Genomic DNA, 108,354 nt, shown 5'->3' on the forward strand with positions numbered 1-108,354 from the left:
GATACCCGAATGGGGCATGCTCGGCATTCCGGCGGCCCTGCTGATGGGGCTTGCCCTGGGCTTCATCAACGGCGCGCTCATCGCCTTCGTGCGGCTGCCGCCCTTCATCGTCACCCTTGGCTCATTGACCGCTGTGCGCGGCTTCGCACGCCTACTCGGCAACGACACGACCCAGTTCAACCCCCAACTCCCCTTCGCCTTCATCGGCAACGGCTATGTCTTCGGAGTGCCATGGCTGGTGGTGATCGCCTTCGTGGTGGTGCTGGTCTCCTGGTTCATCCTGCGGCGTACGGTGCTCGGCGTTCACATCTATGCGGTCGGCGGCAATCCGGATGCGGCGCGTCTCACCGGCATCAAGGTCTGGGCCGTATTGCTCTTTGTCTATTGCGCCTCGGGCCTGACCAGCGGCCTAGGCGGCGTGATGTCGGCGGCGCGCCTTTACGCCGCCAACGGCCTGCAGCTCGGCCAATCCTACGAGCTCGACGCCATTGCCGCTGTCATTCTCGGCGGCACGAGCTTCGTGGGCGGCATCGGCTCGATCTGGGGCACGCTTATCGGCGCGCTCATCATCGCCGTTCTGTCTAATGGCCTCATTCTCGTCGGTGTTTCCGACATCTGGCAGTTTATCATCAAGGGCCTCGTCATCATCGGCGCGGTGGCCCTCGACCGCTATCGCCTGAAAGGTTCCGCGCGCACCTGAGACAGGTGCCGCCCGGTTACGGCGCCCGGGTTTGGTCGGCCCGGCGCGGCACAACGAAGACCGAAAAGACGTGGAGGAAAGCACATGAAGCGTATTCTTCTGGCGGCCGTTGCCGCAGTCGCACTCACTGCCGGCGGCGCCGAGGCTAAAGACCTGAAGTCCATCGGCATCTCGCTCGGTTCCATGGGCAACCCGTTCTTCGTGGCGCTGGCGCGTGGCGCGGAAGCTGAGGCCAAGAAAATCAATCCGAACGTGAAGGTGACGGCGGTCGGCTACGATTACGACCTCAACAAGCAATTCACCCAGATCGACAATTTCATCGCCGCCGGCGTCGACATGATCCTGCTAAACCCCGGCGATCCGAACGCGGTGGAGCCCGCCATCAAGAAGGCGCAGGCCGCAGGAATCATGGTCGTCGCGGTCGATACGGCAGCCAAGGGCGCCGATCTCACTGTCACCACGGACAACGTTCAAGCCGGTCAGATCGCCTGCCAGTACATCGTCGACAAGCTGCAAGGCAAAGGCAACGTGATCATCCAGAACGGCCCGCAGGTCTCGGCTGTGATCGACCGGGTGAAAGGCTGCAAGGAAGTCTTCGCCAAGAACAGCGGCATCAAGGTTCTATCGGATGACCAGGACGCCAAAGGCTCCCGCGAAGGCGGCCTTCAGGTCATGCAGAGCCACCTGACGCGCTTCCCGGACATCAATGCGGTCTTCGCGATCAACGATCCGCAGGCCATCGGCACGAACCTGGCCTCCAAGCAGCTCAACCGGAACAACATCATCGTCACCTCGGTCGATGGCGCACCGGATATCGAGGCGGCTTTGAAGGACACCGGCAGTCCCATGATCCAGGCCTCCTCGAGCCAGGATCCTTACGCGATGGCACAGCTCGCCGTCCGCTTGGGCAACGACGCCATGAACGGCAAAAAGCCTGAGAACACGGTGACGTTAATGCCCTCGAAACTGATCACGCGCGAGAACGTGGGTCAGTATCAGGGCTGGTCCGCACCCCGCTCCTGAAGTCATTGAGCCTGATCGTGCGGCGCCGGGACCTCCGGCGCCGCTTCTTATAGGGAGCCCAAGGATGATCTTGGTTTGCGGCGAAGCGCTGATCGACCTCTTTATCGGAGCGCCCTCACCCACCGGGCTATCGGCGGAAGCCGTCGCAGGCGGTTCTCCTTTCAACGTCGCCATCGGCATCGGCCGCCTCGGACGGTCGTCGGGTTTCCTTTCTACCCTGTCACAGGATTCTTTCGGCACGTTCCTGGCGGGCAAGCTCGCCGATGCGGGTGTAACCCCGGCCTATATCCAGCGCTGCCCTAACCCAACGACGCTCAGCGTCATCGCCACCAGCGCGAGCGGCGAGCCGCAATATTCCTTTTATGCTCCTGATGCTGCCGATCGCGCGCTTGAGCCCGAAGCTCTGCCATCGCAATTGCCATCCGACGTCAAAGCCATCGCTGCCGGTTCCTACGCGCTCGGTGTCGAGCCCATCGCCAGCGCCATCGAGACCCTGCTGAAGCGTGAAGCCGGATCGCGTGTGATCTCGCTCGATCCCAATGTCCGTCCCCGCGTCGTCGGCGATCTGAAGGCCTATCGTGAAAGGTTCGAGCGGCTTCTTGCCCATGCCACCATCGTCAAAGCCAGCGACGAGGACATCCATATGCTCTATCCCGATGCGGACCTCGTGGCTGCGGCACAGACCTGGCTGAAACTCGGCCCTGCCCTCGTCATCGTCACGCGCGGAGCGGAAGGGCCGCTGGCAGCCTTCGGCTCCTCCGTGATCGAGCGCCCCGCACCGCGCGTCGAGGTGGTCGACACGGTGGGCGCAGGTGATACGTTTCATGCGGGCCTGCTCTCATGGCTTGATGCGTACGACAGGCTCACGCCTGAAAGCGTTGCAAATCTGGACGAGGCGCAAGTCACCGAAGCTCTGGATTTCGCGGCCGCCGCCGCAGCCATCGTCTGCACGCGGCGGGGCGCAAACCCGCCGACCTGGGACGAAGTCATCCGTTTCATGGCCGAGCGCCGTTAAAATTCGTCGGAGATCGATATGACCCTGCCCTCTCCTATTCTTCCCGCCACCGGCCCAAGCTGGCGCACGCGCATCTTCCATCGGCAATGGCTGCGCGAGCAGGCAGGCAACCTGTTCGATTTCTTCCAGCATCGCAGCATCGATCCCGCTGGCGGGTTCTTCAATCTCGACACCAAAGGGCAACCGCTCCAGGGCGACAATTCGGCTCGCCAGATTCACAGCACGACCCGCATGGTGCATTGCTTCTCCATCGGCGTGCTGCTCGGCCGCCCTGGATGCGATGCGCTCGTCGATCACGGCATGTCCTATCTCTGGAACCATCACCGCGATGCCCAACATGGAGGCTATGTCTGGTCTCTCGACGAGAACGGTCCCAAGGACGATACGAAACAGGCCTATGGTCACGCCTTCGTGCTGCTTGCCGCCTCCAGCGCGAAAGTGGTCGGGCATCCACTCGCCGATAAGTTGCTGGCGGATGTCTCACAGGTTCTGGATGAACGCTTCTGGGAAGAGCAAAACGGCGCTGTCGCGGAGGAATTCGCACGCGATTGGTCGCCAGTCAGCGATTATCGTGGCCAGAACTCCAACATGCACCTGACGGAAGCCCTGATGGCTGCTTTCGAGGCAACCGGGGAGCGGCTTTATCTCGACAGGGCCGAGCGCATCGCGCAGCTGATCATCGGACGCCACGCGGCATCCCTCGGCTATCGGGTCGCCGAGCATTTCCATGCCGATTGGTCCTTGGACAAGGATTACCGCGGTTACGAGATGTTTCGCCCGTATGGCACCACGCCCGGCCACTGGCTCGAATGGGTGCGTCTGCTGCTGCAGCTGTGGGTGCTTGGCGGCAAACGCCATGAATGGATGGCGGACGCGGCGCATGAGCTGTTCCGTCAGTCGATCGAACTCGGATGGGATCGCGACAAGGGCGGCTTCTTTTATTCTCTCGACTGGAATGACAAGCCGCGCCTGCCGCACAAGCTCTGGTGGCCATGTACGGAAGCCATCGGAGCAGCCACCTTCCTCATCGAGCACAGCCCAAGCGAGTTTCATGAGGCGTGGTATCGGCAGGCTTGGAGCTTCGCGGACCGCCACCTGATCGATCGCGAACATGGCGGCTGGCACCCTGAACTCTCTGAGGACCTTAACCCGGCCAGCACCCTGTTCACGGGCAAGCCCGACCTCTATCACGCTTTGCAGGCGTGCCTCATTCCGCTCTTCCCTGCAACGGGAAGCCTGACGCGTGTCATTACTGAGGTGAACGCTCAGGCGGACAAGGTTGCCTCCAGCCTGTCACGAGACGGCATCCCAGCCTGAGCCCCTGCCGTGAGGCATGACAGGGAGGCTGCAATGCAGGCGCGCTGCATGGCATCCTGCAGCTCGCGTCCTTCGGCCAGGCCATATGCCAGGACGCCGACGAATGTATCGCCGGCTCCGGTCGTATCGACGGGTGTCACCGGTGGAGCGGCGGCATGGATCTGCGTGCCGTCAGCATCGACTGCGAATGCTCCCTTCGCGCCCGCAGTGACGATGCAGGTCAGGCTATAGGTATGCGCAAGCCGTGAAGCAGCCACAAGATAATCGCCACCGGCATTATCGCCGATCATAGCCGCGACCGTGATAGCTTCATGTTCGTTGACCACCAGAAGATCAGTGACGGCGAGCATGTCGGCGACGGCACCTTTCTCGGCTCCGGCTGGCACAGGCGCGGCATTCCAGATCACGCGTGCAGACATCTGCTTGGCCCACCGTGCCACCGCAATGTTTTCGGCAAGCGGCACCTCCATCTGGAGGACGAGAATCGAGGTCTTCGCTAAAATCTCTCCCGGAACCTGTGCTGTATGCACGGCCATGTTGGCTCCGCTCGCGACCGTGATCGCATTCTCCCCACGCTCATCGACGGTAATGAAGGCGCAACCCGTCGGCTCGTCGGCAATCCTAATCCCATCCACATCGACACCATTTGCGGCGAGATTGTCGCGGCAAGCCTTGCCGAAGGCATCATCGCCAATGGCTCCGGCCATCGCGACCGCGATCCTGCCTCCACTCACCCGTGCGGCAGCAACGGCTTGGTTGGCTCCCTTGCCGCCGAAAAAACTATCCGCGCGGCGAGACAGAACCGTTTCTCCAGGCTTGGCAATCGCCAAAACACGTGCAACGAGATCCATGTTGATCGAGCCGAAAACCGTAATCATGGAACTCTGCCTCATAGGATGCTCAGGTTCGGCACCTTGAAACCTGGAACTCCCCCTGTCCAGACGCCTGTTACTAAAGAGATCACTACCCCTTTCTAGCCGGAAATCCGCATCAGGAAGCGGTTGCATCCCACACGTCGCCTGCGCACTCTAGAAACCGGCAGCCACAACCAGCTGACCTCGGGTTCGTCATGGTGCTTTACTATGCTGATCGGGACCGGGACTTTGGAACGCGCGTGCGCCTTTTCCCGCAGGCCCCATTCCTCGCCGGCTTTACCGAGCCGGAAGTCGTCTGGCTCTCGCCGCCCGCAGGGAGCATAGCGTCTGGGCCGGCCGACGACCGCATGTATGTGGTGGATGCCATCAACAAGGACGAGCCTTACGCCTTCCCCTATCTTCCACCCTATCGCGGCCTTGCGCGCGCTCCCGTCGAACCCGATGCAAGCGGGCATTTCGCCCATCTGCCGCCGGACAGCCGTGATTTTCTCGCGGTCCATATGTACGGCTCCGTGCGGCGCGTGCTCGACATTTTCGAAAGCTACCTCGGACGCCGGATCGAGTGGCCTTTCCAACGGGATTATCCGCGCCTCGAGATCATTCCGCTGATCGAATGGGACAATGCTCAATCGGGCTACGGCTATATCGAGTTCGGCCGCTTCTCATCGGCCGAGGGCAAGTTCCACGCTTTTGGGCTGAACTTCGACGTCATCGCCCATGAGATGGGTCATACCATCCTGTTCTCGCTGCTCGGTTTTCCCACGAGTGGCCAGATGCCGCTCGCTTTTCGCGCGTTCCATGAGGCCTGCGCCGACGTTACGGCCCTGATCGGCCTCCTGCATTTCGATTCCGTTCTGGACCGATTGCTGCGCTCCTGCCGAGGCAATATCTACACCATCAACGAATTGAACCGCCTCGCGGAAATCTCCGAGACGAAGCAGATCCGGCTTGCCAGCAACAATGCACGCATTTGGGAAGTGGGAGACGAGCCTCATGAATTGTCGCGCCCTCTTACTGGCGCCTGTTTCGATGTCATCGTCTATCTCTATGCCTCGGAGCTGAGAGAACGTGGACTGATCCCATCCGACCTCTGGAGTTTGGCGTTCGAGACGAACAAGATCGGAGCTGCGGCGGACGATGTCTCAAGTGCCTTTGCCCGACTCTACGAAAACCGCCACTTCGCCTTCAAAGCGGCCTTGATGGAAGCAAGGGATATCTTCGGTCGCAGCCTCGTCGCAGCGTGGCAGACCCTTCCTTCGGATCAGGTAACCTTCGAGGCCTTCGGCGCTGCGCTGCTCAGCGCATGCAGCGGCATCTCGGGAGAACAGCATCTCGACGAAATACGGGAGATCTTCCGCTGGCGTGGAATAGAGATCCCCTCGCCTTCACCGAGTTTCCGCTGATATGGTCACTAGTCGCTGAGCGCGACCACGCCGCGAACTCTCATTCCGGCCTTGAGCCCTGGGAAAGTCAGGGAGAGGTGAACGATGAATCCCACGGATTTGACAGGTTGATCGAGAGGGATCGGCTTTGCCGACGTCCCGTCCTTGCAATGCTGGATTTCCGGCAAACATGCTCCAGGCCAGAAGGGCGCATCCTTCACCTGGCCCTCATCCATCTTAAGCGGGATTGCGGGGACCTTTCTCAAATTCCAGTACGCCTCGTATTGAGGATAGATGCTGCGCGCCAGAGCACCGTTGGCCCCTTGAATGACGGCCGAGACGTGTCCTTCCCGTGCTCGACCAGCCGCTCCGAGAACTTTCATGCGGAGATTGCGCGCGGTCAGCCCCGCCTTGCTTGTGGGAACATGGACGAGCGCATCCTTCAGCTGCAGCTTGTCGTCCAACCTTCCAGAGAACCCGCCAAGAGCCGTCACCATTGCAACTTCTCCTCAGATCATTCGGTGAGTTTGCCGCCGCGGTGGCTCATCTGGAAGGCGATCGAGTAAGCAACCGGCTGCTTGGTCGTATTGATGTTCCGCTTAAGGATGAGTTCCTCGAAGCTGTCGCTCTGAACCTGTAGGTGAATGGTCTGATCCTGCTTGTCGACATCCCAAGACCAGTAATAATCGGGATCCCAGCCGCACCCTTGCGCCAGATCGCCCTCACCATTCACCAGAACGATCACTGGTTCTGGCAGGGAGTAACAATGCCCCTGATAGCAGAAGCCATAGATCAGGGCCAAACACTTGTCGGGCGTCACCGGAATGCAGAAGATGGAATCGTCTTTGAGGTCCAGCGAGACGACGGGCACCCCGTAAAGCCTGATCTTTGATGGGCTATAGGCCTCGTAATCGGGAATGGGCCTTTCCTGAGTAACCTCGACCAAGTTGCTCATGGACGCATCTCCTGCTGCATGGCCATGTCATGGAAAGATCACTCCCAAGTCAAGCGGCTACTCCTTATTGGAAGATCGTGTTCTCGAGCGTATTCGCTAAAGAGATACTCCCGAAGAAGCGCTCTCGTCATGTCGGATGTATCAGCGAAACCTAGTCGAACAGCGAGCGCCTCTACGGGGATCATCTGCATCTCATCAGGAAATGTTTGCCGCCAGAACCACCCGACGAGAGCCGCAGGAGGGATGCTTCCTGTCTGCGTCGTCGCAGCCTCCTTGCCCATGGCGCGAAGCGCATGCTGCTTGGCCTCGGCGCGCTCCACAAGCGGACGAAGCATGCCACGAGAACGCAAGGTATCGATAATCCCGTTGTGAGCCATAGCGTCAAACGATGATGCTGCCGAACGGATAAGGGCCTCTCCATTCAGGAAATGATCAAGTTCCTCCCCAACGAGACGGTTCTGATCGAGGGCATCCCGCAGGCTCACCCCCTGCTCGCGAAGCCAGTATTTGAGGGCCTGCTCTTTCTCCTCCGGCTCTGGATCCCCTCTGCGCCGCCTAGCCTCTCGAAGCAGTAGCATTCGGGTTAATGCCTCTTTCTGAACACTGGCGAAGTCACGAGGCACGAGACGAAGCTCGTCGAGAATGTCCTGCATCAGCAAAGTCTTCGCATCGTTGCTGACTGCGCGAGGGAGAGCGCGGGCTGCTTCGTAATCAAGCTCCCATACCTCTGTTCGCTCGAAATTGTATCTCGGTAGGAAGGGGGGCGGATCGGTCGCTATGAAGTCGCGGATCGCGACCAGCATTTCCAACGCGTCGTGACGCTTGAGATTTATGCGACCTGTGGGAAGCCAAGCTTCCAGCGCCTCTATCTCGGATGCATCGCAACCAGTGCTTCGGGCATATGCGACGAGGTCGGCCCAGTTGCGATGGGCATAGAAACGTTCTTTCGCCCATGACAGCGAACAATCAGCCAACTGTTTCCCGATGATGCTTTCACGCAACGCCGCTGCGAGCGTCGCGCGGATATCGACCATGGCATCGCTGAGCTGCATGAAGCCAAGCTCTGCCGGGCCATGCTCCACGGCAACCTCGTCGTCATCCTCGATCCTGCCTGAAAGGTAGTCGGAGAAGATGGAGCCGACGCCGACCATGCCGTATTCAGTGAGTTCGGCGGCCCGCAAAGCCCCCATGCTGGCGGCCCCGAATACATGAACACCTTTGCTCATTGCCCAGAGGATTTCCTTGTGTCGGACAGCGGGAACCGTCCGAAACAATCCGTCGATGAGCGCGATGACGCGCGGCCTCGGGACCATGTTCAAAGCGCGCAGAATATCCCCGTGCCTAGCCGGTGGAAGGCAGACGGCGTCGATCTGCTCGCTCACCTCGGCGGCAGAAAGAGTCGGACCGCAAAAGACAACCACGCTCATCGGCACTGCTCCATCCAGGAACGAGCGCGGGTTCCAAGAGCGACGTCGGTCCCTGGCGGCCCTTCGAGACCGGGAACGACGGCCCGAACGACGGAAATGGGAATAGCCTTGTCGGCCTGGAGATCGGCGACAACGATCTCGTGCAAACCGGCAGATCCAAGCCGTTGAATGATAAAATCGAGATCTTCATCGACCGTCGCATGAGAAACGTGCGGTACCTTTCCGAAGGCGCAAGCGGCTTCCGACGAGCCAAGACGCTCGCGCCATCGGGAGAGTTCCGCCATGTCGTCGAAACGGGCATAGAGATCGGGGCCGACATCATCCCGACTTCCGGCGATGATCGTGGCACGGGATTGAACCGCTTCGAGAACCGCGCGCAGGAGCGCTACGCCCCTGTCCGGATGGCACCCATGTCCCTCGACCGGCAAAGGCATGAGACCGGGCCCGCCCTGCCGCTCCATGATGTGACATTTGAACGACGCAACTCCGATATCGGAGGTCATGTCCCAAACGGCAATCACGAATCCTCTCTCAGTGATCACGTTCAGAACCCGGATCGAATCCGCATCATCGACAGAAGTGAGATCGAGGCGTCTCTGGTCGAGGCTTGATGGATCGAGTGCGAACAAAACCTGTGCGTCGCGTTCTATCAGCTCGCAGAGAGCATGAACGAGCGCCTCCCGACGATCATTCCCGGATGCAAGCCCGTTCGTACTTGCAACGAAATGACCGCTACCCGCCGGCGCCGGGAGGGTGAAATTCGTGTGCACGCATTCGAAAGGCAGCCAGCAGGCGGCATCATCCGCCAGTCTTCGACCCTCGAACCACAGAAGGCGTGTTTGATCCGAGAGGCGCCCACCCTTGCGAGAGATGATACTCTGCCAATCGATGAGGCGGCGCCCGGCCTCGCGCATTTCCCTAGCGCTCGCCCAGATCAGCGGACCATCCGCGCGTTCCGCACAAAAGGTCTCAATGGCCTCCATGATGGCCGAAACCTTCGCACCCGAACGTTCCATACCCTTTCCCTGAAAGGTGATGTTGGAGCGGGAGCCCGGTCTCATGGCAACGGCAACGGGGATTCCGATGCTATCGAGCCCTGTAATATCCGCGACGCGGGTAACACCGAATGAAGGAAGGGATGGCCTCAAGCGCTCCAACGTCTCGGCGGGCTCCACGGCCCGGTGGGTGCCGCAGCAATAAACCTTGGCCAAGGCCGGGCGGGGCTTACTCATGAAGCTCTCCTCAAGCGGTCCATGAGTTCTTTCGCCAGCGCCTTGTCAGAGGTCGGCGAAGCCTCGGGGATCCTCGCGAGAGCGCTTTCGAGTTCCTTTGCAACCGTCCTTTTCATATCCGTATCGGCCAACGCACTGGCCTTGCTGATAGTCGCCCGCAACAAAAGGGCATGTGCGCCTTGGGTGTCTGCAGCCGCAATCGCCTCGTCATAACAGCCCACAGCTTCCTCGGTATGGCTCAGACATGTCAGCAGCTCGCCCTTGCGCCGCAAAAGTTCGGCGATCCAGTACTGGAGGCCGGTTTCCTTGGCGATGCCGATGGCCTCCTCGATTACTTCGAGACCACGAGAATACTCGCCTGCAAGTCCATAGGCTTCCGCCAGCATCTCCAGATAGGCAGGGAAGTCCTCCTGCGTGCCGATAACTCTCTGGGCAGCAAGGCCGCGCTCGATGGAGGCGATGCCTTCGGTAAGGTTTCCGCCAAGAGAGGCGGCCCACCCACCGAAAATTTCCGCCTTTGCGGCGATATCGCGAAAGCCGAGGTTTTCGGCAAATCGCAGCATGCGGGCTGCGCGCTCTTTCACCGCTGGAACATCACGGCGGAAGTGCAGCAGATTGATTTCGGCTTCTTCGAAATGGGTCTTGCTGGCCTGATGATCGAGGCTCGCCGCGTGACGGGCGCAGGCCTTCATAACCGCCTGCGAGCGCGTGGAGAAACCTTGCAGCCAGAGAGACAGAGCTTGCTCGCCCAAACCGCAGACCTTTGGATCATGCCCACCGTAAAGAACGGCGTCATGCCGATTCCTCGCCGCATTGTAGAAAGCCAGTCCATGCCGCACATGCTCGCAGCAGCGCCTCTGCTCGCCCAGCATGAAAAGGGTTGCCCACTGGCAGTGATGAGCCTGGAGAGCTAGGTGGGGCGTTGCGAGATCATCGACGATGGATGACAAACGATCGGCGCGGTTGCGCATGTCCTTGAAGCTCGGCGACGTACGCCACCATCCCCAATAGGCGGTGAAGCGGCGCTGGTCGGCAGGAATGGAATCCGACAACGTAATGGCACGTTTGTAGATATCCTGGACCTCGTCGGCACCAGGCCCGACCGTGGAGATCAGAAGCGGACCGAGCGCCAAGCATATATCGAGTTCCAGCTCCTCGCGCCCCGCCTCCTGCTCAAGTTCGTCGGAGAGAGCCAGGGCGCGTTGCAGCAGACTGACGGCCTCCTGATTGGCGGAGCGCAGGATTGCATGCTGCCCCGCAAGCCGGAGCTGCGCAATCGCCTCAGGATACATACCCGCCTCAATGAAGTGCCGAGCGAGAATTTCAGGCTCGGCGGAAGCTTCTTTAAGAACCGCAGCGAGACGCCGATGCAGCGTCTGGCGCGTTGCCTTCACCATGCTGTCGTAAGCACTTTGCTGCAGCAGAGCGTGCCTGAAACTATAGGAGCGTTGAGCCACATCATGTTCAGGAGCGATCACACCAAGCTCATACAACCGCGCCAGCCCCTCATCGAGGGCATCTGTGGGAAGCTCGGCGGCTTGCTGGAGAACGGCATAGGAAAACCGGCGTCCGATGGCGCTCGCGACCTGTGCGATGGGCTTGCCTGTTCCACACTGGTCGAGACGGGCAGCCAGCACATCCATGAGCGAAATCGGTAGGTCTCCCGCAGGTGCGCCGCTCTCCGGTGTAGGCCGATCCAGAAAGGTCCGCGTCAATTCCTCGAGGAAAAACGGGTTTCCTTCGGAGCGCGTGACGATGTGCTGCAACTCCGCCTCCGACACGCGAACCGAGCCGGCCATATGGTGCACCAGGGAAATGGCCGTCTGCTCCGGCAGGGGCGCGAGATCGATGGTTGTGACGTTTGGGAAAACCGATGATTGAAGCTCATGAAAGGTAGGACGCGCCGTTGCAAGCAACAGAGCCGGAAGATCGACGATCCGTGCAATGATGCGATCCAGAAGCTCTAGTGTGCTCGGGTCGATCCATTGGACATCCTCGATAATGATGACCAATGGTCCGCGCGCACTCAACCGCGCGATGAATTCGATTAGGGTCGATAACGTTTCCTCCTTGATCTGCTCTGCAGTCTCGGACGAGCGTGACTTATCGCGAAGAGGAAAAAGAAGATCCATAAACACAGGCGCCGCATCCGGCATCGGCGGCACGGCCATATCCAGAAGTCGGCCCAATCGGCCTTGAGATAGGTGATGTGGCTTGTCCGAGCGCATCAGAAGCGTGCGTTCAAGGTTCGATCTGATCGGATGAAATGGCGTGGCACCATGCAGCGGAGAGCACTGGAAGTTCAAAACCATTGACGCATCATGGCTCAATCGCCTGCGAATCTCGGCCGCGACCCGGGACTTTCCGATCCCGGGATCGCCTGTCAGGAGAACCGCCTGCCCCTTTCCGCTTTGCACGATTTCCCACAGATCGGCGATGATTGTGAGTTCCGTCTCCCGCCCGAGGAGCGGGGCATCGCCCGGCGAGTGCAGACCCTCGAACCGCGTCTGCGGCCTTCGCGAGCGCAGAACAGTCCAGGCCTGTTGCGGAAGGGAGAACCCGGACAATTCCAGCTCCTGCTGTCGACCGAACCGGAACATGGTGCCGACAAGCCGACGCGTTGCATCGCTGACAAGAATGGAATTGGGAGCAGCAGCGGTCTGAAGACGCGCCGCGAGGTGGGGAGCGATGCCGACAACTTCGTCTGAGCCGAAGCCCTTGTCTCCCGCCATATCGCCCGCAACCACCCTGCTCGTGGCGATGCCGACACGAACGCTCAGCGATATCTTTCCACTGGCGCGCGGCACGACGAGATGGGCGCACCTATCCGTGATGGCGAGGCCTGCTTGAATGGCCCGCTCGGCCGCATTCTCGTAGGTAACAGGGTAACCGAAATAGGCCATGCCGCCGTCACCGACATAGCGGTTTACCTTGCCCCCGAACTCTTCGACGGCTGCCGTGCACATGCGATGAAAACCGCGAAGGAGTTCGTGCATGTCCTCCGGATCGAGCCGCTCCGCGAGGCGGGTGGAGCCGACGAGATCGTAGGCAAGCGCGGTCACCTGCCGCCTCTCGGCCATACCCGTCAATTGCGCCGTTGGGACGTGCTGTGGCATCCGCTGCAACCCCGCCAGACCAGAAAAATAACATAGTTTATGCGGGATGTGTCAGGCCGATGGCGGTACTGGAAACGCGGTAGAGGCACAGACAGCAAGAAATGCCCCTCACCCACATGGAATCCTTAGTTCCGTCATCGCAAGAGTTCCGCGCCACACCCATCCGATCGGTTGACAGCACTCTACCAGTCAGTAGGAATAATACTGGGCCAGCAAAAAAGACAAAGCAGCCCAACCTCATAGACGTCATCCTGGCTCCGGAGTCACAATGAACGCGCTCCCTCCCTTTCCTTCCACGCTCGGCACTCAAGACATCGGCATCGCACGTGCAGCTGTGATCGGGGCAGGGTCCATGGGATCCGGTATTGCAGCGCAATTCGCCAATGCCGGCATTCCTGTCGACCTGCTCGACATAAAGGGAACAGGCGCTTCGCCAAATGGCCCGGCCGAAGCCGGTATCGAGCGACAATCGAAGGCAAACGGATTCATGCATCCTGCAGCCGCCCAGCTCGTGCGGCCCGGCAATATCGAGGACGACCTTCAGCGCCTCTCGGAAGCCGATTGGATCATCGAGGCGGTCGTCGAACGGCTCGACGTCAAGCGCGACCTCTACGGGAAGATCGACAGGGTCAGGAAAAAGGGATCCGTCGTTTCGTCCAACACATCCACGATCCCCCGCGCCGACCTGATCGCAGAGCAAGGCCCGGCCTTTGCGGCGGATTTCCTCATCACGCATTTCTTCAACCCTCCGCGCGTCATGCGGCTCGTGGAGATCGTGAGCGCTTCCGAAAATTCGCCTGAGCTTGTTCAACGCGCCAAGGCAGCCTCCCATTCCATTCTCGGCAAGACCGTCGTGGATTGCCACGACACGCCGGGCTTCATCGCCAACCGCATCGGCTGCTACTGGCTGGCCGTTGCGGCGCTCGAAGCGAAGAGCATGGGCCTCACCGTCGAAGAAGCCGACGCCGTAATGGCCGCTTTCGGCTCACCACGCACGGGAGCCTTTGGCCTGCTCGATTTGATCGGCATCGACCTCATCCCGCATGTGTGGGGCAGCCTGATGAGCGCCCTTCCCGCCTCGGACGGCATCCATGCTTACGACCTGCCGTCCGACCTTACGGTGCAAGGCATGATCGCGGCGGGGCACTTGGGGCGGAAAGCCAAAAGTGGTTTCTACCGCGTCAATGCCGACAAAACGCGCGAGGCGCTCGATCTCTCAACCGGCCTCTACCGCCCTGAAGCGCCGCTCGATGCGGCCTCGCTTCCCGGCAAGGGCCGCGATCTCGCAGCCCTCCTGCAATCCGACGATCGGCTCGGTCGCTATGCTTGGCGAGTTCTGTCGCGCCTCATTGCCTACACCGCCGAAGTCGGTCCGGAAATCGCAAAGGACGTGGCCGCCATCGATACCGCCATGGAGCTCGGCTATGCCTGGCGTGAAGGCCCCTTCAAGCTGGCGGAGCGCTGCGGGATCGAACAGCTCGCAGAACGCCTGAAGCAGGACGGCGGCGACGTGCCTGCCCTTCTGGCATCCGCGCTCAAGAACGGCGGCTTCTATGCCAAGGATACGAGCTTGCCGCTTCGCACCGATGGCGCGCGCGCGCAGGCCACGGATCATAGCAGCGATCTCGCCCTGCCTGCGATCAAGTTTCGTCGACCGAAGATCCTCGGCAATGAGGGGGCTTCGCTGTGGGATGCGGGTAACGGCGTGACCTGCTTCGAGATCCACACGAAGATGAACAGTCTCACCCCGGCCGTCTTCGATGCGCTGGACCAAAGCCTGCAGAAGACCGCTTCGGACTTTCGCGGCCTCGTCATCGGCAACGACAATCCGCGTGTTTTCTCCGCAGGTGCTGACCTATCTTATTTTGTCGATCTCGTGCGCAAGGAAGATTGGGCCGCCCTGTCCGCGTTCCTCTCGCGGGGACAGGACCTCTTCATGCGCGTGAAGCACGCGCCCTTCCCCGTGGTTGCCGCTGTCGCCGGTCTTGCGCTCGGTGGCGGCTGCGAGCTGATGCTTCACTGCGATGCTATCGTCGCTCATGCGGAATTGGCGGTAGGACTTCCCGAAACCAAGGTTGGTATCGTGCCCGGTTGGGGCGGCTGCACGCAGCTGATGCTGCGGACGCAGGAGCGGGGCAGCGATCCTGTTATGAATGTGCAGAGGGCATTCAACACTATTCTCACGGGCGCTCCCTCCTCCTCGGCCCTTGATGCCTGGGAGAAAGGGCTGCTCCGGTCGAGTGACGCCATCGTCATGAATCCAGACGATCTTCTTGGCAGAGCGGTCGCACGCGCAGCCTCGTTAGCGGATGCGAGATATCGCGCGCCTGAGCCTGCGACGATTTCACTTTCCGGATCGGCGGGGAAAGATGCGCTTATGGAGCGCATTCATAAGCAGCGGGAAACGCTTCGCCTTACCGAGACGGACATCATCGTTGCCGAGACCCTCGCCTCCGTTCTCACGGGCGCAGCCCTCTCCAGGGACACGGCCTCCGAGAACGACATGCTGGCCTTGGAGCGGGAAGCCGTGCTTGCCCTTGCCAAGACGCCGGCGACGCGGGAGCGCATTGAGCACATGCTCGCGACAGGAAAGCCGCTACGCAATTGATGTGCGGTCAGGGTTAAGAAGCCGAAGCTTCGGCTTCTTCCTCCATTCGTCCCCGGTATCCTCCGGGTCTGCACAATACCGGATAAAGGCGTGTCATCTCGCGCATGAGGAATTTCGTCGGCACGTCGAAGAATGTGCCGTGATTGAACACGTAATCCATGAAGGCCCGCCCATCACCATCAAAGGGCTGGAACAAAGCATCGCCAGTGCCGTCGAAGTCGAGCGGCGTAACACCGAGCTTGGCGCAGAGGCTTGCATTGAAGGTCGGTGTCGCCTTCAACCAACGGCCGCCGAGATAAACCTCCACATAGCCGTGATAGGAAAACACGTCCGTACCGACCGCCTCCAGAAGACGCGGGGTCGCGAGGTGATTTCGCACATCCGACAAGCCGACCCGCACAGGAATACCAACCGCACGGCACAAAGCCGCATAAAGGGCGGCCTTGCCGACGCAATAGCCATGACCAGAACTGAGAACGCTGCTGCCACGGAAGCTCTCGCGGTCAGTGTAGTCCACATAAGGATCGTAGCGAATTCCATCCCGCACAGCGTCGTAGAGTGCCCTTGCCCGTTCTGCATCAGAGTCGATTCCGCGTGTCACCATCTCGGCATGCTGCCGGATGGCGGGATGATCGCTGTCCACATATTCGGCAGGGCTAAGATAAAGGCGCTGCTCGGTTACATTCATGACGCAGTCCCTTCCCTTGTCCCTCGAAACCGTCAGGAGGCCCGACTAGCGGGTTTTCGGAGAGCTTTTGATGGAGATGCAGGAACATTAGCTGCGGCGAGCTTCATCCCGGTCTTTCCGTTCGCCTTGCGTGTGGCCTGTCCCACACCTCCAACACCATTGACCAGCAGATCGATCATCTGGTCCGCAAGCTGTTCGGGATCGAGCGGCCCGCGTGGATCGTACCAGCGGGCGATCCAGCTCAATGCGCCTGCTGCGGCAAAGGCTGCCATCTTGGGATCGCAGGGACGGATCGAGCCATCCTCAATTCCTTCCGTGATGACGGACCGGAAACGTTTGTCGATCCGCCCTTTGAGCGCGCGGAGCTCCTTGCGCGTAGACGGCGGCAGCGGATCCTCGCCCACGAGAATGAGGCAGCGGCCGAAATCCTCCGTTACGATCCGCACATAAACGCGCCAGAGCGCGATCAGCTTCGCAAGACCAGTCGCATCAGTGCCTTCGATCTGAGCCGACGCATCCTCCAGCATCTCCAAGCCGATGCGGACGCATTCGAAGAGGATCTGATCCTTGTTCTTCACATAGTAATAGATTGTCGGCTTCGTGACGTTCAGCCGCTCGGCCACATCATCGAGGGATGTCTTGTGAAAGCCGTTCTCGTTGAAGGCCTGAGCGGCAGCCCGCAGCACGGCATCGCGCTTGACTTCGCGCTCCTTCTGCCGGTCGGCGGGCTTTTTCCACGGGGATGCCGTCATGGGTTTCCTGACACAATATTGGTTCGTGATCGGCCGCCCATGTAACGGTCGCTCGTCCACCCGTCTAGGGTAGGCACCCCCCTCATGGCGATGTCTCTATGCTCTCTCGATGGCGAGCGCGATGCCCTGACCGCCACCGATGCACATGGTGATGAGGCCATAGCGTCCTCCTGTGCGGGACAGCTCATAGGCCGCCTTGACGGTGAGGATGGTGCCGGTGGCGCCGACCGGGTGGCCCAGTGCGATCGCTCCGCCGTTCGGATTGACGCGTTCGGGATCGAAGCCCAACTCGTTGGCGACGGCGCAGGCCTGCGCGGCAAATGCCTCGTTCGACTCGATCACATCGAAGTCGCCGATTTTCATTCCCGTCTTCTTCAGCAGGTTGCGCACGGCGGGAACCGGCCCGATGCCCATCTCGCCAGGCTCCACGCCCGCATGGGCATAGCCGACGATCCGCGCCAGAGCCTTCCGCCCTTCCCGCTCTGCCCGTCCTTCCTCCATCAGCACCACGGCGGCTGCGCCGTCGTTGATGCCGGAGGCATTGCCCGCCGTCACCGAGCCGTCCTTGCGGAACACCGGGCGCAGGGACGCCAGGTTCTCGCGGGTCGTGTCCGCTTTAAGATGCTCGTCGGTGTCGAACGAGATCGTCTCCCGACCCTTCTTCGCCTCAACGGGAAGGATCTGCTCCTTGAAGCGCCCTTCCTTGATCGCCAATGCTGCACGGCGCTGGCTCTCGGCTGCGAACGTATCCTGCGCGTCGCGGGAAATCTGCCATTTAGAGGCGACGTTTTCTGCCGTGATGCCCATGATGCCATTGCCGAACGGATCGGTGAGAATGCCGGTCAAATGATCCACCACCAGCGCATCGCCCATCTTCTGGCCGAAGCGTGCCGTGTGCAGAAGATGCGGCGAACGGCTCATAGCCTCAGCGCCACCTGCCACGGCCACATCCGCATCGCCGAGCATGATCGACTGCGCAGCGGAGACGATAGCCTGCACGCCGCTACCGCAAAGGCGGTTCACGGTCATGGCCGGCACCTCGATAGGAACGCCGCCATCGATGGCCGCGACGCGACCGAGATAGGCATCCTTCGGTTCGGTGACAATCACGTTGCCGAAGACCACATGATCCACATCCCCGCCCTCGAGCTTTGCTCGCTTGAGGGCTTCGGCCACGCAGAGCGCACCGAGCTGGGTGGGTGAATGGTTGGACAACGTGCCGCCGAAGGTGCCGATGGCGGTCCTAACTCCCGATGCAATGACGACGCTGCGCGACATCTTTGAAAACTCCTTGAATGCTCGTTACGCCGCAACCGCAGGCGCTGACTTGTAGAGACCTTCGATCTCCGCGGCATATTTCTTGTAGATGTTCGCACGGCGCACCTTCATGGTGGCGGTGACCTCATCGTCGTCGTGGTCCAGCTCCTTCGTGAGGAGATGGAACTTCTTGATCTGAGCCACAGGCGCGAGCTGCCGATTGGCCCGCTCGACTTCCCCATCGATCAGCTCGCGCACGCGGCTGTTCTCGGCAAGGCTCTTGTAGTTGGTGAAAGGAACGCGGTTTTCCTCGGCCCATTTGCCGACCGTTTCCGCATCGATCTGGATCAGGGCAGCCGGATAACGGCGGGACTCGGCAATGACGATGCATTCCTTGATGAAGGCGCTGCCCTTGACCGTGTTCTCAATCTCGGAAGGACTGAGGTTCTTGCCGCCCGCGGTGATCATGATGTCCTTGAGACGATCCACGATCTTGACTTGGCCGCCCTCCATCTTGGCTACGTCGCCGGTATGGAGCCACCCATTACGGATCGAAGCGCGGGTCGCCTCCTCGTTGCGGTAATAGCCCTCGAAGACCATCTCGCCTCGTACAAGCAACTCGCCATCGGGCCCGATCTGCACCTCAGCTCCCTGCACTGCCGGACCGACTGCTCCAGGCAGGAGCGCATCGAGGCGCTGGCCCGTGACCATGCCGGACGTCTCGGTGAGACCGTAAACCTCCACGAGTGGCACTCCGATGGTGCGGAAGAAGCGAACGATCAATGGTGAAATTGGCGCGGCGCCCGTGAGCGCCACCTTGGCCTGCCGCAATCCGATGAAGTTCTGCAGGGCGCGGAAGACGAAAAGATAGCAAAGTCCGAAGAGAATCTTTTCGCGCAAAGTCCGAGCCGCAGGCGCCTTCTCGGCGAGTGGCTCACACAGGGAAACGGCCTTCTCATAGAGCCGGCGGCGGAAACCTTTCGCCTCGATCATCTTGATATGGATGGCCGAGTGCAGCTTCTCCCAGATACGCGGTACGCCGAGGAACAAGGTCGGTGCGATCTCGCGTAAGTCTTCCTGAACCGTGCGGATGGATTCACCGAAGCTCACGCAGGATCCCGCCTGCAGCGGCGCCATCACCGTCAGCATCTGCTCCGCCACGTGGCACAGGGGTAGATACGAGAGATTGGTGGTCTCCTGCGTATAGCCGAGCCGATCAATCACGGCGGCTCCTTCAGCTCGCATGTTGCGATAGCTGAGCATCGCGCCCTTAGGCTTTCCCGTCGATCCGGACGTATAAACCATCAGGCCGATATCGCTGAGGCCCTGCTCCGCAAGGCAGGCATCGATCAGGCCGGGATGCTCTTTCTCATAGGCAGCACCCTTCTCGATGACGTCCTTGAAGGTCGAGAGTTTGTCGCTTTCATAGTGTCGCAAGCCCTTCGGGTCGATCACCACGATCCGCTTGATCTTGGGGAGTTCGTGCAAGCACTCGAGAACCTTGTCGGTCTGCTCCTGGTCTTCGCAGACCACCACCTCCGCATCGGAGTGACCCAGAACATAGGCGACTTCGTTCGCCGGGCTGGTCGCATAGACGCCGATGCTGACAGCGCCCACAAGCCCAGCACCCAATTGCGCGATGACCCATTCCGCCCTGTTCTCGGACAGGATGGCCACATGCCCGCGCGACTCGAGGCCCAAGGCCAGCATTCCCAGACCGAAATGCCGGGCCTGCGCGTAATACTCCGCCCAGGTGATCGGCTGCCAGATTCCGAAATCCTTCTGCCTCAACGCGATGCGCTCGGGCATGCGCTGAGCGTTGTCCCGCAGGAGCTGCGGAAGGGTCATGGTGTCGCGTTGGAGAGCCTGCGGCATCGTGGTCCTCATGACAGCCAGCGCTTGCGGCGCTTGTAGTGTTTTACATCCCGGTAGCTCTTATGGGCTCCGCCGCCGCCAAGGCCGAGATAGAATTCCTGCACGTCCTGATCCTTGACGAGCCGCTCCACAGGCCCGTCGATGACGACCTTTCCCATCTCCATGATGTAGCCGTAGCTCGCCACGGAGAACGCGACGGCGGCATTCTGCTCCACGAGCAGCATGGAGACACCCTGCTCCCGATTGATGCGCGCGATGATGGTGAAGATTTCCTCCACCAGCTTCGGTGACAGACCAAGAGAGGGTTCGTCGAGGAGAATGAGCTTCGGCTTCGAGATCAGTGCGCGGCCGATGGCCAGCATCTGCTGCTCGCCGCCGGAGAGATAACCGGCCAACCCTTTACGGCGCTCATAAAGGCGCGGAAAATAGGAATAGACGAGATCGAAAGGCGTGATCGGCAGGCCGCGACCGGACAGCGAGAAGGTGGCGGCGGTGAGGTTCTCCTCCACCGTGAGGTCCTCGAAGATGCGGCGGCCTTCCATCACGTGGAAGAGCCCACGCCGCACGAGTCCATGCGGCGTGAGCGATGCGAGATCCGTTCCGTCGAACTCGATATGACCGGCCGTGACCGCGCCGTCCTCCAGTTCGAGCAGGTTGGATACAGCCTTGAGCGTGGTGGACTTGCCAGCTCCGTTGGAGCCCAGAAGGGCAACGATCTCGCCCTTCGGAACCCTTAAGGACAGGCCGCGGAGAACCTGGATCGTCCGGTTATAGACGACCTCGACATTGTTGACGTTCAGAAGGATCTCCGCGTCCATGGGCATTACTTTCCGAGCTGGATCCAATCGGAAGCCGGGAGCATCTGCTTCTGCTTGGCGTCGAAGCGATAGATGCGGCCGACCGGCAGCGAGTTGCCTGGGATGGAGATCGGAACGCCGATGATGCCGCCCGTATCGAAGTCCTTGATGGTGTTGAGCGAGGCCTTCATGTTCGCACCTGTCAGCTCCTTGCCGGCATCGAGAGTGCGCTTGACGGATTCCGTCATCAGCATCGCGGTCAGGAAGCCCTGCATATAGGCGGTGGACTGATATTCGGGACGCATCTGCCGGATCCTGTCCAGCATCGGCGACGTGCCTTCCTTGTCATAGTAGTAGCGGTAAGGCATCACGCCCATGAAGCCGTCGGCTGCCTCGCCCATCTGCTGCACCATGGAATTATCCATGGACCAGAAGGTGCCCATGAAGCGGCTCTGCATGCCCATTTGCTTCGCCTGCTGGATGAATTCCGGGATCGGCGCGAGCACATAGCCGTGGAAGATCGTGTAGTCGGGACGCGCGCGGCGCAGCTTCAACACTTCCGTGGACACGTCCACGCTGCCAGGCGGCGTCACGATCTTCTCGACCACCTTCAGGCCGAGTTCGGTGGCGAGCTTCTCACCGGGCGCGATGGGATCACGTCCGAATTCCGTATCGGAATAGACGAGAGCGATGCTCGCACCCGGCTTTTCCTTGGCGATGTGGCGCATGAGGATGCCGAACATCTCCGTATAGTCCGGGCCGGGCAGGAATTGCAGCGGGAACTTCTTCGGATCGTTCAGCTCCGACGCGAAGGATGCGCCGGCCATGATCATCGTGCCCTTGCGCTCGAGCTCGGGATTGATCGTCTTGGCAAAGCCGGTGGAGTCGCCGTAATAGAGCGTGACCTTATTCTGGCTGGTGATCTTGTTGAAGGCTGCAACCGACGCATCGACCTTGTAACCGGTATCCTCGGCCACATACTTGATCTTACGGCCTTTGATGCCACCGGCATCGTTGACGATCTTCAGGTAATCCTGGATGCCCGCATGGATGCCGACGCCTGCAAAGGCGAAGACGCCCGTGAGCGGGATCGATCCGCCGAGGACGATGTCCTCCTGAGCCTGCGCCCTGGCCTCGACAGCGCCGAGCGCAAGCCCGGCCATCGCCGCTCCTATCAGACTTCTCCGCGATAGTGTGAGCTTCATGATTTCCTCCCGATGGTCTTTATGTTTTGAAGGGCCAGAGATGGAAGAAGCGTCGGATTCGTTGCCAGATTTCGGCAAGGCCCTGTGGTTCGAAGATGAGGAACCCGACGATCAGAGCACCGAACACGATGGTTCGGATAGGTGCGAGCAGGCTGAGCGCATCCGGAATCCAAGGAGTGAGCCAGCCGACGACGAGCTTGAGAACCTCCGGCACCAGGGTCATGAAGGTGGCGCCGAGAATGCCGCCCAAGATGGTGCCCATGCCGCCGACGATGATGGCGGCCAGATAGAAGATCGAGTTGATGAGCGGGAAACTCTCCGGCGTCACCACGCGGAAGAAATAGGCCCACATCCCGCCCGCGACACCCGCATAGAAAGATGAGAGCGCAAAGCTCATGAGCTTGGTTTGAAGCAGCGGGATGCCGAGAACTTCCGCCGAGATGTCCCGGTCGCGGATGGCGATGAAGGCGCGGCCCACACGGGTGCGGAAGAGGTTCGCCGCGCCCAGTACCATCAGAGCCGTGACTGGAATGACGAGCCAGTAGAGTTTGTGCGGCTGATCGAGCGCGATACCGAAGAGGCTTGCAGGCGGCATGGACAGACCGCGCGTTCCTCCCGTGAGATCCCAATGGGCAAAGAGGAAGTGCAGGATCATCGACGCTGCGATGGTCGCGATCGCGAGATAAAGCCCCTTCACGCGAAGGCTCGGAATGCCGAACACGACGCCGACAGCGGCCGTCATTCCGCCTGCCACTAGCAGGTTGATGAAGAATGGCGTGCCGACGCGGGTTTCCAGCACGGCGACCGTGTAGGCGCCGACACCCATGAAGGCCGCCTGCCCCAGGCTCACGAGGCCCGTATAGCCCGTGAGAATGTTGAGCCCCGTAGCGCTCGCCACGTTGATGGCGACAAGGCAGGCCATGTAGATCCAGTACGGTCCTGCCACGAAGGGGAAGAGCACGAGACTCGCGGCAAGAAGCGCAAGCCAGACCCACTGCACCCTCGTGTCGAACAGGGCCTCATCGGCTGCATAAGAGAGCTTAAAGGTTCCAATGCGCATCAGAGCCTCTCGATCTCATGGGTGCCGAAGATTCCGTAGGGCCTGACCATCAGGATCAGGATAAGCAGGCTGAATGTCGCGAGAAGCTTGTACTCGCCGCCGAGGAAGCTGCCTGCGAGCGCTTCCACGAGGCCGATGAGCAGACCGCCCACCAGCGCGCCCGCGACGGAGTCGAGACCGCCGACGATGACGACCACGAGAACGGACAAACCGAAGATACCCATGGTCGGTGAGATGCCGCCGATGGCACCGACGATCACACCAGCTCCTGCAGCCGTCGCGCAAGCCGCCATCCAGGAGAGCGAAAACACGCGCCCCACGTCGATGCCCATGGAATAGGCCGCGCCCTGATCGCGTGCGGTCGCACGAAGCGCGACACCGCCACGAGAGAAGCGTAAGGCAATCACCGCTCCGGCGATCAGGAGAGCAGCCACAAGAGCGCCGTAGGCTACTTTCGGCGCGAGATAGGCTTCTCCTAAGAAGATCGGCGTGTTGGGGATGAACTCAGGCAGGCGCAGAGGATCGGCGCCCCAGCCGAGTTCGACCACACCCGCCAAAATGGAGCCGAGGCCGATGGTCACCATGAAGACTGAGATGGGACTCTCGCCGAGCATGGGGCGGATGAGCGCGCGCTCCACCACCGCCCCCAGGGCGGCACCAGCGAGGATCGTCAGCGGAATGGCGGCCCAGATCGACAGGCCTGCTCCAGCGACGAGCCCGAAGAACACATAGCCGCCGAGCATGAGGATTTCGCCGATGGCGAGATTGACCACGCGAGTTGCCTTGTAGATCAGCACGAAAGCGACGCCGGTAAGCGCATAAAGAGCGCCTGCCCCCAATCCAGCCAAAGCCACTTCGGTGACATAGAGCCAATCCATCACGCGGCCTCCGTCTTGCGAATGCGTTCCGCGAGATCGCCGGAGCCGAGATAGGCACTGATGACGGCTGGATCGCTCTGCACATCGGACGGGCGCCCTTGTGCGATCACCTGACCGAAATTGAGGACGACCACGTGGTCGGAAATGTCCATCACCATACCCATGTCATGCTCCACCATGAGGATGGTGATGCCCCATTCCTCCTTCACGTCGAGGATGAAGCGGGCCATGTCCTCCGTCTCCTCCCGGTTCATGCCGGCCACCGGCTCGTCGAGCATGAGAATGCGGGGCCGCATGGCAAGCGCGCGCGCCAACTCGACGCGTTTCTGTAGGCCGTAGGGCAATGCGCCTACAGGGGCGTGACGGATGTGCTGAATTTCGAGGAAGTCGATAATGCGCTCCTCGACTTCTTGGCGAAGCTCCATCTCCTCCCGATGCGCCCTGCCCCTGTAGAACAAGGCATCGAAGATATTTGTCTTGAGATGGGCGTGACGGCCGAGCTTGATGTTGTCGAGAACGGTCATCCCCCGGAACAGGGCGATGTTCTGGAATGTGCGTGCCAATCCGCGCTTGGCGCGCGCGGGCGGCCGCTCGCGACTGATGTCCTCACCGTCGAAGAGGATACGGCCTGCGCTTGGCCTGTAGAAACCTGAGATAGCATTGAACATGGACGTCTTGCCCGCGCCGTTCGGCCCGATGAGCGCGGTAATCGAGCCATCCTGCACTTCGAACGAGACGCCGGAGAGCGCACGCAGCCCGCCGAAGGATAGCGACAATGCATCGACTTTCAGGATCGGAGCGGCGGTCTCGCGCGGGGATCGTGTGAGGCCGTCTGACATGCTCTACTGTCCCTTGAATTGAGCTGGCGTTTTGTTGAGAAAGGCCGAGACCCCTTCCCTGAAATCCTGCGTTCGCGCCAAACCCTTGAAGGTTTGGCGCTCCGCCTCGAGCTGTGCTTCCAGATCCCTCTCGAAAGATGTGGTCATCAGCTCCCGGATTCGGTGGTAGGCAGCAGACGGCCCTGCCGCGAGACGGGCCGCAAGGCGCGCGCATTCTGTGCTCATCTCCACATCCGCAACCACCCGGTTGACGATGCCGAGACGCAAAGCCTCCGCGGCGTCGATGGTATCGGCAAGAAGCGCGAGCTCTTTCGCTTTTCTCAACCCGACAATGCGCGGCAATTGATAAGTGGCCGATCCATCAGGACTGGCGCCGATACGGGCATAAGCGAGCGTGAACTTTGCCGTTTCGGTCGCGATGGCGAAATCGCAGGCAAGAGCGAGGCTGAAGCCCGCGCCTGCTGCGGCACCATGGACTGCGGCGATGGACGGTTGCGGCAGACTATCGAGAAGCCGCAAGGCCTCGTGAAACGGGGTGATAATATCGTCGATGGCGGCTTCGGGATCGCCCTGTCCAAAGCGGGCGACATCCCCACCGGCGCAGAAGGCGCGGCCTTCGCCGCGTAGCACGATGGCGCGCACATCCGTGCGCTCGGCAATGCTTTTAAGGCAATTCAGGAAGGCTCTTGCCGTCTCGGCGTCGATGGCATTGAGCACCGACGGACGGTTGAGCGTAATCGTCGCGACGCCTTCGGCAACGGACAAGGTGATCGAGTCGGAACTCTCCACCACCGGCATCTCCTCCCATAGGACAGATCGGCTTTTCGCCGATTTTGATCCATGGCCGGATATGCTTCTTGGCGGCATTCTCGGCTTTCTTTGTTGGGCCGTCTTTCAGCGACCCTACTCTCAAATCGTATTCTTACCCGTGAGTAGAAGTCAACATGAGCTCCTCTCGTCCGAAAGGCGAAAGACGTAACAGAATACCTTTGATTTGGACCTGCTATGCTGCGCTGCACAGGCGCTTGACGGAAAAGAACGGCGAGGCTTACCTTTTGGTCGCAAAGCTACCTATGGGTAGAAAAAGAGTGTCCTGGGAGGACAAGCACGATCAGCCCTTGAAGGGCAGCCGCATCTAAGACGCACGCCGGGAAACGTCATCCGTGAATCCGGCCTCGCAAACATGCCATGAGATGCGGCCCATCATGACGCCTCCCCATCGCCGCTAAGGAGTGCCCATGTCCTATCGCTCGTCCTGGATGAATGACGACCTCGACATCTTCCGCGAGACGTTCCGGCGCTATCTCTCCACCACTCTGTCTCCATGGGCTCAGAAATGGCGCGCCGACAAAATGATCGATAAGGAAGCGTGGCTCGCGCTCGGCGAAATGGGCGCGCTCTGTCCAGACATGCCTGAGGAATATGGCGGCCTCGGCGGCACCTTCGCTCATGTGGCAGCCGTGATCGAAGATCTCGAATACGAACTGCCCGAGATGGCCCTGCCCGTTGCGGTACATAACGCCATCGTGGCGCAATATGTTCTTCATTTCGGTTCGCACGAGCAGAAGCAGCGCTGGATTCCGGGGCTGGCATCAGGGCAACTGATCGGAGCGATTGCGATGACGGAGCCGGGTGGCGGTTCCGATCTTCGGGCCTTGCGCACTCGTGCCACCCGCGAAGGCAACGCCTATGCTCTGAACGGTTCAAAAACCTTCATCACCAACGGGCAAATCGCGGATCTCGTTATCGTTGCAGCCAAGACAGATCTTGAACAAGGAACGAAGGGCATTTCGCTCCTGATGGTCGAAGCGGACGGCAGTGACGGCTTTCGCCGGGGCAAGAACCTCGACAAGATCGGCATGCACGCCTCGGATACGTCCGAGCTCTTCTTCGACAATGCCTTCGTGCCCGCGGAGAACTTGCTCGGCGGCCAGGAGGGCCAGGGCTTCTATCAGATGATGGAGCTCCTCCCGAAAGAACGGCTCGCTATCGCGGTCTCCGCCGTGGCGTCGATGGAGCGCATGGTCCAGATTACGACGGATTATGCGAAGGAGCGCAACGCCTTCGGTAAGCCCATTCTGGAATTCCAGAACACGGCCTTCGTTCTGGCGGAACGCAAGAGCGAGACCCTGATCGCGCGCGTGTTCCTGGATTGGTGCATCGAGCGCGCCATCCGGGGAGAGCTCGATCAGGTAGCCGCCTCCATCGCCAAGTACTGGACTACCGACAAGCAGTGCGAAACAGCCGACGAATGCCTGCAGCTTCATGGCGGCTATGGCTATATGGATGAGTACGAGATCGGCCGGCGTTACGTGGATGCGCGCATCCAGCGCATCTATGGGGGCACCAACGAGATCATGAAGCTGTTGATCGCACGTTCTCTGTAACGATCTAGTCCGGAGCAAAAGCTGGGCGGGAGGAGCCAAAGCCTGCGGAATTTCTGCGACGGAGCAATGCGATGTTCAGGACCGGCGGCACAAGAAGCCCTGCCATCGAGGCAATCACAGCGCCTACCAACATTACCGTCATGCCCCGCCCTCGACTTCCTGACGAATCCGCTTGTCCGGAAGCGAAAATGCAGTCTCACGCTTGCACGAGGCTGGTGCCTAGTACTCCATCTCGAAGCCAAGACCGACGGATGTGCCGCCTTCCGCATCGACGGCACCCTGGGCCTTGAGACGCCGCGTGAGGTCCACATCGACCGTGACGCCGCTTTCTTCAGGCCGCGCTCCAGCCCTTACACCTACGCGCACATTGTCACTGATGTAGCGTGACACGCCGACGGCAGGATCGCCGGAGGAATCGACGGTAATGTCGAGACTGTCGACGCCGAGCGAGCGGCGCAGGCTCTCGAAGGCGTCCGATCCGGTACCACCGGAGAGCTGCGCCACGGTCTGCGCAAGCTGCAGCGCCTGCCCCGCCGAAAGCGCACCGGACGGGCGCTGGAACAGCACGCGGGAGAGTACTTCATCCTGGGGCAGATCGGGGCTTGAGCTGAAAGCGAATTCAGGTTGTGAGGCAGGTCCTGTCACGGCGATACGGGCCGTCACATCGCCGACCTGTGTCTCCGCCAGGAAATCGAGTGACGGTGTGAGATCGCCGGTGAAATCAAGCCGGCCCCGCACGAAGTCGATGCGACGTCCGATGATATCGAGGCGCCCGCGCCGCAACTCGAAGGCACCGATGGCAATCGGATCCTGCGACGTATCCTGAAGCCGCAGATCACCGCCGAGTTCGGCATTGATGCCGCGTCCGCGCACGAAGATGCGGTTCTGCGCAGTGATGGTGAGATCGAGATCGGCACTGAACGGGCGTCCCCCCGTGCGCGCGGCCTGCTGCCTGCGTGCCAGCGCAAGCCGCGCCGCTGCAGCCGGCGTCGGCTGAACATGCCTTGTTCCCGGCAGCGGCCTCAAGGTGGCCGGAAGACGGTCGGGTACCGAAACGTTCATGGTGATGATATTGACCCGCCCTGCGACACGCGGCCTGCTCATGAGTGGGCCGGATACGGCAAGATCCATATCGGCGCTCGCATCGACGGTCTGATTGGAGACGAGCTGAGCGCGATTTGCCGTGATGCGGATGTCGGCAGGAAGACCCGCTGCGGGATCGATGCCGATCCGGCCCTGAGCGGCAATCGCCCCGCCGTTGGGCGTGCGGGCGGTCAGGTTCTCGATGGTGAGATTTTGCCCACGCGCCGCAAAGCGCCCGGCGATGTCGTTGAGCTGAACACCCTGCAAGGAATCGACGAAGCTGCCGCCCGACAATGCGACATTGCCTTGAACCTGCGGCTCAGTGAGAGCGCCGGTCACTGAGAGATCGAGCGTGGCGCTGCCTGTCACGCGGCGGCCCGCCGCCGACAAGAAGGAATTTGCCACAGCAAGATCAGTGCGGCCTTTGATCGTCACGGCAAGAGCATCTGCCGTATCGAGGGGGATTGTTCCTGCGATCTGCAGCGTTCCGAAACGTCCCGCCGCGACATCAGCGTCGATTGTCGCCCGCTGGTCGGCGATCTGGCCCTTGGCGGCAACTGTGAGCGGCGGAAGCCCGGCCTGGCGGGTTTCAGGGGTCGCGAGGCCCGCCACCCTTACATCATAGGTTCCAGTTGGATTGCCTGCCTCGCCTCTGATGGCGGCATTGCCGTTGACGATGCCCACGATGCCGAGATTGGGCACGGCGATTTCGGCGATCTGAAGCGGCAGGCTGCGAATATCAACGGCAAGATCCAGCCGGTTACCGACAGTTCCCGAGACGCTGACACGTCCCTGATCGGCGGCTATGACGAGGCCGCGAATGATTGCGGCACCGCCTTGGAGGGAAATAGTCGCAGGCTGGGCCAGGGCGAGACGCCTCCCGCCGCGTCGCGCGGTAAAGTTCGCGAGTTCAATGCGCGTCGTGTCACCGGGCACCACACGGGCCTGTGCGTCGAGATCGAACCCCTGTCCTATCGCTGAAGCCGTGACGAGCGACGATTGCGGCGATCCTTCCGCCGCGAGACGAACATTTCGGAATGTTTGCCCGCCTGCCCTCACCTCGGCGGCCTGAACAGCGCCATCGATGACAGGGCGGTTATAAAGATCGGAGATGCTCATGCGGGCATCGAAATCCCGCACTGCCACATCGGCAACGCTCACGCGTGTGCCATTGGCTGTCACGGACACGTCCTGACGCCCGCCCTGAGCGTTGAGCTGAATATCCGCATCAAGCGATCCATCGAGCTTGGTCAACAGGAGCGGACTGAGATCATCGAGATTGCTGCCTGACAGGGAAATTCGGCCCTGGGCCAGCTCATTGGCAGCGATACGCAGGCTCCCGCTCAGCGATACGGAGCCGACATTCACATCGAGCCGATCCAGATTCCAGCCGCCCTCCGCAGGCCGCGCCAAGTGCATGGTACCGGTCGCAGGCTTGGATCCCACCTGCCCTTCGAGATTGAGTGCAGCATCGAGCGCGCCGGTCACGTCCTTTGCATCCATCGTGAGCACGAGACGGGGGATTGGACGATCAAGTGCACGCACATCCGTCAATGTCGCAGTCGCGGTCACATCCGGCTTTTCAAGCGACCCAGTGAGGCGAGCCGTCACATTGGCCCGGCCCGCACTCAGCCGTGTATCCAGATGCCTGATCTCATCGATGGTGAGATCGAAGCCGAGATTGGCCGTACTCTGCGTGGCGCGCCCATCGATACGCGCGTCGAGATGCGCCCCATCGATCCGGAAGTTCTCGAAACCGAATCCGCCCGGCACACGGCGCATGACGCCGTTGGCCGTCACCGAGCGCCCGAGCAGACCATCGAGAGGCGGCGTGCCTGTCGAGAGGTCGCGCAGATTGGCATCGACCGTCGCCACGATATCCGCCTTCCCGGGATTGCCCGACAATTTCGCCCGGAATGAAGCCGATCCGCGCAAAGTGCGCCCTGTGATGCCGGAGAAGGCCGCAAGCGCCGGAATATCGGCATCGAGATTGCCGTCCAGAATGCTCGATGCGACACGGCCGCTAAAGCCCGCTTTTGCGGTCGTTGTCTCAACGCGCGCCGTGTCGACATTCGCGATGCCGTCCCGGTCGAAAGTGCCGTTCGCAGTCACCGAAAGGGTTGGACCGAGCGCACGCGCCAGCGCCCTGTCGGCGGGTTGAAGACCATTCGCCCTGGCATCGACCGAGAAGGTGAAACGGTCGGCGATGGCAGCATCGCTGACCGGGTTCATGGCGATGCGGGCGCTCAAGTTTTCGAGTGCCCCCTCCGGCAGGCGCACACCCGCCACATCGAGCGAGCCGTTGATCCGAGGAGCCGTCATCGTGCCCTGCACACGCCCATCGAAGACGAGGCGCTGGATCTGGGCCTCACCCGCGCGAGTTGCGCTGCCATCATTCGGCAGAGCGCGGGCCTGCAGGGTCAGATCCAACGCTTGGTTTGCGCTGATGCCTCCCGTCATGTCGAAGCTCGCGACATTCGAGGTGATGCGAACAGGCTGGAAGCGAAGGCTGCGATCATCACCGATGGCGATGTTGCCCACGAGCTGGGTCGTTCCAGAAAACACCGGTGCGGCAGGCGCAGGCAACAGTCCTTCGATCCGCGCAGCGAGATCGGCATCGACAGTATAGCCCGCACCCGCTCGCCTGACCGTCGTTGTGCCCGCGGCTCCAATGGTCGCCCCGGCGGAAAAATCGAGCCGCGCCGCAAAATTGCTCAATGGCCCTTGACCGGTGAGTTTGAGGTCGACCGGCGGCAATCCGGGCAAGGCGAGAAGACGTGCCGCAATGCCTCCGGCAGGTTCCTGATGCGTCAGGTCGAGTGCCAGCCGGTTCGTCTGCGGCACGTAGCTGAGATTGATCGAAAGACGCCCGGGCGCGTCGAGGCGTCGGGCTGCGAAGTCGAGTCGGAGCCCCTCGTTGGGATCACCGAGATTGGCCGCACCTTGGGCGGAAAGACGCGCTGCGGTGCCGAGGATCGGCTCACCAAGAGCAAGCTCCTGCAGGGAGAACTTCTCGATGATGACTTTGACCGGCAATTCCGGCAGAACCGGCTCGTCGGAAACGGCGACACGCTCTTCTTCCGTGGTCGCCGGCTTACGGGCGATTTGCAGACGGTCGATCTGGAGTTCATCGACCTCGAGCCGTCCACGCAGCAGCGCCGTCCGTGTCCAGACGAGACGCGCACGGTCGAGCGTCAGCCAAACACCGTTACGATCCGAAATGCGTACATCCCGGATGACGGCGTTGGAGGAGAGAGCCCCTTCGATGCTGCCGATGCTGACCTGCGTGGCGGGAGTCGACAGAAGGCGCGAGATCAAGCTCGCCAGCGCGCTCTGATCGGTCTGGGCCCGGCTCGGTGATCCCGCGACAAGCCAGAGAAGTCCGAGCACCAAAGCGGCGGCAACAGCGAAGACAGTGAAATATCGGCGCAGCTTCATCATCAGAATGCCTGTCCGATGCCGACATAAACGGCAATGCCGCGATCATCGCCCTGCTCGCGGCGTACAGGCATGGCAACGTCCAATCGAATGGGACCGATGGCCGTGTAGTAGCGCAGACCAAGGCCGGCGGAGACGCGAATGGATTCATCGAAATCCGGATAGCTCGATTCAAACGCCGTTCCGGCATCCACGAAAGGCACGATGCCGATCGTGTCGGTGATCTTGATCCGCGCCTCGACCGAGGCCTCGAGCAGGCTGCGCCCGCCGATGGGCTCGCCGAGGAATGTTGGGCTCAAAGTGCGATAGCCAAAGCCGCGAACGGAGCCGCCGCCACCTGCAAAGAAGCGCCGATTAGCGGGGATCTCGTCGAGCTCTGCTCCCACGATAGACCCGAGACCGAGACGACCGGCCAGCACGTAGCGCGCCTCCTCATCGAGGGGCCAATAGGTCGAAGCCGTTCCCTTCGCGACGGTGATGGGTACGGTGGAGCCGAGGAAATCGGGATAAGGCGTCACGGACGCTAGCAGCTTCATGCCACGAGTGGGATTGAGCGTGTCGTCCGTGGAGTCGTAGGTGACGGAGAGCGGCAGGCCCACGAGAGTGTAGTCGATCTGCCCGAGAATGTCGGAGGCTTGACCCTTCTCGTATTCGATTCCACCCTGGATCGAGAACGTATTGCTGAAGCGATGGCGGATACCTGCCGTTCCATTGAAGAGACGGCTCGTATAGCCCTCCGTGCGATCGCGCTCCACCAGGGCCTCCGCCAGGAAGTCGTTGCGGCTTCCCCAGAGAGCAGGTTTCAGGAAGCTCGCGCGGAAGCGTCCGCCGAGGTCGTCCCACGAAAAATCCTCAGCGTCATCGTCGTTCAACCGACCGCCATTCTCGGTCAGATAGAAGATGTTGCCCTCGAACCTCAATCGTTCGGCGCCTCCGAACAGATTGCGGTGCGCCCAATAGGCCCTCAGCGCAGGACCATCGGTCGTCGAATATTGCACGGAAGCACCAATGACACGCGGCGGGCGTTCGGTGATGTCGACGAAGAGAGGCAGGTTGCCATAAGCATCGAGCGTCTCCCCCTCGCGAATACGCACCGAGGACAGGGCTTCGACGTTCAGGATCGATTTGCGCATCGATGTGAGTGTCGCGGGCGAATAAGGATCGCCCGGATCGGTATAGATGAAGGAGCGCACCACCGCCGGATCGACGTTCTCTGCGCCTCTCACCGTAATCTCGCCAATGCCCGCACGGGGGCCTGGATCGACGGTCAGCCCGACATCCATGACGTGCTGAGGATGGATGACGACGGGATCCTGCCGGGTCACTTTTGCGAAAGGCCGTGACTGCGCCCGAAAATGATCGACGATCTGCGCCTGCGCGGCCAGAACATCGGCCGCGCGAGCCGGCTCGCCGGGCTTGACCCTGATGAGACGGGGCGGCAGTTCCTCAGGCGAGAAGGGACGCCCAGTCCTCGCATCGAGCACGTCGACATTTCGCAGTGTGAATTGCGAACCGGGATCGACCATCACCTGAACGGGCACCTGGGCCCGTGAGCGATAGGAACCTGCCGTGCGCATGGCAGCGTCGGGACGGAATGTCTGGAGGGATAACGGTATGCCTGCGACCGCAACAACGACGCGCGCATTGTAATAACCTGCGCCCCATAGAGCATCCGTCAAGCGAGGCAGATCGGCCTCAGCCCTGCGGACGAGAGATTCCGCATCTGGAGGCGCGTCCCCTTTCAGGCTCTCAAGCGTCGAGGCGTCTTTGAGGATCTGAATAATGTTCTTGTCGTTGCCGACAACCGTGAATTCGAGGGCATAAGGCAGTGCATCGGCAGAGGGAGGCGGCGCTTCATCCCCTTTTCCGAACAGACCGAAGAAGTCGAAGGCAACGGCAGGCGCAATTGACACTCCGCTGGACAAAAGCCCCGCGAGGATCATGAGGAAGGAATATTTCCTGGTTGCCGACCATACCAACGGAGCCACGATTGCCCTAACTACAAAACCAACTATGCACCTTCACCGTTTCCCAAGACTTCGCCGCCAAATAGGGCGAAATCTGGGACGCTGTAGCCGCAACCCGCCATAATCCGGCCCATCCACATCATGAAGCTCTTCGACATCACCGACCGCCTTGCCCTCGTAACCGGATCGTCCAGAGGCATTGGATACGCAATTGCCCGTGGTCTCTCCGATGCCGGCGCCACAATCGTGTTGAATGGCCGTGACACCGAGGCTTTGGAGAAGGCGCGAGCCACGCTGGCAGCGGAAGGGCGCAATGTTCATGCCCGCTGTTTCGATGTTACGGATGCCCGAGCGGTAGAGACAGTCATCGCCGAAATCGAATCCGGGATCGGCCCTATCGAAATCCTGTTCAACAATGCAGGCATCCAGCACCGCGCCCCGCTGGAGGAATTCCCGCTCGACGCCTGGGAGAGATTGAAGGCTGCCAATATCGACAGCGTCTTCTTCGTCGGCCAAGCCGTCGCCAAGCGTATGATCCCTCGCAAGCGCGGCAAGATCATCAACATCGCCTCCGTTCAGGCGGAACTCGCGCGTCCCAGTATCGCGCCTTACACAGCCACGAAGGGTGCAGTGAAAATGCTGACCAAGGGCATGGCGACCGATTGGGCGCGCCATGGCCTGCAAGTCAACGCGATTGGTCCCGGCTATTTCAGAACCGAGCTCAACGCCGCCCTCGTCGCCGATCGGGACTTTTCCGCATGGCTGGAAAAGCGCACGCCTGCGGGCCGCTGGGGAAACGTGGACGAGTTGATTGGTGCCGCCGTTTTCCTGGCCTCGGACGCATCGAGCTTCGTCAACGGCCACGTCCTCTACGTGGATGGCGGGATTACATCCAGCTTGTGATTCCTGTTCAGGGCTTTACGGCCTCGTGCATTTTCTGCGCGCCTTCCAACTGGCGCTGTAGCTCGGGAATGATCTGATCGGCGAAACCCTTGAGCTCCGGATTGGGACCTTCGCTCGCCACCCGATAGATTCTAAGTTCCTGTTCCAGCGCCTGAACCTGGATTTCCGAGTAACGGCGGCTCAGCGCAAGATAGTCCAAGGGCTCCAGGTTCTCGAGAATGACGCGGTGCTCAAACTCCTTCATGGACGGCAGTTGCAGACTGCGCTCCTTGGCGAATGCCTCAAGCCGCTGCAGAAAGCCCGCACGGAAATCGGCGGCGCTCGTCGCGTAAGTCCTCACATCCGGCTTGGTTTCACGGCTTGAGGCCAATTTGGCAGCCTCTGCCTGAAAGATGGCAGAGCTGTAGGCCAAGCGGAGAAACTCCTGCGGTTCGATGCGGCGGGTCTGCGCAGGCGCGCCGCCCGCCCCCTGTCCTTGTGCCGATGCCGTGGCGGTCATTCCCGCGAATACAGCCAGAGCGAACAATGCGATGATCAGATGGTTCAGGCTTTTCATGACGTTACTGCCACCCCGGAACGCCTGACATGTCGGGCAGTCGATGCGCGATGCCTTTGTGACAGTCGATGCAGGTTCTCTCGCCGGAGAAGAGGAGACGCTCGTGAGCGGATGCCGCGCGTGGATTCTGCTTGCTCAGATCCATCGATTCAGAACTATGGCAGTTACGGCACTCCAATGAATCGTTGGCCTTCATCCGCGCCCACTCACGCTCCGCCAGATGTTTCCTGAGCGCCAGAAACTTTTCCCGTGTGTCGATGGAGCCGAAGATATGGCCCCAGACCTCCTTTGAGGCCTGCATCTTGCGGGCGATCTTGTTGGTCCATTCATGGGGCACGTGACAATCCGGGCATGTGGCGCGCACGCCGGAGCGGTTCGTGAAATGGATCGTTCCCTTCAACTCCTCGAAAACATTCACTTCCATTTCATGGCAGCTCGTACAAAACTTTTCTGTATTCGTCGCTTCAAGCGCGGTGTTGAAAGCTCCCCAGAAGAAGACGCCCGCTACGAAGCCGCCGAGCGTCAGAAAAGCCAAACTGAGATAGGTCGGCGGGCTCAACGCCGTCGCAACCCAGCGATTTCCGCGAAACCACCCCCAGGCCCGAGCAATCCCTGCCGCCATCAGCGTCTCCTTCGTTCCGGCTGCCTCTCAGGCTCTGTGATCGCGTCCATGTCGGTGAACACGTTCTCCACGAGAGGCTTCGCAGTCGTCTGCGGCACGTGACAGGACACGCAGACGTAACGTCGTGGCGCGAGCCCTCCGAGGGTATTGCCGGCACGGTCCTGATAATGCGTGACACTGATCATCGGAGCCTGGCTCTGCTCCGTGAACTTGCGTGCATGGCACGACATGCATTTGTTGCCATTCAGGTCGACGGCATAGCCTTCGATGGAATGCGGAATAACGGGAGGCTGATCGGGATAGTTGCGGCCGACGCGGACATCATCGGTCACCTGCCGCTGCATCGGCGGCGCGGGCGTTTCCTTCGTGAATGGCTGGGGCCCGCGCAAGCGCGGCGCGTCCTGCGCCAGAATAGCGCCTGCAGCCAGACATGGAACTATGCTGATCACGCACAAGAAAAGTCCTCGCCTCATTGCTGATCTCCTGCATCGGCCATGGCAGCAGCAACGATCTTGACCGCGCATTTCTTGAAGTCGGTCTGTTTCGAGATCGGATCCGTCGCGTCGAGGGTCACCTTGTTGATGAGCTGACTGGCATCGAAGAACGGAACGAAGATAAGCCCGGGCGGCACACGATTGCGCCCGCGCGTCTCGACCCTGCTCCGGATCTCTCCACGCCGCGAAATGACCCTCACCTCCTGCCCGCGCCGGAGATTGCGCTTGGCGGCATCGTCCGGGTGCATGAACACGACCGCGCCGGGGAAGGCCTTGTAGAGTTCGGGAACGCGCAGGGTCATCGAGCCCGAATGCCAATGCTCGAGAACGCGGCCTGTGACGAGCCAGAGATCGTACTCGGCATCAGGAGATTCCGCCGGAGGCTCATAAGGCGCTCCGACGATGTTGGCCTTCTTGTCGGGATTTCCGTAGAACTGTATCCCGCTGCCTTTCTCGACATAAGGATCGTAACCCTCCCGGTAGCGCCAAAGCGTCTCTCGACCGTCCACCACCGGCCAGCGAAGTCCCCTCACCTCATGATAGAAATCGAAAGGCGCCAGATCGTGCCCGTGGCCGCGACCGAAACTGGCATATTCCTCGAACAATCCCTTCTGAACATAGAAACCGAAGGCCTTTGACTCAGGGTTCTCATAGGCCGCGTTGATCTCCGACAAGGGGAACTTGTCGACCTCGCCATTGGCGAAGAGAACATCGAAAAGGCTCTTGCCCTTGTATTGCGGGTTCGCATCCAGAATCTGGGCGGGCCAAACCTCGTCGGTCGTGAACCGCTTGGAGAATTCCATCAACTGCCAGAGATCGGAGCGCGCCTCTCCCGGTGCGTTGACGAGCTGGTGCCAGAAATGCGTGCGCCGCTCCGCATTGCCGTAGGCGCCCTCCTTTTCCACCCACATGGCGGCAGGAAGGATCAGATCTGCGGCCATCGCAGTGACGGTCGGATACGCGTCCGAGACCACGATGAAGTTCGCCGGGTTCCGGTAACCGGGATAAGTCTCGTTATTGGTGTTCGGCGCCGTCTGGAGGTTGTTGTTGACCATGATCCAGTAGGCGTTGAGCTTGCCGTCCTTGAGCATGCGGTCCTGCTGTACGGCATGGTAGCCGACCTTATCGGGCAGAAGACCGTGCGGCAGCTTCCAGATTTCCTCCGCATGCTTGCGATGCTCGGGATTGTTGACCTGCATGTCGGCGGGCAGGCGATGACTGAAGGTGCCGACCTCGCGGGCGGTGCCGCAGGCCGAAGGCTGGCCGGTGAGCGAGAAGGGAGAGTTCCCCGGCTCTGAAATCTTTCCAGTGAGCAGGTGAAGGTTATAGACCATGTGGTTCGCCCAGACGCCACGGACGTGCTGGTTGAAGCCCATGGTCCAGAGCGACATGACCTTGGTCTTCGGATCCGCGTAGATCTTCGCGAGTGCCTCCAACCGCTCCTTGGGAACGCCCGACAGTTCGGACGCCTTTTCGACGGTGTACTGACTGACGAGTTTTGCGTATTCGTCGAAACTCGCCGGCTGCGAAACCTGCGCATCATTGGCATGCTGCGCCCGCTGCTCCAGCACGTTGTCCGGCCGCAGGCCGTATCCGATATCCGTATTCGCCAGCCGGAAGTTGCAGTGCTTTTCGACGAACTCCCTGTTCACCGCGCCATTCTGAATGATGTAATTCGCGATGTAGTTCATGATCGCGAGGTCCGAATTCGGCTTGAAGATCACGGCCATATCGGACAGGTCCGTCGTCCTGTGCTCGTAGGTCGAGAGCGTCGCGATCCGCACATGCGGATGGCTGAGACGGCGGTCGGTCACCCGGGTCCACAGGATCGGATGCATCTCCGCCATGTTCGAGCCCCAGAGCACGAAGGCATCGGCATTCTCGAAATCGTCGTAGCACCCCATCGGCTCGTCCATGCCGAAGGTGCGAATGAAGGTGACGGCGGCTGAGGCCATACAATGGCGGGCATTCGGATCGAGGTTGTTGGTGCGAAAGCCTGCACGCATGAGTTTGGAAGCGGCATAGCCCTCCCAGATGGTCCACTGGCCTGAGCCGAACATGCCGACAGCCTCAGGCCCCTTCTCCTTCAACACGCGCTTCCATTGCCGCGCCATTTCATCGAAAGCCTGATCCCAGGAGACGGGCTGGAACTCTCCATCCTTCGCGTATTGCCCGTTCTTCATGCGCATCAGGGGCTGCGTGAGGCGGTCGCTGCCATACATGATCTTGGACAGGAAATAGCCCTTCACGCAGTTGAGGCCGCGATTGACCTCCGCCTGCATGTCCCCGTGCGTGGCAACGACACGGCCGTCTTTCACCCCAACCATCACGCCGCAACCCGTTCCGCAAAAACGGCAAGGCGCTTTCGACCACTGGATCTGAATGTCCTCGCCTGTCGCGATATTCTGCGCGCTCGCCGGCAGAACGACATTCGCAGCCGAGGCTGCAGCGGCTGCGGCCTGGGCCTTCAAGACGGTTCGGCGCGTGAGATCCATGATTATCTACTCCCGCTCTTGCACAGGTTCGAAGTGATGAAAGACCAACGTGGCGGCCAGGACGCCATCGAGCACCTGAATGGCGTTGATACGCTCCACAACCTGGCTCTCGGTGCTTGTCTCCAGGGTGACGATCAACTTCCCGGTGTCTTCGCCGCCATGAATCTCCGTACCCTCAATTGCCTCGAGGCTTTCGATGATCGAGCGAACGCGATCAGGACGGCTGTGAACGATGAGACTGGAGATGTGACATTCGGGATTCATGCGCGCGCCTCGATGGTGGAGAGACCGATGGCATCGGCAGGACAGGCCTGGAGGCAATCGCCGCACCCCGTGCAGGTATCGTTCATGATCCTGGGGCGGGCTCCGCCGATGGCGAGTTCGAAGCGCACGGCGCCTGTCGGGCACGCATCCCGGCAGCTCATGCAGGCAATTCCATGAAAGGCGAAGCAAGCTTGGCCGATGACCGCTATCGGAGGCCCGGATGGTTCGGGCGTTTCGGCGAAGCGTCCGAGAAGGAAGCTGCGGCGCCCGGGGTCGGGAGCGTCATCCATGACCGCCTCCCGTCAGACTGGACCGGGGGGGCCGGTGAACAGGTAGTACATCCAGACGAGAAAGCCCCAGCCGGCAACCACGCCAACGGCAATGAACGGCCAGATCAGGACAGCTAGAATGAGGAAGGTAAGCGTCTCCCGCCGCCTGCTGCCGGTTTCCGAGAGGTTCTGTCGCATTCTTGAGCGCTCGGATGGACTTCAGCTTAACGGTAACGCTTCAGCCTCGTCGTCAGTTCCACTCGAAAGACAACTTCTCCTGCTCTTCCTATTCTCGTCCGAATATCAAAGGCCTGGCGGCACGGGTTCTGCTGTCAGGCGTGTCTGGGACGCGAGGCGTATGGGAGCATTCACGGCTCCATAACCCTGGTAGCGGCGCCTCTCCACGATCTCGAAGAAAAAGCCGCCTTCGAGTGTTTTCGTGTAGGCCTGAAAGTACTCGGCTCCACCCTCACGATCGTACAGGATGTTCTGGGACCGCAGTCGCTCCACATCCTCGGCGGAAAGGTCCGTTCTGACTTCCAGATCGTCGTAATAATTCTCCGGAATGGGCAGGAGATCAATACCGTTCGCTCTCAGGCGCTGAACCGTCGCCACAATGTCGTCCGTCGCAAGCGCGATGTGCTGCACTCCCGAGCCGAAGAGCTCGACAAGGAAGCGTGAGGACAGAGTGCGCTGGCTTTGCGAAGAGTTGAGAATGAGGCGGAGCGAACCGTCGGAAGTCTCCATGGCTTGGCTCTGCACCACGCCTCCCGGATCGATGACGGTCTGAACCGGCGTCTTCCGCACATCGAGGAGCGAGGTGTAGAAGAGCAGCCAGGTCAGCATTTCCTCGTAATGCATCGACTGGGACACATGATCGATGGAGACCAGTCCCGCACCGGTGAAGTCGCTCACCTCGGTCGATTCGAAGTCGACATCCCAGAGCCGGTCCAGCCCCGTCTTATGATCCACGAAATACAAAAGGCTGCCGCCCAGGCCACGAACAGCCGGGATATTCATTTCGCCGGGCCCGACAGGCTGCTGGAACGGCTGGTCCAGAAGCGTGGTGGCGCGGTTCACCGTTCCAGGCGCATCGTCGACTCGTAGGGCCAGAGCGCAGACCGATGTGCCGTGCGTGATGTTGAAGGAATGAGCGAACCCCTCCTTGTCCGCGTTCACGACGATGTTGATGTCTCCCTGGCGCCAATGCGTGACGGCTTTCGAGCGATGACGACCGGCCTTCTGAAATCCAAGACCGGAAAGAATGCGCTCAAATCCGCCTGCTCCGCGTTCATCGACGGCAAACTCGACGAACTCAACACCTGTGCATGTGGCCTTAGGAGGAAGAGCGAGCTGGTTGGGCAGAGCCCCTCCCGTCCGCCGCCGCAACTCGTCGAGCATCACAAGCAGCGATCGCTGCCCGTCGACGGCGACACTGCGCGCGGAGCCCGCCCGAAAGCGGTCGTTGAAGATTTCGAGGGAAAGGAGCCCATCGAACCCTGTTGCGCCAAGCGCATCCATGAAGGCGTCGATAGGCAGATCGCCCTGCCCTGGGAAGCAGCGGTAATGGCGGCTCCAGGACAGGTAATCCATATCGAGCTTCGGCGCATCGGCCATCTGCACGAGGAAGATCTTGTCCGCTGGAATGGAGCGGATGGCGGACAGGTCCGTTCCGCGCGCGAGAATATGGAAAGAGTCGAGCACGAGACCGACGGCCGGGTGGTTCGCGCGTCGTACGACCTCCCAGGAATCGCGGTAATCGTGGATATGACGCCCCCAGGAGAGCGCCTCGAAAGCCACGCGCATGCCGCGTTTGGCGGCACGCTCTCCGAGTTCGTGAAAATCCGCAGCCGCCCGCTCGATCCCGCCAAGAGAGTCGGGAGAGACATTGCTGCAGATCATCAGCAGATCGCAGCCTAGCTCCTGCATCACATCGAATTTTCGCTCGGCCCGGGCAAAGACCTTCGAGCGCTGCGGCTCCGGCATTCCTTCGAAGTCTCGGAACGGCTGGAACGTGATCGTCTTAAGACCAAGTCCTTCGATCATGCGCCGCGCATCGGCCGGCGTCCCGTTGAAGGAGAGAAGATCGTTCTCGAAGATCTCAACACCCTTGAACTGCGCGGCCGCGATGGCCTCGATCTTCTCGGTCAGAGTACCGCTCAGGCAGACGGTGGCAATGGCTGTACGCATCCTCGTGGGTCCGTTTCCTCTTTATTGAGTCTGGGAGCCTTTTGCCGCTCCTTCTTGTTTTAGCTGATCGTTCCGGTCGCGAGAGCATGCTCGACGCCGCCAGCGACGTGGCGTGTCAGCACCTCGCAGGCGCGCGCCGCGTCCCGCTTCAGGGCGCATTCCATCAACTCGACATGCTCGCTGGCGGCAATGTCGCCACGATAGCTCAAGGCGATCATCTGGTAGCGCAGGTACTTATCAAAAACCGCCGCATGGTTGTCGATGAGCATCTTCGAGCCGCAGGCGGAGATGAGGGCTTGGTGAAACTGCCAGTCGTAGCGCTTCCATTCCTCGGTCTGGGACCTGTCACCTTCAGCCATCCGCTCTTCCATGCGAGCAAGCCGATGATGGGCAGCGACGACGCGGCCTTCCCACTCCATGTCGCCAGCCTTGAATGATTGCTCCAGCGCCCGACACTCAAGGAGTTGCCGCAGCGCCGCGATCTCCCGCAAATTTGCGATGGAGACGGGAGCCACCTCGAAACCCTTCTGTCCCTCGGCCACTACCAGCCGCTCGGAGTGAAGTCGGTTCAGGATTTCGCGCAGGGTGCTGACGCTTGCGCCGTAACCGGCTTTCAGGCCTTCGAGCTTCAACTTTCTGCCGGGAGGCAGACGGCCGAAGATAATGTCGGATCTGATCTTCTGATAAGCGCTTTCGCCAATCGTGGAAGGCTGGGCTGCTACGGAAACATCATCGATCATGCCAATGCTCCGCTCTCAAGCGTGTAGGCGACACATCCGTTCACATGCTGGTTCAGCACTGCGCAGGCGCCATCGGCATCGCGAGCGAGCGCACAATCGAGCAGCGACCGATGCTCCTTGGCGGCGATTTCGCCACGAAACACGACCGCGACCATCTGATAACGGAGGTACTGGTCGAAGACGCCGCCATAGAGATCGAGCAGGGTCTGGGATCCGCAGGCCTCGATGAGGGCCTGATGAAATTCGCGGTCATAGCGCTTCCACAGCTCCGTCGCCGTTTGGTCTCCGGTCAACATCCGCCGCTCCATGAAGGCCAGCTTGTGATGGGCGGCAACCACGCGGCTCTCCCATTCCAGGTCGCCAGCGGCAAAGGACATCGGCAGTGCATAAGTCTCCAGGAGAAGCCGCATCGCCGCGACGTCCTCGAAACCTGCAGGCGACACGGGAGCGACGCGAAACCCACGCTGACCTTCAGCCACCACGAGTCCTTCCGACGAGAGCCGGCTTAAGATCTCCCGCAGGGTGCTGACGCTCGTGCCGTAATCGGTCGCCATCCCATCCAGCCGGAGCCGGAGGCCTGGATTCAAGCGACCGAACACGATGTCGGCACGAATCCGGTCATAGGCGCGATCCGCAATGGATGCCGCCACCAGTTCGATGCTCATGGGGCCAACGCCCTGCTTTGAGCCGGCATGAACCAACCTCCAAGGTCACTCCACCTTCTGGCAGAGCTCAAATCATATGCTGAAACATAAAATATCAGATGTTTTTAAAAATGCCTATTGATTTTGAAATCGTCGGGACAGATAGTTTCCGCAACGACGCCCAAAACAGAGCGCGACAATCTGAAGGAGAGGAAACCATGGGACTTAAGATCAATCGGCGTATTCTGATGGCCGCAGGCGCGGCCGTTTTGGCCTACGGCATGGCTGAGCCTGCTGCCGCTCAAGCTCCTGCAAACCTGAGATTCTCTGCCGTCTTCTCGGAGCAGGATATCCGAGCCGGGATGATGAAGCAGTTCGGCGAAGAGCTGAAAGCCCAGGGCTTTAACCTCCAGCCTTATTACGGCGGCACCCTCTTCAAGCAGGGAACCGAACTCGTCGCCATGCAGCGCGGCAATCTCGAGATGGGCAACATCGCCCCGCAGGACATCTCGAACCAGGTTCCCGAATGGTCGATCGTCACCTCGGCCTATCTCTTCCGCGATGCCGACCACCTGAAGAGGGTCTTCGCCAGCGATGTCGGCAAACAGCTGAAGCAGATGGCCTCCGACAAGCTCGGCATCCACATTCTCGGCCCCACCTATTTCGGTGCACGCCATGTGGGCCTGAAGCCTAATAAGAAGATCAACAAGCCTGAGGATCTCGCGGGCATCAAGCTGCGCATGCCCGGCGGCGATGCCTGGCAGTTCCTCGGTCAGTCGCTCGGCGCAAATCCGACGCCGATGGCCTATGCGGAGGTCTATACGGGCCTGCAGACAGGCGCTATCGACGGGCAGGACAATCCGCTGCCGAACGTGCAGAACATGAAGTTCTACGAAGTCATGTCGCAGATCGCGCTGACCTCGCATCTCGTCGGCTTCGACGTTCTGGCCGTGTCCAACAAGGTCTGGAATGCCATGTCGCCCGAGAAGCAGGCCGCGTTCCAGGCCGCGGCCGACAAGGCCATCGAGTGGAGCACGCAGGAACACCTGAAGCAGGAGGCGCAACTCGCGACCTTCTTCAAGGAGAAAGGTCTCGACGTTTACACGCCTGACCTGAAAGCCTTCCGCGAATTCGCGCAGAAGAAATATCTTGCCTCTGATCTCGCGAAGAGCTGGCCTGCCGGCATGGTCGACAAGATCAACGCGATGTAATGCGCATCACCGCTGCCGGACGCATACGTCCGGCAGCCGCCGTCTTCATTGTTCTCTCTCGCCTTCTTCAGGAAGGGAGCCGCTCTCATGAATTCATCATTGCGGGCAATCGGCTTGTGGCTTGCGCGCCGCGCGGAAAACCTCGCAGCCGCCATGCTGGCCGCGATGTTCGCGGCCTTCCTCCTGCAGATCGCCTTCCGCTATCTCTTAGGCCTTCCCATTGGATGGACGCATGAAATCAGCGTTGTCCTGTGGCTCTGGCTTGTCCTGTTCGGCGCGGCCTTCGTCGTCACGGAGAAAGAGGAAATCCGCTTCGATATTATTTACGGCGCCGTCGGCCCCAAGCCCCGCCGCGTGATGGCGCTCATCAGCGCCTTCGCGCTGATCGCCCTCTATTCCATCTCGCTGCCCGCCGTCGTCGATTATGTGACCTTCATGAAGGTGGAGCGGACAAGCTATCTCAAGATCAGGTTCGATTGGCTGTTCTCGATTTACATCGTCTTTGCCGTCGCCACCATCATCCGCTACATCTGGATTGCCTGGCAGGCTATGCGAGGCGTGGCGCCGGATGAATTCGATCCCACCAAAGCGAGTTCCGGCGTATGAACCTGACAAGCCCCTTCTCGATCTCGCTCGTCGCGATCACCGCCCTCGCCTTTCTCGGCCTGCCCATCGGCCATTCGATGATCGCAGGCTCGATCCTGTACCTGTTCCTGGCAGGCCTCGATATGGGAACCGCCGCCGAGCAGCTGCTCAACGGCATGTATTCCAACTACGTCATTCTCTCGGTGCCGCTGTTCATTCTTGCCGCCGAGTTCATGAATATCGGCTCCATGACCGACCGCCTCATGATGTTCTGCAACGCGCTGGTCGGCCGCTTCCGCGGTGGCCTCGCCCAGGTCAATATCCTGCAGAGCATCATCTTCGCAGGCATGTCGGGCTCTGCCATTGCGGACGCCGCCGGCACTGGCCGAATGATGCAGGCCATGATGACCCGTGATGGACGCTACACGGGAAGCTATGCGGCGGCGCTCACGGCGGCTTCATCCGTCATTGGCCCAATCATTCCTCCTTCGATCCCGATGGTGCTCTATGCCCTCGTGTCGGACGCATCAATTGGCTATCTCTTTTTGGCTGGTGTTGTTCCGGGCCTGCTGATGGCCCTGAGCCAGATGATCATCGTGGCCATTACTGCTCGTCGCAGAAACCTCCCGGTTGAAAAGCCGGTGCCTCTGCGCAAGCTGCCGCGCATCACGTGGGATGCCTTCCCCTCCCTCATGATGCCCGTCGTTCTCCTCGGTGGCATCTATAGCGGCGCGATGACACCCACAGAGGCCGCCGCCGTTGCGGCGGGTTATGCATTGCTCATATCGGCGGGCCTTTATCGCAGCGTGAGCTGGCGCAGCTTCTACCAGTCGCTTGCTATCAGCGCCCGAACCACCGCATCCATCGGCATGCTGATCGCGGGTGCCCTCGTGTTCAACTATGTCATCACCGTCGAGAACATTCCCGAAGGCGTGAAAGCGCTGCTCGAAAGTTGGAACCTCTCGCCGGTCGGCTTCCTGATTTTTGTGAACGTCCTGCTGCTGTTGCTGGGCTGCGTGCTGGAGGGAACAGCCATTCTGCTCATCGTAGTGCCGGTCTTCATTCCGACCGCGCAGGCGCTCGGCATCGACCTCGTGCATTTCGGCGTGGTGGTCGTTGTCAATATCATGCTCGGCCTGATTACACCGCCTTATGGGTTACTGCTGTTCATCATGGCGAACATCTCGGGCGAGCCTCTGCGCGACATCGTGCGTGACACGATGCCTTTCCTTTTCGCCATGATCGTAGCCCTCGCAATCATGACCTTCGTGCCCGAAACCGTTCTCTGGCTGCCGCGCCTTTTCGGCTACCAGGGGTGAGCCTGCTCCCTTTCAGAGACAGATACCGATGAGCAAGCCGATCTACATTCTCAACGGACCCAACCTCAATCGCCTCGGAACCCGGGAGCCCGAAATCTACGGCCACACGACGCTGGCCGAGGTCGAGAAAATGTGCCGGGACTCCGCATCAGGTCACCCGATCGTCTTCCGGCAATCGAACCGCGAATACGAGATCATCGACTGGGTCCATGAAGCCATCGACGAAGGCAGCGGGATCATCATCAATCCTGCTGCGTTCACCTTCACCTCCATGGCGATCATGGATGCCTTGAAGATGTTTCCCGGCCCCATCATCGAGCTGCACATCTCGAACATCCACAAGCGTGAGCCGATTTACCACAAGTCCTATGTCTCCCCCGTGGCGACGGCCGTCATCGCGGGCCTTGGCACCAATGGCTACACGGTCGCCGTGCAATCGATCCTTCAGATGAACGGCCAATCCGGATCCTGACCCTTATGGCGAATGATCTCTCATCAGGGCTTCCTTCCTCAATCCTCGTGGGCCTCGTCGGCACCGGGATTCAGGCGTCGCGCACGCCCGCGCTTCATGAGCGCGAGGGAGCCGAACAGGGTCTTCGCTACGTCTACAAACTGATCGATCTGGATGCGCTGAGTCTCGATGCAGGCGCGCTTCCCGAAATCCTCACGGCGGCGCAGCGTTTCGGTTTTTCAGGCCTCAACATCACCCATCCGTGCAAGCAGTCGGTGATCCCGCTGCTCGATGAGTTGTCTCCCGATGCGCAAGCGCTTGGGGCCGTGAACACGGTCGTGTTCAAGGATGGTCGACGCATCGGGCACAACACCGATTGGTGGGGTTTTGCCGAGAGCTTCCGGCGCGAACTGGCCGATGTTCCGATGACGCACGTCGTCCAGTTCGGCGCCGGTGGCGCAGGCGCGGCTGTGGCTCACGCGCTGCTGACTTTGGGCGCAGGTGAAATCATTATCATCGACACGGATGAGTCTCGCGCTCAGAGCCTCACAGCTGCGCTGTCCGAGCGGTTCGGAAAGGGGCGCGCCTCAAAGGGCATTGGCGTGGCGGAGGCCATGGCAGTGGCTAATGGCATGGTGAACACGACGCCTCTCGGTATGGCGAAATATCCCGGCATGGCCGTTCCGGCCGAAATGCTCCAGCCTCCCTTGTGGATCGCCGACATCGTCTATTTCCCGCTGGAGACGGAATTGCTGCGCCAAGCGCGTGCCAGGGGATGCCGCACCATGTCCGGCGGCGGCATGGCGGTCTTTCAAGCCGTTGGCGCTTTCCGGCTCTTTACGGGATTGGAACCGGATGCAGACCGCATGCTCCGGCATTTCAGCGAGATGTAGCCCAGGCGCCTCGGAATCGGTCATCGCAAAGCCGGATGAGCAGCCTAGGAACCCATTTGGCAGGCAGATGTCATACTGAAGCTTGAGAGCAAGGGGGTAAAACTGCCGAAAAGTTCAAGGAAAGAATGGTCGGAGCGAGAGGATTTGAACCTCCGACCCCTAGTCCCCCAGACCGATAGCCCTGACAGATAAGCTCATGTTCCAATTGATCTATTTTATCCACACTTGAAAACGTGAGTGCTTTCGTGGGTGGTTGCTTGCGGGAACATCCGACGAGCCATTTTAGCTCGCCAGAGACGACATCGGCGGCAGGCTGAAAGTCGCCCCATTCACCACCTCTGTCCGGCCAGCGGGCGAGGTCGAGGCGATGATTCCGGTCGGGCCGTGCAATGACACCTTGATCCAAGGATAGACCCGGGCGGCGCGTTCATAAGCAGCCCGCGCCAATGTCAGGTCCGACGCCGAGCAGACCGGGGCGACGGCACAAATGTCACCTTCGGCGCCAATATGAACAGTGTAGCGAATAGACGTCATGTCTGCCTGCCCCATGATTGATCCCAATTAATATTTGGTTATGAGAACAAAAGTAGACCATATAAACAGGGGGGATCGTCAATAGAACGATATTCTAGCCCGCTGCATAGCAATCTTGCGATTTTGCGGGGCGGTCAAAAACCCTTGGAAATTCAGGGTTACAGCCTAAGTATCGGTCAGAATGTCGCAGCAAAAGGGGGGTGTGGGTTGTTGTGGATCAAGGCGCACGAACACAAAAAAGCCCACCTTGGCGGTGTCGCCAAGGTGGGCAAAAGTCAAGAGAGATCAACACTGGACATAAGGCGGTCGACCTGGACTTGGAGCGCCGCGATGGAAGCCTCGTTCTCGATCACCAGATCGGGCACACCCGGCAGGATCTCCGAGGCGTGATCCGATTGCGGGCCGACACCCGGTCGGCGGATCTCGATAAGGACGCCACCCCGAGCCCGGATGGCTTCGGCCTCCTCCTTGAACCGCACACTCTCCTGGACGATCCTTGCGCCTGATAGTAGAGCAGCCTCGATCTTACGCAACCATAAAGAGAGCCACAGATCAGGGCGGATGCAGTTCCGCCCCCACTCGGTGCCCAGCGTCTGCTGCGCAAAGGTGGACGTGACACCGAGTTCCGGGATCACCGCGCGCTTGAGATCGCCGTCGACATAGCGGGCGATCGTCTCTGCGTCATAGCCGATCTCCTGGAGCAACCCCTCCATCATTGCCTTCACAGGGCGGATGATATGCGGCGAGAGAAAACCGTGCCGGTCCCGCAGGCGCTTGGCCACCTCGCTCTTTCCCGCACCGGCATAGCCCATCAGGCCGATGAGGCGCGGCGGACTCACGCCCGCCATTTGCCGTCCTGGAACGTTACCAGGGTCCGCTTGCCGTTCGGATAGGTGAGAGTATGCGCCTGCATCCATGACGAGGGTCCGGTGTTGTAGCCGTGATTGAGCCGCGCCGACACGCCCGCGATATAGATCCCCTCGAGGATCGTCGGCGTGTGGGTGTGAGCCGTGTTCATCTTGCGGGCGACACGGCTGAGCGAAACCGCCGAGCCACGCGAGCCGTTCGGCCCCTGGTGTCCGTGCTGGCCGCATTCGATGGCGCCCACGCCCTGACAGATTTCGAAGGAACCACCCTCGGGTACGAAAGCGATGCCGGCGAGCCCTTTTGTATCCCGGGTCGCCAGGGCATGACGGAACAGGGAAAAGCGCTCCGCCTCGTCGTCAAGGGGATCGCGGGTCGCCTCGACGCGCCGGGCGGCAAAGCGCGCCCGCTCCATATCGAGAAAGAACTCCGCGTTGACGGGGTCCTGGCGATACCCGCCGCCGCCGAGGGAATCGAGCCAACGGTCCAGGAAACGGTCGTGATTGGATTCCACCACCACCGACTTGCACCAGTCCCGCTCCGCGGCGCGCAGGAACCCCACGGCCTCGCGGACCTCGTCCTCGACGCTGTCGCGGCCCGCCACATGGGTCTCGAAGACGTGCAGCGGGTCCTTCTTCAGTTCGTGCGGGTTGCGGGCCTCGAAATCGAGCAGGTCGTGGAAGAACTGGAAGCGCGGGCGCAGCGCGTCGACAATGGAATCGGAGGATTCCATCCGTCGCGTCAGCGGATCATAGCCCCAGGTCGCGCGCGCGATCAGCGGATCGAGCTTGCGCACATGGATGTCACCCCAGGTGGCCGCCTCGATGCGATGGCCGCGCGACACGATGCCATTCGACACCATCGTATCGAGATCCTGAAACGACCCATCAGGCGCGGCATTGATCTGGCGGCAGAACACCCTGTCGCGCTCGTCAATCTCGACGATGGTCGCCCCGATCACATGGTGAAAGGCGGCCTTCACGCCCGCCTTGCGCTCCGTATAGTTCGGCACCGTGGCGCAGCCGGTGGTCATCACCTGCGAGGCGTGCCCGTTCCGCACGCCCGCCACGGAAAGCAGCTGCAGCTTGGCGTGAGGCACGAGGCCCCAATGCCCGCGGGCATGGGTGACGAGGTCCGAGATCGGACGAGACGCGGTCGGCAGAGTGTTCATATCGGCCATGAACACCAGCGGCCCCAGCTCGATGCGCTTGCGCGACAGATAAGGCACCAGCTCGGGGCTGAACATTTCCGGGCGCGGGCCATGCTCGTCGAACAGGCCGAGCTGGTAGGTAAAGGGCCCCACCAGGAGCTCGGCGCCGAGCGCCGACGCATAGGCGTGCAGGTTGGACCAGAAGCCGCGATGAATCTCGGTGGCATTCTGCGCTGCCGTGACCAGATAGCGGCGCACGCGCGCCGGCACGATGATGGTGGAACGCGGTGCCACGCCCGTGACAGACGCCCCACCCCGCCCGTCCGCGATCTTCTTCTTGATGCGCCAGGCTGATCGCCGCCCGACCCCCAGCGCATCGGCGTGATGCGCTGGGGGGATCTCGGGCTGCTCTCGAATGCGACGCTCCAGCTCCGCCTCGACGGCGGGCGCGATGTGTTGCCCCTGAACAGGCTTTCTGCCGTGTTGTTTCATGGTTTACCGTCGTTGAGGAATCAGGCCCCAGGCTGCGATGGCGGTTTGATCTGCGGCAGCGCACGCTTGCCCCCGATCAGGTTCACCAGTAATTGAGGCAGCTCGAGACCGGTCGTGCCGATGAAGAAGCCCAGCGCCGCCATCACGCTGGCCTCGTCGAGCACGATGGCGGCGTTCAGGAAATGCGCCGTGGCCCATTCCATCACCCGGATCGCGACGGGCGTCAGCGGCGGGGTGAGATAGTAGGACACGGCGGCCCCTGAGAACCCGCTGGCAAGCCGTAGCCACCAGGGGCCGCGGGTGCGGATGACCGCCACGGCGCCGCCGGTGGCCGAACTGACGAGGGAGGCGGCTTTCACGCCCATGATGGTGGTTGCAGGCTCGGCCATCGCCGCCCCTTTCTTGTTATCTGAAGGGTTTTAGGAGAAGAGCGGCTTCGTCGCCGTGCGGGCACGGCGCGACAGATACGCGGCCACGAGATTGCCGCCATACCAACACAAGGCACCGGCTGCGATCTGATACTCGGCCGGGATGTTGTAGCCGATAGCCAGCGCGACGGCGGGCGCGACCAGTGACACGAGCGTCGACCAGTTCGCCCGCGAGCGGAAGAAATCCTCCGTGCTCTGCAGATGCTGGATCTCTGGAGTCTGCTGCACCCTCTCGACGATCTCCCGCGCCGTCGCGGCGGACACTTGGGCCGGGAGCTTCGATTCCAGCGGGATGGCCGGGTTTTTGATGCTGTCCTGGATCGTATCCAAGACAGCGCCGAAGATCAGCTTCGGCAGAATGGTGGCAAGAGCAGGTGCTGCCATGGAGGCCTCCTAGGGGATCATTTGTTTGAGGGTTGTGGGGTCGATGCCGAAAACGGCGGCGAGCGCGAGGATCGCGCCGACAAGCGCAGATGTGCTGATGGTGACCGCTGCCGGAATCTGGGGAACCTGAACGGGCGGCGGAGCCTCCGGCGACCACGGCGTGTCCCTGATCTTCCGCCATTTCTCGAAGGCGATCGGCAGCTTCAGGTGATAGCCGTTCTTCGCATAGCCGGGGCCGTTATAGCCGCGCGCGAGCGCCTCCCATCGATGCTCGCGCAGATCGTCATCGAGACGATTGGCGATGAGGAAGGAGACCATCGCATCAAGGTGCGTTTCCTCGTCCGCCATGAAGGCCAGCACCATGCTCTGCGGGGTGTCATAGCCCGCGTCGAGATGGTTCTCGCCGAGGATCTGCGCCAGACCCCACGAGCACGCCTTGAGGGCCGCGGTCTCGTCGATGCGCAGCGCCTTCTCGAGCTTGCCGTATTGCGCGGATTCCTTGCCGTAGGGAATCTGCCCCCAGGACTTGCAGGCAAGCCCCTGACGGATCGCCGTATCGAGCTTCGTACCCGACAGGTTGCGATAGAACACATGCGGCTCGAACAGGATCTTGGGGCGCCCCTGCTCATCAAAGCCGCTGCCTCGGGTTTCGACATCCATGAAGGCATGGATCTCGTCCTCGCCGACGCCGATGCGATGGCCGATGCGCGGCAGATCGATATCGTCGAGCCGCTTGGCCGCCCCTCTGAAGCCGCTCGCAACAGCGCGCGCGAAGGCATCCCCGGTGTTTTCCGTGGTCATATTGATCTCGTCCTGTGGTGACAAGGAAAAGCCGCCCGTGGGCGGCCTCTGTTAATCGGGTCCCGCGAGTCTCAGGCTCTCGTCCACCTCTTCTGGCGTGAAGCCATAGATCTCCGCCAAGGACAGCAGTTCCGAACGATAGACGTGGTTCGCTCGGTTGAACCGCTCCCAAGCGATAGCGCCTTCAATCGAGCCGCTTGCGCGCGCCCCCTCGACCTGCGCTTCGACATCGAAGAACCGGCCCATGAGATGCAGCGCGATACGCCAGTCGGATAGTGACGCGCGTTCAGGAGGTGGAATCCAGATCGGAGACCCGTCATCCGGCTCAACCGTGTAGCCGTCATAAAGCGGCCCGAGAACGCTCTCACCGTCCCAATGAATGACGTTCACCTTGCGACCGGTTTCATTCTCAAGAACCTGATAGCGCCGTGCCTCGATCAACGGGGCAGCGACAGCCGCCTGGGAGATTGCCAGCAACAACGCCGCAGGCGAGACAGTAACAACAGGGCTGTCGAACGGTGCGTAGCCGTAGACACGGACGCGAATGCCGCCGCGAGCTCCATTGCCACCGTCCCCTGATTTCTTGCCGGGGCGAGCCGCGCCGCCGCCGCCGCCGCCGCCGCCTGGCGCAGAACCGTTGCCACCCTTGCCGCCATCGGTGTTGGGATTGGCGCCGCCGCCGCCGCCGCCATTACCATAGTGCCCAGGATCCGGATCTATGGCGTCTCCACCGTTGGAGCCCAAATTGTTGCCCGGCGCCCCCACCGCAGTAACGCCTTGCGAGCCGACAACAGCGCCCCAATTTCCGCGTTGTCCCTTGAATGCCGCGCCCCCATTGCTGCCGAGCGAGCCTGTCATTGTTGTGCCGAGACCAGCACCAGCAGCACCACCACCAGGCGCGTAAGAGCCTACCTGATTTGCGCCGCCAGAATTGCCAGCTGCGGGCGAAGCGCCACCGCCCGAGTTCTGGTATTGCGACTGATGACCGATAGAGCGGGTACCGCCTCCACTTGCGCCGTTTGTCGTACCCCCAGCCCCAGGTAGCCCACCCGGCGCCCGAAGAACCCAGTTCGGGGCCAAGACAATGAATGTATCGCCGCCAGACGTTCCAGCATTGCCGTTACCGGATAGAACACCTACACCGCCAAGCCCTGGGGCTCCGATGGTGACGGACCAGGAGTCGGCGAGCATGCTTGTATGAACAAGCTGCTCTCGCGCTGGAGTTCCCCCCGCCCCTCCACCGCCGCCTGATCGCGGGGCGGAGCTGTCTCCATTGGCTCCAGACCCTCCGCCAGCGGCGGCGCCGACGCCATCGAAGTCGAAGAAAACACCGCGCGGGTCCTTAGGATAGGTTCCCGAGACGGTGATGTCATATTCATCGATCAGACGCAGGCCAGGCAGGCGGTCCGGCCGCCAATAGGGAACAAGCCCAAATGGCGTCTCATCAATCGACAAAACCACTCCGCCGGCAGAGAGGGCCGGAAGCCCCATGACAGGATCCGGAATGCTGCCCCGAACCGCCTCGATCTCTTCATTTGTCCGCTGCGACGACCAAGCGGTCTCGGGACTGATAACGCGGTCGTCAATGGCAGCGCCGCCACCAACCGTGACCTCCACGGTTCGCCCGGCTTCGAGCGCCTCCACTTCAGCCGTCTCGTAAGGCACAGCCTCAAGCTCGATATCTTCCATGGGCTATGTCCCTGGAGAAAGAGTCGCGACGAGGCGCGGGCGGCACCATTCGCGGAGGCCGCTGTCTTTCGTGGCGAAGACATCCGCCACGATCGTCGCATCCGACACGAGATCGGCCATGGCCGAAGCCACGCGCCGCTCCGGCGTAATATCGACGATGACGTAACCGTCCTTCGGATCGCCATCGACCGTGATGGAGCTGTCGGCAGTCGAGGCTTGCGCCACGATCTCGCCGAGGGCGGCATTGGCGCGCCCGAGCGTTGCGGGGTCCAGCAGACGCCACGTCAGTTCGATCAGATCGCCGGTGAGGTCGCGCGGACCGATGCGCACGCGGGTGACCGGATTCACATCGTAGATGCGCATCCGAATGCGCCACGAGGACTTGGAGTTGAAATACAGCGGCGCGGCCATGGGCACTCCGGCTTGAAAAGAAAAAGCCGCCCGGAGGGCGGCTCGAATACAGCGGCGAAGTCGCGTCAGTATGAAATCGGGATCGTCGCGAATTCGGCGTCGATCTGAGCATCTGTGGCGATCGATCCGCCCTCGATATTCGTCAGCAAATCGCCCTCCATGTTGAAGCAGGCTTGAACATGGGTGAGCGCGGCAAGAATGACGGTGAGCATGTCGGCATTCGACATCCGCCGCGGCTTGCCATCTGCGAACTTGAAGGTGGCACCGTCCTGCCGGAGACCATCCTTGATCGCCGTGTAAGTGCTTTGCAGGGCATCGCGATCATCGCCCCGCATGGTCGAGACCGGAATAGGCTCGCCCGCAACACTTACCGTGATGCCGCTGGTCTCGATCTCCCACCGTCGCTGCGCCGCATAGGCAGGAAGATCGAGCGGAATATCGACTGCATCGACCCATTCCTCGGCCCGGCCCGGTTGCGGATTAGCGAAGGTGCCGACGATGTTTCCGCCGGCGTCTCTTTCAACATAGGGCATTTACTTGTCCCTCCCGCGCCGGTCGATCCAGCCGCGCGTCCACAATCCGAGCGAAGCGGTCGCGCCGAGCGCCTTGATATACACCTGCCCCGCGAGGTTGGTGTCGACATCGGCGCCGACCACGACCGCCGCCGTCGTTGTTCCGTTGGTGGCAATCGCGCCGGCGACGGAAGACGTGCCTGGGGTCGGGTTGCCGCCGGGATTGGCAACCGTCCTGTCGCTCGCGACGAGAGGACACCACACATCCACGGCCGGTGAACCGCCGCTGCGATAGTTCTGGACACTGAGGAGCGCGGTCGCCGCCACATCGAGCGGCACCGTCAGGCTGATCAGCGTTGCCGAGGTCGGGGCGGTGTTGACATAGTTCGCATCAAGGACAGGCGCCGCAAGGATGAAGCGGTCGCCACTCTGGACGAACTGGAGGATGTTTCCGCTCGCATCGGTCCGGATCGACCCGATCCGGCGGTAGGCCTGCCAGCCAGCCGGCAACGCGTTGGTCGTTGAAAACACGGCCGCCGGATTGCCGCTGCCATTGTAGCCGAACAGAACATGGCGGTGAGCCGATGCGGGGCCGCCCGCCAGAGCAATATTGAACGGCGCCGGATTGACGAGCGTCACGGCGTCGAGCTCGTCCCGGCACGTTCCCGCGGCGATGGTAATGGTCGTCGCGTTGACATAGGCAAGCGCAGGCGGGGCCTTCATCATTCCGAAAGTGCCGGCGGGCCCGGTCAGCCCCGTCGCGCCCTGAGGGATCCCAAAGTGCAGCATGAAGTCCGGCGCATCACCTGTCACCGTCACGGTCGCAGGAGAACCGGGCGCCAGCGTCGAGACAGTGCCGGGCAGAATGGTCGGCTTCGGGCCAGAAGGCCCCGCAGGAGCGGTCAGCCACTCGCCCCAACTTCCATCCGACTGCCGCCAGCGAATTCGCTTATTCTCGACGTCCACCTCGTGATCGGGAGCCGGGCCCACGAGCGAGCCGCCCGAAAATTCAATCGTGATCGGATCTGTCATGGCCGGGTGATCGCCTGCTTGAGAATGATTTCACGACGGAAGAGCCGCTGCCGAGGCAGGGGCGTCTCCCGGAACACGTCGAAGACATATCGGCCAGGCGCAAGCCGCTTGGTGTGCTCTGGCAGGAACAGGACCTGCGCCTTGCCCGCAGCACCGTCCACGATCGAGATCGTGCCCGGAGAGGTCAGCTTCGCCGCGATGACCGCGCTCGATTCCGTCGCCCGCATATGCCCCTGAAAGGTCCAATCCGTGATCGGAATCGGAGCACTGGACAGCGCATTCTTGCAGGTGAAAGGAAAGCCCCCCGCCGAGTCCGTCGTCAGCACGACAGGCGGCAGATCGTCTTCGGTCGCCATGAGCGGATCCTTAAGGTTCTGGCCACGCGAGGGCGGCGGGGCTCTCATAGGTTTGCGGAATGTCGCGCAAGGCCTGCCGATACGCGGCCCAGCGCTCGCGCGTCGCCTTCGGGACGTCGGCGAGCTGCGTCCAGTCGCAGGCCCTCAGAAGCTGATCGCGCCGCTGCCGCACTGCGTCCCATGCCGCCCGTTCCCGATCCTCGGGCTTTGCCACGCGCCATGTTGCGCCGTCCATGGCGAGAACATCATCCCAGGCGCAGGCCAGGTCCTGCCATTCGGGCGAGGATTGCACGGCATGCTTGCGGCCATGTTCATCGATGAAGAAGCGCGGACGATCGGCGACGTCGATCACGACGCCGTCGACAATGCGCAACCGTGAGGCCGGGACGCCGGCAAGTTCCGGCGGCAAGGATGGACCGGCGGCATCGCCGTATTGGAAGCCCAACACGAGATCGCCGTCATGATTGACTGTCGTCATGCGTAGAATGCCCCTCTGTATTCGCTGACAAGTCCTGCGCCGAAGCCGCCCGGCGTGCTGTCCCAGTCCGTGAAGACCGAGGTGGCGAAACCGTAGCGGGTCAAGGTCTCGCTGGTGACGCGGTTGGCGCCACCGCTGACCACCGCCGTGAGCGGCGACGTGGTGTAGACGTAGCCGTAGCCGCTTTTCATCTGCGGCTTGCGGGGCCAGTTCAGCGTCACCGAATAGCTTGCCTGATAGGCGTTGTTGCCGATCGAAACCGGAACGGTCGCAAGATCGACGGAAGCATACAGAACCGCGCGATTGGGCAGATAGGTGATGGACGGCACATTCGCGCCATTCGTCACGATGCGCGCGATCAGCATGGCATCGCGCGTGCCGTCGAAGGCCTCATTCTCCTCCGGCAGGGCCGTCGGATTGTAGACCACGTTCTGCACATCCTTACAGGCATACCGCCCATACGGATAATTCGCCGACGGGGTGGCGTCGCCGAAGCCTGGGGGATAAGCCCAGAGATGATAGGTCTTGTTCGGCAGCAGCGGGAAGGTACGGTCGGACAACGCGACCTGGCTGGTGTTGAACAGCTTAACACCGCGCCAGGCCCAGCTTTGATTATCGGCAATGATGATCTGCCCGACGGAAGCTGTGATGGTGAAGACGTTGCCGGGCGTCAGCATGTGTGGGAAGGCCTGTTGCGCCAGGAGCGCATCCGCCTCTGATACGCGCCCGGTGGACGCCCGCTGAATGGCCTTCAGCAGCATGTCGTCATCGGCGTTGTCCTGCGCGACGCCCATGCCACGGATCGCGCGGCGGATCTGCGCCAGCACGCCGTTGAAGAATGGGGCGATCAGCGGCGTGCCGTCCTTGGCGACCGGATCGGTGCAATCCTTGATCCAGGTATCGTCGGCGCCGAAGATCCGGTAATCGGTCGGGCGCTCGGTCGTCACGTTCGGAGTCGATCCGGCGGGTCCAAGCAGGTCGGTCATGCGACAATCTCGTATTGAATGATCAGGTGGGCGTGGACGATCCGCTCGAGCAAGCAGACCAGCGAAGAGATATCGGGTTCACAGGCCAGCGGCAGGCCGGCCTGCAGAAGCCCCGCAAGTGGCGGCGTCTGGACACCGCCCGTGAAGGCCGGGGAACGATCCACAAAGACACGGATCTGCAGCACGCCGCCGACGGATGCACCGCCGGCAACGGCCTCACCCGCATAGGCAGCACCCGCATAGGAGCCGCATGGAGGATCGCTTGCGCATTCGATCACCCAGCCGTTGCGGGCGGCAGCCGCGACGTAATCCTCACAGCGCGCCCCCTCATAGGCCGCGACCCGCGCGCAAAGATCCGCATACGGGTCGCAAGGGTCCGGCAGCCCGTACTCGGCCATCCAGAGGTCGAGCGTTTCGCTGGCGGTCCGGCAGAAGAACTCGGCGTAGATGTCGCAGATGCGGCGGTTCACGAACTCGAAGTGTTCCGCCACCGCAAGCCAGAAGCGGTAGAGCACCGAACCCGGTTGCGGCCCGCCTTCATGCGTCTGCCAGGCACGGCCGCGCGGCAGCAACGGCAGTGCCTGCTGCACGATCTCGTCGCGCGTCGGGCAATGCATCATAGTGTCAGGCCCCGTGCGTGAAGGAGATGTTGTTCAAGACCGGCAGGTGGCCGCGCGGAACCGTGAGATCCGCACTCGGCAGGACCAGCGTGTGCCGCTCCTCGTCGAGCGCGTTCGCCGCAGCCTGCGACACCCACGACCGCGAAAATGAGAACGGCGTCGCGAGATAGGGCATGGAGGGATGAGGCTCGTTTGCGCCCGCCACCCGTGCCCTGCGCCGGAACATCTCCCGGATCTCGGCCACGATGGCATTCTCCACCGCCGGGCTCAGCGGCTCGACATCGCCGATCTCCACGTCCACCGGCAGCAATTGCGCCGCTGCCACCGTGGAGATAGCCCCGGACGGCTCGAGCGTCCGAATATGAGCCGCGATGCGCTCGAGTTCATCCGCCGGCGGGATGCCGTTCGGATAAGTGTCTTCCATCAGGGGGAAGATCCTGACCGTGCCCCCGCCGGACCACCCCTTCTCGACGAAGACACGGGTCACGCCGGGAATGGCACTGGCCCAGATGACATAATCCGAAGCCTTGCCGCCATTCGGCGGGTTGCGCTTGCGGAAGAGGATTCGTGCGCGGTAGCTCTCCACATCCTCCGCATCGCGTCCGCCGACAAGGCCTCCGGTTGCGGCCTCGGCGGAAACATCGCCATCCACCCCGGAGACTGCGGCGAACGAAGTTCCGCTCTCGGTCGATGTGCTTTTACCGCCCCGCTGCGCGATCACCGGAATTTCAACGGTGCCGCCACCGAGGACCGCGCCGCCTTCCAGGGCGTTGAACAGGACACCATCGCCACGGCGAAACACCGCCCCGGCAGCGACGGTAAAGCCGGCCTCTCCGGTAACCAGGAGCGTGCCGCGCGCCGCATCGGCAGGATGCGGCGGCAATCCAAACTCCTCGCCGTGCTCGAGCAGCCCCTCCCAATCCGCCGTGATCGCGAATTTCTGGCGCTGCACATAGTCGATATAGCCGAAGACCTCGTGCGTCATCCCGGCGATTACTTTTGCCGTCGGGCCGATGTTGTTCGGCCAGAGAAACGCATCCGTTCCCTTGAGATTGCTCTTGAAGGCACGGCGGGCGCGGTTGAGCAGATCCGGCAAGGGGGGAATGGCAAACGTCATTGTCTCTGTTTCCACACAGCTTCAAAGCGGCGCTCGTAAATCTGCTGCTGATCACGGCCGAAAAGTTTAATGTCGAGATCGAGCCGGGCGGCTTCAGGGCGCGGTGTCGCCACCGCCTCCACGCGCACCACCGCCCCTTGGTTGACCAGCGGCTGCAGGGCCTCAACGGCGAAAGTTTCCGCCCAGAGCGGAATGTTGACTGGCCCGTTGTCCATGCGCAGCGGGGCGGTCTCCAGAAGCCACAGGAGAGAGCCCATCTCGGTTTCGCCGAGGTCTGTGCGCACGTCGATGCCGTCGCCCCACCAGCCGCGCAGATCATCGCCTGCAAGCCACCGCAGGGGGTGGCTCTCAGGGCAGCGCTTGTCGGTGAAGAGGCAGAGAATGACCGACGTTTCCAGCGCCGTCAGCGCGCGAAGTCCGCCGGCGTTGTGTTTTTCCGAAGGATCGGCCAGCGCCCAATCGGCGCGACCCTCCACGGGATCCCACACGGTGTCCCACAGCAATAGCGGCTGCTCGTCCTGCCCTTCGGCAATCCGCACACGCATATCCATGAATGCCTCGCTCAGTTGGCCGGAACGCTGCTCGTGCCGCCGCCCGGAACGACGCCGCCGTGGATGTGGCTCGCGTCGATATGCTTGCCGTCGTGGGTCACCTCGCCGCCAGTGAAGGCGATGCCATCAGCGGTCATCGTCATCGAAACCCCGCCGACCTTCATCTCGATCCGGCTCGCATGCACGATCCGCATCTGCGCCTGCACCAGGGAGATGATGTTGCCGTGGCCGTCGTAAATTACCTTGTCGCCCGGCGCGTATCCGGTCGGGCGGTGGTCCTTGTGCTCGAAGCCGATCACCACGGCCCGGTCGGTGCGACCGCCGAGAGAAAGCATGATTGCCTCGGAGCCCGGCAGCGGCACGCTCGACTCGCCGAAATGCTGGATCCGGACCACGTCCTCCATCTCTTCGCCGCTCAAGCCCTTCAGCTTCATTTTCTGCTGGCTGCCGCCGTCGTCCGTCGAGACGAGAGTCGCACGCCGGATCATGGTGCGGATCGCGGCATCCATCTCGTCCTGGGTCATCCCTCGGCCTCGCTGTCGTCCATGTCCCAATCATCGCCGGACTTGTTGCCCTTGCTCTTCTTGCCGTCATAGGCGCGCGGATCGACGAGCTTGAGCTGCGTGAGCGAGCCCTGCTCATCTTGGCCGTAGGTGACATCCTCGATGAGCATGTCCTGGGCAACATCGAGATAAGGGCTCTCGGTCCAGACCAGCCATCCCGGCGTCCAGGGCACCCCCGCTTCATCGCGGAAACCCGGCAGGGTGACGTTGACGCAAAGCGCCGCTCCGGCGGAACGATCACGCCGTCCCTTGGCGCGTTTCTTAGCGCGCCGATGATCCGAGTCGTCGTCCTGCACGACAACCAGCACGCGATTGCCACGAACCTTGGCGTCGCGGGCCAGAGCCTCGATTTCGAGGCTGTCGGCCCCGTGGCCCGTGGTTCGCTGCGCGCGCACGATGTATTTTCCGAAGCGGTTCGACCAATTGTGGTCCGCCTCTCCGATCTTGAGATTCTTGCCCTCGAAGATCCCGCCGGCATGGCGCTTCGTGCCCGCCTTGGTCACGACCACGTTGCCGTCGGCGTCGCCCATCAGGGTCAGGCCTTCCGAGCGCGCCTTCTTCTCGATCTCCCGGAACACGGTCGTGCCGGGCGTGATCTGGTGGTCGAACGGCGCGAGCGTCTGATCCGTGATGATCTTGACGCCGTGCGGCTGGGCGAGTTCGTTGCCGAACTCGACAAGGGTCTTCTGCTTGAAGCGCCCCGTCTTGTGAACGGCGGAGCTGTCGATGAGATCGGCCGCCTTTGAGCGACCGGTGATGGTGATGCCCGCCGACCCGGCCTCGATTCTCGGCTGGTACCGGTCGACATAGCCGATCAGCAGGCGATCGTTGTTGGCGGAAATGTCCACCTCGGCGCCGGCCTTGAATTGGCGGGCAGTCGCCGGGGCACCGGTCTCCGCCGCAACCTCGAGGTGGAAGGAACGCGCCGCCTCCCGGATCGAGGCGCTGATCAGCACCCGCTTCCAGGAGGTGTAGCGGTCCGATCCCACCATGACGGTGACGATCTCGGGCGCGCCGCGCACATCGGTCGCCGCGCCGTACATCCAGCCGTAATCGAGCATCAGCGTGACACCGCTTCGAATGTATTGGGCATGAAGGACGGGTGGCGCACCTTGTTACGCGTGGCGAGAGTCGTCGCCCGCAAAGGATCGCCATAGAGCCGCCACGCCCAATACAGCGAAGGCATGGAGCGGGCCGCCTGAACCGTCACGATAGGAGCAAGATCGACGATCATGCGTGTGAGGTATTCCACCGTGCGCCCCTGCAGATCCTGCAGGGCGAGATAGAGCTCGGCGTTCTCCGCCCCGTTGGCCTGGGAGAATTCCCGCTCGAACCGCTCGGCCAGGTCAGCGCGCGCGCTGATCCCCTCGCGGCGGCTCGGGTAGGTTGCCCGGGTCACGGCTTCCGCATAGGCCGCCAGGAAGGCAAGCCGGCCGATCTGGAGCATGGATGCCCGGTTGACCTGAGCCTGCCGGGCATTGGCCGTTGCGCCAGACGGTACCGCCTCGGGCAAGGTATCGTCGGCGAGCGCGCCGAAGGTGGCGGCGAGCAGGTTCGGATCGCCCGCATCGCCGATCCGGCGAACCACCGAAAACACCCGCTCGCCGAGATCGGCGGCGGCGCCGTTGGATGCTGAAATCAGAACCGGCGCCTCGCGATAGAGCGCATCGATTTCATCGCGCACGCTCGCACTGGTGGCCTGATCGATGGATGCGGAGAGCCGCACGGACTCGACCAGCGAGACCACGTTGCGGAACTCCTCCACGGCCGCCGCCGCGACATGATCGGGCTGGCGCTGCACCTTGAGGGCGCGCACCGCTCGGGTGGAAGCCGCCGAGGCCAAGGCGTCGACGGCCAGAAACACGAGGTTCGCCAGGGACAGGACCGAGGCGAGCGCCGAAGCGGCCCCCTCGCGGACGAAGCGCAGATTGAAGGCAATGAAATTGAGCCGGTCTTTCGACCAATCTCGTTTGAAGGTAAGGCATCGGGCCATGAGCGGCCCATAGGTGGGCAGCACCAGAAGGCCGGGCCCGCGGGCGGCGAGTTGCGCCACGAGCCCAGCAGCCTCAGGCGACGCGGAGTCGCCGATCACATAGGCGGTCACGTCGTATTGCCGCGCCGCCTCGCCGAGATCCTCGATGAAAGGATCGTCCCGCATCGGAAACTCGTGGATGGCGAGGCGGCGACCGCCCTCCTCTCCATCCTGCTCGACCCAGAACGGAATACCTTTGAAGCTCGCCCGGAAGAGCGAGCGCGTCGGGTCACTCATGAGGAGCCTCTTGAAGACAAAAGAACGAGACGCGAGCGGCCCTAGAAGCCGCCCGCCTCAGGCATGGACCTGCCGGTGTTGAGCCCGCCCACGCCGCCGCTCGACTGCGCGCGAATGGGCCCGACCTCTTCCTTGACGATGGAGCGCACCTCGGCCCGGAGCAGGTTGTTGTCGAGCTTGACCTCGACCGTGTTGTGGATCTTCGCTTCGCCTTCCAGTTTGGCAATCACGTCGCCGCCCTGACCGGGAGATGCTGTTGGACCGGCTCCATTCGGGCCGAAGCCGAAGTTCAGCAGGCCAGGCCCCACCTGATGATCAGCCTCAGGCGCTTGGCGTCCAAATGACATAAGACGGTCACGCGAAATCACCTGCCTTTGGAGATCGTCAACCTGACCAGGCAACGCCGCACGTTTCGTGCGGACTTCATCCGCAGCACGGTTGGCAACTCGGAATTCATCCTGAGCACGCGACAGCTCTAGCTCGAACCTCCGGCTTTCCGATGGCGTGAGCGGAACGGCTGTCAAACGGTTCTGCGCCTCATCAACGGCGGTGCGAGCGCGGTCAGCCCTCGCCAGAATATCGTTCTCGCTGGCGGCCTCAGCAGCAATGGCGGCCTGCTGCCCCTTTTGTCGGGCCTCATCTCCGGTTTTCCCGAAATACTCATCGAAGAGCGCGCGAGGCGAATAAGCCCCGAAATTCTCTTCCACCCAGTTTTCGAGATCCTGCGAGGGGGTATCGATCTCGCCGCCCTTCGGCAGTCCTGCCAGTTCTCCGTAGTAAGTCAGCAGCCGCTGGATGCTGGTGTCACCCTTCTCGGTCGCATCAACGAATTTGTTGATTTCCTCCGCAGCATTGCCCGCGATCAGCTTGAAGGCGTTGCCGGTACGTGTCGCCAGCACATCAAGAGCCTGCGTGGCACGATCGATCCGGTTAAAGTCCTTCTCGGTGATGAGCTCGAAGCCCTTATTCACGGAACCGAGATAGTTGGCTTTATCGGCGACAAGACCAAGAACGCGGCGCAACCCGTCGAGGTTACCGGTCATGCGGGCGATGTCGTCGCCATACTCCTTCCCGAAGATGTCCGTGACGATTTCCGCTTTCTTGAGAGGATCCTTGACGTTGCCAATCTTCTCCAGAAGACTGAGGGTCGTTTCCAGAGGTTTTGCGACGAAGGCCTTCTGCATGGCCTTGGAATTGACCCCAAGCTTCTTAAATCCTTTAGCTGCGTTGTCGCTGACGCCGTCGCCTAGCGCCATTGTGTTCATCAGGGCATTGAACCCGGTCGCGGCCACCTCGGTGGGCGTGCCGATTTCTTTCGCCGCAGCGCCGAATGCCATGGTTTGCTCGGCCGTGAGGCCCATCTGCTTGCCGACCGCGCCGGAGCGGCGCAGAAAGTCGAGCAGGTCGGTCTCCTTCGCCGCCGCATTGTCGGCGACGTAGTTCACCGCATCGCCGATCTCCTCGATCCGCTGCTGGTTCGCCTGGTAAATATTGCCGATTTCAGCGAGGGACTGGCTCGTCTCCTCAGAGGAGGTGTTCCAGGCCGTCGTTGCCTTCGTGGCGTACTCTGTAAATCGCGCTAGTTCGTTTACCGGACGGCCCGCATAGCCGGCACTGGCCAGCATGCCGCCGATTTCCTCCTTGGTCTTGCCCGTAGCACGAGCCAAGTCGAGGACGGTTTTCTCGTAACCCTTCAGACCGTCATCGGTGGCATTGGTCGCCTTTTGCACATCGTACATCGTCCGCTCGAAGGACAATGATGTGCGCGTGGCCATCATGACACCAGCCGCAGCCGCTGCAGGTCCCGCGAAGCGGGCCGCAGTCCCGAGCATGGCGCCGGCACCAATCGACATATCCATGCCACGGGTCATCGAGCCCGCGCGCGAGCCGATCCGGTTGGCCCGCTCGGTCTGCTGCTGGAAACGGCGGAGACGGTTCGCTGCCGAGCGAAGCCCCGGACCCATCGCGTCCTTAGCCGAAATAACCGCTTCGACACGATAGGTGCGAGCCATGGCTTACCTCTGGGATGAATGCAGGGCGGCCTGCCTCATCCAGCGATGGAGAGTTGTCAGGCAGGCTCTGTCGATGGTGAGCGGGTCTGATCCCCGGTTGAAGACGAGGGCGCGGGCGAAGGCTGCAACTTCTTCCGCGCTGACGCGAAAAAACGCTTCACCGCCTCCTTGAGGGCGAGTGCATCCGAGGGCGCCCCGCGCTTGGCGATGATCTCGAAATCGTGGTCTGTGATGATGACACCGAGATAGGCCTTGATGGCTTCTGGATCGTCGACCTCCATGCCCATGTTCTTGCCGGTAAGCACGAAGGCGGACACGTCGCCGAAATCCAGCACCTCGCCGCAGGTCGGCGGACGCAGGGTTGCGGTGACTTTGAGATCGCCACCGGCATCCATGATCGGCTTTTCGAAGGTGACGCGGATATGACCGTTCGGGAGTTCCTCGATGCGATCCATCAGCGGACCTCGCGATAGGTGCGCGACACGCCGGTGATGCCGGTCACCTCGCCGGTCATGGCATCGATCTCAGGGCGGCCCAGCAGCGAGCAATCGCCGAAGATGCGGATTACACCCTCGGTATCGTGGATGAAGGAGATGTTGACGCCCTTCAGTTCCATGATGGCGTCATAATCGACCCCCGCCTTGTGCTCCAGGGACATCTCGAATTCGTAGCCCTCGAGGGTGACCGTTCGAGAATGCGAGCCGTCCGAATTGACAACCTTCTCATACGAGCGGTTGCTGGGCTTGTGCTTGACGTTGCCGCGCAGCGAGAAGGGCGACGAGCCGTCCGACAGCCGGAACTTAATAAGACCACCGAAATCTGCCATCAGAGGCGCTCCTGTCGGTTTGAATGGAAAAGGTCAGGCGGCTTTAAGCCGCCTGATACTGGGCATAGATCGTGGCGTTGCCGGCCAGGATATCGAGCGGGTTCACGCGATCGAGCTTCATGCCAAGATTCACGCGGTTGGCGTTGGTCTGGTCGATTTCGACCACGAGCCGCTGCGCGAAGCCCTCGTTGTCCTCGAAAATGCCGCGCGCCACCGTGTCCGCATGGGCAGCGATGGTGTCCGCCTTGATATCGTCGGGCGTGGAAATTGCCGCGATGTTGTTCGGATTCTTGCGCGCCAGCGCCTTCTGGCTGTGCCGCGTCTGGAGATAGGCGCGGATGTAGCGCAAGCCCGCCATCACCTGGAACGGCGCCTGGATATCGCGGAACGTCACGTCGGGCTGGCCCTGCGCGCCAAGGCGACGCGTGGTCACCAGCTTGTCGATCGCGAGCTTGCCGTCCTGCGTCACGGTCCAGGTCGAGATACCCGACTTGGTGAGCGTGTTGCGGGCCGCATAGCCGAACCAGGTGGTGCGGTCTCGCGGCGGACGCACGCCCTCGACCACAAGGCCCGTATGGTTGCGGGCGATGTTGCCGTTGGTGTCGTCGAGCAGCCACGGCAGCACGCGGGCATAAATGCCCGCCGCCCATTCCCACGAGGGGGTCGGCGAGGCCACGCGACCGATGAAGCTCTCGTGCGCGTTGTTGCGCGTGAGGCCGAGGGTGGTGAGCGCGGACAGGTTGCCCGTGGTCACGGTGCAGTGATGGCCGTAGATCTGCCGATCCCAGGCCCAGCGACCCGCGGTCTCGGACAGGAAGGTTTCGACCGCCGCCACGTTCGCTGCTTCGGAGAAGGGCGAGATGATCGCGTCGAACGGCTCGTCGCCCAGCGCCGCGAGCAACGCCGAGACGGAGGGAGTGCCGGAGCCGGGCGTCGTTGTCGCGAAGACGAGACGGCCTGCCGGGGCGAAGATGTTGCCTGGGATGGTGTCAGGAGCGACGACCTCGATTTCCGAGAACAGCGCGCCCTTATGGCGGCAGGTCAGCGTCACCACGTTCGTGGCCGCCGTTGCTGTATAGGGCAGATAGGCGCCCGTGAGCGGATCGGCGAAGGCATTGATCGCCGCTGCGAGATTCGTGGCCGTGGTATTGGCGGCCTCACCGGCCGCCACCTGCAGCACGACCTGACGACCCGCGATCTCGACCACGCCCTGCCCGCCCGCCGCCGGCATGGTGCCGATGGTGATGGTGCGGATCTCTGCAGTACCGGTTTCGGGAACCACGCCGATCCAGAATTCCTGCGCGGGCGCATTCATGCGCGCCACGCGGAAGGTCTCATAGAGTTGGCCGGGGCCGACGAGGGCGAGCGCATCGTTCGCGTTGCCGCAGACCGCGAAGGTGTTGTCCGCCAGCGAGCCGGCAGCAGTCTTGTGGCCGAGGATGATCACGCGAGCGTTGCTCTCGTAAGCACCGCCGGAATTGATCTCGAAGGTGGTGATCGGCGCCACAAGGCCCGACCCGGGAATGGAATTGAAAAGAACGCCACCGCTCATGGTCGGGGATCTCCTGTTGCTCGAAGCGGGTTAGGTGCGCGCGGCGGCGCGGGTGGGTTTCTCGGAGGGGGCCTCTGCCGGGGCTGTCGCGGCTTTGATCTCGTCATCGGTCGCGCGAACCAGCGAGCCGTCGGCGAGGCAGCCGAACCAGAAGGGGTCGGCGTCGTCGACCTTGTGCAGGCCTGCCGGGAAGAACGCGCCCGGCACGCCGGGCAAAGGAAGCTTGTGCTCGGGATCGCCGAGCTTGACGAAGGTGTCTGCCATGGAAGGGCCTCAGGTGGTGGGAATGGTGCCGGTGACGTCGGGCTCAGCCGGATCGGGCTCGGCCTTGCCGACCCAGCCCTTGAAGTCGATGCCTGCGAGAGACGGGAGATCGGGAGGACCCGCGAGACCTGCAGCCGCCAGGGCCTCGCAGATCTTGCGCCCGTAGGATCCAGGCGGCAATTCTTTCGCGACGCTGCGCAGCGGTTCCGGCAAACGGTCGAGGCCTGTCGCCGTGGGATCGCCCAAGTCGAACGAAGGCTTGACGCCCACGGTAAGGCTCAACCGCCGCGCATTGAGGCGCGAGTCGGTGTCAGCGTCGCGGAAAGTGTGCGTTTCCCGTTTGGTGAAGGATTTCACCACATGCCGAAGCGGGCCATCGGTGAGACCGTGGCGAAGAGCATGCATGATCTGCCCGCACAACAGATCAAGGCGCGCCTCGATCTGCGGATTGGTCACGGCATAAAATGCCAATTCACCGGCCGTCGCGCCGGCTGGCGCAAGCCTCATCGGGACCACCGACTCGAATGACAGGGTCACCGTGGCATCGGCGCCGTTCATAATATCGACGCCGGACCCGTAAGGCTGTGCCTCATCGTCATCGGTAAAGACGCCGGTGAGCGGCTGCTTGTCCGCAATCATGCGCTGATCGGTCGGCTCGATTTGGCTGTCGAGAATGAATGGACCAGAAAGGGTCGGCCACGGCGCATCCGCCGCCTTGGCGGAAGGCGCCAGCGTCTCGATGGCAGCGAGGCGCAACGCCAATCGTGCGAAATCCATCAGGCCACCTCGTTCAAGCGCACCCGGTCGCGGGCACCGCCGTCCGGCATGATCTCGGCGATGATCCAGATCTTGCCGGGCCGGTCGGCACGGAGCAGGCGATCACCCTTCATCAGGTCGTACGGCAGTTGCCCGCGCCTGATCGAGGCGAAGACCTCCTGCGCCGCGTGCCCGAGTCTGAACCCACTTGGCCGGCTACCACCGACACCATTATCGCCTGCATTTACGCGAGCGTCCTGTATGTCCCAGACCGCAACCAGACCAGCCGCAAGGGGCCTGTCCGGATCAGACATCGGCTCGCCGTTCACGGGCGTGGTCATCGGCTGCAAAGTGCAAACCGTTCCGAAGACCCGGTCATGAGCCAGCGCCATTCGGATTTCGTGTTTTTCAAAAACGTTCATCCGCGCGGCGCCCATCCGTTCATGATCGCATCGATTTCATGCAGGATGTTCGGGATCAGCCGGGCCTCCGCAGTAGAGCGAAACACGCCGATTGCTGGATCCTCCAGCATCCGTTCGGGAACCGCTGGACCCTCTTGCTTTTCCAAAGGAGTTCGCTTGGCGCTCGTGCGCAACCAGACCTGGGGCCCGATCTTGAGCGCACGACGGGTGGGGAAACGACCGCCCTTGATGAAGCTACCCTTGAGAACCTTGCGCTGCCCATCCGCTGTGTGGGAGACGCCGGATCGGGTTTCCCGGGCATTGAAATGAATCAGCGGGATCGGACCACCGAAGCCGATAACCCGATACTCCATGCGGTCGTAATTTGCGCGGCGCACTCGAATGCGCTTGCGGACGACGCCGACCTTGAGCCCCATCTGCTTCGCGATGGCGCGCACGTAAGGCGTGCGGCCCTTGTCGCCGGTCTTGTTGATACCGCGCCGGATCGCGTGTGGGGCTTGGTTGCCGACCTTCAAAAGGTCCCGTTCAATCGGACGCAGGGTGTCCAGATCGATATCGACGACAACCACGCCGTTGCTCATCGCACCCGCCTCAACAAGGACGCCGCACCGGATTGGATGCGCTGCGCGATGGCACCGCGGTCCTGAATCATCGAGGAGACGATGAACGCCGCGCTTTTCGCGGCGTTCGCCATCTCTCCGGTTTTTACCTCCCGCACAAAGCGGGTAGCCGCCGCGCCGCGTTCGGCGCAGCGGCAGGGTTTACGAGGCGCTGTCGTCATGGCTGGCGTCGGGCTCCGGCTTGGCGGCGGCCGGTTGCGACCGCGCCTTTTTCGGTCCGGCACCCTCGGCACCCTTGTCGGACGCCTCCGGGGCGGGCTCACTGTCGTCCTCGTATGAGGAGCCGACGGCAAGGAACTTGCCGCCGTAATAGCCTGCCTCGGTCACGGTTTTACGCGCCATCTTCAGGACTCCCTTGCCGAAAGCAGCATCTCGGGCCGCGTGCAGATGAACAGCGGATAGCTGTAGAGCTCCACCCGGCGGAAGGCATCGCGACCGGACGGATCGGGCAGCACTAGGCCATAGAGCGGCTCGCCGCGCTGGTTCACATAGGGGAAGAATTCCGCCGGAGCCCAGCCGACCTGGAAAGCACCGCGCGCGCCGATCGGGAAGAACTTGCACTTCGTCGATTCGATCGCCAACGTGGTGCCGTCGTCAGTGCCCTGGTAGTTGATGAAGACAATACCTTCGATCTCCACCGAAGAATAACCGTCGATATTCTCCAGGGACGCCGCGCGTTCGGTGCCGAGCTTCGTTTCCTTGATCTGCTTATGGTTGACCAAGGCGTCGAAGAAGCTGTCGCCGCAGAGCGCACCCACCTTCGTGCCCGGCGTCCAAACACCCTTGGCGGCCTTCTTCATGGCGCGCTTGATGTCGCGGCACTTCTTGCGGACGTCGGTGGCTTCGGTTCCGAGCGCGAAGTTGACTTCGGCGGGCGGAGAGATGCCCCACTCGGAGAACCAATTGTTGATCACCGACGTGCCGTCGGCATCGTAAACCGTGCCGAGGACCGCGCCCAGGCGCATGTGCTCCCAGGTCAGTTCCATGTCGTCCGTGATGGCTCCGACGCGGTCGGCCACCTCGGTCTGGACTTCCTTTAACTGCTCTTCACCCGGAAGAGCCGCAACACCCTGCAGTTCGTAGGCATAGATGGACGACCCCTTCGCGAGCCGCTTGACGCGGAAGTCGCGCAGGTCGGCCCCTTCGGGGATCAACTCTTCAGGAGCCGCGCCCAACTCCGAGGTCGGAATCAGGGACAGCGTTCCCTCCTTCTTCGCGATCCCGATGGTCCGCGAGCGGGAATAGATCGGCTGGAACAGGTTCAGCGAGCCAAGAAGCTGCGGCTTGTGATCGACCTTGCGGACGACCTCCTCGTTCAGTTCGACGACGCTGAAGGCGTCATTGTCAAACAGGTTCAACACGGTGCTCATAGGCAAGGCTCCTTCAGCGGGCGATGATGCCGCGCGACGCGAGGTTCGCGATCTGGGTGTTCTTGGCGGCGTCCAGCGTGCCGTCCGGCCACACGAGGGCGGCGGCGCTGACTTCGGCGTGGCGTGCCGTAATCACGACACGGGCGTCGGCAGAGGCTGCCTTTGCATCGGCGAAGAGAACGGCAACGGCCGTTTGCGATCCGTCAGAGGCCGAGCCATTCCAGCGGACGTACTTACCGGATGCAGTGATCTTCCCGAGCACGGCACCGGCCGCCAGATCGGCACCGGCGGCGATGATCACCTGCTCACGGGAGAGATGACCGTTGGCCTCGGAGACGAGGTAGTGGGCCGGACGCTTGAGGTTTTCTGTCAAAACAGTCATGTCTTCTCGCTCCTCGTCTTAAGCGCCGCGACGCTTGTTGGTCTTGGCCACGACATCGCCCCAAGAAGACTTGGCCTTTTCGCGGCCAAGGCCTGGAGCAGCGAGGCCCGCAGCAGCCGTGCGGCGGGCTGCATGTGCTTCTGGGGTTTGTTCCTGGCCCTCGCCTGGGTCGGCGGCCTTGGCAGCCTTCGCGAGAGCGGCGATGGCGGCTTCGGCGGCCATATCGGTGTCATAGGCAAAATGCTCAGCCAGTTCCTGACGGCCCTTAGCCTCCTCAGCCGTCATGATCGCCTTAATCCGAGCCTGCGCCGCCTTAGCGGCATCGGCTTTGGCACCCTCGATTTCAGCGGTGGGTGCGCCCGCATTCTGAACCGTCATGGATTGCTCCTGGGTTTGACGGGGTTGGTGAGCGGACGCGGCCGCTCGGGCACTGGCCTCGGCAAGAGACCAATTCTTTCGTTTGGCCATTGCCGTCAGTCGTGACGGCGCGTTGGCGAAAACGCGATAATCGAAGGCTGCAAAGGCTTTGGCCTTTGTACTGTCGCTTTCATCGGCATAACCGTGTTCGACGGCCTCATCGGCATCGAGCCAGAGCTCTTCCTTCATAGCCTCGCGAACGGCTTGAACATCGTTGCCGGAACGCTCGGCATAGATGGAAGCCATCTGTGCCGCCATCTTCTCAAGTGTGGAGGCGTGCTTTTCATGATCGGAGGCTGTGCCGTACGTGATCCCCGACGGATCATGGATCATCATCAGGGTGCCGGCCCGCATACGGATGGTGTCGCCAGCCATTGCGATCAGCGAGGCCGATGATGCCGCGATTCCATCGACCTGGACGGTCACGTGTCCCTTGTGGGCCACGAGCGCGTTGTAAATCGCGGTGCCGGCGTCGACGTAACCGCCTCCGGAATTGATACGCACAGTGATATCCGCATCGCGGCCGACCTCGGTGAGCGCCTCCACGACCTCCTTGTCAGTGAAGCCCTGCTCCCAAAAATTGTCGCCAACGAACCCGTAGAGCACGAGCTCGCCGTTCTGAAGAACGGACATGGTGTATTTCCTTAGTAACTGCGGAAGCGCATGGACTTCGCAAAGCGGGCACGCTTTGGAGCCTCGCCCTTGGAGATCGCGCACTCCCGATCGTAGTATTCGATCAGGCGGTCCAAGCGGGCGGGATCCGCCTTGTGGTAGCGGATCTCCTTTTCACCGAAGCGGGTCGAGGCGACCGCCTCTCCCGTTGCGATGGCCACCTGGATTTCACGCAAGCGCGCGGCCTCTGCGCATGGATTGACAGGGCCGCTGCTCATGATTGTCTCCTGGCTTGCGGCTTCGGATCGGGCTCGCCGGATCCTCCACCACCTCGGATTCGCTCGAAGACATTCGGAAGACCGGCCTCTCTCAGCATCTCGGCTTCGCGCTTGCGCTGAGCGATGACATCGACCACATCCTGCCCGTTCTCCGCGCACTCGATCTCGAGTGTCGACGTTCCATTCTGCAGGCGCTCGGTCTGAGCCTCTGCACTCTTCTTGTCGTCAGCGGTTGGTTTTGCTGGGCCCTGCCATTCCGCCCAAGTGATGGCGTCGCTATACGCCAGGAAGGCACGGTATCCGCCTTTCAAGGGAATGCGACCCGAGCCGATCTCCTCATCCAGCCAACTTTCGTAGACCGCCTGGTATATCGGGGCCGCTATCCGCTTGCGGCGGCGCAGCACGATCGGCCAGATCGAGGCTGTTTCCATGCGGGTGCTGGAATAGGTCGCATCCGAATGGTCCATCGCATAGGATGGATAGGTGACACCAATCGCTCGCGCCGTCTCTCGCTTGAGATCGTTCGAGAACGGCAGATAATCGCTTCCCGGCGTGCTGGGCGTCAGCAGTTCAAGTTTTTCACCAGGTGCCAGGTGCGAAACCCGCGCCGCGCCGTCCAAAGACAAGTTGCTTTCTTTCGCCTTGTCGAGACGTGCCCCGAAATACCCCAGAAGATCCTCAACGAGGTCGTCGTCGTCTAGCGTGGAGAGGGCCTCAAAGGCATCCTTGCTGGGTTCCGGAGAAGTCAGCGTCGCGGCAAACACGGTCTGCAGGATCGCTGTCGCCAGCGTGGCCTCGTGAAGTTGATGCGCGTTCGCCTGCGTGCGCAGAGCCGACGCAATCACCGACACGCCGCGCACATCCTCCGCATCCCAAGGATCGAAGGCATGCACCACAAGCGTCCGGCCTTCGGCATCTCGCGCGCGATAGTCGCGTTTGACCTCGATGCCGCTCTCGCGTTCCTTGAAGCGATAGGCAATCGGACGGCCGTTGGCGTCGTGGATGACACCGGAATGCAGCCCTTCCGCCTCATTGGTATCGCGCACCAGGCGGTGCGGTGAGGTCAGGCAGAGCTTGGTGCCTGTCTGGATGCCATAGGGGCGCCGTTCTTCCGGAGAGAAAAACGAAATCACGCCGATGGCCTCGCCAAAGGCGATCGAGTGCCGCAGGGCCACGTCGACCAATTGGTCCAGCGTGAACTTGCCCCGCGCATCGACCTCCGCCGGGCTTTCCGCGTACCGGCGCCAGCGGTTCTTAACGAGTTTGATCCATGCGGCGGCCTCCTCATCGGAGTACCCGAGTGCGGCGAGATCCGGCGCTGGCCTAAGCTTCAGGCCTTCCCCGACAGTGTCGGCCAGAACCTGATCGACGGCGCCTTTGAGATGCCCCGAGTTCTGGATGAAATCGAGCGCGAGGCCAGAGATGCGATCCCAGACACGGCGGATTTCGTCGCGGCTTTCGAAAAGGCTCGCTCGACGCATGGACAGAACGCCGGTCGAGCTGTCACGCAGCCATCGCGCCGTGGAACGGCGGACGGTGCCAGCCAGAGTCTTGCTGGGGCCCTTTGCCGGGGTCTTCTTTTTCGCGGGCCGCGGCGAAGCGGCCGCAGAACGAGCGGCAGATTTGGATCCGCCCTTCGTCCTGGGTTTGGTCGCTACGCTCATCGGTTCTTCCATGCCTGTCGCCGCGATTCCTTGTGGTCACGCGGCCTTGTGGGTTTGGTTGGCTTCCTGAAGGGATCGTTGCCCTCAGCCGCATCGAACAGATCCGGATCCGCCGGGCGCCCATGCACCTGAATGATCAGATCGGCCCAGCGGTCGGCGTTGAGACGACGCTTGTGCTCAAGGTGCCACGCCAGAGAATCGGCGTAGACCGTGCCGTCGAACCAGTCATTCTTGCGTCCGACGATCTTCTTCCACTCGCGACCCGCCTTGGCTTTGATCAGCCGGCGACGCTGGTTGGTGGAGGATTTCAGATCCTCCTCCGGATCGACCAGGCGTTCGGCCGTGAGCTCCTTGGCGAATTCCTCGTCGCAGAGGTCGGGCGTCAGGTGGATCGTGTTACGCGGCCATGCGCCGGTGGCATCAGGGCCATCGACGAAGTTCGCCAAGCCCGCCGTCACTTCCGTTTTGACGTCGTAGAGACCCACCGGATATAGCATCACCTTGGCGACGATGCGGTTGCGGGAATCCTTGATGTCTTTTTTCGTCGGAGTGCCCAGCCGCGGCAGACCCTGTGAATGGCGCCCATCAAGCGCATACACGTTCGGGCGGCCGGCACAGAAGCGGTAGACCCGATCTGTGGCAAAGCCCGAGTCGACGCCGCCCAGGTCGAAGCCTTTCTCCATCGTTCCCGCCGTTGGATAGGTGCGGCCCAGCGCATCGGCGAGTTTAATCCAGGGCTCATCGGTTTGATCCGGCGCGCCCTCGAAGATCTCACGATCAATCAGCCATCGCTGACCGCGTGGACCAATCGCATAAGCAAGCCACTTGATGCCGTAGCCCTGAACGTCAGCAGCCCAGACTAGCAATCCTGCCTCGGCGGGAATTCTGCCGCGCGGGTAGTGATGCTTGCGCGAGGCCTCGACGATCTTTTCCCATTCGATGGCAATCCCGCCGGGATCGTAAGGCTCGGCAAGATCCTGCTGATAGAACGTGCGCAGTTTCGTGGTGTCGCCTTCAGCCGATTCCCAACGATGCCAGATATCGGCCCACTTCTCGCGCGGCGCATAGGCCGCCCAGAGGTGGTAGCTTGGCTGCCAGTCGCGGCAGCGGCCCTCGCAGGGGTCGCACCGCCAACGGTCGATTTCATCGTGCGAGATCGTCTCGGGTACCGGATCGGCACCCTCCGGGACCCGCGTGGCGATCCAGTGCGCATTCGCCATCATGTCCGGCTTGTGGCCGTCCAAGATCACGCCGTCGCAGGACATGCAGCGCATATGCACCGGCAGGCCTTGGTCAGGGTCGGCCGGTCGCATCTGCTCGAACTTGAACGGCTGAAACACCCGGCAGTGAGGGCACGGGACGTACCGATAGCGGCGATCACCCGCTTCAAAGTCCTCGGTGATCACGCACTCACCCGCGATACCAGGCGTGGAGCCCTGCCATTCCTTGGCGAGGTCGCCATACATTTTCTGACGGGCGCGGGCCTGATCCCGCGGAGAGCCGCGGCCGTCGACATCCTTCGGGTAGCCGGTGACCTCGTCCATGGCGAGGTACTTGATCGACACCATCTGCAGGCCCTTGGAGGAGCCTGCATTGACAATCTGGGTGAAGCCGCCCGCGAACCGTTTGAAGGCCGTTGTCGAGCCCTGCTCGTCACGGCTGTTGACCGGCTTCACCTTGTGGGCGATCCGAGGGCTGGCCTCGATGGTCGGCTGCAACTTGACCCTGTTAAATTTGGCCGCTTCTTCCAAAGTTGGAAGGACAATCATCATCGAGCCGGGTGCCTGATCGACGATGAAGCCGAACCAGTTCTCGATGGCTGTTGACTTGCCAAGCTGCGCTGCCCATCGGCAGGTCACTCGACGGGAGGGATGATCAGGGTGAAGGCAATCTTGCGGTTCCCTGAGATAGGAAACTCGATCGGTGCGGAACGCCCCAGGCCAAGGCGAGCCCGATTCCGCCGAAACGACACGATATCGGTCGGCCCATTCGCTGATTGTCAGGTCGTCGACCGGGCGGCTCGCGGCCTCAAGACCGCGAAACAGAATCTCCGCACCATCGGGCAGTTCCGGGAACTGCTCGCGGGTGCTGTGGAAGGTCATTGCAGGGCATTAGCCTCGGTAAGATTGATCGAGGTGCCGGGGGCTTCCTCGTCATCGCGGTTGCGGCGAAGGGCGTCGAGCCGATCCAGCATCTCGCGGTGGAACACATCGAGCCCTCGGCGGGAAAATGTCTTGAAGGCCGCGCGGACAGCGCGCTCATCCCATCCGTATTTCAGGGCCGCACTGGCAGCCTCGGTTTCAATGGCGCGTTCGAAGGCGCTCATCATCAGAGCGACCGAATCCCGGCCTGCCTGATCGACCTCCGAGACGGGCGTGAGCTGGCGACGCCGTTCGGCGAGGTCCATCTCCTTAAGCTCGGCATCGGCTTGCGCCTTTCGAGCCGCACCGTCCGACTGCGACCCTGCAAACCGTCCATGCACAGGACTCGAAGCTGCCCGAGCCGGGCGGATTTCAGCAGGCATCGACCGGATGCGGATGTTCTCACCCCGGTGTGCCAGAAGCGCATTGAAGTCGACAAGATTCGACTTGCCCGAGGGCTTAAGGGGGAGCGCTTCGGCGTGCTGCTTGAGGTAGCGCGATAGCGTGGAGCGATCCACTGGATCACCGGCAGCACTCAATCGAGAGGCAGCCTCAGTGATCGAGACCCAATCCTCTGTATCCACCTCGTTCATCGTGCATCGTTCCGTGCATCACGCGTGCATTGCACGTGCGTTCCGTGTACCGCTTGCGTCCTGACTTACTGCTCAAATCCCGCGCCTCTGCTGAGCCGTGGGCGGGCGGGGGCGCGGTACGGTCCCTAAACCGGGGGGGTCGGGAGGCGTTGATCACTTCGCTCGGGCCAAGGCCCGCTCCCGGCGTCTCGCTCTCCGATTGCCATAGTCCTCCGCACGATGCGGCGGCACTTGAGGTATGGCGGGTTGGATAGCCGGGCCGGGGAAGCACGCGATGTAGGCAGCCATTACAAGTTCGATCATCATTCGCCCTCGTCCGGACATTCACACCGATAGTGCGGGCGGCCGCAGTCACGGCACAAACCTGGATGGTGGCGCATGGCGATGACCCTGATGAAACGGAGGTTCGATGCGGGCCGGGCTTGAGACCGGCTTGGGCGCTATTGAAGCCTCGCGGAGCCCGGCCTAACGGTTGTCGGCGGGTGCGCAGCCCATCCCTGAGCGGAGCGTGTCCATCCACGCCGCCGCATCGAACATGCGCGCTTGCACCCCGTCGCCCGAGGTCGTGCAGGGCTCGTCGAGAATGCTCCAGCGGGTACGAAAGCCGCCTTCACTCCCCCGGCACGAGCGCGCCAAAAGCAAAAGCCCCAGCGGTTGGCCGGGGCTTTTCTGAACCTGATTTAGTGTGTTTAGCATAGCGTCAAGGGGGCATCTGTCAAACAGGTGTTTTCCTTCGCCGTTTCAAGAGCTTATCATGTTCAGCCTCTGAGATCGGCCCCACGTCGAACACGCGCGGCGCATCTTTTTTCGTGAGCCAAGGCGCTTCTTCCGCGCGTGGGCCGGTGATGGCGAAGAGGTCGAGCTTGTCATGCAGCGTCGCGGCCAAGGCCACCAGGGCCGCGCGCCAGACGTGGTAGCTCGCCCTCGCCACACTCACCTCTCGCGCGGTGATCTCCACTGCATCGTGATCCGGCACGAGACGCCCCTTGGCATCGCGCCGCATCGGCTGGCCCGGCTGCCAGTCAAGATAGCAATCCGGCTTCGTGCTCGCCTTGGCATGGCGCACGAGAAGTGCAACCGTGCAGGCCCGCTCCGCCGGAAAGGCCTCGCCGATCGATGGCCTCCACTCATATCCTCGCGCCGTCTGATGGATTTTGAAGCCAAGGACCTCTTCGTCCGCCTTGTCCCAGACCGTGACCTGAGCGCCGCTGGTCACGATGAACATATCACCCAAAGCGAGGACCGCCGCGTGAAGCCGCTCAGCATCTTCCCACGGCTTCGATAGCCCTTCCGTGTTCGTGCCCGTCGAATGCACGATGATCCCAAGCTCCGCCAGCATCTTCAGCGTGCCGAACCCGGCTGCGTATGACATCGGCTCCCACTCCCGCTCTGGAGCAAGGTCCGTCGTCCGGTCGATGCACATATCGCGATAGGCCCAGATGAGCAGTTCCTCGATATCGATGCGCGCTTTTTCCATGGCTTTGCCCCTTGTGTCCAACCTGTCCAACCTCAGAGAGTGAAAAGAAGAGGTTGGACGCTTCTAAAAGTCTTGCTCTCGCTGCTCTTGTCCAACCTGTCCAACCTGTCCAACCTGAAACGACGTTTTTGCAATCAGCGCCGCGAGAGAGGGAATGTCGGCTGCAAATGGATCGCGCGGGCGCGCGTACACGTGCGCGAAAAAAGGTTGGACCGGTTGGACAGGTTGGACCGATCCTTGCGGCGTAAGGCATTGCGCCTGTCCAACCTCGAAAGCCCTGTCCAACCTCGGTTGGACTCATGATCTGAAAAAGGCGTTCTACCCCTACCTGACCGGTCTCTCTCACGATGCGGACTCCGGTTCCTCACGGTTTTCCCCATCGTGCGGCCATTGCACTTCCTGCTGCACGGACTCCTCAAAGGCCGCACGGCAATCCGCCAATGAAGGCAGGCGCCAGCACCAGGTTCGTTCGGGGACAGGCCTCGCATCCGTGCTCCACATGGGCCTGCTCTCACCGATGCCCGGCACGAGCTTGCGCAGCTTCATCCCGATCTCGGTCTCGGCGGCCTTGCGCTTGATGCCGATGCGCTCGGAGGTGGCGATGTAATCGTCCGCCAGGACGCCCTTCGGGATCTCAAGGAGCCATTGCGCGCCGCCACGCGTGGTCGCGCCTGCCATGAGGCGCTCGAACCACCAGCTCTCGATGGAATCGAGGGAGCGGATCTTCTGCTCGAGCAGGGCTTCCGTGCGCGGAATCTGGCGTAGGTTCACGCTGTCGAGATCGAAATGCAGCAGATCGTAAAGCAGGGCCTCGCGCCCGCCGTCGGCGAGTTGCTCCTCCATCTCGCGGAAGTAATCGGCGTTCTGGGCGCAGCGCGGATCGATATCGAGCACGCAGAAGCGCCGTTCATCCTTGCCGGCAGGCACCACCCAATCCTCGTTCGATGTCATGATCAGGCGCACGTAGTTCTTGAGCCGGATCGGATCGATGCCCTTGGCCTCGATCTGCTGGATCGGCGAGGTGACGAGACCCTTGAGACGGCCCTCCGCCGCCTTGTCGCCCGCCCACACGGCCTCATCTGCCTGCAGCAGCAAACAGGTGGCCATATGCGCGTTGAACTGGCCTGTCACGTAGCGCGGATCGTCGACCAGGAAGTAATGGCGCGGGAAGAGCGAGCCGAACACCTCACCCACCTTGGTCTTGCCCGAGCCCATGCGTCCGCGCATCACCACCGACACGCCGATCTTCTCGCGCGGGTTCTGCACCATCTGGGCGAAGAAGGCGAAGAGCCATTTGAAATGCGCTTCGTTGCCCCGGCACACATTGTTGAGCAGGTGGTCGCGGAAGATCGCATAGCCGTTCTTCTTCTCACGCGGCTCCACCGCGAAGCCCGACCAGAGATTGAGATATTGATCCGTGCCCGGCTCGTGGTTCGGGTCCGGATGGAATTCGATGCCGCGATATTGCCGCCGCTTGCGGTTCTGCAGCCAGGCATTCGCCCAGGTGATCGCCTTGATCTTGCCGTCGTTACCGACGATTTCCGTATAGCGGTTCGAATACCATGCCTTGAACGCATCCAGCGTCAGCACGCGCTGCTGGTCTTCCACCGGCGCGGAAGGCTGATCGAGATAGATCACCGCCTTCGAGCCCATGAGCACGAGCGCGTATTCCTTGTTGAGGGCCTCGACATCGAAGCCCCAGGCGCGCGGATCGCGCGGCTCGGAATCCTCATTCTCGCCTTCAGGCCCGGTCTCTTTCTCGCGCGGCAGTTCGGCGTCGAGGGGGGCGGCATTGTCGATAAGTGCGGCGATGCTGGTAGGCTGCTCAGTCATGCTGCCTCCTCTGATTATTTGCGCCTATATGGGCGCATTCTTGCTTGACAATATTCAGGTCATGCGCATAAATAGGCGCATAGAGAGGGGCGCAGGAATGCCGAACGTCGAAACCAACACCACCAAGATCATCCGCCGCCTTGAGCTGGATGGATGGGAACTGGCCCGCCACGGTGCTGAACACGACATCTACAAGCACGCTGCCAAGCGCGCCGTGGTCTCGGTCCCCCGGCACCGAACCCTCTCCCCGGGCGTTGCCCGGCAAATCGCCAAGACGGTGGGCTGGCTCTAAGCCAGCCCCCACTCCCGCTCCCGAAGAAAGAGGAACATCATGGCTCGCTACACCGCTCTTATAGATGGCCAAGCCGGTGCTTACGGCGTCGTCATTCCCGATTTGCCCGGCTGCACCGCCATGGGCAAAAGCATCGAGGAGGCCATCGCCAACGCTGCCGAAGCCATGCGCGACTGGGCTGATACAATCATCGACATGGGCGAGGCGATCCCCGCGCCGCGCCCCCTCGAGGCCCTTAGGATGGACAACGATGTCATGGCTCACATCAGGGAGGGCGCGACGCTGGCCAGCATCCCGCTCGTGCGTGAGACCGGCCGCCCCGCAAAGGCGAACCTCTCCATCGACGAAGGCATCCTCCGCGCCATCGATGCAGAAGCGAAGCGCCAGAACCTCACCCGCTCGGCCTACATTGAGCTGATGGCGAAGCGTCAGATCCCGCTGACGGCCTGAGCCAACGCCAGCCTCCACCCACCATGCGCGCCCGGAACGCAAGTCCCGCGGCGCGCTTTCTGCATCTTCTTGTGAGAATCGAGGACAGCGAGGACAGCCGGGACGATCCGAGCCTAAACCGAACACGCAGAATCCATCGGGCGTATTCAGGAGAGGACGTTGATTCCAATCCTGAAAGGAGCCCCCATGCTCAATTTGTCCCGCCTCATCCGCCTCCTGCGCCGATCCATCCTGCTCAGCATTTTGCTCACAGCGGCGAAGCTCACGCCCCTCGCCACCCTGGCGCTGCAGATGTGGAATTACGGTTGAAATCCTGTGCATCGCCATCACGCCACGCGCTCCCGCCGAATGTCGTTGAAATCCTTCCCTTCGCCCGGATGCGCGCCGCGAATGCTGCGATCATCCCGCGCCCAGCGGCGGGCGAAGCGCAGATGCGCCTGGCGCGTGGCGAAGGGCTCCGAATCCCCGTCGATCAGGGTCACGATATCGGTCACGGAATCCGGCACCGGCATCGACGGGCTCTCAAGATCCGGCACCGGCCCGGCGACCATCAGCGGCGACACGTTCCCGCGCGCATCCATCACCGTCTCGCTCGGATGCGGCACGCTCTCGGCGGAACCGCCGCCGAGATTGCCGAGATCGACCGCACAACGGAACAGGGTGCGCGACAGGTCGCGCCCCGCCTCGATGAGGTCGGCATAGGCCGAGAGCAGCGTCTCGTTCCCTTCGCCCGTGATCATCTGCAGGGGATGAGGCACGCGCACGAGGTCGATATAGCCGCCCTGCTTGACGCCGCGCGTCTTCTTTGAGCGGAGAACCCCGCCCGTCTCGGGATGAACGATCACCGCCTGGCCCTTGGCCTGAGACAGGTCGATCCAGGTGATGTGCAGCCCAGCGAACCTGCCGTCCCCACCCTGGATTGCCGCGAGCATGGCGGGGCCGGTGTGGATGCAGAGCGGACGCTCGTCCTCTCCCTGCACATAGAAACGCATATCCGGCTTGAAGCGCAGCGGCGCATGATCCGGCGCGCGCACGCCGCGCAGATGAAGATAGGCCTCGACCGGCGTGGAGAGCCAATGCACCGAATGATGACGCCAGATCCGATAGAGCCGCTCACGCTCCGCCGCGATGCGCGTCGCCTCGGCAGCCTCCTGTGCCGCCTGCGCGGCCCGCGCCTCGGCGTCGCGCTGCGCGATCTCCTGTGCCGTCAGGCGGCGCCCCTGCCCCTTGGGAGGAGCCTCGCCGGTGATAATCTCGCATGCGGCCAGGAAGTCGCATTGGGCCACATGCTCCACCATGCGGATCACATCGCCCCCGCCCCAGCCCCGGCAATGGAACACGCGCTCAGACGGCTTGATCGCGAAACGGTCGCTCTTGGCCTTGCCAGCCGAGCAGACCGGGCAAGGCCCCACCCGCTCACGTCCCGCGCGCTTGAGCTTGGTACGGTTTGGCAGACGCTCGAACACGGCGAGAATGTCCGCAGCCTTAGCGCGGCTCTTCCAATCCTCGAAGGCCGAGTTGACAGAGCGCGCGATCATAGCTCTTCCGCCTCGCGATTCCGCACGATGGCTGAGACGCGCACACCACACCAGGTTTTAGCCTCAGCCCGGCGGCGATAAAAATCGCGGATCTGCGGACGCGGGTCCCGTGCCCGTTCTAAATGCGACCTGTCGATGGCGGTACCGGTTCTGCGGGCGTTACGCGCGAACGGAAGCGTCAAACCTGCACGCTTGAGCGCCCGACCGATGGAAACGGCAGTCACCCCGAAATGCTCAGCAAGGCGAGCACGAGTTATTCCTTCGATCCCGACCATCTCCGCAAGCAGCACATCATTGATCTGCGGATGTCGACCGCCCCTTCTCAAAGGATTCATGCGGCCTCCTCGGCTTTCGACGCGAGACCGATCAGGGCGAGGATGTCCGCCGTCGTTTCACGCGTGATCGCGTAGCCATGCCCCCAAACAGTCGATATGGCGAGGCGCAGCGGCTTCAGACGCTTGCGCAGGTTACAGATCTGCACATCCACCACATCGATGGCGGTCTCGGTCTCATCGCCATGCATCGCGGCCATGAGTTGTCCTTTGGTCGCCTCGCCCCGCCTGAGCAGGCAGGCGAGCAGCCGGGCCTGCATGGGCGTGACCCCGAGTACACGCACCAGGGCGAAACTGCATTCCTCGGGCGTGAAGGACACGGCAGCGACCGGCAAGCGCTTCCCGCGCCTCTCTCCCGGCCGCCAATCGTATTTCGGCATCTCGACGATCTCGCCGCGCTCCAGCGCGCGGGTGAGCGTCTCGAACACGTCCGCGCTGGGGCGGCGCGTGGCACGGGCGATGGCCGCCACGGGAATGCCCTCATCGGCGAGACCGATGATCACGGAATCGGCAACGGGCGTCATGCGGGCTGCCCTCCCCGCGCGATCATCGCCCGCACGGTAATTTCGTGCGGCGCGAGATCGTTCATCATCTCGCTCATCTGGACGAGCCGTGCGCAGCGCTCCTTCACGTCGCGCATGGTGCGCGCGGTCAAACCGGTATCGTCACGCAGGGCAAACAGTTCCAGCGCGTCGAGGCTCGACGCTTCCAGTTCGGCAGCGCGGCGCAATTCCAGCGCCATCTGTTGAAACGTCAACCTCATGGGCCAACCCTCACAGCATCATGCGAAGCGGCGGCCTTCAGCGCCGCCGTGAACAGGGCCACCTGCGCGGCGCTCCACAGGCCAGAGCCGGAAAGCGCCTCGTGCAGGCGGCGGCGGGACAGCCGCAGGGCCTGGGCGATGTGCCAATGGGGGAAGCCGAGCGAGGCCATGCGGCGGGCCGCAGAGGCAGCCCGCCGCCGGCTCCGGCACTCGATGATCAGCCCCCGCGTCATCATCAGCGCCTCGCAGCCAGAGCAGAACGGCCGGGCGGCGGGTCTCCGCACACCAGGGCCGTCACATCGACATCGGGAAAGGGACGGAACGGACGGCGCTCGAAGGCGCTCTCCCGCACGTTGCGCAGCGACGGGCAATTGGCCGGATGGCCATGGATCGCAACCAGATCGCGCAACACGGCTTGGTTGAGAGCGACGAAATCGACGGTGCCCACCGATTCATCGGCCAGATCGACCACCGTAGAGACCTGCGCAGGCTTCTCGACCTGACGGGCCGCATGAACACGCCGCACCCAGCGGAACGGGCAACCCACCCGCGCCTGAACAACGCGCAGGCTCAAGCCCTGATCGAGAAGAGAGGAAATGGTCCGGTAAGTCGAAGGCGGAATACGCCCAGCTTCCGGCGCGCGCGCCGCTGTCGTCTGCATGATGTGCCCCCACGGTGAACTCGAAACACGCTGGCCTTTCGGCCACTTCCCGGACGGCGGCGATTGCGCCTGCTCGTCCGCAAAATCCTTTTAAGTGCGCGGAACCATCCGCAGATGTGAGCCCTGAGGCATCTCGCCTGCTTTCACAGCCGCCAGCCTTTGGCGCTGCTCGGTTGCCTTGGTGATCAGATCGGCAAGCTGGCGATCCACAATGTCGGCCTCCGCTGGCGTCATCGTCATATCGGCGAAGGCATCGGCACCGACGGCGCCGACCTCGGCGCTGCTGCGCATCACCTCCGCATGCCCCCGCGCCACGCAGGAGATAGAAGCCCCTTCCGCCGCTTCCGGATCGGACAGGCGCCGCCCGTTGAGCTCCGCCATCACGGTGGTGATGTAGGGAATCCCGCACTCGCTCTCGAGCGCGAGAACAGCGGGCATCGTGATGATGTCGGGATCGGTGGAGGAGTGATAACGACCCATCGTGCTCTTGCCGACATTTGCGATCTCCGCCGCGCGCTCGATCTGGCCGCAGGCTTTCACGAGATCGCGGGTGGCGGCTTTGATGCGGTGGAACCAGGCATCTGAAATCGGTCGGTTCATGGACAAGCCTCGGGCGTCAACGGGAAAAGCGATCAACTTTTCCCAGTGTGGGAATGGTCAAGCTCTGGAATGGTGACTGCGTTACGAAATCACGGAGGACCCCTCACATGAGCACCCTGCCCCGCCCGAGCGTCGTGGAAGCCCGAGCCAACCTGAAGGAAGCGTTGCGCACGCATGCGCTGCTCGTCTCCGACGTACGCTTCAATCAGGCGGAGAGCATGCAGCACGCGATGGGCCATCTCGCGATGACTCGCCTCGAAGATCCCGAGAGCATCGTCGGACCTGCCGACGGCGGCAGGCTTGCGGAAGGTGATGAGATTGGAAGTGGGAGCCCGATAGGTCATGCGGCCTCTCCAGAGGCAATGGGATCATCCGGCTTGCGCCCTGCAAGAAAGGCCAAGCGAGTGCGATGAAGCCCTTCGATGGTCACAGCACCACCCGTCACCTCAACGATTTTTTCAGCCGTTCTCGCGTCCGCGACGCGAATGCCCAAGGCGTAGCGCCGAGCAGTCACGTCGGACTTGTCGAACAAAGCGCCAAGCTCCTCAAAAGAGAGGGCGTTTTTTCGCCGAAAGGCCTCAAGGGGAAAGTTATGTGCATCCATGACAGTCCTATTCCGTCCATATCAGACGGTAATTGTCAAGGCTTTTCGTCCGTATGTGACGTGGATTGTTCCGTCCAAGTCGGACATAAATCGGGCCCGACCAGCACCAGGACCCTTAGCGCACCCATGAACCAACAGCGGCGAGGCCGAAAATCTACGCCCCGGGACTACCCGAACCGCCTGAATGAATGGCGGAGCCGCCGGGGCTTGAGCCTTCAGCAGCTGGCGGACAGAACGAACACGACGGACTCGACCATCTCCAAGCTCGAGGTGGGCCGCACGACGCTTGATATTGACTGGATGATGCGGCTTGCGGATGCCCTTGATATCGGCCCCGCAGATCTCCTTCCGGCCAGCGCACCCACCAGCAAGACCCGTCAGATTGATATCGTCGGCACGGTGGAACCGGGACGCTGGGCATCGGAGCACTCTTGGCCGATGGCGGAACGGTACTCCATCATCGTGCCGAACCAGCCCGGTTTTGAGGGACGCGCTATCGAAGGCCGCCATGTGCTGGGCGACCTGATGAACAAGACATACCCGGCCAATTCCATCGTGCTCGTGGATATGGAGCCCCTGTCCTCACAGGAATTGGAAGCGGGCGCCCATTATCTCATCGCGCGAATCAACGACGGCCTTTCCGAAGAGACCGTGCGTGGGGTGCAGTGCGACGACAAAGGCCAGTGGTGGCTTGTGCCGGAATCAACATCTCCGGAATTCCAGGCATGGGTTCCCCTCAACGACTCAACCGTGAAGGAAACCCGCATCCTGGGGCGCGTGGTTTCAAGCTGGGTGCAGAAATAAGAACTGGGCCAGGTGTGGTCGATCAGGGATCGATCGAGAGCCTCAACGCACCAGGCAGAACACGATAATCGACAGCGTATCCGCCGAAGCGCCCATCGGCCGCGCCCACCATACGCCCCGTGCGGATCTGTTCTTTCTTCGCCTTCATGATCGCCGCATCCTGCAGCTTGCTCGCGAAAGGCAGGGCCTTTCCGGCATTCCTCGCGTCGACAGCAGCCACCGCGCTCTGGACAAAGGCGGTCCATCGCGCCGCATCCGTCATCGCCCCTTGCGTAAGAGACGCACCGAGGCCCTGAAACGCACCATCGGCGCCGCACTGAATCGACGCCTTGATGTTGAGCAGGTTGGTGATGTTTTCCAGCCCAGGCGTGTAGGCCGAGGCCTCATATTCGATATCCGGCAACAAGTCGCCCGACTTCGCATCAGCAGACTCCAGCGCGGCCTTGAACTGATCGCAAGAGACCTTCGCCAAAGCCGGCACCGCGCCGAATGCGACGACGCTAGTTAAAACCACACCCACAACCCGACGCATCTCGCCCCTCCTGGGGACGATTTATCCCCGCTTCATTACCTCATTCCCATCTTCCCAAAGCCGTTTTGTCGCATCTACGTCTATTTTGGACGGATAATGCTTGACTTTAACCGTCTGATATGGACGGAATGCTCCCATCAACAAACCGATGGGGGCATACCATGGGGCACGGACTGAGCGAGGCGCGGGTCGTCACGCATGACGGGTTCATCTGGCCGGTCGAACGTCACGCGATGCGGGCGCACGACGCCATCCGCCAGCGCATGGCGGAAGATCTCAAGCGTCTGAGAGATGAGGCCGGTGAGAACCCGGTCGAACTCACCGAGGCAGGCTGGACCTTCGAGCAGGTGCAGGTTCACGGCCTCGCTGCGAAATTGCGCCTCGATCGCGAGGAGCGCGACGCCGCGGAAACCGAGCCCAAGGGCTTCGGCCTCGTGCGCCAGTTCTCCCGCAGCGCCGCCGAACTCGCCTGCCTCACCGCCTTCCTCGGCGCAGGCCTCGTGATCGCCCTCCACCTCACCCAGATGATGGGAGCGTGAGATGGCGGCAATAGCTCAAATCGAAACTCCGAGCCGCGCCGGTCACACCATTGGCGGCCTCCTCTGGGTAGATCATGCGATCTATCGCGCCGAGCATGGCGATGAAATTACCATCCTGACCATCCGCAAGGGAGATCCGAAGGGAGATATCCTTTTTCGGGCACCATTCACACCTGAGATCGCCCGTGACTTCAGCACGATTGCGAGGATGTTGAACTCGAAGATCAACGTCGATGCACTTCTCCCGAGGATCGAAGCATGACCTGGATGCAAACCGCGTCGGGTCGCGCTTTCGACCTGCTCAACCCTTCCGCCGATGATGTGAACTTCGAGGTGGATGTGATCCCCTCGCTCGCGAAGACCGGGCGCTTCGCCTGCCACGGCCCCGTCGAGTCCGATGCCTATTCGGTCGGCCAGCACAGCGTGCTTGGCGCACATGCGCTCTATCGCGACACCGGCAGCAAAGAGATGGCAGCTGCCTTTCTCCTGCACGATGCCCGCGAATCCTATATCGGCGACAACATCTCGCCCATGCAGCGCGCCCTCGCCGCGTATGCGGGGCAAATCGCCCGCGACGAACTTGGCGAACGGGCGCAGCCCGGCGGCAAGCGCCTGGTGGAGCTCGCATTCCAATTGATGGGGCACCAGGTAGATGCGGCTATCTATACAGCCGCCGGCATCACCTATCCCCTTCCGCCCGACGTGGCCGCGAAGGTGAAGGAATATGACCTTCGCATGCTGAAGGCCGAAATCCTGCAGCTTCTCGTCAAGCCGCCGAAGCCTTGGACCGAGGCCATCGAGAAGGCAGAGCCGCTGCGCCTCAAAGGCAAGATCACAATCTGGCCATGGCGCAGAACGGCGGACGAGTTCTGTTCCGCGATGAAACTCTACCTCCCCGCCGCGCTCCAGCGCGCGGCGTGACCAGCCTTCACCTTCGGAGAATTACGATGGCAACCCCTCGAAAGAGAACGCGTAATACGCGGCGCGTGTCCACGACAGCCGCCGCAGCTACACCCTGCCCGTTCGACATCGGAGATACGGTCCGGCTGAAGTCGGGCGGGATCACGATGACCGTTGCGCGCGGCCCGCTCTGCCATGACGGCGATTGCGTCGAGGTCGTCTACTCGCACTTTGAGACTCTGAGACGCGACACGCTCCCGATCGCGACTCTGACCCCTGTGACAACGGACGACATCCCGTTCTGACCCATCCAGGGCGGGCGCAACAAGCCCGCCCCATTCCTCCGAGGGGCAAACCATGAAGATCCTCACCGAACGCGCCGCGCTGCTGAAGGCGCTCACCGGCCTCAACCGGGTGGTGGAGAAGCGGAACACCATTCCGATCCTCTCCAATGTGCTGCTGAAAGCTGAAGGCGACACGCTCTTCCTCAAGGCCACCGATCTCGACATCGAGATGACGGACCAGACGGCCTGCGAGACCGCCGAGCCCGGCGCCACCACCGTCTCGGCCGCCATGCTGCATGACATCGTGCGCAAGATGCCCGACGGCGCGCAGATCTCGCTCGAGACGATCGAGGACGGCGCCCGCGTGGCGGTGAAGGCTGGCCGCTCCCGCTTCCAGCTGCAGGCGCAGCCCGCAGAGGATTACCCCGACCTCGCGGCGGGCGAGATGCCCTACACCTTCACCCTGCCCGGCCCGACCCTGGCCAAGATGATCGCGCGGACGCGCTTTGCCATCTCAACGGAAGAGACGCGCTATTATCTGAACGGCATTTACCTGCACACGCTGGCGGACGGCATTCTCACCGCCGCGGCGACCGACGGCCACCGCCTGGCGCGAACCGAGATCGCCGCCCCTGATGTCGTGGAGGGAATGCCCGGCATCATCATTCCGCGCAAGACCGTGGGCGAGCTCGAAAAGCTCGCCGATGAGGCCGGGAAGGATGGCGCGCTTACTTTCGAGGTGTCGTCCCAGAAGATCCGCGTGAGCGTGGGCAAGACCGTGCTGACCTCCAAGCTGATCGACGGCACCTTCCCGGATTACGAGCGCGTCATCCCGCGCGCCAACGACAAGATCGCGGTGGTGGAGATCGCCCATCTCAAGAACGCCATCGACCGCGTGACGAGCGTGTCGTCCGAGCGCGGCAACGCGGTCAAGTTCACTTTTGCCGATGGCCGCATCACCCTGTTCGTGCAGAACCCGGACGCCGGCAACGCCACGGACGAGGTGGAGGCCGATTACGACGCGGCGGAACTCTCCATCGGATTCAACGGCCGCTATGCCCTCGACATCCTGAATGCGCTCGGCGGCGACACCACCCGCATCAAGCTCGCCGATGCGGGCTCTCCCACGATCTTCCAGCCCGCCGCAGACGACAGCCTGCTTTGCGTGCTGATGCCGATGAGGGTGTGAGCCATGAACCGCGCCAATCCGATCCGCCTGCAGAGAATGCGCAGCCGCTTCATCGCCCTCTATGACAGCGCGAAGCGCGCGCACCGCGGTCAGGCCACCGCCAGCCGCAAACTGTGCAAAGCCACCACCGAGTTGCTGAAGGCCGAAGTCGCGGCCCACCAGCGCCGCGCCAAAGCAGCCGAGAAGGCCCGCCCGAGCGCCGCCATGCCCGATCTGTTCGCGATGGAGCACGCCCATGCCTGAGATCCTGCAGATGACCACCGACCAGGTGGAACAAGCCGTCGGCTACATCTTCATCGCCTCCTTCCTCCTTCTCGCCCTCGCCGGCCTCGCGGACCGGCTATGGCCGGTGAAGACCTCCAACAATCGAAAGCACTGAGATGTCCGCATCCGTCAATAAAGTCATCCTCGTCGGCAACCTCGGACGCGATCCTGAGGTGCGCCGCAACAACGCCGGCGATCCGATCGTCAATCTGCGCATTGCCACCTCGGAAACCTGGAAGGACAAGGCGACCGGCGAGCGCAAGGAAAAGACCGAGTGGCACTCGGTGGTGATTTTCAACGAGAACTTAGGCCGCGTGGCCGAGCAGTACCTGAAGAAGGGCTCGAAGGTTTATGTCGAGGGCCAACTTCAGACGCGCAAGTGGACGGACCAGCAGGGTGTCGAGAAGTACTCGACGGAAGTGGTGCTGCAGCGCTTCCGCGGCGAGCTGACGATCCTGGATGGTCGCAACGGCCCGCCGACGCCGAGCGGATCCGATTACGGCGAGCAGCGCACCCGCGACACCGGTTCCGGCTATGGCGACGCAAAGAACGGATCCGCCCCATCAGGCGGCACCCGCCACGACATCGACGACGACATCCCGTTCTAAGCCCCGCCCCGCTCCCAAAACCGCCTCATAGGAACCCGCCATGACTGAACTGATGAAGAGAGAATTCATGGAACTGATCGACCCTTTCACGGGCGATACTGTGCAGATCAGCGCGGATATCGTTGACCGCCTTGAAGGACGGTATGCAATCGGCCCCACTCTCCCCAACGGCGAGCCCGAATTTGGATGGAGGCAGCACGAGCCAACTCCGATCAATCTTGAAGCCGCGAAAGTCATCCGAGCACTCCGCGCCGCCCTCTCATCTCACGAGGGGATGGGATGGAGGCTGATTGAAACGGCTCCGACAGACAGAGAGATCGAAGTCTGCGACCATGAAACGGGCTGCCGTGCATTCCTTGCAGCGACCCCGCCTCACTTCAGATGGGACCCGTCTGCAGCCGGTTGGACGCACTGGCGAGAACCCACATCTCTTCCCGCCGCTCCCTCTCTCTCCACACAGGAGAGCTGAGATGGGCAAGCGCGATTACGTCGATGATCGGGATGCCCAAGTCTCAGCGATGGACAATTGGATTGCTGGGCAAGAAGCCATGACACCATCAGCCGAGAGGAAAGATATGGATGTGACGTCACTCGCTCACGCTCGTCCTAAGAGCCCCCTATCGGCAGGCTCGTCGGAGCGTGGTGGAGGGAACCCGGCGTCTGCGCAGCGTGTCGAACAACTTTCTGATACTGTGGCCCTCTACCTAGGGGACTGCCTTGATGTGCTGCCCGAGGTTGCTCCGGCTGACCTAGTTGCGACCGACCCGCCATACCTCAATCTAACAGGCGGCGCCGTGCTCCCGCAGGGCGGGGTTGGGTCCAGGAAGACGATCAGCAAGACGCTTGGCGATGAATGGGGAGCACACCTGGAGTGGGCCTCGTTGGCAGAAGCAAAAGCCAAAAAAGGTTTACTGGTCTTCTGCTCTCATCAAGGCATAGTAGAGACCCGGCAGGCGTTTACCGCACGGCCTCTTGCCCTTGTTACTTGGTACAAGCGCAATACGCCCGCAGCGCTTAAAGGCGTCCCGCGCCACACTGCAGAATTTGTGTGGGTGCTTGCAACGGGTGGCGGGCTGGAGTGGCACAAACTCGACAGCACCGTAATTGATATCCCCAACATCAATGCTGGCTGCGTCTCGACCGGCGAACGCCTGACAAACCCGGATGGCTCCGTGGCGCACCCATCACAGAAGCCGTTGGCGCTAATGGAAAAGCTGCTTGCTGTCGGAGGAGAGTCGGTCCTCGATCCGTTTATGGGGACTGGAACGACAGGTGTCGCGGCTGTGAAATCAGGGCGTTCATTCGTCGGGATAGAGCGAGATCCGAAGTATTTTGATCTTGCCTGCAAGCGGATCGAAGACGCCCTAAGCCGCCCTGATATGTTCGCCCCGCGACCCCTCACACTCAAGCAGGAGTCCTTTTTATGAACCGCTTGTCACACCCCGCGTCATGCGATGGAAGCCGCGCAGCGGGCGAAACGCAAAGCGGTTCGATCCGTCAGGACGACAGCGCGGTGCCTGAAAGGCAGACGCCCGTCCCCTCCCCCGTACTGAAGGAAGGGGCAGTAGAAATAGAGCCGGTCGCGTGGCAAATCAGAACGAAACGCAAGGACGGGAGCTGGGGGCATTGGTTCGCTGCTGATGATACCACCCTCGCGACGGCAAGAGCGCATGGGAAAATCCTTTGGGATGATAAGCGCCCCCATAATGGTTTTGTGGAGGCCGAATGTCGCCCCCTCTATGATGCTCGCGCCCTCACCTCCCTTCAATCCGGTCTGGTAGAGGCGCAGAGGGAACGGGATGGCTGCAAGACGGTCATTGAATCCCAGGAAACCAGCATTGCGATCTTAGAGCGTAAGGTGCAGCACTGGCAGGAGCGCGCCGAAGCTCTCCAAGCCGAGAATGATATGCTGAAGGCTGAACGAGACACGCTTCAAGCAAAAATGCCAGAGTTGATGCGGTTTAAGTGGAACGATGCCGAACTCCAGCGACAAATGGAGAAGGCAGACACCGCAGAAGCCCAACTCTCAGAACTCCGTAAGCGGCTGGATCGCTCCACGCCATACGATGTGAAGTACCAAGCGCAAAACAGGATCGACGGTGATTGGTTCTATATCGACGAAGAACACTTCGGCAAGAACCCAGACCGCCGCTATCGCAAGCTACACGTCTATATCGTTTCTGAGGACGCAGCACTCCAGACCAATGGAGAGAGCAAGTGAGCGGACATTGCGACAATGAATTGATCTGGGGCGGGCTTACCCCCGTCAAGGTCGAGGAGATGGAAACTGAAAGGCGGCGGCTTCGTGCGTTCTTCGAGCGCGTTGAGAACAAAGCCGCTTGGGACCCCGCTGTAAAGCCTGAGTTAGATGTCCGAAACGCGGATCATATCGCGTGCATGCTTTCGGAACATCTGCGGATCAAGAACGGCCATATCGAAGGCATCCCCTTCGTCGCGGTTCAGATCGCGGAAGCCATCGACAGCCTCGAAGCATCCCGCTCCCTCCTCAATAAGGAGAAGGAAGGACAATGAGCGAGTTGGAGAGCGATCTGGAAAAGCAAATTGAAGCTGCCAAGCGCGACATCATCCGGTGCGAGAGGCACCTCTCGAAAGCGCAAGACGAAGTGAGGTGGGCCGAAGACGAGGTGCTCAATGCTAAGGCGCGCCATCGTAGGCTGCTGAAGAAAATGGCCAAACAATTGATGGAGCCCTCCCATGACTGATCTTCACTCTCTCAAGGAAAGGATCGGACAGGCTGAGGGGCCGGAGCGGTTTTGGCTGATCCTTCGCGAGCCTCGCTGTGTGCCGGAGTTAAAGGGACCGTTCCTCGTTGGGACACAGGCTCAGACTTTGCGAGAGTTCATGAAGGCAAGGCCGCAAGCCTTCATAACAGTCCTATGGTTCGACGAATATTGTGGGCCAATGGTCGAGGACGGCCCGGCGTGGCTGATGGTATTGGATCGCCGCTCACGGTCCACGGCGCTGAAGCATATCGATTCCACCAGAGCCGCCCTCACCCAAGACCATGGAGACGAGAATGTCTGAGAAGATGGACGCCGAAACCGTTGAATACGGATTGATCGTCTCTTTCCCGGATCAAAGCCCCGGCTTCACGCATGGCTTCGAAGCCGGGATGCTCTGGCTACGCATGTCAGAAAGCACCGAGCGCGAAATCGAAATCACCACCCATGCCGATAACCGCGAAGTGATCCAGCGTATGGCCGCTAGTCTGGGATGGTCCAGCGCGATCAATCCGAGTGGCGTCGAAGGCTGGGATTATACGCAACTCGTCAAGGTGGAAAGCAAGCCCCGTCCTGAGTTGCGCCTGGTCGTAGACAATGGAGGCATTGGCCATGTCTGAGAAGATGAGGGGCGCTCTCGAAAAGGCCAAAGACTTCATCACGCACAGGTCCGCCCGCGACAGCGTCGGGTTCAACGATGTCCTGAATACCATCGAAGACGCCCTCCTCTCGTCCGTCACGCCATCGGGAGAGGGGAATTTGGGGTGCCTTCCGTCGCCTTCGGCTCCTCAGGAAAGTGGTGTTCAGCCGCAGCAGCACGCCGCTATGTCGCTTCTACGCAAGCTCGTTGAGAGCGCCGAAGGAACGTATGAACGGTGGCGGGAAATTTTCGAGGTGAAGGGGCAGAAATGGCCGTCGCACCAAGAGCCAACCGGAGTGCGGGTCGACTGGCCTCTTATCAAGGAGGCTCGCGCCCTCATCGATAGCGGCGAGCCTGAAACCTTGGGGGCTCTTAGGAGGAGCGAAGCGACGGACGTCACCCCAAATTCCCCCACCCCAGAAGCAGAGGGGTAGCGGCATGCTGAATGATTTCCCGATTCCCGACCGACTCGCCAAAGCCTTTGAGGGGCGCACCTCGCTGACGCTCCAGGAAGCGGCCAATGCCCTGGAGATGGATGCCAAAGACCTCCGAAAAGAGGTGAAACTCGGAAAAGTGACCTACATCTTGCGCGGCGGCGGAGAGCAGCGCAAGTTACGTCGTTTCCTTCTGACCGACCTGTTATCCTACTTGAAAGCTAAGCGAGAGACGGAATGTCCCTCTACACGCGCACCGACTCGCCGTACATCTGGGCGGAATTCTGGATCGACGGTGTTCGATTTCGACTCTCTACGGAGGAAACGGATCGCCGCCGCGCCAGGGTCGCCGAACGGCGCCTGAAGCTCCAAAAGAAGGCCGAACTTGAGCATTCTCGTCGGCAGGAGGCCCAGGATGAACAAAGACGCGCTGTCTGGGGCGGCAAGGAGCCACCCAGCCTGAGCTACGTCGCGGCCCGCTACTGGGAAGAGGTCGGGCAGTTCCACACGGCCTCTGACACCACCTGGCGCTCGCTGGAATGGCTGGTCGATCATTTCGGGGGCGAGACATTGCTCACCGAGATCACAGCCGAGAGGATCTCCAGCATGGTGGCGAAGCGCCGGGGCATTCGCGTGCGACGGGACAAGGAGACAAAGCGCCTGGTCGAGATCCCCAGCGACAAGGTCGAGAACGCCACGGTCAACCGTTATGCGACAGAACCCCTGCGCAAGCTCTTCCGCCGGGCTCGGGACGTGTGGGGCTATCCGGTACCCTACCCGGCCTGGGGCGAGTTCCTGCTCGAGGAGCCGGAAGAGCGCGTGCGCGAGGCGAGCCCTGACGAGGAAGCGAAGATCATTGAAAAGCTCGGGCCCGATTATGGGCGGCTCTTCCGATTCATGCTGGCCGCCGGCCCACGAGCCCAGGGAGCCCTCCTCACCTGGCCGCAGATCGATTGGTTCAACCGACTCGCCCGCATCCGTAGCAAGCGGAAGAAGGGTACCGAACGCTGGTACACCGTCCCTCTGACCGTCAAGGCGATGGCGATCCTGGAGGAATGCAAAGGGCACCACGAGACCTTCGTCTTCACCTATGTCGCCCGCCGCACCACGAACCCAGGACGGCCCGGCGAGCGGGTCAAGGGCCAGCGCTACCCCATCACGAACGAGGGCTTCAAGAGCGAATGGCGCCGCCTCGTGGTCGACACCGGACTCGCCCCAGGGTTCCGCCGGCATGATACTCGCCACACCACCGGCACCCGATTCCTACGCATCACCGGCAACTTGAAGGCCACCAAGGAGCTGCTTGGCCATAAGCGGATCGAGACAACGATGCGGTATGCCCACGTGCTGGTCGACGACATCCGCCATGGGCTTGAGGCAGTGGAGCAGGCCTACACCACGACGGCCAATCAAACTTCGGAAGGCGCGCCGACAACTGCCAGGAAGACCACAGCGTAAAACGCACAGAGCACAAGCACGCCACGTGAGAAGGCCGGGAATGCTCCCGGCCTTTTTGTATTTCCCGTGGTGGGAACAAAGCAGGATTCGTCCGTGGGGGATTCCGTGGGGGACTTAGCCGCCCAAACCGGCACATAATCACCCTTCGTTCCCCTTAGCACCCTCGCGCCCGTTTTGGCGCAGAGGCCTTGAAACCCAAGAGAAACAAAGGAAAGAATGGTCGGAGCGAGAGGATTTGAACCTCCGACCCCTAGTCCCCCAGACTAGTGCGCTAACCGGGCTGCGCTACGCTCCGACGCCTTGAACGGCTCGTGTCAATTAGCTCTCGAAGCCCCGGTCCGCAACCCCTGAAATGCACTTTCGGGAGGAAACTGCGCCGAAATGCACATCCGAGACCGAGGGCCCCGGAAGCGAATTATTGCTGACCCCATTCCGCTAAGCTGAAACCAAGCCACCTTGCGGGCGTTCGCGACAGCAGCGGCAGCCCAGAGTCGAGCGCCACCTCCGGCGCGTCGCGGCCCGGCCGTGAGCTTCATCAGGAGAATCCTCATGAATCGTCGCGCCCTCCTTCTCGGTGGTATGACCGCTGTCCTCGTGACGGCCCCTGCCCAGGCCCAGACCAGCGGCTCGTCCTCATCTCCGTCGCCCGGAGCCTCTGCCGGCGGCCAGATGAGCCAGGCCGACATGCAGCACATGCAACAGACCATGCAGCTCGGCATGGTGGCCCTGGAAACGAGCCGCATTGCCATGAGCAAGGCGCGCAACGAAGATCTCAAGCGCTTCGCCAATTTCGAGGTGCAGGAGCAAACTACTCTCGGCGAGGTTCTGCGCTCCATGATGGATCCTGGCGCCACCGCCGCCACAGGCCAGCCTGGTGCGGCCATGCAGGGCTCCATGCAAATGGACGCGAGCGCGCGGGACATGATGCAGAAGCTGGAAAGCCACCAGGCCGGCGCGGAGTTCGACCGAGCCTATCTGCAGGCTCAACTCCAGGGGCATCGCGATCTTCTGCAGGTGCAGGAGCGCTATCTTCAATCCAACGCGCAGAACCGCGAGCATATGAATGTTGCCAAGATGGCGCGCGGCCATATCCGCGAGCATATCGCCATCCTCGAAGAGATGCAGAAGACCATCCGCTAAGTGATGAAAAAACCCGCTCCACCGATTGAGTGGAGCGGGTGAGTTTCAGGAGTGTCTCGGGAGGAAGTCCCGTCAACATCAGCCACAGCCTCTTGTTGCAGGGGTGCGGCGTTCCACCTCAACTCACACATCCTCGAAGCAGGCTCGCGAAGTCTTTCATCGGTTCGATGAAAGCTGCGGCATATGCGCCAGCAGAGCCTTGCGGAGGGATAAACTCGATATTGAGAGGAAGCAGTCGAATCCTCATGAAACCTGTGAGCGCACGGCGCCGGACAAGTCTTCGACAGATCGCTGAGGATGAGAAGGAGAATGGTGGGCGGTGAGGGGATCGAACCCCCGACCTGCGGTGTGTAAAACCGATGCTCTACCAGCTGAGCTAACCGCCCCACTCGCGCCCTTCGGGAATCTCTCGCCGAAGGAACATGCGTCATATCAGAAGCTGCGTATGTTTCCAGCCCTGATGTGCCTGACATAAAAAGAGAAGGCCAACAACGCAAGCGTGTTGGCCCTCTTTCACAAGCGAAAGCTGCTTTGAAAAGCGCTTACTTCGCGTTGACGGCGTCCTTCAGGCCGGCGCCGGCGCGGAACTTCGGGGTCTTCGAAGCCGGAACCTTCACCTTCTCGCCGGTACGCGGGTTGCGGGCTTCACCGGCAGCGCGGTTGGTCACCACGAACGTGCCGAAGCCAACGATCTTCACCTCGTCGCCCTTCTTCAGAGCGCCGGTGATCGCCTCGATGGCGGCGTCGATCGCCTCACCAGCCTGGCCACGGGAAAGGCCGACCTTGTCGGCAACGGCAGCAACGAGCTCGCCTTTGTTCATTTCATAATCCTCCAGTGATCACGGCGATGAGAATTATGTATCACCGTTTCAGGAAGCATTCGTGTGGCGCAAAGCGGGACCGTAAGCAACCCCCAAACCGCCTGAAATGAGCCATTTTGTGCCGTTTCACACTAAAAAAGCCCCCGGATTTCGCATCCGGGGGCCTCTTTATTCCTAGGAAGACGTCAATCCCTTAGTGGGCAACGACTCCAGCCGCGTCATCCTCGACGCTGGGCTTGCCAGCCTTGAGCACGGAAGCCTCGTCCCACTCGATCGGTTCGGGCATGCGCACGAGGGCATGCTGGAGAACCTGATCCATGGTGGAGACCGGCACGATCTCCATGCCGTTCTTCACGCTCGCCGGGATGTCGACCAGATCCTTGGCATTCTCCTCGGGGATCAAGACCTTCTTGATGCCGCCGCGAAGGGCCGCCAGGAGCTTCTCTTTCAACCCGCCGATAGGCAGCACCCTCCCCCGCAGCGTGACCTCACCCGTCATGGCGATATCGCGGCGGACCGGGATACCCGTGATGACGGAGACGATGGCGGTCGCCATCGCGATACCGGCCGATGGACCATCCTTCGGCGTCGCGCCTTCCGGCACGTGCACGTGGATGTCGCGACGGTCGAACAGCGGCGGCTCGACGCCGAAGGCAACCGCGCGGGAGCGGACATAGGACGCCGCAGCCGAGATCGATTCCTTCATCACGTCACGCAGGTTGCCCGTGACGGTCATCTTGCCCTTACCCGGCATGCCGATGCCTTCGATGGTGAGCAGCTCGCCGCCCACCTCGGTCCAGGCAAGACCGGTGACCGTGCCGACCGAATCCTCCGTCTCCGCCTCGCCGTAGCGATAACGCGGGGGACCAAGGAAGTCGGGCAGGTTCGCCGTGGTGACTTCCACTGACGGCACCTTGGACAGCAGGATCTCCTTCACCGCCTTGCGGACGAGGTTGTTGATCTCGCGCTCCAGGTTACGCACGCCTGCCTCGCGGGTGTAGCGGCGGACCAGCATGAGGAGAGCCTCATCGTCGATCTTCCACTCCTTCTCCGCCAGGCCATGCTTCTGCATGGACGACGGGATCAGGTGCGTGCGGGCGATCTCGGCCTTCTCTTCCTCGGTGTAACCCGCGATGCGGATCACTTCCATACGGTCGAGCAGCGGGCCGGGAATGTTGAGCGTGTTCGCCGTCGTTACGAACATCACGTTGGAGAGATCGTAATCCACCTCCAGGTAATGGTCGTTGAAGGTCGAGTTCTGCTCAGGATCGAGAACTTCGAGCAGAGCCGCCGACGGATCGCCGCGGAAGTCCATGCCCATCTTGTCGATCTCGTCGAGCAGAATGAGCGGGTTGGACGTCTTCGCCTTCCTCATCGACTGAATGATCTTGCCGGGCATCGAGCCGATATAGGTGCGGCGGTGACCGCGGATCTCGGACTCGTCACGGACGCCACCGAGCGACATGCGCACGAACTCGCGGCCCGTGGCCTTCGCGATCGACTTGCCGAGCGAGGTCTTACCCACACCGGGAGGGCCGACGAGGCAGAGGATCGGACCCGTGAGCTTGTTGGCACGCTGCTGCACGGCCAAGTACTCGACGATGCGCTCCTTGACCTTGTCCAGACCGTAGTGATCCGAATCCAGGACGTCCTGGGCGGCCTTCAGGTCCTTCTTCATCTTCGAGCGGCGGCCCCACGGGATGCCGAGCAGCCAGTCGAGATAGTTGCGCACGACGGTCGCTTCCGCGGACATGGGCGACATCTGGCGCAGCTTCTTCAACTCGCCGAGAGCCTTTTCGCGGGCTTCCTTCGTGAACTTGGTCTTTTCGATCTTCTCTTCGAGCTCGGCCAGCTCGTCGCGACCTTCGTCGTCGCCGAGTTCCTTCTGGATCGCCTTCATCTGCTCGTTGAGGTAGTACTCACGCTGCGTCTTCTCCATCTGACGCTTCACGCGGGTACGAATACGCTTCTCGACCTGCAGGACGGAGATTTCGCTCTCCATCATGCCGAGCACCTTCTCAAGGCGCTGCGCGACGGTCGGCGTCTCAAGGATCGCCTGCTTGTCGCCGATCTTGATAGCCAGATGCGAAGCAATCGTATCGGCGAGCTTCGCGGGCTCGTCGATCTGGGTCACAGCGGAAACGACTTCCGGCGAGACCTTCTTGTTGAGCTTCACATAGTTTTCGAACTCAGCCACCACCGAGCGGGCAAGCGCCTCCGCCTCGATTTGGTCGCCGAGAGAATCCGGAAGCACCTCGGCTTCGGCTTCGTAATATTCGTCTGTGCGGGTATAGGCCTTCACCTGCGCGCGGCTCGCGCCCTCGACCAGCACCTTCACGGTGCCGTCAGGAAGCTTGAGGAGCTGGAGCACGTTGGCGAGCGTACCGACCTTGTAGATCGCGTCCGTGGCAGGATCGTCATCCGTCGCATCGATCTGCGTTGCGAGCAGGATATGACGGTCGTTCTTGACCACTTCCTCAAGCGCACGGATCGATTTCTCGCGGCCCACGAAGAGCGGCACGATCATGTGCGGAAAAACGACGATGTCGCGCAGAGGCAGAACCGCATAGGTTCCTGTCGAGCCTGGAATGACAGGCTGACGTGGCTTCGACTGTGTCATGAGACAACATCCTTATGAATGCGCCCTAGGAGCCCCTTGGATAAGCTGGTCCTCGGACGGGATACCGGAATGCTCAGGCTGTTTTTATGGGCTGCACCCGGTACGTGGCGCCGTCCCTCGGGGGATGAGCGGACAACCACCACGCAAGAAAGAATGTGGCGTTGCAGGACACCTGTTTCAAGAACCGAGCCCGCAACGCCATCAATCATGAAATGCCCCCAGAGGTCTTTTTAGGCGCTGGCGCTCGCAGGCTGCTCGCTGCGATCGCCATGGATGAAGAGCGGCTTGGCCTTGCCCTCCACCACCTCGGGGCCGATGACCACCTGCTCGACGGATTCGAGGCCAGGCAGGTCGTACATGGTCTCCAGCAGGATGCCCTCCATGATGGAACGCAGGCCGCGGGCGCCGGTCTTCCGCTCGATCGCCTTCTTGGCGATGAGGGTCAGGGCCTCGTCCTGGAACGTCAGGGAGACGTTCTCCATCTCGAAGAGGCGCTGGTATTGCTTGACCAGGGCGTTCTTCGGCTCCTGCAGGATCGTCTTCAGGGCATCGACATCGAGATCCTCGAGCGTCGCCAGAACAGGTAGACGGCCGACGAATTCGGGGATCAGGCCGAACTTCAGCAGATCCTCGGGCTCTACCTCGCGGAAGATCTCGCCCGTGCGGCGGTCGTCCGGCGAGCTGACCGTAGCACCGAAGCCGATGGACGTGCCCTTGCCGCGACCAGCGATGATCCGCTCGAGGCCGGCGAAGGCGCCGCCGCAGATGAACAGGATGTTGGTCGTGTCCACCTGCAGGAACTCCTGCTGCGGGTGCTTGCGGCCGCCCTGCGGAGGCACGGAGGCAACGGTGCCTTCCATGATCTTCAGCAGAGCCTGCTGCACGCCCTCACCCGACACGTCGCGGGTGATCGACGGGTTGTCGGACTTGCGGGAGATCTTGTCGATCTCGTCGATATAGACGATGCCGCGCTGCGCCCGCTCGACATTGTAGTCGGAGGCCTGGAGCAGCTTGAGAATGATGTTCTCGACGTCCTCACCCACGTAACCGGCCTCGGTCAGGGTGGTGGCGTCTGCCATGGTGAAAGGCACGTCCAGGATGCGGGCGAGCGTCTGCGCGAGCAGCGTCTTACCCGAACCGGTCGGACCGATCAGCAGGATGTTGGACTTCGCCAGTTCCACGTCGTTGTGCTTCGTGGCATGGGCGAGGCGCTTGTAATGGTTGTGGACCGCTACCGAGAGCACCTTCTTGGCGTGCTCCTGGCCGATCACGTAATCATCCAGAACGCGGCTGATTTCCTTCGGGGTGGGAACGCCATCCCGGGACTTCACGAGAGACGATTTCGACTCCTCGCGGATGATGTCCATGCAGAGCTCGACGCATTCATCGCAGATGAAAACCGTCGGGCCAGCGATCAGCTTGCGAACCTCGTGCTGGCTCTTGCCGCAGAAGGAACAGTACAGCGTGCTCTTGGAGTCGTTGCCGCCAGCCTTGGTCATTATCACATCTCCAATCCGTGCCAGGACGGCCCCTTTGCCGGCCCCGCACCCTTTAACTTATGAGCGTCGGGCCTAATGAAAGGTTCCGACACTAACAATTTACTTAGCCAAATCGCCTCGTCTCCAGAATCCACATGCAATCACGGCGAAGGCGCGTGATCAATAGAAACGGAGTTGCTGGCCAAAAAGACGCACCTGGGGAGAATTTTTCCCCAGGTTTTAAGGATTAGGCCGGGGGTGCAGCCGGCTCGGGACGCTTCTCGACCACTTGGTCGATAAGGCCGAATTCCCGGGCGGCTTCCGCCGTCATGAAGTTATCGCGCTCGAGTGCCCGCTCGATCTCTTCGTAGTTGCGACCGGTATGGTTCACATAAATCTCGTTGAGACGGCGCTTGAGGGCCTCGCTCTCGCGGGCATGGATCATGATGTCCGTGACCTGACCCTGGTAACCGCCAGAGGGCTGGTGAACCATGATTCGGGCGTTCGGGAGCGCGAAGCGCATGCCCTTCTCGCCTGCGGTCAGGAGAAGAGAGCCCATCGAGGCGGCCTGGCCGACGCAGAGCGTCGAAACCGGGCAGCGGATGAACTGCATGGTGTCGTAGATCGACAGGCCAGACGTCACGACGCCGCCGGGCGAGTTGATGTAGAAGGAAATTTCCTTCTTCGGGTTCTCGGCTTCGAGGAAGAGAAGCTGCGCCACGATGAGCGACGCCGAGTAGTCTTCGACCGGCCCGGTAAGGAAGATAATCCGCTCGCGCAGGAGGCGCGAGTAGATGTCGAAGGCGCGCTCGCCGCGGTTCGACTGCTCGACCACCATGGGAACGAGCGTATTGTTAAAGAGCGCTACCGGATCTCTCATTGTCTCACTGCTCCAAAGCGACCGCGCGGAACGCGCGGCCGTCTGATTGATGCAAGGCAGCGAGAGCTCCGATGAGCCTTACTCGCCCTTGCTGGCTTTCTTACCGCCCTTAGCCTTCGGCTTAGATTCGGTCTCGGCGTCATCGTCGCTGAAGAGAGCGTCCTTGGAAACCTTCTCTTCGGCCACCTTCACCTGGGAAAGGATCTGGTCGACAACTTTCTCCTCGAACAGAGGAGCCCGGATTTCGGCGAGGGCCTGCGGGTTCTTCTGATAGAACTCCCAAACCTGCCGTTCCTGGCCGGGGTACTGGCGGACCCGCTCGATGAGGGCCTGAGTCACCTCGTCGTCGGAGATCTTGATATCGGACTTCTCACCGATCTGCGCAAGGACCAACCCGAGACGAACGCGACGCTCGGCGATCTTGCGATACTCGGCGCGAGCCTCTTCCTCGGTGGTGTCTTCGTCAGCGAAGGTGCGGCCGTTCGACTTCATGTCGGCATCGACCTGCGACCACACGGCAGCGAATTCCTGCTCGACCAGGGACGGGGGCAGCTCGAAGCTGTACTTGGCGTCGAGAGCGTCCAGCAGGTCCTTCTTCACCTTGCGGCGGGACTGCGTGTCGAAGTCGCGCTTGATGGCGTCGCGGATCGCTTCCTTGAGCTTGTCCAGTGATTCCATGCCGAAGCCCTTGGCCATCTCATCGTCGATCTTCAGCTCGCCGGGAGCCTCGACGTCCTTCACGGTCACGTCGAACTCGGCGGCCTTACCGGCAAGATGCGCGGCCAGGTAGTTCTCGGGGAAGGAAACCTTCACGAGCTTAGTGTCGCCGGCCTTCAGGCCGATGAGCTGCTCTTCGAAGCCCGGGATGAAGGTGTTGGAACCCAGCTCGACACGGATGTCCTGGCCCTTGCCGCCCTCGAACTCGGTGCCGTCGATGCGGCCTACGAAGTCCACGACCACGCGGTCGCCATCGGCAGACTTGCCCTTCTTCGTCTCGAAGGAACGGTTCTGCTTGGCCATGCGCTCAAGCGACTCGTCGATCTCGGCATCGGAGACCTCGGCCACCGGCTTCTTCACGCTCACGCCGGACAGGTCGACCAGCTCGAACTCGGGCAGAACCTCGAGAGCAACCGTGAAGGACAGGTCGCCCTTGGCGTCCATGGCCTTCTCGATGGTTTCCTTGTCCTCGGGGAACTGGATCTGCGGCTCGTGGGCGAGCTTCAGCTTGTTGTCCTCGACGATCTTGCGGTTGGCCTCGTTCACGGCGTTCTGGAGAACGTCGGACATCACGGAGCGGCCATAAACCTTGCGCAGGTGCGCCGGCGGCACCTTGCCGGGGCGGAAGCCGTTCAGCCGCACGCGATCCTTGATGTTGTTGAGCTCGTCGTTCAGGCGCTGCTCCAACTCGGTGGCCGGGAGCACGACCTTGAACTCTCGCTTCAAGCCTTGGGACAGTGTTTCCGTCACCTGCATTGTCTTATTCGCCTTCGTTCACTTAAGAAAAATCGATGTTAGGCTCCGGCCGATGCAGCGAGTGTGCCGCCAACCATTGCCGGGAGCCTCCGGACCCAATCTGACGATTGGTGCGGGCGGAGGGAGTCGAACCCCCACGACTTGCGTCGCTGGAACCTAAATCCAGTGCGTCTACCAGTTCCGCCACGCCCGCCTGGGAGCAGCACGATAAACGCGCCCCTCTTCCGGGACGCGGCTCTATAGCACGCTTGGCGCGCCATGCATCAAAAAAGTTCGTGGGGCCGGGCCGGCAACCAAACTTGGCCTTTCCCGTTCAAAAGGATACCCCATAAGCCCGATCTGCCCTCTCGCGAGTCCGCCCCGATGATCACCCGCCGCGCCGCCACCGCAGGCCTTGCCACTGCTCTGATGGGGCTGCCGCGGCGAGGATGGGCACAAAATCCGCAATTGTCTCCTAACGAGCTCAAAGCAGGGCTCGGAAGAGGGCTAATGCCCTTCCTCTCGGCCCGCCCTGCTCCTCAACGGCTGCGCCCTGATTCAACGCAAGAAGCCGAGATTTGGGCCTTCAACGGCAAGCTGGGCGAAGCGACGCGCCTAAAGCATGGCGAGGATCTGGCTTTCACTCTGAAGAACGAGACTGCTCTGCCTCTCTCCGTTCATTGCCACGGCGTTCGCAGCCCCAATGCCATGGATGGTGTTGGCGGCCTCACCGAGGAGCCGACAGCACCCGGCAAGGATCGGGACTACCGCTTCAGCCCGCCCGATTCCGGCACCTTCCTGATCCGCCCCTGCGTCCTGGGCAAAAGCGCCGAGCCCTCCGAGCGCGGGCTGACCCGCATGCTGATCGTCGAGGAGGCGAATCCTCCCCAGGTGGACCTGGATATTCCTCTTCTCGTCGACGATTGGATGTTGGGCGAACAGGGCGATCTTATCCTCGCCGAGCCTATTCCCATGGGCCTGCTCGGCACCTTTCTCAGCGTGAACGGCAAGCCGACTCCGCAGCCCATCAAGGCCGCGCCGGGGGCACGCATCCGCCTGCGCCTCGCGAATGCCTGCAACGCCCGCACCATGCGCCTGCGTTTCGACGGGCTTAAGGCCTATGTCATCGCCGTGGACGGGCAGCCCTCCAACACCTTCGAACCCTTGAAGGCCTCCCTGCCCTTCGCGCCCGGCAATCGCTACGACCTGCTCATCGACCTGGGCCCGGAGCCCGGCCCCGCGGGAACGGTGACCGCCATGATCGGCAACGGCTTCCCGCTCGCGGAAATCGTCACCGAGGGCAGCAGACGGGAGCCTCTGCCTCCCGTTGCCCCGCTGCCGCCCAATCCCAAGCTGCCGAACGCTATCAGGCTCCAGGACGCGACGCGCCGGGATGTGGCGATCAAGGGCGATCCCAGGACCAATGCCCCATGGAGCCTTAACGGCGCCTCAGGCAGCCCATCGAGCGCTCCGCTCGTCACCGTCAAGCGCAGCACGCCTGTGGTGCTGGCACTCAAGAACGAGACCGGCTTTGTCCAGCCCATGCACCTGCACGGCCATTCCTTCCGGCTTCTCCACCCGTTCGACGACGGGTGGGAGCCCTATTGGCTGGATACGGCACAGGTGCCCGAGAACAAGACGATCCGCATCGCCTTCGTGGCCGACAATCCTGGCAAGTGGCTTCTCGCCTCGACCGTGATGGAGCGGTTCGATGCGGGGCTCTGGACCTGGATCGAGGTTACTTAAGGAGCCTGCGTAAAACGCCAGGGATCAGCTCGGCGAGGTCCTCCGCGATCAGTCCCGGCCCGAAGCTCGCGCCCGCCTCCGCATGGATCCATGTTCCGGCGCAGGCTGCCTCGAAGGCCGGAAGCCCTTGGGCCATGAGGCCTGCGATGATGCCGCAAAGGGTATCGCCCGACCCTGCCGTGCCGAGATAAGGCGAGCCGTTCTCGTTGATGGCGATACGGCCGTCCGGAGCGGCTATCACCGTGTCCGGCCCTTTCAGCAGGACCACCGCACCCGTATAGACGGCGGTGCGATGCGCACGCTCGATTTTCGATTCAGGATCAAGGATATCCGGGTGTCCCTTGAACAGGCGCTTGAACTCGCCCTCATGAGGCGTGAGCACGGTCGGCGCATGGTGAAACGCCTGATGCATCTCCGACGCCAGCCCTTCGAAGGATGTGAGCGCATCCGCGTCGAGCACCAAGGCGCGCCTTGCCTGCGCCGCCACGGCAACCATGGCGCGGGTACCCGAGTGAACCCCGAGCGCAGGCCCGAGCACCAGGGAGTTCAGCCTCTCATCCTGAAGAATATGCTGGAGGCCTTCAGGCCCATCGCAGCCCCTGAGCATGATGGCCGTCAGGTGAGCCGCATTGACCCCGAGCGCTTCCGGCGGCGAGGCTACGGTGACGAGGCCGGAGCCGATGCGCAGGGCCGCCCGCGCCGCCAGCCGCGCTGCACCGGTCCGGGTCGCGCCGCCCGAGAGCACGAGCGTATGGCCGCGATCGTATTTGTGAGAGGACAGGCCGGGTTTCGGGAGTTTTCCAAACCAAAGCGGTGGTGCATTGGCGAAAAGCCTGCCGCCCGACGCTTCGAGCGTTTCACGCGCAATGCCGATATCGACTACCTCGACCTCCCCGCTCAATGCGCGCCCCGGCATCAGCAGATGGCAGGGCTTGCGGGCAGCGAACGTCACTGTTCGTGTCGCCCTGACGGCAACGCCCCTCACCTGGCCCGTCTCGCCATCGATTCCCGATGGCAGGTCGACGGCGAGAATCGGCCGCCCCGAGGCATTCATATGCTCGACCGTGATACGCGCTGCTCCATCGAGATCCCGCGCGAGGCCCGTGCCGAACAGAGCGTCAATGATCAAATCCGCCTCAGAAAAAGGAAGAGTTTCGGCCGCATCAATCGGCCCCTTCCAATCCTTCGCCGCAAGGGCTGCATCTCCCGATAGGCGCTCCACTCCCCCAAGAAGCCCGAGGGTCACTCGGCACCCCTGCGCGGCCAGAAGGCTCGCCACGACGAAGCCATCGCCTCCGTTTTGTCCAGGCCCGGCGGCTATGACCACATGCGCCTCTTTCGTGAGCATTTCGGTGGCAGCCTGGGCCACGGCAGCTCCAGCACGCCGCATGAGGTCGATGCCCGGAATGCCCGATCCTATGGTTGCAGCATCCGCAAGCTTCATTTCTTGGGGTCGAAGAACGAGTTCAGGGAGCATTTGGAGCCTCGAAACAGCCATTCAGAGCCCCTTTGCCGCCGAAAACCGCACATGCACAAACTTTGAGCAGCAACTGCTCTCCAGAGATGCAATCGCGGGCAGTTTGAATCATCGAGGCCATGGAAGGCACCCCTGAGCTGGTGCTAAAAGCGGCAAGTCCCGAACCGAAACGGTTATCCGATGAAGAAGATCGAAGCCATCATCAAGCCTTTCAAGCTCGATGAAGTCAAAGAAGCTCTCCAGGAGGTCGGCCTCCAGGGCATCACCGTCATCGAGGCCAAGGGCTTCGGCCGTCAGAAGGGCCATACCGAGCTGTATCGCGGTGCAGAATACGTCGTCGACTTTCTGCCCAAGGTGAAGCTCGAGATCGTCCTGAACGACGACATGGCCGAAAGCGCCATCGAAGCCATCCGCAAGGCAGCCCAGACAGGTCGCATCGGAGACGGAAAGATTTTCGTGTCGACGGTCGAAGAGGCCGTCCGCATCCGTACGGGCGAGACCGGATCCGACGCGATCTAAACTCGTCATCTCAAGCCAAGGCCGGCGAGGCCGAGGACAATCAAGGGCAGAAGAGGACTTATGACCATGCAGACCGCCAAGGATGTGCTCAAGGCGATCAAAGATAACGACGTGAAATACGTCGACTTCCGTTTCACGGATCCGCGCGGCAAGTGGCAGCACGTCACCTTCGACGTCGACATGGTCGATGAGGACCTGCTCGCCGACGGCATCATGTTCGATGGTTCGTCTATCGCCGGCTGGAAGGCGATCAACGAGTCCGACATGACCCTCATGCCCGACCCGACGACGGCCCAGATGGACCCGTTCTTCTCGGCGTCCACCATGATCATCAACTGCGACATCCTCGAGCCCGCCACCGGCGAGCCCTATAACCGCGATCCGCGCGGCATCGCCAAGAAGGCCGAGGCCTATCTGAAGTCCACGGGCATCGCCGACACGGTCTATGTGGGTCCCGAGGCCGAGTTCTTCGTGTTCGACGACGTGAAGTTCATGGCCGACCCGTACAACACCGGCTTCAAGCTCGACTCCTCCGAGCTGCCGATCAACGGCGACACGCCTTATGAAGGCGGTAACCTCGGTCACCGCATCCCCGTCAAGGGCGGCTACTTCCCGGTTCC

The 108,354-nt window shown here is 61.8% G+C and carries 120 protein-coding genes and 3 tRNA genes (2 of these 123 cut by a window edge); 38 read left to right on the forward strand and 85 right to left on the reverse strand.

The window, feature by feature from the left end; translation table 11 throughout:
• The 4 genes from MJ639_RS03565 to MJ639_RS03580 form a co-directional block, all read left to right on the forward strand.
• Positions 1-700: the 3' portion of an ABC transporter permease subunit gene (locus MJ639_RS03565; protein WP_243368803.1), read on the forward strand. 332 nt of this gene lie to the left of the window's left edge; the window shows 700 of its 1,032 coding nt (coding positions 333-1,032); its start codon lies off the left edge, out of view; it ends in the stop codon at positions 698-700.
• Between the two features lie 84 nt (positions 701-784).
• On the forward strand, positions 785-1,723 hold the full coding sequence (locus MJ639_RS03570) for an ABC transporter substrate-binding protein (protein WP_243368804.1): 939 nt from the start codon (positions 785-787) through the stop codon (positions 1,721-1,723).
• A gap of 64 nt (positions 1,724-1,787) precedes the next feature.
• A complete protein-coding gene (locus MJ639_RS03575) occupies positions 1,788-2,738 on the forward strand; it encodes a carbohydrate kinase family protein (protein ID WP_243368805.1) in 951 nt (316 codons plus the stop codon).
• Between the two features lie 18 nt (positions 2,739-2,756).
• Positions 2,757-4,055: an AGE family epimerase/isomerase gene (locus MJ639_RS03580; protein ID WP_243368806.1), complete on the forward strand. Its 1,299-nt coding sequence runs from the start codon at positions 2,757-2,759 to the stop codon at positions 4,053-4,055.
• Here MJ639_RS03580 and MJ639_RS03585 read toward each other — a convergent pair.
• Complete coding sequence (locus tag MJ639_RS03585) at positions 4,004-4,933, reverse strand: ribokinase (RefSeq protein ID WP_243368807.1); 930 nt, start codon at positions 4,931-4,933, stop codon at positions 4,004-4,006. The genes MJ639_RS03580 and MJ639_RS03585 overlap by 52 nt on opposite strands.
• A 191-nt stretch (positions 4,934-5,124) precedes the next feature.
• Between MJ639_RS03585 and MJ639_RS03590 the strand changes: the two genes are divergently transcribed.
• On the forward strand, positions 5,125-6,333 hold the full coding sequence (locus MJ639_RS03590; protein WP_243368808.1) for a gluzincin family metallopeptidase: 1,209 nt from the start codon (positions 5,125-5,127) through the stop codon (positions 6,331-6,333).
• An 8-nt stretch (positions 6,334-6,341) separates the two neighbouring features.
• Here the strand turns inward: MJ639_RS03590 and MJ639_RS03595 are convergent, their stop codons facing one another.
• From MJ639_RS03595 to MJ639_RS03615, 5 genes are read right to left on the reverse strand one after another with little or no spacing between them, the layout of a single operon-like run.
• Positions 6,342-6,809 (reverse strand): hypothetical protein, encoded by a 468-nt coding sequence (locus tag MJ639_RS03595; RefSeq protein ID WP_243368809.1) that lies wholly within the window; start codon positions 6,807-6,809, stop codon positions 6,342-6,344.
• 17 nt (positions 6,810-6,826) lie between these two features.
• The gene (locus MJ639_RS03600) at positions 6,827-7,267 is read right to left on the reverse strand and encodes a hypothetical protein (protein ID WP_243368810.1); all 441 of its coding nucleotides are present in this window, start codon (positions 7,265-7,267) and stop codon (positions 6,827-6,829) included.
• Positions 7,268-7,305: 38 nt separating this feature from the next.
• Positions 7,306-8,694 (reverse strand): TfuA-like protein, encoded by a 1,389-nt coding sequence (locus tag MJ639_RS03605; RefSeq protein WP_243368811.1) that lies wholly within the window; start codon positions 8,692-8,694, stop codon positions 7,306-7,308.
• On the reverse strand, positions 8,691-9,926 hold the full coding sequence (locus MJ639_RS03610; RefSeq protein WP_243368812.1) for a YcaO-like family protein: 1,236 nt from the start codon (positions 9,924-9,926) through the stop codon (positions 8,691-8,693). Before MJ639_RS03610 ends, MJ639_RS03605 begins: the two co-directional genes overlap by 4 nt.
• Positions 9,923-13,042: an ATP-binding protein gene (locus tag MJ639_RS03615; RefSeq protein WP_243368813.1), complete on the reverse strand. Its 3,120-nt coding sequence runs from the start codon at positions 13,040-13,042 to the stop codon at positions 9,923-9,925. The genes MJ639_RS03610 and MJ639_RS03615 overlap by 4 nt, the downstream gene beginning before the upstream one ends.
• A 268-nt stretch (positions 13,043-13,310) precedes the next feature.
• On the opposite strand from MJ639_RS03615, the gene MJ639_RS03620 reads away from it, so the two are divergent.
• Entirely contained in the window at positions 13,311-15,650 is a 2,340-nt protein-coding gene (locus MJ639_RS03620) for a 3-hydroxyacyl-CoA dehydrogenase/enoyl-CoA hydratase family protein (protein WP_243368814.1), read from the forward strand.
• A 13-nt stretch (positions 15,651-15,663) separates the two neighbouring features.
• Here MJ639_RS03620 and MJ639_RS03625 read toward each other — a convergent pair whose 3' ends face one another.
• The 10 genes from MJ639_RS03625 to MJ639_RS03670 form a co-directional block, all read right to left on the reverse strand.
• Positions 15,664-16,338, reverse strand: a complete 675-nt coding sequence (locus tag MJ639_RS03625) for a transglutaminase-like domain-containing protein (protein WP_243368815.1) — start codon at positions 16,336-16,338, stop codon at positions 15,664-15,666.
• A gap of 32 nt (positions 16,339-16,370) precedes the next feature.
• Complete coding sequence (locus tag MJ639_RS03630) at positions 16,371-17,090, reverse strand: TetR/AcrR family transcriptional regulator (protein ID WP_243368816.1); 720 nt, start codon at positions 17,088-17,090, stop codon at positions 16,371-16,373.
• Positions 17,091-17,186: 96 nt separating this feature from the next.
• Positions 17,187-18,368, reverse strand: a complete 1,182-nt coding sequence (gene bktB / locus MJ639_RS03635; RefSeq protein ID WP_243368817.1) for a beta-ketothiolase BktB — start codon at positions 18,366-18,368, stop codon at positions 17,187-17,189.
• 24 nt (positions 18,369-18,392) lie between these two features.
• Positions 18,393-20,222 (reverse strand): AMP-dependent synthetase/ligase, encoded by a 1,830-nt coding sequence (locus MJ639_RS03640; protein WP_243368818.1) that lies wholly within the window; start codon positions 20,220-20,222, stop codon positions 18,393-18,395.
• Positions 20,223-20,230: 8 nt separating this feature from the next.
• A complete protein-coding gene (locus MJ639_RS03645) occupies positions 20,231-21,040 on the reverse strand; it encodes an ABC transporter ATP-binding protein (RefSeq protein WP_243368819.1) in 810 nt (269 codons plus the stop codon).
• Positions 21,041-21,045: 5 nt separating this feature from the next.
• On the reverse strand, positions 21,046-22,182 hold the full coding sequence (locus MJ639_RS03650) for an ABC transporter substrate-binding protein (protein WP_243368820.1): 1,137 nt from the start codon (positions 22,180-22,182) through the stop codon (positions 21,046-21,048).
• A gap of 61 nt (positions 22,183-22,243) precedes the next feature.
• On the reverse strand, positions 22,244-23,284 hold the full coding sequence (locus tag MJ639_RS03655) for a branched-chain amino acid ABC transporter permease (protein WP_243368821.1): 1,041 nt from the start codon (positions 23,282-23,284) through the stop codon (positions 22,244-22,246).
• Complete coding sequence (locus MJ639_RS03660) at positions 23,284-24,162, reverse strand: branched-chain amino acid ABC transporter permease (protein ID WP_243368822.1); 879 nt, start codon at positions 24,160-24,162, stop codon at positions 23,284-23,286. The genes MJ639_RS03655 and MJ639_RS03660 overlap by 1 nt, the downstream gene beginning before the upstream one ends.
• Positions 24,162-25,001 (reverse strand): ABC transporter ATP-binding protein, encoded by an 840-nt coding sequence (locus tag MJ639_RS03665; RefSeq protein ID WP_243368823.1) that lies wholly within the window; start codon positions 24,999-25,001, stop codon positions 24,162-24,164. The genes MJ639_RS03660 and MJ639_RS03665 overlap by 1 nt, the downstream gene beginning before the upstream one ends.
• A 3-nt stretch (positions 25,002-25,004) precedes the next feature.
• Positions 25,005-25,793 carry an enoyl-CoA hydratase/isomerase family protein gene (locus MJ639_RS03670; RefSeq protein ID WP_243368824.1) on the reverse strand — a complete coding sequence of 263 codons (789 nt, stop codon included), beginning with the start codon at positions 25,791-25,793 and terminating at the stop codon, positions 25,005-25,007.
• A 446-nt stretch (positions 25,794-26,239) separates the two neighbouring features.
• Here MJ639_RS03670 and MJ639_RS03675 point away from each other — a divergent pair, with 446 nt between their 5' ends.
• Entirely contained in the window at positions 26,240-27,388 is a 1,149-nt protein-coding gene (locus MJ639_RS03675) for an acyl-CoA dehydrogenase family protein (protein ID WP_243368825.1), read from the forward strand.
• A 219-nt stretch (positions 27,389-27,607) separates the two neighbouring features.
• Here the strand turns inward: MJ639_RS03675 and MJ639_RS03680 are convergent, their stop codons facing one another.
• Entirely contained in the window at positions 27,608-31,912 is a 4,305-nt protein-coding gene (locus MJ639_RS03680) for a translocation/assembly module TamB domain-containing protein (protein WP_243368826.1), read from the reverse strand.
• Positions 31,912-33,852, reverse strand: a complete 1,941-nt coding sequence (locus MJ639_RS03685) for an autotransporter assembly complex protein TamA (RefSeq protein WP_243368827.1) — start codon at positions 33,850-33,852, stop codon at positions 31,912-31,914. The genes MJ639_RS03680 and MJ639_RS03685 overlap by 1 nt, the downstream gene beginning before the upstream one ends.
• A 165-nt stretch (positions 33,853-34,017) precedes the next feature.
• Here MJ639_RS03685 and MJ639_RS03690 point away from each other — a divergent pair, with 165 nt between their 5' ends.
• Positions 34,018-34,779, forward strand: coding sequence for an SDR family oxidoreductase (locus tag MJ639_RS03690; RefSeq protein WP_243368828.1), 762 nt, complete (start codon positions 34,018-34,020; stop codon positions 34,777-34,779).
• Between the two features lie 7 nt (positions 34,780-34,786).
• On the opposite strand, the gene MJ639_RS03695 is transcribed toward MJ639_RS03690, so the two are convergent.
• The 10 genes from MJ639_RS03695 to MJ639_RS03740 form a co-directional block, all read right to left on the reverse strand.
• The gene (locus MJ639_RS03695) at positions 34,787-35,335 is read right to left on the reverse strand and encodes a DUF4142 domain-containing protein (RefSeq protein WP_243368829.1); all 549 of its coding nucleotides are present in this window, start codon (positions 35,333-35,335) and stop codon (positions 34,787-34,789) included.
• A gap of 4 nt (positions 35,336-35,339) precedes the next feature.
• Positions 35,340-35,957 carry a NapC/NirT family cytochrome c gene (locus MJ639_RS03700; protein WP_243368830.1) on the reverse strand — a complete coding sequence of 206 codons (618 nt, stop codon included), beginning with the start codon at positions 35,955-35,957 and terminating at the stop codon, positions 35,340-35,342.
• Positions 35,957-36,430, reverse strand: a complete 474-nt coding sequence (locus tag MJ639_RS03705) for a nitrate reductase cytochrome c-type subunit (protein ID WP_243368831.1) — start codon at positions 36,428-36,430, stop codon at positions 35,957-35,959. Before MJ639_RS03705 ends, MJ639_RS03700 begins: the two co-directional genes overlap by 1 nt.
• Positions 36,427-38,952, reverse strand: a complete 2,526-nt coding sequence (napA, locus tag MJ639_RS03710; protein ID WP_243369032.1) for a periplasmic nitrate reductase subunit alpha — start codon at positions 38,950-38,952, stop codon at positions 36,427-36,429. The genes MJ639_RS03705 and napA overlap by 4 nt, the downstream gene beginning before the upstream one ends.
• On the reverse strand, positions 38,953-39,210 hold the full coding sequence (locus tag MJ639_RS03715; protein ID WP_243368832.1) for a chaperone NapD: 258 nt from the start codon (positions 39,208-39,210) through the stop codon (positions 38,953-38,955).
• Complete coding sequence (locus MJ639_RS03720) at positions 39,207-39,500, reverse strand: 4Fe-4S binding protein (RefSeq protein WP_243368833.1); 294 nt, start codon at positions 39,498-39,500, stop codon at positions 39,207-39,209. Before MJ639_RS03720 ends, MJ639_RS03715 begins: the two co-directional genes overlap by 4 nt.
• Before the next feature lie 12 nt (positions 39,501-39,512).
• A complete protein-coding gene (locus MJ639_RS03725) occupies positions 39,513-39,677 on the reverse strand; it encodes a periplasmic nitrate reductase, NapE protein (protein ID WP_243368834.1) in 165 nt (54 codons plus the stop codon).
• 105 nt (positions 39,678-39,782) lie between these two features.
• Entirely contained in the window at positions 39,783-41,669 is a 1,887-nt protein-coding gene (locus MJ639_RS03730) for a bifunctional sugar phosphate isomerase/epimerase/4-hydroxyphenylpyruvate dioxygenase family protein (protein WP_243368835.1), read from the reverse strand.
• 59 nt (positions 41,670-41,728) lie between these two features.
• A complete protein-coding gene (locus MJ639_RS03735) occupies positions 41,729-42,409 on the reverse strand; it encodes a GntR family transcriptional regulator (RefSeq protein WP_243368836.1) in 681 nt (226 codons plus the stop codon).
• A complete protein-coding gene (locus MJ639_RS03740; protein WP_243368837.1) occupies positions 42,406-43,074 on the reverse strand; it encodes a GntR family transcriptional regulator in 669 nt (222 codons plus the stop codon). The genes MJ639_RS03735 and MJ639_RS03740 overlap by 4 nt, the downstream gene beginning before the upstream one ends.
• A gap of 197 nt (positions 43,075-43,271) precedes the next feature.
• Here MJ639_RS03740 and dctP point away from each other — a divergent pair, with 197 nt between their 5' ends.
• The 5 genes from dctP (at position 43,272) to MJ639_RS03765 (ending at position 47,512) form a co-directional block, all read left to right on the forward strand.
• Positions 43,272-44,264, forward strand: coding sequence for a TRAP transporter substrate-binding protein DctP (gene dctP, locus MJ639_RS03745; protein ID WP_243368838.1), 993 nt, complete (start codon positions 43,272-43,274; stop codon positions 44,262-44,264).
• Positions 44,265-44,351: 87 nt separating this feature from the next.
• Positions 44,352-44,870 (forward strand): TRAP transporter small permease, encoded by a 519-nt coding sequence (locus MJ639_RS03750; protein WP_243368839.1) that lies wholly within the window; start codon positions 44,352-44,354, stop codon positions 44,868-44,870.
• The gene (locus tag MJ639_RS03755; protein WP_243368840.1) at positions 44,867-46,168 is read left to right on the forward strand and encodes a TRAP transporter large permease; all 1,302 of its coding nucleotides are present in this window, start codon (positions 44,867-44,869) and stop codon (positions 46,166-46,168) included. The genes MJ639_RS03750 and MJ639_RS03755 overlap by 4 nt, the downstream gene beginning before the upstream one ends.
• Positions 46,169-46,196: 28 nt before the next feature.
• A complete protein-coding gene (locus tag MJ639_RS03760; protein WP_243368841.1) occupies positions 46,197-46,640 on the forward strand; it encodes a type II 3-dehydroquinate dehydratase in 444 nt (147 codons plus the stop codon).
• 5 nt (positions 46,641-46,645) lie between these two features.
• Positions 46,646-47,512 (forward strand): shikimate dehydrogenase, encoded by an 867-nt coding sequence (locus MJ639_RS03765; RefSeq protein ID WP_243368842.1) that lies wholly within the window; start codon positions 46,646-46,648, stop codon positions 47,510-47,512.
• A gap of 282 nt (positions 47,513-47,794) precedes the next feature.
• Here the strand turns inward: MJ639_RS03765 and MJ639_RS03770 are convergent, their stop codons facing one another.
• The 38 genes from MJ639_RS03770 to MJ639_RS03955 form a co-directional block, all read right to left on the reverse strand.
• Positions 47,795-48,046: a hypothetical protein gene (locus MJ639_RS03770; protein ID WP_243368843.1), complete on the reverse strand. Its 252-nt coding sequence runs from the start codon at positions 48,044-48,046 to the stop codon at positions 47,795-47,797.
• Between the two features lie 275 nt (positions 48,047-48,321).
• On the reverse strand, positions 48,322-48,894 hold the full coding sequence (locus MJ639_RS03775) for a nucleoside/nucleotide kinase family protein (RefSeq protein WP_243368844.1): 573 nt from the start codon (positions 48,892-48,894) through the stop codon (positions 48,322-48,324).
• Complete coding sequence (locus MJ639_RS03780; protein WP_243368845.1) at positions 48,882-50,552, reverse strand: hypothetical protein; 1,671 nt, start codon at positions 50,550-50,552, stop codon at positions 48,882-48,884. The genes MJ639_RS03775 and MJ639_RS03780 overlap by 13 nt, the downstream gene beginning before the upstream one ends.
• A 20-nt stretch (positions 50,553-50,572) precedes the next feature.
• Positions 50,573-50,941 (reverse strand): hypothetical protein, encoded by a 369-nt coding sequence (locus tag MJ639_RS03785; RefSeq protein WP_243368846.1) that lies wholly within the window; start codon positions 50,939-50,941, stop codon positions 50,573-50,575.
• A gap of 30 nt (positions 50,942-50,971) precedes the next feature.
• Positions 50,972-51,364, reverse strand: coding sequence for a hypothetical protein (locus MJ639_RS03790; protein ID WP_243368847.1), 393 nt, complete (start codon positions 51,362-51,364; stop codon positions 50,972-50,974).
• 9 nt (positions 51,365-51,373) lie between these two features.
• A complete protein-coding gene (locus MJ639_RS03795; RefSeq protein WP_243368848.1) occupies positions 51,374-52,165 on the reverse strand; it encodes an N-acetylmuramidase family protein in 792 nt (263 codons plus the stop codon).
• A 51-nt stretch (positions 52,166-52,216) separates the two neighbouring features.
• On the reverse strand, positions 52,217-53,854 hold the full coding sequence (locus MJ639_RS03800; protein ID WP_243368849.1) for a hypothetical protein: 1,638 nt from the start codon (positions 53,852-53,854) through the stop codon (positions 52,217-52,219).
• A 3-nt stretch (positions 53,855-53,857) separates the two neighbouring features.
• Entirely contained in the window at positions 53,858-54,265 is a 408-nt protein-coding gene (locus MJ639_RS03805) for a hypothetical protein (protein ID WP_243368850.1), read from the reverse strand.
• Positions 54,266-54,330: 65 nt separating this feature from the next.
• Positions 54,331-54,798, reverse strand: a complete 468-nt coding sequence (locus MJ639_RS03810; protein WP_243368851.1) for a DUF4376 domain-containing protein — start codon at positions 54,796-54,798, stop codon at positions 54,331-54,333.
• Positions 54,799-55,809, reverse strand: coding sequence for a hypothetical protein (locus tag MJ639_RS03815; RefSeq protein WP_243368852.1), 1,011 nt, complete (start codon positions 55,807-55,809; stop codon positions 54,799-54,801). It abuts the gene before it with no gap.
• Positions 55,806-56,165, reverse strand: coding sequence for a hypothetical protein (locus tag MJ639_RS03820; protein WP_243368853.1), 360 nt, complete (start codon positions 56,163-56,165; stop codon positions 55,806-55,808). Before MJ639_RS03820 ends, MJ639_RS03815 begins: the two co-directional genes overlap by 4 nt.
• Positions 56,166-56,175: 10 nt before the next feature.
• Positions 56,176-56,643 carry a tail fiber assembly protein gene (locus tag MJ639_RS03825; protein WP_243368854.1) on the reverse strand — a complete coding sequence of 156 codons (468 nt, stop codon included), beginning with the start codon at positions 56,641-56,643 and terminating at the stop codon, positions 56,176-56,178.
• Positions 56,640-57,629: a hypothetical protein gene (locus MJ639_RS03830; protein WP_243368855.1), complete on the reverse strand. Its 990-nt coding sequence runs from the start codon at positions 57,627-57,629 to the stop codon at positions 56,640-56,642. The genes MJ639_RS03825 and MJ639_RS03830 overlap by 4 nt, the downstream gene beginning before the upstream one ends.
• A complete protein-coding gene (locus MJ639_RS03835) occupies positions 57,626-58,249 on the reverse strand; it encodes a hypothetical protein (protein ID WP_243368856.1) in 624 nt (207 codons plus the stop codon). Before MJ639_RS03835 ends, MJ639_RS03830 begins: the two co-directional genes overlap by 4 nt.
• 4 nt (positions 58,250-58,253) lie before the next feature.
• Positions 58,254-59,366: a baseplate J/gp47 family protein gene (locus tag MJ639_RS03840; protein WP_243368857.1), complete on the reverse strand. Its 1,113-nt coding sequence runs from the start codon at positions 59,364-59,366 to the stop codon at positions 58,254-58,256.
• A complete protein-coding gene (locus MJ639_RS03845; RefSeq protein WP_243368858.1) occupies positions 59,363-59,917 on the reverse strand; it encodes a phage GP46 family protein in 555 nt (184 codons plus the stop codon). The genes MJ639_RS03840 and MJ639_RS03845 overlap by 4 nt, the downstream gene beginning before the upstream one ends.
• Positions 59,918-59,928: 11 nt before the next feature.
• On the reverse strand, positions 59,929-60,441 hold the full coding sequence (locus MJ639_RS03850) for a phage baseplate assembly protein V (protein ID WP_243368859.1): 513 nt from the start codon (positions 60,439-60,441) through the stop codon (positions 59,929-59,931).
• Positions 60,438-61,541 (reverse strand): phage baseplate assembly protein, encoded by a 1,104-nt coding sequence (locus MJ639_RS03855; RefSeq protein ID WP_243368860.1) that lies wholly within the window; start codon positions 61,539-61,541, stop codon positions 60,438-60,440. The genes MJ639_RS03850 and MJ639_RS03855 overlap by 4 nt, the downstream gene beginning before the upstream one ends.
• Positions 61,541-62,749 carry a DNA circularization protein gene (locus MJ639_RS03860; protein WP_243368861.1) on the reverse strand — a complete coding sequence of 403 codons (1,209 nt, stop codon included), beginning with the start codon at positions 62,747-62,749 and terminating at the stop codon, positions 61,541-61,543. Before MJ639_RS03860 ends, MJ639_RS03855 begins: the two co-directional genes overlap by 1 nt.
• A gap of 41 nt (positions 62,750-62,790) precedes the next feature.
• A complete protein-coding gene (locus MJ639_RS03865) occupies positions 62,791-64,761 on the reverse strand; it encodes a phage tail tape measure protein (RefSeq protein WP_243368862.1) in 1,971 nt (656 codons plus the stop codon).
• Positions 64,762-64,817: 56 nt separating this feature from the next.
• Entirely contained in the window at positions 64,818-65,216 is a 399-nt protein-coding gene (locus MJ639_RS03870; RefSeq protein WP_243368863.1) for a hypothetical protein, read from the reverse strand.
• Entirely contained in the window at positions 65,216-65,587 is a 372-nt protein-coding gene (locus tag MJ639_RS03875; RefSeq protein ID WP_243368864.1) for a hypothetical protein, read from the reverse strand. The genes MJ639_RS03870 and MJ639_RS03875 overlap by 1 nt, the downstream gene beginning before the upstream one ends.
• A gap of 43 nt (positions 65,588-65,630) precedes the next feature.
• Positions 65,631-67,139: a phage tail sheath subtilisin-like domain-containing protein gene (locus MJ639_RS03880; protein WP_243368865.1), complete on the reverse strand. Its 1,509-nt coding sequence runs from the start codon at positions 67,137-67,139 to the stop codon at positions 65,631-65,633.
• A gap of 30 nt (positions 67,140-67,169) precedes the next feature.
• Entirely contained in the window at positions 67,170-67,403 is a 234-nt protein-coding gene (locus MJ639_RS03885; RefSeq protein ID WP_243368866.1) for a hypothetical protein, read from the reverse strand.
• A gap of 9 nt (positions 67,404-67,412) precedes the next feature.
• Positions 67,413-68,180 (reverse strand): hypothetical protein, encoded by a 768-nt coding sequence (locus MJ639_RS03890; RefSeq protein ID WP_243368867.1) that lies wholly within the window; start codon positions 68,178-68,180, stop codon positions 67,413-67,415.
• Positions 68,180-68,581 (reverse strand): hypothetical protein, encoded by a 402-nt coding sequence (locus tag MJ639_RS03895; RefSeq protein WP_243368868.1) that lies wholly within the window; start codon positions 68,579-68,581, stop codon positions 68,180-68,182. Before MJ639_RS03895 ends, MJ639_RS03890 begins: the two co-directional genes overlap by 1 nt.
• A complete protein-coding gene (locus MJ639_RS03900) occupies positions 68,578-69,162 on the reverse strand; it encodes a phage tail protein (protein WP_243368869.1) in 585 nt (194 codons plus the stop codon). Before MJ639_RS03900 ends, MJ639_RS03895 begins: the two co-directional genes overlap by 4 nt.
• Positions 69,159-69,362 carry a hypothetical protein gene (locus tag MJ639_RS03905; protein WP_243368870.1) on the reverse strand — a complete coding sequence of 68 codons (204 nt, stop codon included), beginning with the start codon at positions 69,360-69,362 and terminating at the stop codon, positions 69,159-69,161. Before MJ639_RS03905 ends, MJ639_RS03900 begins: the two co-directional genes overlap by 4 nt.
• On the reverse strand, positions 69,343-69,543 hold the full coding sequence (locus tag MJ639_RS03910) for a hypothetical protein (protein WP_243368871.1): 201 nt from the start codon (positions 69,541-69,543) through the stop codon (positions 69,343-69,345). Before MJ639_RS03910 ends, MJ639_RS03905 begins: the two co-directional genes overlap by 20 nt.
• Positions 69,544-69,545: 2 nt before the next feature.
• Positions 69,546-70,571, reverse strand: a complete 1,026-nt coding sequence (locus tag MJ639_RS03915; RefSeq protein ID WP_243368872.1) for a major capsid protein — start codon at positions 70,569-70,571, stop codon at positions 69,546-69,548.
• A gap of 13 nt (positions 70,572-70,584) precedes the next feature.
• Positions 70,585-70,953 carry a head decoration protein gene (locus MJ639_RS03920; RefSeq protein ID WP_243368873.1) on the reverse strand — a complete coding sequence of 123 codons (369 nt, stop codon included), beginning with the start codon at positions 70,951-70,953 and terminating at the stop codon, positions 70,585-70,587.
• 18 nt (positions 70,954-70,971) lie between these two features.
• Entirely contained in the window at positions 70,972-72,003 is a 1,032-nt protein-coding gene (locus MJ639_RS03925) for a head maturation protease, ClpP-related (protein WP_243368874.1), read from the reverse strand.
• Between the two features lie 11 nt (positions 72,004-72,014).
• Complete coding sequence (locus MJ639_RS03930; protein WP_243368875.1) at positions 72,015-72,260, reverse strand: hypothetical protein; 246 nt, start codon at positions 72,258-72,260, stop codon at positions 72,015-72,017.
• A complete protein-coding gene (locus MJ639_RS03935) occupies positions 72,257-73,924 on the reverse strand; it encodes a phage portal protein (protein WP_243368876.1) in 1,668 nt (555 codons plus the stop codon). The genes MJ639_RS03930 and MJ639_RS03935 overlap by 4 nt, the downstream gene beginning before the upstream one ends.
• Positions 73,921-76,026 carry a phage terminase large subunit family protein gene (locus tag MJ639_RS03940; protein WP_243368877.1) on the reverse strand — a complete coding sequence of 702 codons (2,106 nt, stop codon included), beginning with the start codon at positions 76,024-76,026 and terminating at the stop codon, positions 73,921-73,923. The genes MJ639_RS03935 and MJ639_RS03940 overlap by 4 nt, the downstream gene beginning before the upstream one ends.
• Positions 76,023-76,658: a hypothetical protein gene (locus tag MJ639_RS03945; RefSeq protein ID WP_243368878.1), complete on the reverse strand. Its 636-nt coding sequence runs from the start codon at positions 76,656-76,658 to the stop codon at positions 76,023-76,025. The genes MJ639_RS03940 and MJ639_RS03945 overlap by 4 nt, the downstream gene beginning before the upstream one ends.
• A 715-nt stretch (positions 76,659-77,373) precedes the next feature.
• Complete coding sequence (locus MJ639_RS03950; protein ID WP_243368879.1) at positions 77,374-78,135, reverse strand: hypothetical protein; 762 nt, start codon at positions 78,133-78,135, stop codon at positions 77,374-77,376.
• Positions 78,136-78,477: 342 nt separating this feature from the next.
• The gene (locus MJ639_RS03955) at positions 78,478-79,968 is read right to left on the reverse strand and encodes a primase-helicase family protein (RefSeq protein ID WP_243368880.1); all 1,491 of its coding nucleotides are present in this window, start codon (positions 79,966-79,968) and stop codon (positions 78,478-78,480) included.
• A 97-nt stretch (positions 79,969-80,065) separates the two neighbouring features.
• Between MJ639_RS03955 and MJ639_RS03960 the strand changes: the two genes are divergently transcribed.
• From MJ639_RS03960 to MJ639_RS17805, 3 genes are all read left to right on the forward strand, one after another.
• A complete protein-coding gene (locus tag MJ639_RS03960; RefSeq protein WP_243368881.1) occupies positions 80,066-80,260 on the forward strand; it encodes a type II toxin-antitoxin system HicA family toxin in 195 nt (64 codons plus the stop codon).
• Positions 80,261-80,299: 39 nt separating this feature from the next.
• Entirely contained in the window at positions 80,300-80,710 is a 411-nt protein-coding gene (locus tag MJ639_RS03965; protein ID WP_243368882.1) for a type II toxin-antitoxin system HicB family antitoxin, read from the forward strand.
• A 186-nt stretch (positions 80,711-80,896) separates the two neighbouring features.
• The gene (locus MJ639_RS17805) at positions 80,897-81,019 is read left to right on the forward strand and encodes a hypothetical protein (protein ID WP_279306480.1); all 123 of its coding nucleotides are present in this window, start codon (positions 80,897-80,899) and stop codon (positions 81,017-81,019) included.
• Positions 81,020-81,036: 17 nt separating this feature from the next.
• On the opposite strand, the gene MJ639_RS03970 is transcribed toward MJ639_RS17805, so the two are convergent.
• The 9 genes from MJ639_RS03970 to MJ639_RS04010 form a co-directional block, all read right to left on the reverse strand.
• The gene (locus tag MJ639_RS03970) at positions 81,037-82,248 is read right to left on the reverse strand and encodes a DUF7146 domain-containing protein (protein WP_243368883.1); all 1,212 of its coding nucleotides are present in this window, start codon (positions 82,246-82,248) and stop codon (positions 81,037-81,039) included.
• Positions 82,245-82,583, reverse strand: coding sequence for a hypothetical protein (locus MJ639_RS03975; protein WP_243368884.1), 339 nt, complete (start codon positions 82,581-82,583; stop codon positions 82,245-82,247). Before MJ639_RS03975 ends, MJ639_RS03970 begins: the two co-directional genes overlap by 4 nt.
• Positions 82,580-83,104, reverse strand: coding sequence for a helix-turn-helix domain-containing protein (locus tag MJ639_RS03980; RefSeq protein WP_243368885.1), 525 nt, complete (start codon positions 83,102-83,104; stop codon positions 82,580-82,582). Before MJ639_RS03980 ends, MJ639_RS03975 begins: the two co-directional genes overlap by 4 nt.
• Complete coding sequence (locus tag MJ639_RS03985) at positions 83,101-83,343, reverse strand: hypothetical protein (RefSeq protein WP_243368886.1); 243 nt, start codon at positions 83,341-83,343, stop codon at positions 83,101-83,103. The genes MJ639_RS03980 and MJ639_RS03985 overlap by 4 nt, the downstream gene beginning before the upstream one ends.
• A complete protein-coding gene (locus MJ639_RS03990) occupies positions 83,340-83,579 on the reverse strand; it encodes a hypothetical protein (RefSeq protein WP_243368887.1) in 240 nt (79 codons plus the stop codon). The genes MJ639_RS03985 and MJ639_RS03990 overlap by 4 nt, the downstream gene beginning before the upstream one ends.
• Positions 83,579-84,004 carry a hypothetical protein gene (locus MJ639_RS03995; RefSeq protein ID WP_243368888.1) on the reverse strand — a complete coding sequence of 142 codons (426 nt, stop codon included), beginning with the start codon at positions 84,002-84,004 and terminating at the stop codon, positions 83,579-83,581. The genes MJ639_RS03990 and MJ639_RS03995 overlap by 1 nt, the downstream gene beginning before the upstream one ends.
• A 90-nt stretch (positions 84,005-84,094) precedes the next feature.
• Complete coding sequence (locus MJ639_RS04000; protein WP_243368889.1) at positions 84,095-84,604, reverse strand: phage regulatory CII family protein; 510 nt, start codon at positions 84,602-84,604, stop codon at positions 84,095-84,097.
• An 89-nt stretch (positions 84,605-84,693) separates the two neighbouring features.
• Positions 84,694-84,948, reverse strand: a complete 255-nt coding sequence (locus MJ639_RS04005; RefSeq protein WP_243368890.1) for a hypothetical protein — start codon at positions 84,946-84,948, stop codon at positions 84,694-84,696.
• Positions 84,945-85,136 (reverse strand): hypothetical protein, encoded by a 192-nt coding sequence (locus MJ639_RS04010; protein ID WP_243368891.1) that lies wholly within the window; start codon positions 85,134-85,136, stop codon positions 84,945-84,947. Before MJ639_RS04010 ends, MJ639_RS04005 begins: the two co-directional genes overlap by 4 nt.
• A 198-nt stretch (positions 85,137-85,334) precedes the next feature.
• Here MJ639_RS04010 and MJ639_RS04015 point away from each other — a divergent pair, with 198 nt between their 5' ends.
• Positions 85,335-86,012: an XRE family transcriptional regulator gene (locus MJ639_RS04015; protein WP_279306481.1), complete on the forward strand. Its 678-nt coding sequence runs from the start codon at positions 85,335-85,337 to the stop codon at positions 86,010-86,012.
• A gap of 22 nt (positions 86,013-86,034) precedes the next feature.
• Here the strand turns inward: MJ639_RS04015 and MJ639_RS04020 are convergent, their stop codons facing one another.
• Positions 86,035-86,544, reverse strand: coding sequence for a hypothetical protein (locus MJ639_RS04020; RefSeq protein ID WP_243368893.1), 510 nt, complete (start codon positions 86,542-86,544; stop codon positions 86,035-86,037).
• A gap of 161 nt (positions 86,545-86,705) precedes the next feature.
• Here MJ639_RS04020 and MJ639_RS04025 point away from each other — a divergent pair, with 161 nt between their 5' ends.
• From MJ639_RS04025 to MJ639_RS04100, 17 genes are all read left to right on the forward strand, one after another.
• Positions 86,706-87,083, forward strand: coding sequence for a hypothetical protein (locus MJ639_RS04025; protein WP_243368894.1), 378 nt, complete (start codon positions 86,706-86,708; stop codon positions 87,081-87,083).
• Position 87,084: 1 nt separating this feature from the next.
• Positions 87,085-87,345, forward strand: a complete 261-nt coding sequence (locus MJ639_RS04030) for a hypothetical protein (RefSeq protein ID WP_243368895.1) — start codon at positions 87,085-87,087, stop codon at positions 87,343-87,345.
• Positions 87,342-88,004, forward strand: coding sequence for a hypothetical protein (locus MJ639_RS04035; protein WP_243368896.1), 663 nt, complete (start codon positions 87,342-87,344; stop codon positions 88,002-88,004). The genes MJ639_RS04030 and MJ639_RS04035 overlap by 4 nt, the downstream gene beginning before the upstream one ends.
• 26 nt (positions 88,005-88,030) lie before the next feature.
• Entirely contained in the window at positions 88,031-88,288 is a 258-nt protein-coding gene (locus MJ639_RS04040; RefSeq protein WP_243368897.1) for a DUF2158 domain-containing protein, read from the forward strand.
• 52 nt (positions 88,289-88,340) lie between these two features.
• Positions 88,341-89,456, forward strand: a complete 1,116-nt coding sequence (dnaN, locus tag MJ639_RS04045) for a DNA polymerase III subunit beta (protein ID WP_243368898.1) — start codon at positions 88,341-88,343, stop codon at positions 89,454-89,456.
• 3 nt (positions 89,457-89,459) lie between these two features.
• Positions 89,460-89,699 carry a hypothetical protein gene (locus MJ639_RS04050; RefSeq protein ID WP_243368899.1) on the forward strand — a complete coding sequence of 80 codons (240 nt, stop codon included), beginning with the start codon at positions 89,460-89,462 and terminating at the stop codon, positions 89,697-89,699.
• The gene (locus MJ639_RS04055; protein WP_243368900.1) at positions 89,692-89,835 is read left to right on the forward strand and encodes a hypothetical protein; all 144 of its coding nucleotides are present in this window, start codon (positions 89,692-89,694) and stop codon (positions 89,833-89,835) included. The genes MJ639_RS04050 and MJ639_RS04055 overlap by 8 nt, the downstream gene beginning before the upstream one ends.
• Position 89,836: 1 nt before the next feature.
• Complete coding sequence (gene ssb / locus MJ639_RS04060) at positions 89,837-90,328, forward strand: single-stranded DNA-binding protein (protein ID WP_243368901.1); 492 nt, start codon at positions 89,837-89,839, stop codon at positions 90,326-90,328.
• A gap of 40 nt (positions 90,329-90,368) precedes the next feature.
• On the forward strand, positions 90,369-90,797 hold the full coding sequence (locus MJ639_RS04065; protein WP_243368902.1) for a hypothetical protein: 429 nt from the start codon (positions 90,369-90,371) through the stop codon (positions 90,795-90,797).
• 1 nt (position 90,798) lies between these two features.
• A complete protein-coding gene (locus MJ639_RS04070) occupies positions 90,799-91,755 on the forward strand; it encodes a DNA-methyltransferase (protein ID WP_243368903.1) in 957 nt (318 codons plus the stop codon).
• Entirely contained in the window at positions 91,752-92,549 is a 798-nt protein-coding gene (locus MJ639_RS04075) for a hypothetical protein (protein WP_243368904.1), read from the forward strand. Before MJ639_RS04070 ends, MJ639_RS04075 begins: the two co-directional genes overlap by 4 nt.
• Positions 92,550-92,725: 176 nt before the next feature.
• A complete protein-coding gene (locus MJ639_RS17810; RefSeq protein ID WP_279306482.1) occupies positions 92,726-92,860 on the forward strand; it encodes a hypothetical protein in 135 nt (44 codons plus the stop codon).
• Positions 92,857-93,051: a hypothetical protein gene (locus MJ639_RS04080; protein ID WP_243368905.1), complete on the forward strand. Its 195-nt coding sequence runs from the start codon at positions 92,857-92,859 to the stop codon at positions 93,049-93,051. The genes MJ639_RS17810 and MJ639_RS04080 overlap by 4 nt, the downstream gene beginning before the upstream one ends.
• Positions 93,044-93,373, forward strand: coding sequence for a hypothetical protein (locus MJ639_RS04085; RefSeq protein WP_243368906.1), 330 nt, complete (start codon positions 93,044-93,046; stop codon positions 93,371-93,373). Before MJ639_RS04080 ends, MJ639_RS04085 begins: the two co-directional genes overlap by 8 nt.
• Positions 93,366-93,689 (forward strand): hypothetical protein, encoded by a 324-nt coding sequence (locus MJ639_RS04090; protein ID WP_243368907.1) that lies wholly within the window; start codon positions 93,366-93,368, stop codon positions 93,687-93,689. Before MJ639_RS04085 ends, MJ639_RS04090 begins: the two co-directional genes overlap by 8 nt.
• Positions 93,682-94,143, forward strand: a complete 462-nt coding sequence (locus MJ639_RS04095) for a hypothetical protein (RefSeq protein ID WP_243368908.1) — start codon at positions 93,682-93,684, stop codon at positions 94,141-94,143. Before MJ639_RS04090 ends, MJ639_RS04095 begins: the two co-directional genes overlap by 8 nt.
• 237 nt (positions 94,144-94,380) lie before the next feature.
• On the forward strand, positions 94,381-95,601 hold the full coding sequence (locus MJ639_RS04100) for a tyrosine-type recombinase/integrase (RefSeq protein ID WP_243368909.1): 1,221 nt from the start codon (positions 94,381-94,383) through the stop codon (positions 95,599-95,601).
• Between the two features lie 217 nt (positions 95,602-95,818).
• Here MJ639_RS04100 and MJ639_RS04105 read toward each other — a convergent pair.
• Positions 95,819-95,896 (reverse strand) — tRNA-Pro (locus MJ639_RS04105).
• Positions 95,897-96,150: 254 nt separating this feature from the next.
• Between MJ639_RS04105 and MJ639_RS04110 the strand changes: the two genes are divergently transcribed.
• Positions 96,151-96,741 carry a DUF4142 domain-containing protein gene (locus MJ639_RS04110; RefSeq protein ID WP_243368910.1) on the forward strand — a complete coding sequence of 197 codons (591 nt, stop codon included), beginning with the start codon at positions 96,151-96,153 and terminating at the stop codon, positions 96,739-96,741.
• Between the two features lie 310 nt (positions 96,742-97,051).
• Here the strand turns inward: MJ639_RS04110 and MJ639_RS04115 are convergent.
• The 7 genes from MJ639_RS04115 to MJ639_RS04145 form a co-directional block, all read right to left on the reverse strand.
• Positions 97,052-97,127, reverse strand: a tRNA-Val gene (locus MJ639_RS04115).
• 156 nt (positions 97,128-97,283) lie between these two features.
• Positions 97,284-97,562 (reverse strand): HU family DNA-binding protein, encoded by a 279-nt coding sequence (locus tag MJ639_RS04120; RefSeq protein WP_027316665.1) that lies wholly within the window; start codon positions 97,560-97,562, stop codon positions 97,284-97,286.
• 193 nt (positions 97,563-97,755) lie between these two features.
• Positions 97,756-100,182: an endopeptidase La gene (lon, locus tag MJ639_RS04125; RefSeq protein ID WP_243368911.1), complete on the reverse strand. Its 2,427-nt coding sequence runs from the start codon at positions 100,180-100,182 to the stop codon at positions 97,756-97,758.
• A 230-nt stretch (positions 100,183-100,412) separates the two neighbouring features.
• Complete coding sequence (gene clpX / locus MJ639_RS04130) at positions 100,413-101,681, reverse strand: ATP-dependent Clp protease ATP-binding subunit ClpX (RefSeq protein WP_243368912.1); 1,269 nt, start codon at positions 101,679-101,681, stop codon at positions 100,413-100,415.
• A 226-nt stretch (positions 101,682-101,907) separates the two neighbouring features.
• Entirely contained in the window at positions 101,908-102,540 is a 633-nt protein-coding gene (locus MJ639_RS04135; RefSeq protein ID WP_243368913.1) for an ATP-dependent Clp protease proteolytic subunit, read from the reverse strand.
• Positions 102,541-102,618: 78 nt separating this feature from the next.
• Positions 102,619-104,013: a trigger factor gene (gene tig, locus MJ639_RS04140; RefSeq protein WP_243368914.1), complete on the reverse strand. Its 1,395-nt coding sequence runs from the start codon at positions 104,011-104,013 to the stop codon at positions 102,619-102,621.
• Between the two features lie 108 nt (positions 104,014-104,121).
• Positions 104,122-104,206, reverse strand: a tRNA-Leu gene (locus MJ639_RS04145).
• Positions 104,207-104,502: 296 nt separating this feature from the next.
• Here MJ639_RS04145 and MJ639_RS04150 point away from each other — a divergent pair.
• Positions 104,503-105,738, forward strand: a complete 1,236-nt coding sequence (locus tag MJ639_RS04150; protein WP_341482618.1) for a multicopper oxidase family protein — start codon at positions 104,503-104,505, stop codon at positions 105,736-105,738.
• On the opposite strand, the gene MJ639_RS04155 is transcribed toward MJ639_RS04150, so the two are convergent.
• Positions 105,731-107,236, reverse strand: coding sequence for an NAD(P)H-hydrate dehydratase (locus tag MJ639_RS04155; RefSeq protein WP_423790747.1), 1,506 nt, complete (start codon positions 107,234-107,236; stop codon positions 105,731-105,733). The two genes, MJ639_RS04150 and MJ639_RS04155, sit on opposite strands and share 8 nt — an antisense overlap.
• Before the next feature lie 159 nt (positions 107,237-107,395).
• Here MJ639_RS04155 and MJ639_RS04160 point away from each other — a divergent pair, with 159 nt between their 5' ends.
• Together MJ639_RS04160 and glnA are read left to right on the forward strand one after the other, a co-directional pair.
• Positions 107,396-107,734, forward strand: coding sequence for a P-II family nitrogen regulator (locus tag MJ639_RS04160; protein ID WP_009490961.1), 339 nt, complete (start codon positions 107,396-107,398; stop codon positions 107,732-107,734).
• A gap of 66 nt (positions 107,735-107,800) precedes the next feature.
• Positions 107,801-108,354, forward strand: the start of a protein-coding gene (gene glnA / locus MJ639_RS04165; protein WP_243369033.1) for a type I glutamate--ammonia ligase. 856 nt of this gene lie beyond the right edge of the window; the window shows 554 of its 1,410 coding nt (coding positions 1-554); it begins with the start codon at positions 107,801-107,803; its stop codon lies off the right edge, out of view.

This window comes from Microvirga solisilvae, from assembly GCF_022808595.1.
Lineage (GTDB): Bacteria > Pseudomonadota > Alphaproteobacteria > Rhizobiales > Beijerinckiaceae > Microvirga > Microvirga solisilvae.

What these genes read in the sequence shown, in the direction of transcription:
- MJ639_RS03570 (WP_243368804.1), top strand. Translation starts at nt 785, where the DNA reads ATGAAGCGTATTCTTCTGGCGGCCGTTGCCGCAGTCGCACTCACTGCC.
- MJ639_RS03575 (WP_243368805.1), top strand. Translation starts at nt 1,788, where the DNA reads ATGATCTTGGTTTGCGGCGAAGCGCTGATCGACCTCTTTATCGGAGCG.
- MJ639_RS03580 (WP_243368806.1), top strand. Translation starts at nt 2,757, where the DNA reads ATGACCCTGCCCTCTCCTATTCTTCCCGCCACCGGCCCAAGCTGGCGC.
- MJ639_RS03585 (WP_243368807.1), bottom strand. Translation starts at nt 4,933, where the DNA reads ATGATTACGGTTTTCGGCTCGATCAACATGGATCTCGTTGCACGTGTT.
- MJ639_RS03590 (WP_243368808.1), top strand. Translation starts at nt 5,125, where the DNA reads ATGGTGCTTTACTATGCTGATCGGGACCGGGACTTTGGAACGCGCGTG.
- MJ639_RS03595 (WP_243368809.1), bottom strand. Translation starts at nt 6,809, where the DNA reads ATGGTGACGGCTCTTGGCGGGTTCTCTGGAAGGTTGGACGACAAGCTG.
- MJ639_RS03600 (WP_243368810.1), bottom strand. Translation starts at nt 7,267, where the DNA reads ATGAGCAACTTGGTCGAGGTTACTCAGGAAAGGCCCATTCCCGATTAC.
- MJ639_RS03605 (WP_243368811.1), bottom strand. Translation starts at nt 8,694, where the DNA reads ATGAGCGTGGTTGTCTTTTGCGGTCCGACTCTTTCTGCCGCCGAGGTG.
- MJ639_RS03610 (WP_243368812.1), bottom strand. Translation starts at nt 9,926, where the DNA reads ATGAGTAAGCCCCGCCCGGCCTTGGCCAAGGTTTATTGCTGCGGCACC.
- MJ639_RS03615 (WP_243368813.1), bottom strand. Translation starts at nt 13,042, where the DNA reads ATGCCACAGCACGTCCCAACGGCGCAATTGACGGGTATGGCCGAGAGG.
- MJ639_RS03620 (WP_243368814.1), top strand. Translation starts at nt 13,311, where the DNA reads ATGAACGCGCTCCCTCCCTTTCCTTCCACGCTCGGCACTCAAGACATC.
- MJ639_RS03625 (WP_243368815.1), bottom strand. Translation starts at nt 16,338, where the DNA reads ATGAATGTAACCGAGCAGCGCCTTTATCTTAGCCCTGCCGAATATGTG.
- MJ639_RS03630 (WP_243368816.1), bottom strand. Translation starts at nt 17,090, where the DNA reads ATGACGGCATCCCCGTGGAAAAAGCCCGCCGACCGGCAGAAGGAGCGC.
- bktB (WP_243368817.1), bottom strand. Translation starts at nt 18,368, where the DNA reads ATGTCGCGCAGCGTCGTCATTGCATCGGGAGTTAGGACCGCCATCGGC.
- MJ639_RS03640 (WP_243368818.1), bottom strand. Translation starts at nt 20,222, where the DNA reads ATGCCGCAGGCTCTCCAACGCGACACCATGACCCTTCCGCAGCTCCTG.
- MJ639_RS03645 (WP_243368819.1), bottom strand. Translation starts at nt 21,040, where the DNA reads ATGGACGCGGAGATCCTTCTGAACGTCAACAATGTCGAGGTCGTCTAT.
- MJ639_RS03650 (WP_243368820.1), bottom strand. Translation starts at nt 22,182, where the DNA reads ATGGCCGGGCTTGCGCTCGGCGCTGTCGAGGCCAGGGCGCAGGCTCAG.
- MJ639_RS03655 (WP_243368821.1), bottom strand. Translation starts at nt 23,284, where the DNA reads ATGCGCATTGGAACCTTTAAGCTCTCTTATGCAGCCGATGAGGCCCTG.
- MJ639_RS03660 (WP_243368822.1), bottom strand. Translation starts at nt 24,162, where the DNA reads ATGGATTGGCTCTATGTCACCGAAGTGGCTTTGGCTGGATTGGGGGCA.
- MJ639_RS03665 (WP_243368823.1), bottom strand. Translation starts at nt 25,001, where the DNA reads ATGTCAGACGGCCTCACACGATCCCCGCGCGAGACCGCCGCTCCGATC.
- MJ639_RS03675 (WP_243368825.1), top strand. Translation starts at nt 26,240, where the DNA reads ATGTCCTATCGCTCGTCCTGGATGAATGACGACCTCGACATCTTCCGC.
- MJ639_RS03680 (WP_243368826.1), bottom strand. Translation starts at nt 31,912, where the DNA reads ATGATGAAGCTGCGCCGATATTTCACTGTCTTCGCTGTTGCCGCCGCT.
- MJ639_RS03685 (WP_243368827.1), bottom strand. Translation starts at nt 33,852, where the DNA reads ATGATCCTCGCGGGGCTTTTGTCCAGCGGAGTGTCAATTGCGCCTGCC.
- MJ639_RS03690 (WP_243368828.1), top strand. Translation starts at nt 34,018, where the DNA reads ATGAAGCTCTTCGACATCACCGACCGCCTTGCCCTCGTAACCGGATCG.
- MJ639_RS03695 (WP_243368829.1), bottom strand. Translation starts at nt 35,335, where the DNA reads ATGAAAAGCCTGAACCATCTGATCATCGCATTGTTCGCTCTGGCTGTA.
- MJ639_RS03700 (WP_243368830.1), bottom strand. Translation starts at nt 35,957, where the DNA reads ATGGCGGCAGGGATTGCTCGGGCCTGGGGGTGGTTTCGCGGAAATCGC.
- MJ639_RS03705 (WP_243368831.1), bottom strand. Translation starts at nt 36,430, where the DNA reads ATGAGGCGAGGACTTTTCTTGTGCGTGATCAGCATAGTTCCATGTCTG.
- MJ639_RS03715 (WP_243368832.1), bottom strand. Translation starts at nt 39,210, where the DNA reads ATGAATCCCGAATGTCACATCTCCAGTCTCATCGTTCACAGCCGTCCT.
- MJ639_RS03720 (WP_243368833.1), bottom strand. Translation starts at nt 39,500, where the DNA reads ATGGATGACGCTCCCGACCCCGGGCGCCGCAGCTTCCTTCTCGGACGC.
- MJ639_RS03725 (WP_243368834.1), bottom strand. Translation starts at nt 39,677, where the DNA reads ATGCGACAGAACCTCTCGGAAACCGGCAGCAGGCGGCGGGAGACGCTT.
- MJ639_RS03730 (WP_243368835.1), bottom strand. Translation starts at nt 41,669, where the DNA reads ATGCGTACAGCCATTGCCACCGTCTGCCTGAGCGGTACTCTGACCGAG.
- MJ639_RS03735 (WP_243368836.1), bottom strand. Translation starts at nt 42,409, where the DNA reads ATGATCGATGATGTTTCCGTAGCAGCCCAGCCTTCCACGATTGGCGAA.
- MJ639_RS03740 (WP_243368837.1), bottom strand. Translation starts at nt 43,074, where the DNA reads ATGAGCATCGAACTGGTGGCGGCATCCATTGCGGATCGCGCCTATGAC.
- dctP (WP_243368838.1), top strand. Translation starts at nt 43,272, where the DNA reads ATGGGACTTAAGATCAATCGGCGTATTCTGATGGCCGCAGGCGCGGCC.
- MJ639_RS03750 (WP_243368839.1), top strand. Translation starts at nt 44,352, where the DNA reads ATGAATTCATCATTGCGGGCAATCGGCTTGTGGCTTGCGCGCCGCGCG.
- MJ639_RS03755 (WP_243368840.1), top strand. Translation starts at nt 44,867, where the DNA reads ATGAACCTGACAAGCCCCTTCTCGATCTCGCTCGTCGCGATCACCGCC.
- MJ639_RS03760 (WP_243368841.1), top strand. Translation starts at nt 46,197, where the DNA reads ATGAGCAAGCCGATCTACATTCTCAACGGACCCAACCTCAATCGCCTC.
- MJ639_RS03765 (WP_243368842.1), top strand. Translation starts at nt 46,646, where the DNA reads ATGGCGAATGATCTCTCATCAGGGCTTCCTTCCTCAATCCTCGTGGGC.
- MJ639_RS03770 (WP_243368843.1), bottom strand. Translation starts at nt 48,046, where the DNA reads ATGACGTCTATTCGCTACACTGTTCATATTGGCGCCGAAGGTGACATT.
- MJ639_RS03775 (WP_243368844.1), bottom strand. Translation starts at nt 48,894, where the DNA reads ATGGCGGGCGTGAGTCCGCCGCGCCTCATCGGCCTGATGGGCTATGCC.
- MJ639_RS03780 (WP_243368845.1), bottom strand. Translation starts at nt 50,552, where the DNA reads ATGAAACAACACGGCAGAAAGCCTGTTCAGGGGCAACACATCGCGCCC.
- MJ639_RS03785 (WP_243368846.1), bottom strand. Translation starts at nt 50,941, where the DNA reads ATGGCCGAGCCTGCAACCACCATCATGGGCGTGAAAGCCGCCTCCCTC.
- MJ639_RS03790 (WP_243368847.1), bottom strand. Translation starts at nt 51,364, where the DNA reads ATGGCAGCACCTGCTCTTGCCACCATTCTGCCGAAGCTGATCTTCGGC.
- MJ639_RS03795 (WP_243368848.1), bottom strand. Translation starts at nt 52,165, where the DNA reads ATGACCACGGAAAACACCGGGGATGCCTTCGCGCGCGCTGTTGCGAGC.
- MJ639_RS03800 (WP_243368849.1), bottom strand. Translation starts at nt 53,854, where the DNA reads ATGGAAGATATCGAGCTTGAGGCTGTGCCTTACGAGACGGCTGAAGTG.
- MJ639_RS03805 (WP_243368850.1), bottom strand. Translation starts at nt 54,265, where the DNA reads ATGGCCGCGCCGCTGTATTTCAACTCCAAGTCCTCGTGGCGCATTCGG.
- MJ639_RS03810 (WP_243368851.1), bottom strand. Translation starts at nt 54,798, where the DNA reads ATGCCCTATGTTGAAAGAGACGCCGGCGGAAACATCGTCGGCACCTTC.
- MJ639_RS03815 (WP_243368852.1), bottom strand. Translation starts at nt 55,809, where the DNA reads ATGACAGATCCGATCACGATTGAATTTTCGGGCGGCTCGCTCGTGGGC.
- MJ639_RS03820 (WP_243368853.1), bottom strand. Translation starts at nt 56,165, where the DNA reads ATGGCGACCGAAGACGATCTGCCGCCTGTCGTGCTGACGACGGACTCG.
- MJ639_RS03825 (WP_243368854.1), bottom strand. Translation starts at nt 56,643, where the DNA reads ATGACGACAGTCAATCATGACGGCGATCTCGTGTTGGGCTTCCAATAC.
- MJ639_RS03830 (WP_243368855.1), bottom strand. Translation starts at nt 57,629, where the DNA reads ATGACCGACCTGCTTGGACCCGCCGGATCGACTCCGAACGTGACGACC.
- MJ639_RS03835 (WP_243368856.1), bottom strand. Translation starts at nt 58,249, where the DNA reads ATGATGCATTGCCCGACGCGCGACGAGATCGTGCAGCAGGCACTGCCG.
- MJ639_RS03840 (WP_243368857.1), bottom strand. Translation starts at nt 59,366, where the DNA reads ATGACGTTTGCCATTCCCCCCTTGCCGGATCTGCTCAACCGCGCCCGC.
- MJ639_RS03845 (WP_243368858.1), bottom strand. Translation starts at nt 59,917, where the DNA reads ATGGATATGCGTGTGCGGATTGCCGAAGGGCAGGACGAGCAGCCGCTA.
- MJ639_RS03850 (WP_243368859.1), bottom strand. Translation starts at nt 60,441, where the DNA reads ATGACCCAGGACGAGATGGATGCCGCGATCCGCACCATGATCCGGCGT.
- MJ639_RS03855 (WP_243368860.1), bottom strand. Translation starts at nt 61,541, where the DNA reads ATGCTCGATTACGGCTGGATGTACGGCGCGGCGACCGATGTGCGCGGC.
- MJ639_RS03860 (WP_243368861.1), bottom strand. Translation starts at nt 62,749, where the DNA reads ATGAGTGACCCGACGCGCTCGCTCTTCCGGGCGAGCTTCAAAGGTATT.
- MJ639_RS03865 (WP_243368862.1), bottom strand. Translation starts at nt 64,761, where the DNA reads ATGGCTCGCACCTATCGTGTCGAAGCGGTTATTTCGGCTAAGGACGCG.
- MJ639_RS03870 (WP_243368863.1), bottom strand. Translation starts at nt 65,216, where the DNA reads ATGGATCGCATCGAGGAACTCCCGAACGGTCATATCCGCGTCACCTTC.
- MJ639_RS03875 (WP_243368864.1), bottom strand. Translation starts at nt 65,587, where the DNA reads ATGGCAGATTTCGGTGGTCTTATTAAGTTCCGGCTGTCGGACGGCTCG.
- MJ639_RS03880 (WP_243368865.1), bottom strand. Translation starts at nt 67,139, where the DNA reads ATGAGCGGTGGCGTTCTTTTCAATTCCATTCCCGGGTCGGGCCTTGTG.
- MJ639_RS03885 (WP_243368866.1), bottom strand. Translation starts at nt 67,403, where the DNA reads ATGGCAGACACCTTCGTCAAGCTCGGCGATCCCGAGCACAAGCTTCCT.
- MJ639_RS03890 (WP_243368867.1), bottom strand. Translation starts at nt 68,180, where the DNA reads ATGGATTTCGCACGATTGGCGTTGCGCCTCGCTGCCATCGAGACGCTG.
- MJ639_RS03895 (WP_243368868.1), bottom strand. Translation starts at nt 68,581, where the DNA reads ATGAACGTTTTTGAAAAACACGAAATCCGAATGGCGCTGGCTCATGAC.
- MJ639_RS03900 (WP_243368869.1), bottom strand. Translation starts at nt 69,162, where the DNA reads ATGAGCAACGGCGTGGTTGTCGTCGATATCGATCTGGACACCCTGCGT.
- MJ639_RS03905 (WP_243368870.1), bottom strand. Translation starts at nt 69,362, where the DNA reads ATGACGACAGCGCCTCGTAAACCCTGCCGCTGCGCCGAACGCGGCGCG.
- MJ639_RS03910 (WP_243368871.1), bottom strand. Translation starts at nt 69,543, where the DNA reads ATGGCGCGTAAAACCGTGACCGAGGCAGGCTATTACGGCGGCAAGTTC.
- MJ639_RS03915 (WP_243368872.1), bottom strand. Translation starts at nt 70,571, where the DNA reads ATGAGCACCGTGTTGAACCTGTTTGACAATGACGCCTTCAGCGTCGTC.
- MJ639_RS03920 (WP_243368873.1), bottom strand. Translation starts at nt 70,953, where the DNA reads ATGACTGTTTTGACAGAAAACCTCAAGCGTCCGGCCCACTACCTCGTC.
- MJ639_RS03925 (WP_243368874.1), bottom strand. Translation starts at nt 72,003, where the DNA reads ATGTCCGTTCTTCAGAACGGCGAGCTCGTGCTCTACGGGTTCGTTGGC.
- MJ639_RS03930 (WP_243368875.1), bottom strand. Translation starts at nt 72,260, where the DNA reads ATGAGCAGCGGCCCTGTCAATCCATGCGCAGAGGCCGCGCGCTTGCGT.
- MJ639_RS03935 (WP_243368876.1), bottom strand. Translation starts at nt 73,924, where the DNA reads ATGAGCGTAGCGACCAAACCCAGGACGAAGGGCGGATCCAAATCTGCC.
- MJ639_RS03940 (WP_243368877.1), bottom strand. Translation starts at nt 76,026, where the DNA reads ATGACCTTCCACAGCACCCGCGAGCAGTTCCCGGAACTGCCCGATGGT.
- MJ639_RS03945 (WP_243368878.1), bottom strand. Translation starts at nt 76,658, where the DNA reads ATGAACGAGGTGGATACAGAGGATTGGGTCTCGATCACTGAGGCTGCC.
- MJ639_RS03950 (WP_243368879.1), bottom strand. Translation starts at nt 78,135, where the DNA reads ATGGAAAAAGCGCGCATCGATATCGAGGAACTGCTCATCTGGGCCTAT.
- MJ639_RS03955 (WP_243368880.1), bottom strand. Translation starts at nt 79,968, where the DNA reads ATGACTGAGCAGCCTACCAGCATCGCCGCACTTATCGACAATGCCGCC.
- MJ639_RS03960 (WP_243368881.1), top strand. Translation starts at nt 80,066, where the DNA reads ATGCCGAACGTCGAAACCAACACCACCAAGATCATCCGCCGCCTTGAG.
- MJ639_RS03965 (WP_243368882.1), top strand. Translation starts at nt 80,300, where the DNA reads ATGGCTCGCTACACCGCTCTTATAGATGGCCAAGCCGGTGCTTACGGC.
- MJ639_RS17805 (WP_279306480.1), top strand. Translation starts at nt 80,897, where the DNA reads ATGCTCAATTTGTCCCGCCTCATCCGCCTCCTGCGCCGATCCATCCTG.
- MJ639_RS03970 (WP_243368883.1), bottom strand. Translation starts at nt 82,248, where the DNA reads ATGATCGCGCGCTCTGTCAACTCGGCCTTCGAGGATTGGAAGAGCCGC.
- MJ639_RS03975 (WP_243368884.1), bottom strand. Translation starts at nt 82,583, where the DNA reads ATGAATCCTTTGAGAAGGGGCGGTCGACATCCGCAGATCAATGATGTG.
- MJ639_RS03980 (WP_243368885.1), bottom strand. Translation starts at nt 83,104, where the DNA reads ATGACGCCCGTTGCCGATTCCGTGATCATCGGTCTCGCCGATGAGGGC.
- MJ639_RS03985 (WP_243368886.1), bottom strand. Translation starts at nt 83,343, where the DNA reads ATGAGGTTGACGTTTCAACAGATGGCGCTGGAATTGCGCCGCGCTGCC.
- MJ639_RS03990 (WP_243368887.1), bottom strand. Translation starts at nt 83,579, where the DNA reads ATGATGACGCGGGGGCTGATCATCGAGTGCCGGAGCCGGCGGCGGGCT.
- MJ639_RS03995 (WP_243368888.1), bottom strand. Translation starts at nt 84,004, where the DNA reads ATGCAGACGACAGCGGCGCGCGCGCCGGAAGCTGGGCGTATTCCGCCT.
- MJ639_RS04000 (WP_243368889.1), bottom strand. Translation starts at nt 84,604, where the DNA reads ATGAACCGACCGATTTCAGATGCCTGGTTCCACCGCATCAAAGCCGCC.
- MJ639_RS04005 (WP_243368890.1), bottom strand. Translation starts at nt 84,948, where the DNA reads ATGACCTATCGGGCTCCCACTTCCAATCTCATCACCTTCCGCAAGCCT.
- MJ639_RS04015 (WP_279306481.1), top strand. Translation starts at nt 85,335, where the DNA reads ATGAACCAACAGCGGCGAGGCCGAAAATCTACGCCCCGGGACTACCCG.
- MJ639_RS04020 (WP_243368893.1), bottom strand. Translation starts at nt 86,544, where the DNA reads ATGCGTCGGGTTGTGGGTGTGGTTTTAACTAGCGTCGTCGCATTCGGC.
- MJ639_RS04025 (WP_243368894.1), top strand. Translation starts at nt 86,706, where the DNA reads ATGGGGCACGGACTGAGCGAGGCGCGGGTCGTCACGCATGACGGGTTC.
- MJ639_RS04030 (WP_243368895.1), top strand. Translation starts at nt 87,085, where the DNA reads ATGGCGGCAATAGCTCAAATCGAAACTCCGAGCCGCGCCGGTCACACC.
- MJ639_RS04035 (WP_243368896.1), top strand. Translation starts at nt 87,342, where the DNA reads ATGACCTGGATGCAAACCGCGTCGGGTCGCGCTTTCGACCTGCTCAAC.
- MJ639_RS04040 (WP_243368897.1), top strand. Translation starts at nt 88,031, where the DNA reads ATGGCAACCCCTCGAAAGAGAACGCGTAATACGCGGCGCGTGTCCACG.
- dnaN (WP_243368898.1), top strand. Translation starts at nt 88,341, where the DNA reads ATGAAGATCCTCACCGAACGCGCCGCGCTGCTGAAGGCGCTCACCGGC.
- MJ639_RS04050 (WP_243368899.1), top strand. Translation starts at nt 89,460, where the DNA reads ATGAACCGCGCCAATCCGATCCGCCTGCAGAGAATGCGCAGCCGCTTC.
- MJ639_RS04055 (WP_243368900.1), top strand. Translation starts at nt 89,692, where the DNA reads ATGCCTGAGATCCTGCAGATGACCACCGACCAGGTGGAACAAGCCGTC.
- ssb (WP_243368901.1), top strand. Translation starts at nt 89,837, where the DNA reads ATGTCCGCATCCGTCAATAAAGTCATCCTCGTCGGCAACCTCGGACGC.
- MJ639_RS04065 (WP_243368902.1), top strand. Translation starts at nt 90,369, where the DNA reads ATGACTGAACTGATGAAGAGAGAATTCATGGAACTGATCGACCCTTTC.
- MJ639_RS04070 (WP_243368903.1), top strand. Translation starts at nt 90,799, where the DNA reads ATGGGCAAGCGCGATTACGTCGATGATCGGGATGCCCAAGTCTCAGCG.
- MJ639_RS04075 (WP_243368904.1), top strand. Translation starts at nt 91,752, where the DNA reads ATGAACCGCTTGTCACACCCCGCGTCATGCGATGGAAGCCGCGCAGCG.
- MJ639_RS17810 (WP_279306482.1), top strand. Translation starts at nt 92,726, where the DNA reads ATGCTTTCGGAACATCTGCGGATCAAGAACGGCCATATCGAAGGCATC.
- MJ639_RS04080 (WP_243368905.1), top strand. Translation starts at nt 92,857, where the DNA reads ATGAGCGAGTTGGAGAGCGATCTGGAAAAGCAAATTGAAGCTGCCAAG.
- MJ639_RS04085 (WP_243368906.1), top strand. Translation starts at nt 93,044, where the DNA reads ATGACTGATCTTCACTCTCTCAAGGAAAGGATCGGACAGGCTGAGGGG.
- MJ639_RS04090 (WP_243368907.1), top strand. Translation starts at nt 93,366, where the DNA reads ATGTCTGAGAAGATGGACGCCGAAACCGTTGAATACGGATTGATCGTC.
- MJ639_RS04095 (WP_243368908.1), top strand. Translation starts at nt 93,682, where the DNA reads ATGTCTGAGAAGATGAGGGGCGCTCTCGAAAAGGCCAAAGACTTCATC.
- MJ639_RS04100 (WP_243368909.1), top strand. Translation starts at nt 94,381, where the DNA reads ATGTCCCTCTACACGCGCACCGACTCGCCGTACATCTGGGCGGAATTC.
- MJ639_RS04110 (WP_243368910.1), top strand. Translation starts at nt 96,151, where the DNA reads ATGAATCGTCGCGCCCTCCTTCTCGGTGGTATGACCGCTGTCCTCGTG.
- MJ639_RS04120 (WP_027316665.1), bottom strand. Translation starts at nt 97,562, where the DNA reads ATGAACAAAGGCGAGCTCGTTGCTGCCGTTGCCGACAAGGTCGGCCTT.
- lon (WP_243368911.1), bottom strand. Translation starts at nt 100,182, where the DNA reads ATGACACAGTCGAAGCCACGTCAGCCTGTCATTCCAGGCTCGACAGGA.
- clpX (WP_243368912.1), bottom strand. Translation starts at nt 101,681, where the DNA reads ATGACCAAGGCTGGCGGCAACGACTCCAAGAGCACGCTGTACTGTTCC.
- MJ639_RS04135 (WP_243368913.1), bottom strand. Translation starts at nt 102,540, where the DNA reads ATGAGAGATCCGGTAGCGCTCTTTAACAATACGCTCGTTCCCATGGTG.
- tig (WP_243368914.1), bottom strand. Translation starts at nt 104,013, where the DNA reads ATGCAGGTGACGGAAACACTGTCCCAAGGCTTGAAGCGAGAGTTCAAG.
- MJ639_RS04150 (WP_341482618.1), top strand. Translation starts at nt 104,503, where the DNA reads ATGCCCTTCCTCTCGGCCCGCCCTGCTCCTCAACGGCTGCGCCCTGAT.
- MJ639_RS04155 (WP_423790747.1), bottom strand. Translation starts at nt 107,236, where the DNA reads ATGGCTGTTTCGAGGCTCCAAATGCTCCCTGAACTCGTTCTTCGACCC.
- MJ639_RS04160 (WP_009490961.1), top strand. Translation starts at nt 107,396, where the DNA reads ATGAAGAAGATCGAAGCCATCATCAAGCCTTTCAAGCTCGATGAAGTC.